At 72.9% G+C, this 113421-nt stretch carries 106 protein-coding genes and 3 pseudogenes (1 of these 109 only partly in view); 38 read left to right on the top strand and 71 right to left on the bottom strand.

Translation table 11 applies throughout. The features are described from left to right. The 3 genes from ABD352_RS13685 to ABD352_RS13675 form a co-directional block, all read right to left on the bottom strand. Positions 1-1058 carry the 5' portion of a sugar efflux transporter gene (locus tag ABD352_RS13685; protein WP_344612694.1) on the bottom strand. 130 nt of this gene lie to the left of the window's left edge, so only the first 1058 of its 1188 coding nucleotides appear in the window; its start codon is at positions 1056-1058; its stop codon lies beyond the left edge, outside the window. A 421-nt stretch (positions 1059-1479) separates the two neighbouring features. Beyond that, a complete protein-coding gene (locus ABD352_RS13680; protein ID WP_344612693.1) occupies positions 1480-3144 on the bottom strand; it encodes a lamin tail domain-containing protein in 1665 nt (554 codons plus the stop codon). Between the two features lie 135 nt (positions 3145-3279). After that, positions 3280-4362, bottom strand: a complete 1083-nt coding sequence (locus ABD352_RS13675; RefSeq protein WP_344612692.1) for a ParB-like protein — start codon at positions 4360-4362, stop codon at positions 3280-3282. Between the two features lie 154 nt (positions 4363-4516). On the opposite strand from ABD352_RS13675, the gene ABD352_RS13670 reads away from it, so the two are divergent. Continuing rightward, on the top strand, positions 4517-4849 hold the full coding sequence (locus ABD352_RS13670; RefSeq protein WP_344612691.1) for a PadR family transcriptional regulator: 333 nt from the start codon (positions 4517-4519) through the stop codon (positions 4847-4849). Beyond that, complete coding sequence (locus tag ABD352_RS13665) at positions 4846-5754, top strand: hypothetical protein (protein ID WP_344612690.1); 909 nt, start codon at positions 4846-4848, stop codon at positions 5752-5754. The genes ABD352_RS13670 and ABD352_RS13665 overlap by 4 nt, the downstream gene beginning before the upstream one ends. Here the strand turns inward: ABD352_RS13665 and ABD352_RS13660 are convergent. Genes ABD352_RS13660 through ABD352_RS13645 form a run of 4 tightly spaced genes read right to left on the bottom strand, consistent with a single transcriptional unit; the run spans position 5705 to position 10112 of the window. Further along, a complete protein-coding gene (locus ABD352_RS13660) occupies positions 5705-6721 on the bottom strand; it encodes a zinc-binding dehydrogenase (RefSeq protein WP_344612689.1) in 1017 nt (338 codons plus the stop codon). The genes ABD352_RS13665 and ABD352_RS13660 overlap by 50 nt on opposite strands. Then, positions 6718-8382 carry a phosphonate ABC transporter, permease protein PhnE gene (phnE, locus tag ABD352_RS13655; RefSeq protein WP_344612688.1) on the bottom strand — a complete coding sequence of 555 codons (1665 nt, stop codon included), beginning with the start codon at positions 8380-8382 and terminating at the stop codon, positions 6718-6720. Before phnE ends, ABD352_RS13660 begins: the two co-directional genes overlap by 4 nt. Next, positions 8379-9161 (bottom strand): phosphonate ABC transporter ATP-binding protein, encoded by a 783-nt coding sequence (gene phnC / locus ABD352_RS13650; protein WP_344612687.1) that lies wholly within the window; start codon positions 9159-9161, stop codon positions 8379-8381. Before phnC ends, phnE begins: the two co-directional genes overlap by 4 nt. Before the next feature lie 15 nt (positions 9162-9176). Beyond that, a complete protein-coding gene (locus ABD352_RS13645) occupies positions 9177-10112 on the bottom strand; it encodes a phosphate/phosphite/phosphonate ABC transporter substrate-binding protein (RefSeq protein WP_344612686.1) in 936 nt (311 codons plus the stop codon). A gap of 123 nt (positions 10113-10235) precedes the next feature. On the opposite strand from ABD352_RS13645, the gene ABD352_RS13640 reads away from it, so the two are divergent. Beyond that, entirely contained in the window at positions 10236-10982 is a 747-nt protein-coding gene (locus ABD352_RS13640; protein ID WP_425553539.1) for a GntR family transcriptional regulator, read from the top strand. Between the two features lie 181 nt (positions 10983-11163). On the opposite strand, the gene ABD352_RS13635 is transcribed toward ABD352_RS13640, so the two are convergent. After that, positions 11164-11298, bottom strand: a complete 135-nt coding sequence (locus tag ABD352_RS13635) for a hypothetical protein (RefSeq protein WP_344612685.1) — start codon at positions 11296-11298, stop codon at positions 11164-11166. A 283-nt stretch (positions 11299-11581) separates the two neighbouring features. After that, positions 11582-11833: a hypothetical protein gene (locus ABD352_RS13630; protein ID WP_344612684.1), complete on the bottom strand. Its 252-nt coding sequence runs from the start codon at positions 11831-11833 to the stop codon at positions 11582-11584. A gap of 120 nt (positions 11834-11953) precedes the next feature. Between ABD352_RS13630 and ABD352_RS13625 the strand changes: the two genes are divergently transcribed. Together ABD352_RS13625 and ABD352_RS13620 are read left to right on the top strand one after the other, a co-directional pair. Beyond that, positions 11954-12139, top strand: coding sequence for a hypothetical protein (locus ABD352_RS13625; RefSeq protein ID WP_344612683.1), 186 nt, complete (start codon positions 11954-11956; stop codon positions 12137-12139). A 75-nt stretch (positions 12140-12214) separates the two neighbouring features. After that, positions 12215-15046 (top strand): AfsR/SARP family transcriptional regulator, encoded by a 2832-nt coding sequence (locus ABD352_RS13620; protein ID WP_344612682.1) that lies wholly within the window; start codon positions 12215-12217, stop codon positions 15044-15046. 73 nt (positions 15047-15119) lie between these two features. Here ABD352_RS13620 and ABD352_RS13615 read toward each other — a convergent pair whose 3' ends face one another. Continuing rightward, positions 15120-16007 carry a sigma-70 family RNA polymerase sigma factor gene (locus ABD352_RS13615; RefSeq protein ID WP_344612681.1) on the bottom strand — a complete coding sequence of 296 codons (888 nt, stop codon included), beginning with the start codon at positions 16005-16007 and terminating at the stop codon, positions 15120-15122. A 190-nt stretch (positions 16008-16197) separates the two neighbouring features. Here ABD352_RS13615 and ABD352_RS13610 point away from each other — a divergent pair, with 190 nt between their 5' ends. From ABD352_RS13610 to ABD352_RS13600, 3 genes are read left to right on the top strand one after another with little or no spacing between them, the layout of a single operon-like run. Beyond that, positions 16198-17904, top strand: a complete 1707-nt coding sequence (locus tag ABD352_RS13610) for a RecQ family ATP-dependent DNA helicase (RefSeq protein ID WP_344612680.1) — start codon at positions 16198-16200, stop codon at positions 17902-17904. 2 nt (positions 17905-17906) lie between these two features. Further along, entirely contained in the window at positions 17907-19025 is a 1119-nt protein-coding gene (locus tag ABD352_RS13605) for a winged helix DNA-binding domain-containing protein (protein ID WP_344612679.1), read from the top strand. Between the two features lie 9 nt (positions 19026-19034). Continuing rightward, entirely contained in the window at positions 19035-19451 is a 417-nt protein-coding gene (locus ABD352_RS13600; RefSeq protein WP_344612678.1) for a nitroreductase family deazaflavin-dependent oxidoreductase, read from the top strand. On the opposite strand, the gene ABD352_RS13595 is transcribed toward ABD352_RS13600, so the two are convergent. Further along, positions 19438-19851 carry a DUF6980 family protein gene (locus tag ABD352_RS13595; protein WP_344612677.1) on the bottom strand — a complete coding sequence of 138 codons (414 nt, stop codon included), beginning with the start codon at positions 19849-19851 and terminating at the stop codon, positions 19438-19440. The two genes, ABD352_RS13600 and ABD352_RS13595, sit on opposite strands and share 14 nt — an antisense overlap. A gap of 94 nt (positions 19852-19945) precedes the next feature. Here ABD352_RS13595 and ABD352_RS13590 point away from each other — a divergent pair, with 94 nt between their 5' ends. Next, on the top strand, positions 19946-20374 hold the full coding sequence (locus ABD352_RS13590) for a hypothetical protein (protein ID WP_344612676.1): 429 nt from the start codon (positions 19946-19948) through the stop codon (positions 20372-20374). 113 nt (positions 20375-20487) lie between these two features. On the opposite strand, the gene ABD352_RS13585 is transcribed toward ABD352_RS13590, so the two are convergent. Further along, positions 20488-21294, bottom strand: a complete 807-nt coding sequence (locus tag ABD352_RS13585) for an isocitrate lyase/PEP mutase family protein (protein ID WP_344612675.1) — start codon at positions 21292-21294, stop codon at positions 20488-20490. Positions 21295-21358: 64 nt separating this feature from the next. Between ABD352_RS13585 and ABD352_RS13580 the strand changes: the two genes are divergently transcribed. Both ABD352_RS13580 and ABD352_RS13575 read left to right on the top strand, forming a co-directional pair. Continuing rightward, positions 21359-22276 carry an ArsR/SmtB family transcription factor gene (locus ABD352_RS13580; RefSeq protein WP_344612674.1) on the top strand — a complete coding sequence of 306 codons (918 nt, stop codon included), beginning with the start codon at positions 21359-21361 and terminating at the stop codon, positions 22274-22276. Positions 22277-22345: 69 nt separating this feature from the next. Further along, a complete protein-coding gene (locus ABD352_RS13575; RefSeq protein ID WP_344612673.1) occupies positions 22346-22774 on the top strand; it encodes a hypothetical protein in 429 nt (142 codons plus the stop codon). Here ABD352_RS13575 and ABD352_RS13570 read toward each other — a convergent pair. Both ABD352_RS13570 and ABD352_RS13565 read right to left on the bottom strand, forming a co-directional pair. After that, positions 22771-23361 (bottom strand): hypothetical protein, encoded by a 591-nt coding sequence (locus tag ABD352_RS13570; RefSeq protein WP_344612672.1) that lies wholly within the window; start codon positions 23359-23361, stop codon positions 22771-22773. The genes ABD352_RS13575 and ABD352_RS13570 overlap by 4 nt on opposite strands. 186 nt (positions 23362-23547) lie before the next feature. Further along, positions 23548-24033 (bottom strand): beta-class carbonic anhydrase, encoded by a 486-nt coding sequence (locus tag ABD352_RS13565; RefSeq protein ID WP_344612671.1) that lies wholly within the window; start codon positions 24031-24033, stop codon positions 23548-23550. A 130-nt stretch (positions 24034-24163) separates the two neighbouring features. Between ABD352_RS13565 and ABD352_RS13560 the strand changes: the two genes are divergently transcribed. Together ABD352_RS13560 and ABD352_RS13555 are read left to right on the top strand one after the other, a co-directional pair. Beyond that, entirely contained in the window at positions 24164-25279 is a 1116-nt protein-coding gene (locus ABD352_RS13560) for a geranylgeranyl reductase family protein (RefSeq protein ID WP_344612670.1), read from the top strand. 5 nt (positions 25280-25284) lie between these two features. Continuing rightward, a complete protein-coding gene (locus ABD352_RS13555) occupies positions 25285-25737 on the top strand; it encodes a YdeI/OmpD-associated family protein (RefSeq protein WP_344612669.1) in 453 nt (150 codons plus the stop codon). Here ABD352_RS13555 and ABD352_RS13550 read toward each other — a convergent pair. The 4 genes from ABD352_RS13550 to ABD352_RS13535 form a co-directional block, all read right to left on the bottom strand. Next, positions 25711-26361, bottom strand: coding sequence for a pentapeptide repeat-containing protein (locus ABD352_RS13550; RefSeq protein WP_344612668.1), 651 nt, complete (start codon positions 26359-26361; stop codon positions 25711-25713). The genes ABD352_RS13555 and ABD352_RS13550 overlap by 27 nt on opposite strands. A 34-nt stretch (positions 26362-26395) precedes the next feature. Then, positions 26396-27394: a LacI family DNA-binding transcriptional regulator gene (locus ABD352_RS13545; protein WP_344612667.1), complete on the bottom strand. Its 999-nt coding sequence runs from the start codon at positions 27392-27394 to the stop codon at positions 26396-26398. A 111-nt stretch (positions 27395-27505) separates the two neighbouring features. Further along, the gene (locus ABD352_RS13540) at positions 27506-28249 is read right to left on the bottom strand and encodes an SRPBCC family protein (protein ID WP_344612666.1); all 744 of its coding nucleotides are present in this window, start codon (positions 28247-28249) and stop codon (positions 27506-27508) included. A gap of 1 nt (position 28250) precedes the next feature. Further along, entirely contained in the window at positions 28251-28865 is a 615-nt protein-coding gene (locus tag ABD352_RS13535; RefSeq protein WP_344612665.1) for an ArsR/SmtB family transcription factor, read from the bottom strand. Between the two features lie 204 nt (positions 28866-29069). Here ABD352_RS13535 and ABD352_RS13530 point away from each other — a divergent pair, with 204 nt between their 5' ends. Continuing rightward, positions 29070-29363 carry a low temperature requirement protein A gene (locus ABD352_RS13530; RefSeq protein WP_344612664.1) on the top strand — a complete coding sequence of 98 codons (294 nt, stop codon included), beginning with the start codon at positions 29070-29072 and terminating at the stop codon, positions 29361-29363. Between the two features lie 13 nt (positions 29364-29376). Here ABD352_RS13530 and ABD352_RS13525 read toward each other — a convergent pair whose 3' ends face one another. Then, the gene (locus ABD352_RS13525; protein WP_344612663.1) at positions 29377-30573 is read right to left on the bottom strand and encodes an ROK family transcriptional regulator; all 1197 of its coding nucleotides are present in this window, start codon (positions 30571-30573) and stop codon (positions 29377-29379) included. Between the two features lie 186 nt (positions 30574-30759). Between ABD352_RS13525 and ABD352_RS13520 the strand changes: the two genes are divergently transcribed. The 3 genes from ABD352_RS13520 (at position 30760) to ABD352_RS13510 (ending at position 33995) form a co-directional block, all read left to right on the top strand. Continuing rightward, a complete protein-coding gene (locus ABD352_RS13520) occupies positions 30760-32058 on the top strand; it encodes an ABC transporter substrate-binding protein (protein ID WP_344612662.1) in 1299 nt (432 codons plus the stop codon). 51 nt (positions 32059-32109) lie between these two features. Further along, complete coding sequence (locus ABD352_RS13515; protein ID WP_344612661.1) at positions 32110-33468, top strand: GH1 family beta-glucosidase; 1359 nt, start codon at positions 32110-32112, stop codon at positions 33466-33468. An 83-nt stretch (positions 33469-33551) separates the two neighbouring features. Beyond that, on the top strand, positions 33552-33995 hold the full coding sequence (locus tag ABD352_RS13510) for a DUF5709 domain-containing protein (RefSeq protein ID WP_344612660.1): 444 nt from the start codon (positions 33552-33554) through the stop codon (positions 33993-33995). Here the strand turns inward: ABD352_RS13510 and ABD352_RS13505 are convergent. Further along, positions 33989-35197, bottom strand: a pseudogene (locus tag ABD352_RS13505) (amino acid permease); the annotation flags it as partial. The gene ABD352_RS13510 and the pseudogene ABD352_RS13505 overlap by 7 nt on opposite strands. Positions 35198-35266: 69 nt before the next feature. On the opposite strand from ABD352_RS13505, the gene pdxR reads away from it, so the two are divergent. Both pdxR and ABD352_RS13495 read left to right on the top strand, forming a co-directional pair. After that, positions 35267-36676, top strand: coding sequence for a MocR-like pyridoxine biosynthesis transcription factor PdxR (gene pdxR / locus ABD352_RS13500; RefSeq protein WP_344612659.1), 1410 nt, complete (start codon positions 35267-35269; stop codon positions 36674-36676). A gap of 38 nt (positions 36677-36714) precedes the next feature. Continuing rightward, on the top strand, positions 36715-37536 hold the full coding sequence (locus ABD352_RS13495; protein WP_344612658.1) for a L,D-transpeptidase: 822 nt from the start codon (positions 36715-36717) through the stop codon (positions 37534-37536). A 53-nt stretch (positions 37537-37589) separates the two neighbouring features. On the opposite strand, the gene ABD352_RS13490 is transcribed toward ABD352_RS13495, so the two are convergent. Further along, complete coding sequence (locus ABD352_RS13490; RefSeq protein ID WP_344612657.1) at positions 37590-38387, bottom strand: ArsR/SmtB family transcription factor; 798 nt, start codon at positions 38385-38387, stop codon at positions 37590-37592. A gap of 138 nt (positions 38388-38525) precedes the next feature. Between ABD352_RS13490 and ABD352_RS13485 the strand changes: the two genes are divergently transcribed. Further along, positions 38526-39179, top strand: a complete 654-nt coding sequence (locus ABD352_RS13485; RefSeq protein WP_344612656.1) for a sensor histidine kinase — start codon at positions 38526-38528, stop codon at positions 39177-39179. Positions 39180-39488: 309 nt separating this feature from the next. Here ABD352_RS13485 and bioD read toward each other — a convergent pair whose 3' ends face one another. Together bioD and ABD352_RS13475 are read right to left on the bottom strand one after the other, a co-directional pair. After that, entirely contained in the window at positions 39489-40190 is a 702-nt protein-coding gene (gene bioD, locus ABD352_RS13480) for a dethiobiotin synthase (protein ID WP_344612711.1), read from the bottom strand. A gap of 68 nt (positions 40191-40258) precedes the next feature. Further along, positions 40259-41419 carry an 8-amino-7-oxononanoate synthase gene (locus ABD352_RS13475; RefSeq protein WP_344612655.1) on the bottom strand — a complete coding sequence of 387 codons (1161 nt, stop codon included), beginning with the start codon at positions 41417-41419 and terminating at the stop codon, positions 40259-40261. Between the two features lie 113 nt (positions 41420-41532). Between ABD352_RS13475 and bioB the strand changes: the two genes are divergently transcribed. Both bioB and bsaP read left to right on the top strand, forming a co-directional pair. Then, the gene (gene bioB, locus ABD352_RS13470; protein ID WP_344612654.1) at positions 41533-42516 is read left to right on the top strand and encodes a biotin synthase BioB; all 984 of its coding nucleotides are present in this window, start codon (positions 41533-41535) and stop codon (positions 42514-42516) included. Then, positions 42513-42695, top strand: coding sequence for a biotin synthase auxiliary protein BsaP (gene bsaP / locus ABD352_RS13465; protein ID WP_344612653.1), 183 nt, complete (start codon positions 42513-42515; stop codon positions 42693-42695). The genes bioB and bsaP overlap by 4 nt, the downstream gene beginning before the upstream one ends. On the opposite strand, the gene ABD352_RS13460 is transcribed toward bsaP, so the two are convergent. Then, entirely contained in the window at positions 42685-43818 is a 1134-nt protein-coding gene (locus ABD352_RS13460) for an FAD-dependent oxidoreductase (protein ID WP_344612652.1), read from the bottom strand. The two genes, bsaP and ABD352_RS13460, sit on opposite strands and share 11 nt — an antisense overlap. After that, positions 43818-44834 (bottom strand): prolipoprotein diacylglyceryl transferase, encoded by a 1017-nt coding sequence (gene lgt, locus ABD352_RS13455; RefSeq protein ID WP_344612651.1) that lies wholly within the window; start codon positions 44832-44834, stop codon positions 43818-43820. Before lgt ends, ABD352_RS13460 begins: the two co-directional genes overlap by 1 nt. 245 nt (positions 44835-45079) lie before the next feature. On the opposite strand from lgt, the gene ABD352_RS13450 reads away from it, so the two are divergent. After that, positions 45080-45568: an NUDIX hydrolase gene (locus ABD352_RS13450; protein WP_344612650.1), complete on the top strand. Its 489-nt coding sequence runs from the start codon at positions 45080-45082 to the stop codon at positions 45566-45568. Positions 45569-45639: 71 nt separating this feature from the next. Beyond that, positions 45640-46284, top strand: coding sequence for an SGNH/GDSL hydrolase family protein (locus ABD352_RS13445; protein WP_344612649.1), 645 nt, complete (start codon positions 45640-45642; stop codon positions 46282-46284). Positions 46285-46391: 107 nt separating this feature from the next. Here the strand turns inward: ABD352_RS13445 and ABD352_RS13440 are convergent, their stop codons facing one another. Genes ABD352_RS13440 through trpC form a run of 4 tightly spaced genes read right to left on the bottom strand, consistent with a single transcriptional unit; the run spans position 46392 to position 50599 of the window. Next, the gene (locus tag ABD352_RS13440) at positions 46392-47762 is read right to left on the bottom strand and encodes a PQQ-binding-like beta-propeller repeat protein (protein ID WP_344612648.1); all 1371 of its coding nucleotides are present in this window, start codon (positions 47760-47762) and stop codon (positions 46392-46394) included. Positions 47763-47787: 25 nt separating this feature from the next. Continuing rightward, positions 47788-48585, bottom strand: a complete 798-nt coding sequence (trpA, locus tag ABD352_RS13435; protein ID WP_344612647.1) for a tryptophan synthase subunit alpha — start codon at positions 48583-48585, stop codon at positions 47788-47790. Further along, positions 48582-49799: a tryptophan synthase subunit beta gene (trpB, locus tag ABD352_RS13430; RefSeq protein WP_344612646.1), complete on the bottom strand. Its 1218-nt coding sequence runs from the start codon at positions 49797-49799 to the stop codon at positions 48582-48584. The genes trpA and trpB overlap by 4 nt, the downstream gene beginning before the upstream one ends. After that, positions 49796-50599, bottom strand: coding sequence for an indole-3-glycerol phosphate synthase TrpC (gene trpC, locus ABD352_RS13425; RefSeq protein ID WP_344612710.1), 804 nt, complete (start codon positions 50597-50599; stop codon positions 49796-49798). Before trpC ends, trpB begins: the two co-directional genes overlap by 4 nt. A 173-nt stretch (positions 50600-50772) precedes the next feature. Between trpC and ABD352_RS13420 the strand changes: the two genes are divergently transcribed. Together ABD352_RS13420 and ABD352_RS13415 are read left to right on the top strand one after the other, a co-directional pair. Beyond that, entirely contained in the window at positions 50773-51837 is a 1065-nt protein-coding gene (locus tag ABD352_RS13420) for a hypothetical protein (RefSeq protein WP_344612645.1), read from the top strand. Further along, positions 51834-52916: a serpin family protein gene (locus ABD352_RS13415; RefSeq protein ID WP_344612644.1), complete on the top strand. Its 1083-nt coding sequence runs from the start codon at positions 51834-51836 to the stop codon at positions 52914-52916. Before ABD352_RS13420 ends, ABD352_RS13415 begins: the two co-directional genes overlap by 4 nt. On the opposite strand, the gene ligD is transcribed toward ABD352_RS13415, so the two are convergent. From ligD to hisI, 4 genes are all read right to left on the bottom strand, one after another. Continuing rightward, positions 52913-54181, bottom strand: coding sequence for a non-homologous end-joining DNA ligase (gene ligD, locus ABD352_RS13410; protein ID WP_344612643.1), 1269 nt, complete (start codon positions 54179-54181; stop codon positions 52913-52915). The genes ABD352_RS13415 and ligD overlap by 4 nt on opposite strands. Positions 54182-54586: 405 nt before the next feature. After that, positions 54587-55303 (bottom strand): Trp biosynthesis-associated membrane protein, encoded by a 717-nt coding sequence (locus ABD352_RS13405; protein ID WP_344612642.1) that lies wholly within the window; start codon positions 55301-55303, stop codon positions 54587-54589. After that, positions 55300-56835, bottom strand: coding sequence for an anthranilate synthase component I (locus ABD352_RS13400; protein WP_344612641.1), 1536 nt, complete (start codon positions 56833-56835; stop codon positions 55300-55302). The genes ABD352_RS13405 and ABD352_RS13400 overlap by 4 nt, the downstream gene beginning before the upstream one ends. Beyond that, positions 56832-57119, bottom strand: coding sequence for a phosphoribosyl-AMP cyclohydrolase (hisI, locus tag ABD352_RS13395; protein WP_425553538.1), 288 nt, complete (start codon positions 57117-57119; stop codon positions 56832-56834). The genes ABD352_RS13400 and hisI overlap by 4 nt, the downstream gene beginning before the upstream one ends. A 358-nt stretch (positions 57120-57477) precedes the next feature. Here hisI and ABD352_RS13390 point away from each other — a divergent pair, with 358 nt between their 5' ends. The 4 genes from ABD352_RS13390 to ABD352_RS13375 all read left to right on the top strand — a co-directional run bounded on the left by ABD352_RS13390 (position 57478) and on the right by ABD352_RS13375 (position 63113). Then, positions 57478-60738: a hypothetical protein gene (locus ABD352_RS13390; RefSeq protein WP_344612639.1), complete on the top strand. Its 3261-nt coding sequence runs from the start codon at positions 57478-57480 to the stop codon at positions 60736-60738. 141 nt (positions 60739-60879) lie between these two features. Further along, entirely contained in the window at positions 60880-61668 is a 789-nt protein-coding gene (locus ABD352_RS13385; protein WP_344612638.1) for an ABC transporter ATP-binding protein, read from the top strand. Between the two features lie 3 nt (positions 61669-61671). Next, the gene (locus ABD352_RS13380) at positions 61672-62409 is read left to right on the top strand and encodes an ABC transporter permease (RefSeq protein ID WP_344612637.1); all 738 of its coding nucleotides are present in this window, start codon (positions 61672-61674) and stop codon (positions 62407-62409) included. A gap of 113 nt (positions 62410-62522) precedes the next feature. Then, positions 62523-63113, top strand: coding sequence for a TetR/AcrR family transcriptional regulator (locus ABD352_RS13375; protein ID WP_344612636.1), 591 nt, complete (start codon positions 62523-62525; stop codon positions 63111-63113). 10 nt (positions 63114-63123) lie between these two features. Here ABD352_RS13375 and ABD352_RS13370 read toward each other — a convergent pair whose 3' ends face one another. From ABD352_RS13370 to ABD352_RS13360, 3 genes are all read right to left on the bottom strand, one after another. Then, complete coding sequence (locus ABD352_RS13370) at positions 63124-63564, bottom strand: hypothetical protein (protein WP_344612635.1); 441 nt, start codon at positions 63562-63564, stop codon at positions 63124-63126. Between the two features lie 467 nt (positions 63565-64031). Then, positions 64032-65801, bottom strand: a complete 1770-nt coding sequence (locus ABD352_RS13365; protein WP_344612634.1) for an ABC transporter ATP-binding protein — start codon at positions 65799-65801, stop codon at positions 64032-64034. Next, positions 65798-67657 carry an ABC transporter ATP-binding protein gene (locus tag ABD352_RS13360; protein ID WP_344612709.1) on the bottom strand — a complete coding sequence of 620 codons (1860 nt, stop codon included), beginning with the start codon at positions 67655-67657 and terminating at the stop codon, positions 65798-65800. The genes ABD352_RS13365 and ABD352_RS13360 overlap by 4 nt, the downstream gene beginning before the upstream one ends. Positions 67658-67765: 108 nt before the next feature. Here ABD352_RS13360 and ABD352_RS13355 point away from each other — a divergent pair, with 108 nt between their 5' ends. Both ABD352_RS13355 and ABD352_RS13350 read left to right on the top strand, forming a co-directional pair. Continuing rightward, the gene (locus ABD352_RS13355) at positions 67766-68398 is read left to right on the top strand and encodes a TIGR03085 family metal-binding protein (RefSeq protein ID WP_344612633.1); all 633 of its coding nucleotides are present in this window, start codon (positions 67766-67768) and stop codon (positions 68396-68398) included. A gap of 149 nt (positions 68399-68547) precedes the next feature. Further along, positions 68548-70389, top strand: coding sequence for an AMP-dependent synthetase/ligase (locus tag ABD352_RS13350; RefSeq protein WP_344612632.1), 1842 nt, complete (start codon positions 68548-68550; stop codon positions 70387-70389). A 97-nt stretch (positions 70390-70486) separates the two neighbouring features. Here the strand turns inward: ABD352_RS13350 and yczR are convergent, their stop codons facing one another. Both yczR and ABD352_RS13340 read right to left on the bottom strand, forming a co-directional pair. After that, positions 70487-71953, bottom strand: a complete 1467-nt coding sequence (yczR, locus tag ABD352_RS13345) for a MocR-like transcription factor YczR (RefSeq protein WP_344612631.1) — start codon at positions 71951-71953, stop codon at positions 70487-70489. A 23-nt stretch (positions 71954-71976) separates the two neighbouring features. Then, positions 71977-72894: an EamA family transporter gene (locus tag ABD352_RS13340; RefSeq protein WP_344612630.1), complete on the bottom strand. Its 918-nt coding sequence runs from the start codon at positions 72892-72894 to the stop codon at positions 71977-71979. Between the two features lie 72 nt (positions 72895-72966). On the opposite strand from ABD352_RS13340, the gene ABD352_RS13335 reads away from it, so the two are divergent. Beyond that, a complete protein-coding gene (locus tag ABD352_RS13335) occupies positions 72967-73926 on the top strand; it encodes a LysR family transcriptional regulator (protein WP_344612629.1) in 960 nt (319 codons plus the stop codon). Between the two features lie 99 nt (positions 73927-74025). After that, positions 74026-74511, top strand: coding sequence for a hypothetical protein (locus ABD352_RS13330; RefSeq protein ID WP_344612628.1), 486 nt, complete (start codon positions 74026-74028; stop codon positions 74509-74511). A gap of 50 nt (positions 74512-74561) precedes the next feature. Here ABD352_RS13330 and hisF read toward each other — a convergent pair whose 3' ends face one another. Genes hisF through ABD352_RS13285 form a run of 9 tightly spaced genes read right to left on the bottom strand, consistent with a single transcriptional unit; the run spans position 74562 to position 80844 of the window. Next, a complete protein-coding gene (gene hisF, locus ABD352_RS13325) occupies positions 74562-75323 on the bottom strand; it encodes an imidazole glycerol phosphate synthase subunit HisF (RefSeq protein ID WP_344612627.1) in 762 nt (253 codons plus the stop codon). Next, entirely contained in the window at positions 75320-76048 is a 729-nt protein-coding gene (gene priA / locus ABD352_RS13320; protein WP_344612626.1) for a bifunctional 1-(5-phosphoribosyl)-5-((5-phosphoribosylamino)methylideneamino)imidazole-4-carboxamide isomerase/phosphoribosylanthranilate isomerase PriA, read from the bottom strand. Before priA ends, hisF begins: the two co-directional genes overlap by 4 nt. Positions 76049-76053: 5 nt before the next feature. Next, positions 76054-76311: a hypothetical protein gene (locus ABD352_RS13315; protein ID WP_344612625.1), complete on the bottom strand. Its 258-nt coding sequence runs from the start codon at positions 76309-76311 to the stop codon at positions 76054-76056. 53 nt (positions 76312-76364) lie between these two features. Further along, the gene (hisH, locus tag ABD352_RS13310; RefSeq protein WP_344612624.1) at positions 76365-76988 is read right to left on the bottom strand and encodes an imidazole glycerol phosphate synthase subunit HisH; all 624 of its coding nucleotides are present in this window, start codon (positions 76986-76988) and stop codon (positions 76365-76367) included. Between the two features lie 10 nt (positions 76989-76998). Next, positions 76999-77148, bottom strand: a complete 150-nt coding sequence (locus tag ABD352_RS13305; RefSeq protein ID WP_344612623.1) for a hypothetical protein — start codon at positions 77146-77148, stop codon at positions 76999-77001. Next, positions 77145-77759, bottom strand: coding sequence for an imidazoleglycerol-phosphate dehydratase HisB (gene hisB, locus ABD352_RS13300; RefSeq protein ID WP_344612622.1), 615 nt, complete (start codon positions 77757-77759; stop codon positions 77145-77147). Before hisB ends, ABD352_RS13305 begins: the two co-directional genes overlap by 4 nt. Further along, entirely contained in the window at positions 77756-78832 is a 1077-nt protein-coding gene (locus ABD352_RS13295; protein ID WP_344612621.1) for a histidinol-phosphate transaminase, read from the bottom strand. Before ABD352_RS13295 ends, hisB begins: the two co-directional genes overlap by 4 nt. Next, complete coding sequence (gene hisD, locus ABD352_RS13290) at positions 78829-80130, bottom strand: histidinol dehydrogenase (RefSeq protein WP_344612620.1); 1302 nt, start codon at positions 80128-80130, stop codon at positions 78829-78831. The genes ABD352_RS13295 and hisD overlap by 4 nt, the downstream gene beginning before the upstream one ends. 60 nt (positions 80131-80190) lie before the next feature. Beyond that, entirely contained in the window at positions 80191-80844 is a 654-nt protein-coding gene (locus ABD352_RS13285; RefSeq protein WP_344612619.1) for a TetR/AcrR family transcriptional regulator, read from the bottom strand. A 135-nt stretch (positions 80845-80979) separates the two neighbouring features. On the opposite strand from ABD352_RS13285, the gene ABD352_RS13280 reads away from it, so the two are divergent. Together ABD352_RS13280 and ABD352_RS13275 are read left to right on the top strand one after the other, a co-directional pair. Beyond that, positions 80980-82110, top strand: coding sequence for an alpha/beta fold hydrolase (locus tag ABD352_RS13280; RefSeq protein ID WP_344612618.1), 1131 nt, complete (start codon positions 80980-80982; stop codon positions 82108-82110). 36 nt (positions 82111-82146) lie between these two features. Beyond that, positions 82147-82878, top strand: a complete 732-nt coding sequence (locus tag ABD352_RS13275) for an LON peptidase substrate-binding domain-containing protein (protein WP_344612617.1) — start codon at positions 82147-82149, stop codon at positions 82876-82878. A 117-nt stretch (positions 82879-82995) separates the two neighbouring features. Here ABD352_RS13275 and ABD352_RS13270 read toward each other — a convergent pair whose 3' ends face one another. Further along, on the bottom strand, positions 82996-83955 hold the full coding sequence (locus tag ABD352_RS13270; protein ID WP_344612616.1) for a hypothetical protein: 960 nt from the start codon (positions 83953-83955) through the stop codon (positions 82996-82998). Between the two features lie 83 nt (positions 83956-84038). Further along, a pseudogene (dnaE, locus tag ABD352_RS13265) lies at positions 84039-87305 on the bottom strand (DNA polymerase III subunit alpha); the annotation flags it as partial. A gap of 49 nt (positions 87306-87354) precedes the next feature. Here dnaE and ABD352_RS13260 point away from each other — a divergent pair. After that, positions 87355-88719, top strand: a complete 1365-nt coding sequence (locus ABD352_RS13260; protein ID WP_344612615.1) for a transaminase — start codon at positions 87355-87357, stop codon at positions 88717-88719. On the opposite strand, the pseudogene ABD352_RS13255 reads toward ABD352_RS13260, so the two are convergent. Both ABD352_RS13255 and ABD352_RS13250 read right to left on the bottom strand, forming a co-directional pair. Further along, positions 88694-89659, bottom strand: a pseudogene (locus ABD352_RS13255) (MinD/ParA family ATP-binding protein); the annotation flags it as partial. The gene ABD352_RS13260 and the pseudogene ABD352_RS13255 overlap by 26 nt on opposite strands. Before the next feature lie 252 nt (positions 89660-89911). After that, positions 89912-90709, bottom strand: coding sequence for a hypothetical protein (locus ABD352_RS13250; RefSeq protein ID WP_344612613.1), 798 nt, complete (start codon positions 90707-90709; stop codon positions 89912-89914). Positions 90710-90844: 135 nt separating this feature from the next. Between ABD352_RS13250 and ABD352_RS13245 the strand changes: the two genes are divergently transcribed. After that, positions 90845-92368 (top strand): carbohydrate binding domain-containing protein, encoded by a 1524-nt coding sequence (locus ABD352_RS13245; RefSeq protein ID WP_344612612.1) that lies wholly within the window; start codon positions 90845-90847, stop codon positions 92366-92368. 18 nt (positions 92369-92386) lie between these two features. Here ABD352_RS13245 and ABD352_RS13240 read toward each other — a convergent pair whose 3' ends face one another. The 20 genes from ABD352_RS13240 to ABD352_RS13145 all read right to left on the bottom strand — a co-directional run. Further along, positions 92387-93316, bottom strand: a complete 930-nt coding sequence (locus tag ABD352_RS13240) for an RluA family pseudouridine synthase (protein ID WP_344612611.1) — start codon at positions 93314-93316, stop codon at positions 92387-92389. A gap of 8 nt (positions 93317-93324) precedes the next feature. After that, complete coding sequence (gene lspA / locus ABD352_RS13235; protein WP_344612610.1) at positions 93325-93873, bottom strand: signal peptidase II; 549 nt, start codon at positions 93871-93873, stop codon at positions 93325-93327. A gap of 35 nt (positions 93874-93908) precedes the next feature. Beyond that, positions 93909-94328 carry a TraR/DksA family transcriptional regulator gene (locus ABD352_RS13230; RefSeq protein ID WP_344612609.1) on the bottom strand — a complete coding sequence of 140 codons (420 nt, stop codon included), beginning with the start codon at positions 94326-94328 and terminating at the stop codon, positions 93909-93911. A gap of 476 nt (positions 94329-94804) precedes the next feature. Next, positions 94805-96322 (bottom strand): potassium/proton antiporter, encoded by a 1518-nt coding sequence (locus tag ABD352_RS13225; RefSeq protein WP_344612608.1) that lies wholly within the window; start codon positions 96320-96322, stop codon positions 94805-94807. Next, complete coding sequence (locus tag ABD352_RS13220) at positions 96319-96606, bottom strand: DUF167 domain-containing protein (RefSeq protein WP_344612607.1); 288 nt, start codon at positions 96604-96606, stop codon at positions 96319-96321. Before ABD352_RS13220 ends, ABD352_RS13225 begins: the two co-directional genes overlap by 4 nt. Before the next feature lie 69 nt (positions 96607-96675). Next, positions 96676-97446, bottom strand: a complete 771-nt coding sequence (locus tag ABD352_RS13215) for a hypothetical protein (protein WP_425553537.1) — start codon at positions 97444-97446, stop codon at positions 96676-96678. A gap of 172 nt (positions 97447-97618) precedes the next feature. Beyond that, positions 97619-98410 carry a DivIVA domain-containing protein gene (locus ABD352_RS13210; protein ID WP_344612606.1) on the bottom strand — a complete coding sequence of 264 codons (792 nt, stop codon included), beginning with the start codon at positions 98408-98410 and terminating at the stop codon, positions 97619-97621. 49 nt (positions 98411-98459) lie between these two features. Further along, complete coding sequence (locus ABD352_RS13205; RefSeq protein ID WP_344612605.1) at positions 98460-98765, bottom strand: YggT family protein; 306 nt, start codon at positions 98763-98765, stop codon at positions 98460-98462. A gap of 18 nt (positions 98766-98783) precedes the next feature. Then, on the bottom strand, positions 98784-99551 hold the full coding sequence (locus ABD352_RS13200) for a cell division protein SepF (RefSeq protein ID WP_344612707.1): 768 nt from the start codon (positions 99549-99551) through the stop codon (positions 98784-98786). A gap of 126 nt (positions 99552-99677) precedes the next feature. Then, positions 99678-100385 (bottom strand): YggS family pyridoxal phosphate-dependent enzyme, encoded by a 708-nt coding sequence (locus tag ABD352_RS13195; protein ID WP_344612604.1) that lies wholly within the window; start codon positions 100383-100385, stop codon positions 99678-99680. 70 nt (positions 100386-100455) lie between these two features. Continuing rightward, on the bottom strand, positions 100456-101568 hold the full coding sequence (gene ftsZ / locus ABD352_RS13190; RefSeq protein WP_344612603.1) for a cell division protein FtsZ: 1113 nt from the start codon (positions 101566-101568) through the stop codon (positions 100456-100458). A gap of 220 nt (positions 101569-101788) precedes the next feature. After that, positions 101789-102289: a DinB family protein gene (locus ABD352_RS13185; RefSeq protein WP_344612602.1), complete on the bottom strand. Its 501-nt coding sequence runs from the start codon at positions 102287-102289 to the stop codon at positions 101789-101791. Then, positions 102286-103041 carry a cell division protein FtsQ/DivIB gene (locus ABD352_RS13180; RefSeq protein WP_344612601.1) on the bottom strand — a complete coding sequence of 252 codons (756 nt, stop codon included), beginning with the start codon at positions 103039-103041 and terminating at the stop codon, positions 102286-102288. Before ABD352_RS13180 ends, ABD352_RS13185 begins: the two co-directional genes overlap by 4 nt. A gap of 9 nt (positions 103042-103050) precedes the next feature. After that, positions 103051-104499, bottom strand: a complete 1449-nt coding sequence (gene murC, locus ABD352_RS13175; RefSeq protein WP_344612600.1) for a UDP-N-acetylmuramate--L-alanine ligase — start codon at positions 104497-104499, stop codon at positions 103051-103053. Next, a complete protein-coding gene (murG, locus tag ABD352_RS13170) occupies positions 104496-105602 on the bottom strand; it encodes an undecaprenyldiphospho-muramoylpentapeptide beta-N-acetylglucosaminyltransferase (protein ID WP_344612599.1) in 1107 nt (368 codons plus the stop codon). Before murG ends, murC begins: the two co-directional genes overlap by 4 nt. Beyond that, complete coding sequence (locus ABD352_RS13165; protein ID WP_344612598.1) at positions 105602-107023, bottom strand: FtsW/RodA/SpoVE family cell cycle protein; 1422 nt, start codon at positions 107021-107023, stop codon at positions 105602-105604. The genes murG and ABD352_RS13165 overlap by 1 nt, the downstream gene beginning before the upstream one ends. Positions 107024-107132: 109 nt before the next feature. Next, positions 107133-108254 (bottom strand): phospho-N-acetylmuramoyl-pentapeptide-transferase, encoded by a 1122-nt coding sequence (mraY, locus tag ABD352_RS13160; protein ID WP_344612597.1) that lies wholly within the window; start codon positions 108252-108254, stop codon positions 107133-107135. Beyond that, positions 108251-109651, bottom strand: coding sequence for a UDP-N-acetylmuramoyl-tripeptide--D-alanyl-D-alanine ligase (locus tag ABD352_RS13155; protein WP_344612596.1), 1401 nt, complete (start codon positions 109649-109651; stop codon positions 108251-108253). The genes mraY and ABD352_RS13155 overlap by 4 nt, the downstream gene beginning before the upstream one ends. Then, on the bottom strand, positions 109648-111129 hold the full coding sequence (locus tag ABD352_RS13150; protein ID WP_425553536.1) for a UDP-N-acetylmuramoyl-L-alanyl-D-glutamate--2,6-diaminopimelate ligase: 1482 nt from the start codon (positions 111127-111129) through the stop codon (positions 109648-109650). The genes ABD352_RS13155 and ABD352_RS13150 overlap by 4 nt, the downstream gene beginning before the upstream one ends. A 45-nt stretch (positions 111130-111174) precedes the next feature. Further along, the coding region (locus ABD352_RS13145) for a peptidoglycan D,D-transpeptidase FtsI family protein (RefSeq protein WP_344612594.1) at positions 111175-113421 on the bottom strand (2247 nt) is incomplete at its 5' end.

Genomic DNA, 113421 nt, shown 5'->3' with positions numbered 1-113421 from the left:
CCGGAGACCAGCGATGCGGTGATGAACGCGTTGCCGAACAGCGCGGTCGCGCGGCCGGTGGCCTCGGGCATCAGGTCCTGGATGTAGGTGATGCCCAGCGCGTTGACCGCGGCGATGGCCACGCCGCGGGCCACCTGGGCGGCGATCAGCAGCGGCAGGCTGGAGCTGGCCGGGACAAGCGCGAAGTACACCACGAACAGCAGCATGCCCAGCAGGATCACGCGCTGCTGGCGTACCCGGGCCGGCAGCAGGATCAGGCTCAGCGCCGCCGGTATCTCCGCCAGTGCGCCCGTGCTGGCCAGCAGCCCCACGTCCTGGTCGGGCCGGGCCAGGGTACGGGTGACGTACAGCGGCAGCGCGACCGAGCCGGCGCACATCGCCGTGTTGAACAGCGTGAAACTGGCCGCCACCAGCAGCACCGGCCGCCGCAACCGGGATGGCGTCGGCGGCTGCTGCGCGGTCCGGGGTGTGACCGGCGTGGCACCCAACAGCAGCAGCGGTGCCGTGATCAGTGCGAACGCCAGTGATGTCAGCAGCAGCAGGCCGCCATATCCCCGCCACGCCAGCGCCGCTGACCCAAGGATCGGGCCGATGGCCCAGGCCAACGAGAACACCGACCGCAGCGCTAATGTTCCGCGTCCCGACGCGCCACCGGACGCTCGGTCCAGGTGGGTACGCGCCAGCGCGAACACCTGCGAGAAGGCCGCCAGGCCGGCGCCGAGCAGTCCCGCCCCGATGACCAGCAGCAGGGCGTACCTGGTGGTCGTGCTCAGCGCGAGGTACCCGACGGCCGGCGCCAGCACGGCGACCAACGCCGGCCACCGGCCGGCACCGCGGTCGTACCGGCGACCGAGCCAGGGCGTTACGAACAGCCCGCTGACGGCGATGACGGAGAGGAATACACCTACCTGAAGCGGAGACAGGCGCGCCCGGTCCGCACCGAACAGCACCAGGTACGGCCCGATCATGGAGTCGGCAATGCCCAGCAGCAGGACGCAGGCCAGCAGGTGCGGCAGCTTCGCCTCGACCACGCGCCCCGCGCCGAAGACCATCTGCATCCACATCCCTGGATCGCGACGGCACCAACGCCCGCCACAGCGGCATCGACGGCGGTACCTGCCATGCCGGGCGCGCCGAGGAGGCTACCAGCTCACGAACGTCACCGTCACCCCGTCCGCACGCTCCGCAATGGCCGTGCCATCGATTGAATTTGCTGCTCACCAGCGAGCGGTGGTCGATTACCGCTCGGCCAGCACCGCCGTCCAGGACGCGCACCGTTGCAAGTTTCAACACCGAACGAGATCTTTACCGACGCATGCAGCGTCTGGGCGTAGGTGTCCCGATCACGCCTGTCCTCGAATGCCCGGCGGAGGGCACGGGGTGCGAACGGCCGCGTACGCAGCCAGGTCGCCGTCGTGCTGGAGGGGTCATCTCCCAGGTGTGAACCGCCTGGGAGATGACCCGCCTGCGCCGCAGCGCTCAGCAGGGGAACGTGCCGCTGTACAGGGCGTGGCCGTACGAGGACTTGCCGGACCCGAAGCCCCAGATGCCGTCGTCGGACCACACCGCCTCGCGCGAGCCGTTGGCGCACGTCGAGGTCGGGGCGATCGCGAAGCCCTCGAGGTTGTCGATCGGCATCACGGCCGGGTTCGTGTAGGTCACGTCCGGGACGATCGCGCCGCCGGCGTTGACCTTCATGAAGGTGTGCGTCTCGCCGCAGGTGTTGTCGCACGTCGCGACGATGCGCTGCGTGCCGGCGTCGAACATGACGTCCATGACCGAGGCCTTGCCGGTGGAGATGGTGGCGAAGGTCGTGAACGAGCCGTCCGAGTTGAGGCCGTAGACGTGCAGCGTGCCGTCCCACTCGAGGCCGGCGAAGAACAGGCCCGAGCCGTGCAGCGGGTAGTTCGCCGGGTTGTAGGCCGCCCCGGTCAGCGGGTCGGTCCAGCCGTTGGCGGTCAGCCAGCTGTCCGGCACGTACGCCACGCCCTCGAAGCCGAGGTTGGCGTCGTCCTTGTTGCCGGTGTTGAGCTGCGGGAACTGCGAGGTCATGTCCCACTGGCGCAGCGGGGTGAGCGTCGAACCGGTCGCGGCCGGGTCGAACTCCATGATCGTGTCCCTGGGGACCGTGTTGTTGCTGTTGTCGCGCTCGGAGGTGACGTAGATGTGGCCGTTGCCGCCGATCGTCAGCCCCTCCGAGTCCGGCTGACCGGACCCGCCGGCGAAGCGGATCTGCTTGCCTGTCGCGCTCCAGGACGCGTCCGGGATCCACTTGCTCCCGCTCTTGACCAGCTTGAACAGCCAGTTCTTGTTCTTCACCGCCCACAGCGCCGACGGGTTCGACGGGTCGAACACCAGGCCACTCACGTCACGGCCTTCGGGTCCCGTAGAGGTCGTGAAAGCGCAGACGTTGTCGGCGATGGTGACATCCAGCCCGCCGGGCCACGGCAGGGTGCCGGCCGGGGTCGAGCCCGTGCCCGACGGCGCCTCCGGGGTGCAGCCGCTCGTCAACGCGCCGCCGCCGCCCAGCAGCTGGCCGGTCGGCGGCTGCGTCGCGGTCGGCGTCGGGGTTGGCGTCGGGGTCGGCGAGCCGCCCGCGCACGAGTTCGCGCCACCGAGCGTCGCGGTGGTGGCCGTCTGGAACCAGCCGGTGCCGTTGGCGCACCGCTCGTCCGACGGCTTGGCCCCGTCGAGCGCCCAGGTCACCGAGTCGACCGTGTTGCCGCTGCCATCGATGAGGAACAGCGAGTCGTTGTCGCCGAGGCCGATCTTGGAGTTGAACGTCACGTACCCGCCGGCGGGGATGCTGGTGGCACTCGGCGACGACGACGAGATCGAGGACGTGGAGCTGGAGGTGACGCCGTCGACGTACTTCCACGTGCCGATGCTGACCGCGCTCGTGCCGCCGTTGTACAGCTCGACGGTGTCGGCGCCGTTCGAGGTCACCTCGTTGATCCGCACCTTGCTCGCGGCCGGGATCGTCGCCGGGCACCCGGGAGCATTCGCGGTGCCGAACGTCGTCGCGGTCGTGGTGGTCACCCACGCGCCGGTGCCGTCTCCGCCGCAGCGGGCCATCGCCGGCTTGGCCTTGTTCGTGGCCCACTCGACGCGGTCGACCACCGTGCCGCCCGCGGTGTAGATCACCAGCTTGTCCGAGTCGCCGAGACCCTTGGGAGAGTTGAACGTGACGAAGCCTGCTGAATGTCACATGCTGGGCGGCGGAACGCCCAGTAGCGAAGCCGCCCGGCGAGCGAGAGTCGCCGGGCGGCCGGACGGGCGTCAGCCCAGGCCGTGCACCCGCTTGTACTCCAGGGTGTAGGCCAGCTTGCCGGGCTTGGCGTCGCTGTACGGCTTGCTGAGCTTGTCGAACTCGCCCTTGTTGGCGGCCTTGCCGTCGTTCCACTGCTCCAGCGCGCCGAGCTGGACGGCGGTGAACCCGCTGTCGACCACGGTCTGCTTGGGCAGCGCGGTCATCGTCTGGGTCAGCGCCTTGACGGTGCCGAGGTAGCTCGCGAGGTCGTTCGAGTTCCAGGTGGCCAGGTCGATCGGCTTGGCGTCGCGGACCCAGCTGCCCCAGTAGAACTCCTGGAACGGCAGCCCGTTCTGGGCGTAGCCGATGTCGCGGCCGAAGTAGAGCAGGCTGCGGTACTGGTCGTTGGTGAAGTTGGCCAGCCCGACGCTCGTGGGCAGCTTGTTCACCGTGGTCGGCTTGCCCTGCGGGTCACGCAGGTACACCCACTTGTGCGCCTGCATCTGCGCCCAGAAGTCCTGGCGGGTGAGCGTGCTGAAGTTGGCCTGCACGAGCAGCCGGACGTGCAGGTTGGCGCCGCCGTCGGGGGTCTCGTAGAACGACGTGAGCGTGTGGTGCCCGTCGGTGAGGAACGGCTCGCCGCCGGGGCCGATCACCACGGTCTTCATCACGGCGACGCTGTCCGCGGTCTCCGCGCCGACGGTGAGCTGGCAGGTGAACGAGGACGGGTCGTCCAGCCGCGCGCCCGGGGAGACCGTCGCCGCCGCGACCCGGCCGTCGGCCTCGCACCAGTCGTCGAACTTCTTGTTGATCGCGTCCTTGCCCAGGGTGTAGCGGCCCAGCTTGTAGTAGACCTCGTCGTAGCCCAGTGACGGCTGCGTCGGGTGCACGTCGCCGATGCGGACGTCGAGCAGGTCACCGGCCTCGGCGCACAGGTACTGCGCGAACGGCGTCTTGCGCTGGTCGTGGTCACAGAACGACGGCCGGGTACCCGGCGCTCCCGGGGCGGCGAACGCGACTGGCGCGAGCGCGGCGACCCCGGCCCCGACCACGACGGCGATCGCTGCCCCGAGCACCGCGCCACGACGCGACGGATATCTGAAGCGCATCATGCGTGCTCCTCGCTGTGGATGTTGACCGAGCGTGGCGGGGATCATCCAACGCGCGAAAGCGCATCCATGACGTGCAGGTGAACCCGGGGGAATGATCTGACGTCACCGATCCGCCTGGTGGCGAAGATATCTTCGTCACCGATATATTGACGCCATGAGCGGATCGATGCGGGAACCGACGTTCCTGATCCTCACCGCGCTCGCGCGGGAGCCGATGCACGGGTATGGGCTGATCAAGGACGTGGCGCAGCTCTCCGGTGGGCTGGTCGAGCTGCGGCCGGGGACGCTCTACGGGGCGCTCGACCGGCTCACCGACGAGGGGCTCGTGACGCCCGACCGGCAGGAGATCGTCGACGGGCGGGCCCGGCGCTACTACCGGATCACCGATGCGGGGGCGGGCGCCCTGCGGGCCGAGACCGAGCGGCGGCGGGTCGGCGTCGAGGCGGCGACCCGGCGGCTCGCGGCCCGAGAGCTGGGGTTCGCATGAGCAGCCTGCGGGATCGGTACGTCAGGTTGCTCCGCTGGTACCCATCGGCCTACCGCGCCGAGCGCGGCGACGAGCTCGTCGACATGTACCTCGACCTGGCCCGGCCCGGCCAGCGCCGCCCCCGCCCCGGCGACGTGCTCGACCTGGTCCGCGGCGGCCTGCGCCAACGCCTGCGGGAGCACCGGGCGGGCGGGCTCGAGGACGCGCTGCCCTTCGCCGCCGGACTGGCCATCGTGGGCGCGGCGATCATGGCCGGGGCGTTCCTGCGGATCGAGGACCCGCGGGATCCCCACTACCTGCCCTTCCTGTCCGAGCACCGGCCGGGACCGTTCCTCACGCTCGGCACGATCGTCTGGCTGGCCTGGCTGCTGCCGCCGATCGGCCTGCTCTTCGGGCGGGCCCGCCCGGCCGTGTGGCTCGCCCTTGCGGTCACCATGGGCGTCGTGGTGCCCACCCCGCCCATGATCACCTTCCGCCCACCACTGTTCCTCCTGGTCCCGCAGGCGGCGCTCGGCATCGTCGCGCTGGGGACAACCAGGCAGCGAAGGATCATCACCGCGACCGGGGCGCTCGCCGGCGCCGGGCTGGCCGCCCTGGTCGCGCCGATGCCGTTCTCCTACGGCGCGCAGCCCGTCCTGGAGTACACGGCCACCCTGATCGGCGTCGTGGCGGCCGGGGCCGGCGTGGTCTTCCTCGCCCGCCGCGACCGCCGGGCCTTCTGGCCGCTGCTGATCCTGCTCACGCCGATCCTGCTGCTCGCCCAGCCCGTGTGGTCGGGCTGGCCGCCGCCGGACATCGGCACCGCGGCCGTGCGGGCCGCGCTCGACGTCGCGGCCGGGCTGGCCGCGATCCCGATCACCGTGTGGCTACGGGGACGACTGCCCGTCGAAGGGCGGTCGAGCTAGCGGCGGGCGCGAAGGCCTGGTCGAGCCCGGCCAGGCCGAAGCGCTCCCCCACCAGCTCGGCGAAGGGGTACCGCTCGTAGGCGACAGCCAGGAAGTCCACGGCCCGGCGCAGGTGCTCCGCGCGGTAGTTGTGCACGCCGGTCACGCTCAGCAGGCCGCGCACCAGCCGCTCCGGGTCGAGCGGGACGGACGGGCCGGGCGAGACCGAGCCGGCCAGCACCGCGTGACCACCGACGGCCAGGGCGTCGAGGCAGCCGGAGACGGCCCGGGCCGCGCCGGACAGCTCCAGCGCCACGTCGACGCCGGCCGGCAGCTCGTCGGGGCCGACGGCCGAGGCGGCCCCGAAGCGGGTGGCGAGGGCGCGCCGGGCCGGGTCGGGGTCGCACACCGTCACCTCGGCGCCGGCCGAGGCGGCCATGGCGGAAGCGGTCACGCCCAGCATGCCGGCGCCGGTGATCAGGACCCTTCGGCCGGCCACGGGCGGTACTGCATCCAGCATCGCGGCAACGGTGGCGGTCGCGCAGGACGCGGGCGCGGCCACCTCCGCGGGCAGGTCCTCGGGGACCGGGACGACCGTCGTCCCGCGCGGCAGCACGGCGTGCGTGGCGAACCCGCCGCTCAGGGTCCAGCCGACGGCCAGCGGCTCGTGGCCGAACTTGCGCAGCCGCAGGCACTTCTGGGTGAGGCCCCGGGCGCAGCGCTCGCACTCGCCGCAGGAGACGGCCACCGACCAGACGACCCGCTCCCCCGGCCCGCCGGCGACGACCCGGCCGACCTGCTCGTGGCCGAGGACCGTCGGCGCGGGGGCGGGGCGGTGGCCGGCCACGGTGTGCAGGTCGCTGCCGCAGATCGTGGCCAGCTCGATCTCGACCAGCAGCTCCCCGTCGGCGAGGTCCGCCGGCCCGTCCGCCTCGACCAGCGCGAAGGGCACGCCGGGGCCGTCCCAGCGGGCGTAGCGCACCGTCACCGCAGCGCCCGCCGGATGATCGCGGAAATCGCCTCGACGACCAGCACGGCCAGCACGAGCACGATGACAAACGCGGTGACCTGGTCGTAGCGCGACACCCGGGTGGCGTCGACCAGGTAGTAGCCGATGCCGCCGGCCGCCACGATGCCCAGGACGGTCGCCGAGCGGATGTTGCTGTCGAAGAGGTACAGCGTGTGGCCGACCAGGGCCGGCACGCTCAGCCGCGCCGTGGCCGAGAAGAAGACCTGCGTGCGGGTGCCCCCGACGGAGCGCACGGCCAGCTGCGGGCCCATCGGCGTCTCCTCCAGCGAGTCCGCGATGAGCTTGCCGAGCAGGCCGATCCCGACGAAGGCGAGCGCGATGGTACCGGCCTGAGGACCCAGCCCCGAGATGATGATCAGCACGATCGCGAGGATGAGCTCGGGGATCGAGCGGACGATCAGCAGCAGCAGGCGGGACGCCGCCCGGACCACGCCGCTGGGCGCGGCGTTGCGGGCCGCCAGCGGGCCCACGAGCAGCGAGGCGACCAGGCTCAGCAGGGTGGCGGCGGCCGCGATCTCCAGCGTGACGGTAAGCGCGTCGAAGACGTCGGACCAGGTGCGCGGCTCGATCGACGGCGGCCAGGCGCGGTCGACCAGGAGCGGGATCTGCTTCCAGAAGCTGAACAGGTCCAGCCAGTGCGCCTCGGAGATCACGACCGCGCCGACGAGCGCGGCCACCGCGGCGACGATCGAGACCATGGACCGGATGCGGTCGCCGGTCCACGGCCGCCGCAGCGCGGTCTCGACGGTCAGCACCCGGCCGGCGGACGGCGCCGCGCGGCGGGTCCGGCGCGACGGGCCGCCGAGCAGCTGGGCCCGGATCGTGGTCGAGATGATCTCGAAGAGCACGCAGAGCAGGAAGATGACGAGCGCGAAGGCCATCGCCTTGTGGTAGTTCAGCGACTCCAGGGACAGGCGCAGGTCGTAGCCGAGGCCGACGATGCCGGCGTAGCCGAGCAGGACGGAGCCGCGCAGGTTGATGTCGGCGCGGTGCAGCGTGGTGGCGATCCAGGAGGGCAGCACCTGGGGGAAGATCCCGGACCAGAACTCCTGGGCCCGCGAGGCGCCGGTGGCCCGGACCGCGTGGCGGGGTCCCTCGTCGATCTGCTCGATGGCGTCGGCGAAGAGCTTGGAGATCATGCCGATCGAGTGCAGGGCGATGGCCAGGATGCCCGGCAGCGAGCCGAGCGTGAACAGCAGCACGAAGAGCATGGCCAGCACGACGTCCGGCACCGCGCGGGCGACGACGCCGATCGCCCGGCCGATCGGCACGAGCCAGGGGGCGGGGCTGGTGTTGCGGGCCGAGATGTACGCGATCGGCACCGACAGCAGCGCGGAGAGCGCCGTGCCGCACAGCACCACGCCGAGCGTGATGCCGATCGAGCGGAACAGGTCCGCCATCGGCGGGAAGCGCAGCGGGAGCATGCGGTCCATGAACGGCCCGACCTTGTCGATGCTCTCGGTGAACGTCTCCGCGGTGAAGCCGATCTCGCCGATCGACCAGATCGCGAAGACGAGCAGGGCGACCAGCAGCCCGGCGGCGACCAATGTGGACGGCGCCGGTCCGGGCCGCTTGACCGCCCGCTCGAGGTCGACCTCGGGGGCGTCGACGGCGCTCACTGCGCCTCCGCCAGCGAGGCCGTCATCCTGCCGTAGATCCGCATCGCCGCCTCGCGGGTGAGGTCGGCGGCCGGCGTGTCGAGCACGACGCCGCCGCTGCGCATGCCGACGACCCGCTCGCCCCAGGCCAGCGCGAGCTCCACCTGGTGCAGGCTGCAGATCACGGTGAGGCCGCGCTCCGCGGCGATCTCCCGCAGCAGGGCCATCACCTGGTCGCTCGACTCCGGGTCGAGCGAGGCGACCGGCTCGTCGGCGAGCAGGATCTCGGGGTCCTGCATGAGGGCCCGGGCGATGGCGACCCGCTGCTGCTGGCCGCCGGAGAGGGTGTCGGCCCGCTGGTAGCTCTTGTCCAGCAGGCCGACCCGGTCCAGGTGGGTCAGCGCCTTGCGGCGCAGCTCCCGCGGGTAGGAGGCGATGCCGAGCCGCGGCCCGCGCAGGCCGGCCAGCGCCCCGGTGAGCACGTTCTCCAGGACGGTCAGCCGGCCGACCAGGTGGAACTGCTGGAACACCATGCCGATGCGGCCGCGCAGCCTGCGCAGGTCGCGCCCGCGCAGGCCGGCGAGGTCCTCGCCGAGGACGGTGAGCCTGCCGGCGCTCGGCGTCTCCAGTCCGTTGATGTGCCGCAGGAGCGTCGTCTTGCCCGAGCCCGAGAGCCCGAGCAGGACGACGATCTCTCCCCGGCCGACCGTCAGCGACACGTCCCGCAGGGCGGCGACCTGCCCGAAGGTCTTGCTGAGCCCGTGCACCTCGACCGCGGGTGCCGCGTCGCTGACCGTCATGTCAATGTCCTCAGCTCAGCCGTTGCAGGCCGCGGCCTTGGTCTGCTTGCACAGGTCGCGGATGACGTCGAACTTCGAGTCGTCGACCGGCGCCAGCGCGTAGAAGGTCTTCTTGAAGTTGTCGGAGTCCGCGTTCGCCACGCCCGCCGCCTTGATCTGGTCGATCGTGACGTTCTGGAGGCCGGAGACGATCTTCTGCTTGAGGTCGGCCGGCAGCCCGTCCGACACGGTCATCGGCGCGCCGATGACGAAGGTCTTGCTGATGACCTTCAGGCCGGGCTGGGCCTCGACGGCGACGTCCTCGGCGAAGCCGGCCTCGCACTCGGAGCCCTGCGACACCTTGAGCGCCGACGCGTCGTGCTTGCCGGCGAAGACCGGGGTCACGTCCTTGGTCGGGTCGATGCCGGCCTTGAGCAGGTTGTAGCTCGGGTACAGGTAGCCCGAGGTCGAGGTCTGGCTGACGAAGCAGACCTTCTTGCCCTTGAAGTCCTCGATCTTGCTGATGGAGGAGTTGGCCGGGGCGATCGCCTCGGAGTAGTAGCCGGGCTCCTGGCCCTGCTTGGTGATGATGGAGGCGAACGGCGTGATCTTCGCGCCGTTGTTCTTCGCGGTCACGTAGGTGAACCCGGAGAAGCTCGCGATGTCGACCTTGCCGGAGACCGACGCCTCGATGAGGGCGGCGTAGTCCGACGACTCGCGGTACTCGACCTTGAGCCCGGTGATCTTGGCGATGTAGTCCTGCAGCGGCTGGTAGTTCTGCTGCGTGGAGGCCGTGTCCGGCACGACGCCGAACACGAGCGTGCCGGAGTCCTTGGCGAACTTGCCGGTCGAGGCCGCGCCCGACGCGCCCGACGAGGTGGAGGAGTCCGAGTCGGAGGAGCACGCCGTCGCGCCGGCCAGCAAGACCGCGGCAGTGGCCACCCCGAGCGCGATGCGAACGGAGATCTTCATTGGCAAACCCTTCTTGGCATGCATGAACGGCCGCCAAGGTAGGGAGGGCAGATGAACGAGGCAGGAACGACCGCCAAAAGGTTCGTACCTGTTATAATTCCGTTATCGTCTACGCTGGCGGAGGTGTCGGCCTCCACCTATCGCTCCGGAATTCCCGCCCACGGCCGGGTCCCGAAGTACTACGCCGTCAAGGCGCTGATCCTCGACGAGATCGCCCGGCTGGAGGTCGGGGCGCCCCTACCGCCGGAGCGGGACCTCGCCGCCCGCTACAACGTCGCCCGCTCCACGGTCCGCCAGGCCATCTCGGAGCTGGTCATCGAGGGGCGGCTCAGCGCCCAGCAGGGCCGCGGGACGTTCGTGGCCCAGCCCAAGCTCATCCACCCGCTCTCGCTCGCCAGCTACACCGAGTCGCTGCGGGCGCTGGGCCACCAGCCGTCCCGTACCGTCATCGCCTTCGAGGAGATCCCGGCCGACGACGAGATCGCCGCGGCGCTGGCCATCGAGCCGGGCGCGCCCGTCATCCGCCTGGAGCGGGTGCTGCTGGCCGACGGAGAGCCGCTCGGGCTGGAGACCACGTACCTGTCGGCGCAGCGGTACCCGACGCTGCTCGACGTGTTCGAGCCGAGCGCGTCGCTGTACCGCTGCCTGCAAGACGAGCTGGGCGTGGTGTTCGCCGAGGCGACCGAGCGGATCGAGACCGCGCTGGCCAGTCCGCGGGAGGCGCTGCTGCTGCAGACCAACCCGGCCCTGCCCATGCTGCTCATGCAGCGGCTCAGCCGGGACCCCTCCGGCACCCCGATCGAGCAGGTGCGATCGCTGTACCGGGGCGACCGGATCGGCTTCGAGACGCACTTGGTTGCGGAACGGTAACAGGTTCGAACCTTTCCGAGCCGTTCTCCGGTCGGTCGCCCGGGCGCCGGGCGGCCACGGTCCTGCACTACGGCCCGAACGCGGCCGACGCCAACGCGGGCGCCGACGCCGAGAACGCCTCCGTGACCCGCTCGGTCGCCGTGCCGGCCGGCGCGACCACGGCCCGCTTCGCCTGGCGCCTCTACGACGCGGCGAACAACTGGTACTGGGCCATCGACGACGTCACCGTGGCCAACACCCCGATCACCGCGCCGCCCCCGCCGGTGCCCAACCCGGTGACCCCGCCGACCCTGCCGAACGGCGTGAGCGCTGACAAGACGGTCCCGGGCGACGTACGCCGGCGAGCGCTGGCTCATCGAGGTGGCCACCGACCACGGCCACACCGACGCCGGCGGCCACGGCGGCAACTCGATCCCGGAGCGCCGCACGTTCGTCGTCGCCAACGGCCCCGGCATCGCCGCCGGCCAGCGCCCGATCGACACCCGGCTCGTCGACGTCGCCGTGACGGCGCTGACCCACATGGGCGTGACCGTCAACCCGGCCTGGGGCCTCGACGGCCGCTCGCTCTACGCGGCCCGCGGCGACGACTTCGACGCCGCCTACCCGAGCCTCTCGGGCCGGGTCGACGAGACCGGCATCCCGGCCGGCGTGGTGGGCTTCAGCCACGCCGGGGTCAACGGCTGGACCATCGACAACAGCCGCATGCCCACCGGCGGGGTCACCGAGTGGCGGGGCTGGGCGTTCACCACCGACGAGTTCTGGACCCGGGCCGAGGCCGGCCAGTCCCGCGAGCTCGGGGTGCGCGGCCGGGGCGTCGTCGCCGTGGCCGACACCGACGAGTTCGCCGACAAGTCCGGCGGCAGTTCCTTCGACTCCTCGCTGGTCTCCCCCGCCTACACCGTCACCGGGCGGTCGTCGGTGACGCTGGCGTCACCACGCTCTACCGGCAGGAGAGCGCCCAGAAGGGCGACGTGCTGGTCTCCTTCGACGGCAGCGCGGCCACCACGGTCAAGGCCTACCGCGCCGACGCCATCGCCAAGGACGAGTCCCTCACCGTCGCCGTGCCCGCCGGCACCAAGAGCATGCGGGTCACGTTCCGGATGTACGACGGGAACAACAACTGGTACTGGATGGTCGACAGCGTCGGCGTGCGCTGAGCCGGCCCGAGGCGGCGGCGCGGGCCACCATGCGCACGGCCCGCGGCGCCGCGTACTCGAGCGTTTCGTAGTACCGTGGCCAACCCAGTGGAGTTCGGGATACTCGGACCGCTCGCGGTGGCGTCGGGCGGACAGACGATCGTGGTCAGCGGGCTGCGCGCGCAGCGGGCGCTGGCCGCGCTGGTCGTGCACGCGGGTCAACTGGTCAGCATCGATCTCCTCGTGGAGTACGTCTGGGACGACCCTCCCCCGACCGCCCGGCAGCAGATCCACACCCTCGTCTACCGGCTGCGCCGGCAGATCGGCGCGGCGCTGGCCACCACCGGGGGCGGCTACCGGCTCGACCCCGCCGGGGCGCGGATCGACGTGGCCGAGTTCGACGCGGCGGTGCGCCGCGGCCGGGCCCTGGCCGCCGACGACGACCGGCCCGGGGCCGCCCGCGAGCTGCGCGCCGCGCTCGGGCTCTGGCGCGGGCGCCCGCTGGAGGGGCTGCCCGGCGAGCGGTTCGCGACCCACGCCACCCGGCTGGAGGAGCAGCGCCTGGCCGTGCTCGAAGAGTGCGCCGAGGCCGAGCTCGGGCTGGGCCGGCATCGGGCGCTCATCCCGGAACTGCAGGCCCTGGCTGCCGAGCACCCACTGCGCGAGCGGGCCGCGGCGCTGCTGATCACGGCGCTGAGCCGCGACGGGCGGCAGGCCGACGCGATCCGGCACTACCACGCCGTGGTCGCCACGCTGCGCGACGAGCTCGGCGTCGAACCCGGGCCGCGGCTGCGCGAGACCTACGTCGAGGCCCTCCGCGAGGCCGAACGACCCGAGAGCACGGCCGCCGCGCAGGGCCGGCTGCCGCGGGCGCCGCGACGGCTCGTCGGGCGCGACGGGGAGCTGCGGCGGCTGCTGGACGCGGCCCGCGACGCGACCCGGCTCCGCCCGGCGGTCGTGGTCGTGGACGGCATGGCCGGCGTGGGCAAGTCGGCCCTGGCGCTGACCGCGGCGCACGCGCTGGCGGCCGAGTTCCCCGACGTACACCTGCACATCGACCTGCAGGGGCACTCGCAACGGGCGCCGGTGGCGCCGCACGACGCGCTGGGCGTGCTGCTGCGGCGGCTCGGGCGGCGGGCCCCGGACGACCCCGACGAGCGCGCCGAGGCCTGGCGGGAACACCTTCGCGGGCGGCGGGCGGTGCTCGTGCTGGACAACGCGGGCGGGGCGGCCCAGGTCGAGCCGCTGCTGCCGCACGGCAGCCCGAGCGTGGTGCTGGTGACGAGCCGCACCCGGCTCGGACCGATCGACGGCGCCGCCGGACTGTCCCTCGAACCACTGGACCCGGCCGCCGGCGTCGAACTCCTGCGCGACACCACCGACGAACGGGTCGACGCCGACCCGGAAGGCGCCTCCGACGTCGTACGCCGCTGCGGCGGCCTGCCGCTGGCCATCCGCCTGGTCGGGCACCGGCTGCAGCACCGGCCCCGGTGGACGATCGGCATGCTCTCGGACCAGCTGGCCTCGGCCGAGCTGGCCCCGCTGGACGTCAGCGCGGAGAAGCAGAGCGTCGCGGCCGCGTTCGAGGTCTCCTACCGGCAGCTGACCGAGCCCGACCGGCGGCTCTTCCGGCGGCTCGGCCTGCACCCGGCCGGCACCTCCGCCGCCGAGGCGGCCGCCGCCCTGGCCGGCGTCGAGCCGGACGAGGCCGGCCGGCGACTGGAGGACCTCGTCGAGGTCAACCTCGTGCAGGCCGACACGCCCGGGCGGTACCGGCTGCACGACCTGCTGCGCGCCTACTCCGCCTCCCTCGTCGGCGACGACGAGCGGCGCCCGGCCCTCGACCGGATGTTCGCGCACTACCAGGCCGCGCTCGACCACGCCGGGCGGCACCTGGAGATCGTGGGCGTCGACGAGCCGGGCACCACCGACGGCGCCGCCTGGGTCGTCGAGCACTGGGCCACGATCGTCGCGCTGACCGAACTCGCCGCCCAGGTCGGAGCGAACCGCGAGGCGGTCGCGCTGGCCCGGCTGGCCTGGCCCTCGGCCCGGGTCTTCGGCTACTGCGCCGACGCGCTGCGCATGCTCGAGTGGGTGCACCCGATCGTGGACTCGCTCGGCGACGACCTGCTGGCCGCCATGACCGAGCGCAACCTGGCCGGGATTTACCTGCACCTGGGCCGGTTCGCGGCGTGCCGGGCGAGCCTGCGGCGGGCCGAGGAGATCTACCGCCGGCTCGGCGAGGACCGCCTGGTGCGCGAGGTGGAGGTCAACCGCATCACGCTGCTGCGGATGGAGGGGCGCCAGGCCGAGGCGGTCGAGCTGGCCGGGCGGGTCGAGGCCGCGACCGGGGCGGCCGGTGAGCACCGCAGCCGCCAGCTCGCGCTCGCCGCGGGCGGCGCGGCCGCGTTCGAGCTGGGCCTGATCGAGCCGGCCGGGGAGATGTTCGACCGGATCGTCCAGGCCGGCCTGGACAACAAGGCGGCCAACTTCAGCATCGCCCTCGACTGGCTCGGGCGGGTCGAGGCGGCGCGGGACCATCCGGCCGCCGCCGGGCTGCTGCTGGTCTGGTCGATCCACCTCAAGCAGCGCCACGGCAACCTGGGCGGGGCGGCCGAGGCGCTCGCCGCCTACGGCAAGCTCATGGCCCGCCAGGGCCATCACGCGGAGGGGCTGAGGCTCGCGCGGGCCGCGCACGAGCAGGTGCTGCGGATCGGCGACGGGCACTTCGAGACCAGCGTCGCCAACGACCTCGGCGAGGTGCTGACGATGCTGGGCCTGGCCGAGGAGGCGGCCGCCACCCACGAAGGGGTGCTGCGCCGCGCCGACGTCCGGCCCTACGAGCGGTCCCGCGCCGAGGCCGGGCTGGCTGCCGCGCGGACTGTGCTGGCCCGCGCGGCAGACAATGACTCAGGTCCGCGTCACTAGCAGACCGTCGCTCCCGTCAGACACCGGTCGAAGCTTGACGCTTCTCCCTGCCAGGTCCGCGGTGCCAAGGACCCTACTTGTGGCGCCCGGTCTGCACGAACGGCATGCCGTGGTAGTTGGTCTGGGCGAGGCGGCTGCTGAGGTTGCCGGCGTTCGCGATCTTGTCGTGGTAGGCCTCGCGGCGGCGGGCCACGCAGCCCGTCGGCTTGTCGCTGGCCGAGACCAGGTCCGGGTCGAGGTGCGTGTTGAGGCCGTCGCGCAGCAGCATGAGGGCCTCGGCCCGCAGCTGGGAGACCCGGGACTCGGTGACGCCGAGCTCGTGGGCGATCTCCATCATCGGCCGCTCCTGGAAGAAGTACCCCTTGACGACCTTGCCGAGGCGCTCGGGCAGCGCCTCGACGGCGTTGTGCAGGTACCCGATGCGCTCCCGCTGCAGGATGAGGTCCTCCGGACCGGCGGCCCGCTCGGGGACCATGTCCTCGGCGCTGCCGGCCGCGAAGCCCTGCAGCGACAGCACCGCCGCGCGCTGGACGTCGTCGTCGATGGCCTGCAGCTCGTCGATGCTCACGCCCAGCGCCTCGGCCAGCTCCTGGTTGGTCGGGGTGCGACCGAGCGCGGCGGTCAGCTCCTGCTGCATCGCATCGACCTGCCTGGCCCTGGCCCGCACTGATCGGCTCGCCCAGTCCAGGCCGCGCAGCTCGTCCAGGATCGCCCCGCGGATGCGGGTCGTGGCGAAGCTGCCGAACGGGATGCCCCGGCTCGGGTCGAACGCCTTCGCGGCGCCGGCCAGGGCCGCCATGCCGGCGGACACCAGGTCCTCGCGGCTGACGTGGGCAGGCAGGCGGCCGAGCGTCTGGCGGACCAGATGCCCGACGAGTGGCAGATGCTCGCGGATGAGGTCCTCGAGTTCTCGGCCTTCCAACTGGACCTTGAGCGTGGCACCCTCAAGGGTCGTTGTCATCGGTTCCCCCTCGTGTCCGGGTGGACCCCGTGCAGGCGGTCCACCTGCTGACACGAAGAACTTTCGACTACGAAGGGTGCGCACGCCGTCACTTTCGGGTGCATCTTGGTTGCGGGACGGTGAGAGTCCTCAAGGCTCGGCGTGTCGCTCAACGCGCCGAAGCATTCGAACACCGGTACAGTCGCGCCCGATGAATCTTGTGCCTCTCGCGCCCCGCCTGCGCCGCGCCGCCCGCCGGGAATTCGGCTGGGAAGCGCTCCGCCCCGGGCAGCTGCCGCCCATGCGCGCCTTGCTCAAGAAGCGCGACGCCCTGGTGGTGTTACCCACCGGCGGCGGAAAATCCGCCATCTACCAGGTCCCGGCCACCCTGATGAACGGCCCGGCCATCGTCATCTCACCACTTCTGGCCCTGCAGCAGGACCAGATCGCCGGGCTCAACCGCCGCCGCGAGGGCCAGGCGGTGCGGATCAGCTCGGCCGAGACCCCCACCCAGCAGCGCAAGGCGCTGGAGGCGGTCACCGCCGGGACCGCCCGGTTCCTGTTCATCACCCCGGAGCAGCTCGGCAACCCCGAGCGCCTCGCCGAGGTGCGGGCGCTGCGCCCCGGCCTCGTGGCCGTGGACGAGGCGCACTGCGTGTCGGCGTGGGGGTACGACTTCCGCCCCGACTATCTGCAACTCGGGCACCTCATCCGGGAGCTGGGCCGGCCGCCCGTCGTCGCCCTGACGGCCACCGCCTCCCCGCCGGTGCGGGCCGACATCACCGCCGCCCTCGGGCTGCGCGACCCGTTCACGCTCGTGGCCGGCCTGGACCGGCCCAACCTGCACCTCGCCGCCGTGCACTGCACCAGCGACGAGCAGCGCTGGCAGCGGCTGGTCGCGCAGATCGAGAAGGAGGAGAAGCCCGGGATCGTGTACGCCCCGACGCGCGCGATCGCCGAGCAGTACGCCGAGCGCCTCGCCGAGCGCGGCATCCCGGCCGTCGCGTTCCACGCCGGCCTGGCCCAGGGCGAGCGCAACCGGCGCTACGAGGACTTCATGGCCGACCGGACGCCGGTCATGGTGGCCACCAGCGCGTTCGGCATGGGCGTGGACAAGCCCAACATCCGCTGGGTGTACCACGTCGCCCTGCCCGACTCGCCGGACAGCTACCTGCAGGAGATCGGCCGGGCCGGGCGCGACGGCGGGCCGGCCCGCACCACGCTCTTCTTCCGCCCCGAGGACGTGGCCCTGCAGCGGTTCTTCGCCACCGGCGCCCCGGACGCCAAGGAGCTCACGCAGCTGGCCGCCGCGCTGCGCGAGGCCCCGACCACGCGCACGGGCCTGGCCACCCGCAGCGGCCTGCCGGCCCGGCGGATCACCTCGCTGCTGAGCCTGCTGGAGCAGGTCGGCGCGGTCGAGGTGGGCTCGGGCAACAAGCTGTCGGCCCCGCGCTACGCGCCCCCGCCGGCCGAGGCGGCCCGGCTCGCCCTGGCCCAGTTCGAGCGCCACCAGACGCTGCGCCGGTCCAGGATCGACATGATGCGCCAGTACGCCGAGAGCGCCGGCTGCCGCGGCAAGTCCCTCCTGGCCTACTTCGGCGAGCAGGCCGACCAGCCGTGCTCGCACTGCGACAACTGCGCCGGCGGCACGGTGGTCGTGGACCCGGTGGTGCCCAGGTTGAAGTGGTACCAGCGGCTGTGGCGCAGACCCGTCGCCGCCCCGGTCGCCGCGCCCGAGGTGAAGGTCGACCCGGAGCGGCCGTTCCCGGTCTCCAGCGAGGTGCGGCACTCGGCGTGGGGCACCGGCACGGTCATGGCCTACGAGGCCGACCGCGTGGTGGTGCTCTTCGAGCAGGTCGGCTACAAGACGCTGTCCGTGCCGATCGTGCAGAAGGCGAAGCTGCTGGAGCCGGTATAACGATGCCGAAGGTACTCGACCGGCGCTCGCTCAACCGGGCCACGCTCGCCCGCCAACTGCTGCTGGAACGCTCCGCGCTCAGCGTGCCGGAGGCGGTCGAGCACCTCGTCGGGCTGCAGGCGCAGACCCCGCACAGCTGGTACACCGGGCTCTGGAACCGGCTCACCGGCTTCCGCCCGGAGCACGCCTCCGACCTGCTGGCCGACGGCCGGCTCGTGCGGGCGGCCACCCTGCGCTCGACGATCCACCTCATGACGACCCGCGACGCGCTCGCCGTCCGCCCGCTCGTCGGCGTGGTCGGCGAGCGGATGTGGGCCAGCAACTTCGGCCGCAAGCTGGGCCTGCCGCCGCAGGAGGTGACCGAGGTCGTCGCCGAGGGCCGGCGGATCCTCGCCGAGGCTCCCTCGACCTTCGCCGAGCTGGGCCAGCGGCTCGGCGCGCGGTGGCCCGGCCGCGACCAGGCCGCCATGGCGCAGGCCGTGCGGGTCTTCGAGACGCTGGTCCAGGTGCCGCCGCGGGGCCTGTGGGGCCGCAGCGGGAAGGCCGCGCACACCACCGCCGACGCGTGGCGACCCGACCTGGCCGGGACCGTCCCGCCGATGCCGGTGGAGGAGCTGGTCCGGCGGTACCTCGGCGCGTTCGGCCCGGCCACGGTCCGCGACGCGCAGACCTGGTCCGGCCTGACCCGCCTGGCCGAGGTGTTCGAGGCGCTGCGCCCGGGGCTGGTCGTCTTCGCCGACGAGCAGGGCCGCGAGCTCTTCGACCTGCCGGAGGCGCCGCGGCCCGGCCCGGACGCGCCCGCCGCGCCGCGGCTGCTCTACGACTTCGACAACCTGCTGCTCGGCCACGCCGACCGCACGCGGGTCGTCACGGAGTCCTTCACCGGCTTCGAGGGCCAGAACATGATGCCGGCGGCGATCCTGGTCGACGGCTTCACCGCCGGGTTCTGGCGGGTCTCCGTGACGAAGGCGCGGGCCACGCTGTGGATCGCCCCGCTGGACGGCCCGATCGACGTGTCCTCGGAGGCGGCGGGGCTGCTGGAGTTCCTGGCGCCGGGGGCCGGGCACGAGATCCGGTCCGTTGAGGGCGGTTGGCGCGCGCTGGTCGACGCTTCGGCCTAGAGTTTGGCCATGACTCAGGTGCCGGCCGACCTCAAGGGCGCGAACCAGAAGCTGATCGCCGAGTTCCGCGCCGCCGGCCGGCGGCTGGAGGGGCGCCCCCTGCTGCTGCTCACCACGACCGGGCGGCGCAGCGGCGAGCCGTACACCACGCCGATGATGTACGTCCGCCTCGACGACCGGCTGCTCGTCATCGCCTCCGCCGCCGGGGCGCCGAAGCACCCCGACTGGTACCGCAACCTGGAGGCCGACCCGGCGGTCACCGTGGAGATGGACGGCGAGGAGTTCCCGGCGGCGGCGACCCCGACGGCCGGCGCCGACCGGGACGCCCTCTTCGCCCGGATCGCCGGGCAGTTCCCCTTCTTCACCGACCACCAGGCCGGCATCGACCGCACGATCCCGGTCGTGGAGCTCGTCAGACGGGGCTGACCACCCGCTCGGGCTCCACGTGCTCGCGCTGGGCCCCCTCCTGCGGCCCCCACCACTCGTCGGTGCGGTACTGCTCGGGAAGCTCGTCCGACCACGGGTCCAGCCCCTGCCGGTCCATCTCGTCGAACCAGGCGTCCCGCCGCGACTGCGGCAGCCGCACCGCGCACCACGGGCAGTGCCCGATCACGACCATCGACGAACCGCCGTCGCGGATCGGCAGCCCGTACTCGTCGAACTTCGCCACATAGACGACCACCACGTCCGGGTCGTCCCACGGGTCCTCGTAGGCGACCCCGGCCAGCTCCAGTTGCGCGCGCATCGCGTCGCAGCAGTGTCGTAGCACGCGCAGGAGTATGCCCCCGCCGCCGCGCGCGACCAAAAATGGCTGATCAGCTGTCATGTCGGGGATAGTGGCGGGCTCATGATCGCGATTACGCTCCCGTCATCAGCCTGAACATCACGGCAAGCCCCCTTTTGTTGAGAGGAACACCCCCATGAGCGACGCCATCGAGACCGGCGACAGCGGCACGGACTACGGCCACTACGAGGCCGGCCAGGAGAGCGCCCAGCTGGACCAGCTCCACCAGGTCCAGGGCAGCGAGGCCGACGCCCAGTCGCAGTACGGCGTGTACGAGGCCGACCACCACGCCGACGAGTCGACCGGCTACGAGCACGGCACGCACGTGGAGTTCGACCAGGGCCCGGCCGTGCACTACGAGGCCGACGACTACACCAACTACAGCCACAGCGCCTCGGAGGACGACCACGTCTTCGCGGCCGAGGGCTCGGAGTCGGCGCACCAGGCCCAGTTCTCGCAGCTCGACGCGCTGGAGCAGCGGCTCGACGCCGCCTTCGCCCAGGGCACCATCCTGGAGACCGGCGGCGGCGCGGGTGCCGCCGAGATCGGCCCGGCCAGCAGCTGACGCTGTTCACTGTCACGTTCGGGGCCCGGCGCGGTTGCGCCGGGCCCTTTTGCGGATAAGTCGGGCGCCGGCGCGCCACGACTTATCCGATTTTTCGCCTGACGGCCCTCGTCTCAGGACATGAGGGTGTTCAGCTCGCCGAAGTCGTACGAACCGGACAGCTCGGTGTACGTGCCCTTCGTGTACGCCTCGACTGCGGCCCGGCGGGTCAGCGCGTACGCGGCCTCGGCCACCCAGGAGCCCAGGCTGACCCGGGACACCCCCAGCGCGGCCAGCTCGGCGACCGGCGCGGTGCCCTCCTGGGCGAGGACGTTGAGCGGCGCCTTGATCGCCTTGGCCAGCGCCCCGATCGTCTCCGAGTCCGCGACGCCGGGCACGAAGATGCCGGTGGCGCCGGCCGCGAGATACGCCTCGGCCCGTCCCACGGTCTCCTCGGGCGCCCCGCGGAAGTACGTGTCCACCCGCGCGTTGATGTAGAGCTCCACCCCGGCGTCGTCGGCCGCGGACCGGGCCGCCGCGATGCGCGCCTGCTGGTCCTCGATCGCCCGCAGCCCGGTGGCCGAGCCGCGCTCGGTGTCCTCGATGTTGATGCCGACCGCCCCGGCCTCCAGCACCCCGCGGATCGTGACCGCCACGTCGGCCGGGGTGGCGCCGAAGCCCGACTCGATGTCCGCGGTCACCGGCAGCTCCGCCGGCACCGCGTGCACGATCCGGGCGAGGTGCTCCAGGGCCGCGTCCCGGCTGAGCGCGTCGCCGTCCGGCGCGCCGAGCGTCCAGGCCACGCCGGCGGAGGTCGTCGCCACGGCCGGCGCCCCCGCCGCGGCGATGACCCGGGCCGAGGCGGCATCCCAGGCGTTGACGAGGACGAGTGGCTGGCCGGCGGCGTGCAGGGCCCGGAAGCGGGCGGCGCGGGTCGTCATGCGGATCATTCTTCCGCCGGTGACGGGCGCTCCCCAGGGTTTTAGCCGAGGCTAAATTGTACCGATGGTGTCGATCGGCCTCTCCTCCGGCGCGCTGGCCCGGGTGCGCTTCGCGGTGTCCCCGCTGTGGGAGACGATCGCAAGCATCCGGGTCCTGCGCGACCCCGGCGCCCACGCGGTCCACCTCCCGTGGGCGGCCCGCCGGCGGGGCCTGCGCTTCCCGGCGCTGTTCGCGCTGGTGGCGCCGTCCCCGGGGTACATACCGGACTTCCTGACCCCGACGCCGCCGGGCCCCTTCGCCGAGCTGGACGAGGAGCTGCACGCCCTGGCCGCGACCCCACCGGACGTGGCCGCGGCCCAGGCGGCCCTGATCGGCGCCGGCCCGCCCGACCCGCCGCGCCTGGCCGAGGAGGTGCGCGCCTACTTCGACGCCGCCCTGGCCCCCGACTGGCCGAGGATCCGCACCCTGCTGGAGTCGGAGATCTTCGCCCGCGCCCGCCTGCTGGCCGCGGACGGCGTCGGCGGCCTGCTCAACGACCTGCACGCCCAGGTGACCTTCGCCGACGGCACCCTGTCGGTGCTGCAGCGCTGGTGCACGGCGGACGACGTCCCCGACGGCGGCGACCTGGTGCTGATCCCCTCGGTCTTCGTCTGGCCCTCGGTCCTGACCGTCTTCGGGGTGGAGGCCCAGCTGGCGTACCCGCCGCGCGGCGTCGGCGCCCTGTGGGAGTCCCCGCCGGCGGCGCCGGAGGCCCTGGGCGCCCTGCTGGGCCGCGCCCGCGCGCGGCTGCTGACCGAGCTCTCCGCCCCGGCCTCGACCACGACGCTGGCCGAGCGCACGGGCCTGACCGCGGGCGGCGTCTCGCAGCACCTGGCGGTCCTGCGCGCCGCCGGTCTCGTGCGCACCCACCGCGCGGGCCGCTCGGTGCTGAACGTCCGCACCCCGACGGCCGACGCCCTGCTGAGCGCCAGCCGGCACTGACGCGCCGGCCCGGCATTCCGCCCTTCCGGTGGGTGTCACTCCGCCACCATCCGCGCCACAATCCGGGGCGTGACGTTGCCAGTCCCGTACAGCGGCGCGCCCGCCTACCAAGGCCCCGACGTGCAGATCGGGGACGTGCGGGTCGACGGCGTCGCGATCTACACGCCGGTGGGCGTCTGGCCGATCCAGGGCAGCCGATGGATGGTGATCGCCCAGCCGATCCCGATCTCCACGACCGCGGGCTGGGGCATCGGCCTGGCCGTGACCTGCACGATCCTGGGCGTCATCTTCGCCCCGTTCACGTGCGGGCTGAGCCTGTTCCTGCTCTTCGGCCTGCTGTTCCTGACCGCCAGGACGCACTCGATGTCGGGGCCGCTGGTGGTGTCGATCCAGTCCGGGCCGTACCACTACATGGCCCAGGAGATCGTGTACTCCCCGCTGCACGCGGCGGAGGCGATCCAGCGGGTGAACTTCGCCCAGGCGCTGGCGTCTCGCTAGTCGGTGCCGTAGGCGTCGTACCCGGCCAGCAGGTGGGCGCGGGTGCCGGTCAGGTGCGGCTCGATGTCCCCGACGCGGGCCAGGCTCAGCTCGGCCGGGCCGGGCCCGCAGACACGCAGCAGCAGCCCCGGCACCTCGTCGAGGATGGCCAGCCAGCCGCGCCCCGGCGCGTCGCCGCCGAGCGGCTCGTCGGGCCAGCAGGAGAACTGCCGCGGCAGCCCGTCGACGGCGATGGACACCCGCTGCGAGGCCGGCGTGGACGCGGCGGCCAGCGCCCGCTGGGCCGCCGCCCGGTCGGCCGGGGCCTCCGCCGCCACGGCCACGCGCAGGTCGATGAGCAGCGGCATGGGCGGCCCGGCGGTGGTGATCACCTCGATCCACGGCCCGTCGCCCTGCGGGTCGCCGAAGACCAGCCCGGCGTGGTTGAGCCGCTCGTCCTCCCAGCCCCACGTGCCGATCCGGCACGGCCCGCCCCAGCCGGCCGGGCCGTAGAGCGGCAGCGCACCGGCGCTGGCCCGGATGCGGTTCGCCTGCTGGTCTATCAGCGCAGTGAACTCGATGCGGCTGAGTCGGCCCCCGTATCGCATGGGTCCGATCGTGCCGCATCCGCCACCCCCGCACGACGGGCCGCATCCCTCGGCGCCACCCCCGATATATGCACGTTTCGGGGTCTTCGCCACGCACCGCACGCCCGCCGTCTACGGGCAGTAGAGCTTCTTCGGCCGGGGCAGCCGAACGTCCACAATGCGGACGACTTCGTCCGCCTCCTGGGATCAGACCACTTCTTCGATCTTCGCGGTGGCCACGTCGAAGATGAACCCGCGCACGTCCTCACGGTTGGGCAGCCACGGGCACTCGCGCACGGTCCGGATCGAGGAGCGCATGGTGTCGTGCAGGTCGGTGAAGCCCGGCACGTCCCAGCCCGGCGTCACGCCCGTCTCGGCCAGCTCCGCCCGGAAGGCGGGGTCGTCGAAGCCGTCCATGCCGCACTCGGTGTGGTGGATCAGGACGATCTCCCGGGTGCCGAGCTTGCGCTGGCTGATCGCCAGCGAGCGCAGCACCTCCTCGGTCGGCAGCCCGCCCGCGTTACGGATCAGGTGAGCGTCACCGATCTCCAGCCCGAGCGCGCCGAACAGGTCCAGGCGCGAGTCCATGCAGGAGACGACGGCCAGGCGCAGCTTCGGCCGCAGCGGCCGCGGCCCGGGGAAGGTCTCGGTGTACTGCTCGTTCGCGTGAATCAGATGGTCGATCGCCGACATATTCGAAGTGAAGCAGATCCCTCACCCGAACGGCTGATGTGTGCGTCACAGGAGGCCAATCTCACCAACCCGTTCGTGCCTGGGGTGGGAGCCCCGGCGCGGGCGCGAGGGAGGCCCTAAGGTCTCATCCGTGACGCAGTGGGATGTGGCGATCGTGGGGGGCGGGCCGGCCGGCCTCTCGGCGGCGTACGAGTCGGCGCGCCGCGGGGCGAGCACGCTCGTGATCGAGAAGGCGGAGCACCCGCGGTACAAGACGTGCGGTGGTGGTTTGATCGGCTTCACCCTGAGCGCCGTGGCCGACCGGATCACGATCCCGGCCGACGACCGCGTCGAGCGCGCCCGGTTCACCCTCGACGGCCGCGCGGCCTTCACCCGCTCCACGCGCCGCGGCCCGCTGCTCACCATGGTCCGCCGCCCCGGCTTCGACGACGCCCTGCGCCTCGCCGCGGAGAAGGCCGGCGCGACCGTCCGCCAGTCGGTGGCCGCCCGTTCGCTGGAGCAGACCCCGGACGGCGTGCGCATCCGCCTGGCCGACGGCTCGGAGTCGACCGCCCGCACGGTCATCGGCGCCGACGGCTCGTCCGGCATCACCGCGCGCCACGTCGGCGTCGAGTACGGCCAGGTCGACCTGGGCCTGGAGGTCGAGGTGCCGATCTCCGAGGCCCGGCAGCGGTACTGGCGCGGCCGGCTGCTGATCGACTGGGGCCCGCTGCCGGGCTCGTACGCGTGGGTGTTCCCGAAGGGCGACCTGCTCACCGTCGGCGTCATCGCGGCCCGCGGCAACGGCGAGCGGACCAAGGCCTACCTGCGCAGCTTCGTCGACCGCGCGGGCCTCACCGGCATCGAGCCGGTGTACGACTCGGGGCACCTGACGCGGTGCCGTACCGAATCCTCGCCCTTGCGCAACGGCAACGTCATCGTGGCCGGCGACGCCGCCGGACTGCTCGAGCCCTGGACCCGCGAGGGCATCAGCTTCGCCGTCCGCTCGGGCGCCCTGGCCGGCGCGGCCGCGGCCGACGGGGACCTGTCCCGCTACGAGCGCGAGGTCGCCACGACCCTGGTCCCGTCGATGCGCGCGGGCACCACGCTGCTGGCCGCCTTCACCCGCCACCCGTCCGTGTTCCACAGCCTGCTGCGCACTCCCCTGGGCTGGCGCATGTTCGAGCGCTTCTGCCAGGGCGAGACGTCCTTCGACACCACGGTCGAGCGTTTCCCTGTACGGCAGACCCTCCGCCTGCTTACCTGATCCCCATGCGCTTCACTGCTGAGCTCGTCCTCGGCGGCAAGACCGCCACGGGCATCCGCGTCCCCGCCGCCGTCGTCGACGCGCTCGGCAAGGGCAAGAAGCCCGCGGTCACGGTGACCATCAACGGCCACACGTACCGCAGCACCGTCGCCGTCATGGGCGGCGAGTACATGCTCCCGGTCTCGGCCGAGGTCCGCGCCGCCGCCGGCATCGCCGCGGGCGACGAGGTCGAGGCCGACGTGGAGCTGGACACCGCGCCGCGGGTCGTCGAGGTCCCGGCCGACCTGGCCGCGGCCCTGGACGCCGCCCCGGGCGCCCGCGCGGCGTTCTCGTCGCTGTCGTACAGCAACCAGCGCCAGCACGTCCTGTCGGTCGAGGGCGCGAAGACCCCCGCGACCCGCGAGCGGCGGGTGGCCAAGGCGGTCGCGGCGCTACTTGACCAGGATGCCAAGGGCTGAGGCGAGCGCGGGTCCGAGCTCCATCAGCTGCCGCTCGTCCACGATCGCCCCTCTGAGCGAGTCGGCCCCGTCGGCGACGTCGAGCTCCCGCGCCCCGCGGAAGTCCACCTTCTTGCACTTGACCTGCGACATCCGCGCGTTGCGGATCGCCGTGCCCGGGAAGGTGACGTTGGTGAGATCGGCGCCGGCGCAGTCGAGCTCGTTGAGCTCACAGTCCTCGAAGACCACGTCGACCAGCGTGGCCCCCCTGAGGTTGAGGGTGTCAATCTTGCAGCGCTGGAACGTGACGCGCCGGAGTCGGGAGCTGTAGGCCTGCACCCCGGCCAGCGAACTGTCCAACATGGACACGTCCATCCACGCGGCGTCGACCAGTCGCACGCCGACCCATCGGTTGCGGCTGACCCAGACGTCGCTGAACCTGACCCGCTCCAGGCCGACCTCGGCGAGGGTGACCTGGGTGAGCGCCGACTCGATGAACCTGGCGCTGGTGGCCTCGCCGCCGTCGAGCTCGACCTGGTCGACGTGCACCTCGGTGTAGTCCCCGTCGTGCGCGAAGCGCTCGTCCTCGAATCGCTGCAGGTACGCGGCGTACGGAAGCTCCCCCAGCGACTGCACCACACCCATGCGGGCAATCCTATGACTGCCGTCTCGAACCTGGTCAGGAGCCGTCGCGCGGCGGGGCCGTCGTGGCGCGGACGACGAGGTCCGGCGGGAAGATCAGTTCCTGGTGCCGGTGGGTCGGAACGCCCTCGGCCAGGAGCAGGTCGGCGGCGACCCGCCCCAGCTCGCGGATCGGCCGGCGGATGGTGGTCAGGGCCGGCTGCACGTGCGCGGCGAACGGCACGTCGTCGTAGCCCATCACCGACACGTCGCCCGGGACCCGCACCCCGCGGCGTTCCAGCGCCCGGACCACCGCCACGGCCGCGATGTCGTTGAGGCAGACGATCGCGCTCGGCGGATCGTCAAGAGCGAGAAGAGCGGAGACGGCTTCTTCGGTACCGCTGAAGAGGTCCCCCAACGCCATCCGCACCTCGAGCAGGGGTGGGGCGCCGGCCCCGGACACGGCGGCGCGCAGGCCGGACAGGCGGGCGCGGACCGGGGCGACGTCGCGGGCGGCGGACAGGAACGCGATGCGCCGGTGCCCGAGACCGAGCAGATGGTCCCCGGCCAGCCGCCCGCCGGCCTCGTGATCGACCCCGACCGCGCACAGGTCGAGATCGCCGCGGGTGGCGTCGAGGAGGACGACCGGCGTGCCCCGGCGCGAGACGGCGGCCAGCTCGGCCAGGTTCTCCCCGGTCGGGGTCACGATGATCCCGCGCGGCGACTGCTCCTCGAGCAGCCTCAGGATCCGCAGCTCCTTCTCCGGCTCGATGTCGGTACTGCACGCCAGCACGAGGCACCCCGCCTCGTCCAGCCGGTCCTCGATCCCCCGGTTGAGCTCGGCGTAGAACGGGTTGGCCTGGTCCAGGGTGACCGAGCCGACCAGGCGGCTCGGCAGGCCGCGCAGCTGGCGGGCCGGGCCGCTGCGCACGAAGCCGAGGCTGGCCATCGCCTCCTCGACCCGTTCCCGGGTCGCGGGCGCCACCACGGCGGGGTTGTTCAGCACGTTGGCCACGGTGCTGACGGAGACGCCGGCCGTCTGGGCGACGTCGCGCATGCCACTTCGCCGTACGGCTTTCTGCTGCCCGGCATCGACCACGACGCGCACGATACAACCCGCGCGACACGACGGGCCGGGCGCGACGGCGCCCGGCCCGTGCTGATCGCCCTACTGGAACAGCTCGGCCAGCCACTCGGTCCACGCCTGCTCGGCCGCGGCCTGCTCGACGTCGGCGAAGATGTGGTGCCCGGTCAGGATCACGCCGCCGCGGCCCACGAAGCGCAGCAGCGCGTCGCCGGTGCGCACGCCCAGGAAGCTCGGCTCCAGCGTGGTGTCGACCACGCCGCGGATCTCCTCGCCGCCGAGGACCAGGCTGACCGCGTCGCCCTCGGCCACGTCCTTGGGCAGGCTCAGCGCCGCGGTGACGGCCGCCCACACCACGTCCTGGTCGGCCTGCGGCGGACCGAACGCGGAGACCGGCACGGCGGTGCGGCCGTCGAAGTGCTCGAGGTACTGGGCCAGGGTGCGCAGGTACAGCGGGTTGCCCTTCTTCAGCGCGTCGTACTCCGACTCCCAGTCCGCGCCCAGGATGCCGCTGTGCACCAGGCGCAGCGCGGTGGAGCTCCCCTCGCGCCCCTCGATGAGGTACTCGAACGCCATGAACGTGCCGTCCTCGGCGGCCTCGCTGCGGTAGGCGAAGCGGCGGCCCGGCTCGAACGCGGTGACCGTGCCGGTGCCGGTGAACCCGGGCATCGCCATGCTGGTCTGCCCGCCGACCCGCGGCTCGACCTCGTTGCGCCCCATGAACCACGAGTCGATGCCGGGCCCGGTGGCGATCGCCTCCCACACCTGCTCGGGCGTCGCGGCCAGGTCGATGTCGTGAACGAGCTCGAACTCGTGCGTGTCGGACATTTCAGGATCCCTTCGATTCGGTACCGCTGGACTCGGCGTTCCTGATGCTCGGATGGATGGCGACGATGACCCGGTGCTCCCGCCCCCCGGGCGCCTGCTCGTCGTGATAACGGCTGACCAGCTCGGTCACGGCCGCGGTCAGTTCCTGGGCGAACGCGGCCCGGTCGGCCGCCGAGGCGAACCGCACGGTGCCATCGAGCGCGAAGGTGGCCACCGGCTTGCCGGCCTTGGCCGCCCCGCTGATCAGCTGCCCGGTCTCCTTGACCAGCCGGGCCGCCAGCGCCAGCAACCACCGCGCGGAGAGCCGATCGGGCGACCGGGCGGGATCCGGCTGTACGGCGGCCAGCGCGATGGGCGAGATCACGAACGACGCCGCGGTGGCCCGCAGCACCCGCTCGGTGACGTTCCCCTTGCGCCGCTCCTCAACCAGCTCCACCAGCCCGTGCGCCTCGAGCGTCTTGAGGTGGTAGTTCACCTTCTGCCGGGGCAACCCCACGATCGCCGCGAGGCCGGTGGCGGAGTGCGGCTCCGCGAGCAGCTGCAACAGCCGCGCCCGCACGGGATCGAGCGCGACCTCCGCCGCCCCGGCCTCCTCGATGACTCCCACTTCGAACATGCCTAGACCGTACCCACCGACAACTTTGACTGTCAAGACAAGAAAAGTTGTCGGTACCTCACGTGGACGCTGCCGCACCTCGTCGAGTCGTCGCCCGTCCCCGTGGTGACGGCTGAGGCGCCGGGCGGGTCGAACGACTGGGTGGTGCTGCTGTGGAGGCGCTACGAGAACCGGCGCGGTGATGGCGGTGGATAGGGTGGGCGCGTGACGGGCGAGGGGCCGCGGGCGCTGCACTGGCCCGCCGCGATCGTGCTCAGCGGCGGGGTGGCGGCGTTCCTGCTCGGGCACGCCTGGTTCCTGTGGCTCATGGGGCTGGCCGGCGGGTGGTACCGGGTCGCCGCCGCGGCGGGCGTGCTGGCCGCCGTCCCGCTCGGGCACTGGCACGCCGTGACCCAGCTGGTCGCCGTGCTCGCGGTCCTGGTGACCGCCGCCATCACGCGGGACCTGCGCACGGTCCGGGTCCTGCACACCACGCAGATCCACGACTTCGGGCGCTAGCCGTACCGGCCGGCTAGGAGACGACGCCGCCCTCGGTGAGCAGGCGGGCGACCGGCAGGGTGGCCGCGCCCAGGGCGACCGCGTCCTCGCCGAGGCGGCCCAGCTCGATGCGGGCCTGGGCGAAGGGCTGGCGCAGGGCGTGGCGGGCGGCCGACTCGCGCACCCGGGGCAGCAGCTCGGCGAGTGCGGTCGCGGTCCAGCCGCCCAGGACGACCAGCTCGGGGTTGAACAGGTTGAGCAGGTTGGCCACGCCGGCGCCGAGGTAGTCCGCGGTCTCGTCCAGCACGGCCCGGGCGGCGGGCTCGCCGGCCGCGGCGAGCAGGGCCGCGATCCGGGTCTCCTCGTCGTCGCCGGGCAGTTCGAGGGCGGCGGGGTGCTCGCGGTACCGCTGCAGCACCGAACCGGCGCCGACGTAGGCCTCCAGGCAGCCACGGGAGCCGCACCGGCACGGGCGGCCGCCGTAGACCAGGGTCGTGTGGCCCCACTCCCCCGCGCTGCTGGACGCGCCGCGGTAGGTCGCGCCGTCGGTCACCACGGCGGCCCCGATGCCCGAGCCGACCAGCGCGAAGACGGCGTGGCGGCGGCCCCGCCCGGCGCCGAACCACATCTCGGCCTGGCCGAGGGTCGTGGCGCCGTTGTCGATGTGCAGGGGGAGCTCGGTTCCCTCCTCGAGGAGCCTTTGCAGCGGTACGGCATCCCAGCCCAGCGTCTGCGCGTGCACCACGGCGCCGTCGGGGCCTTGCTGGACGATCCCGGCGACGCCCACCCCGACGCCGAGCACCTCCCCCGGGCCGCGCCCGGCGGTCACCGCGCGCAGGGCGGCGTGGATGTGCCGCACGACCGTCTCCGGGGTGGTGCCGGCCGGGCCGCCGATCGGGCGGTCGGCGCAGGCCAGCCGCCGCAGGCCGAGGTCGAACAGCTCGGCCCGGACGCGGGTCTCGCCGACGTCGATGCCGGCGACCGCGCCGAAGCCGGGGGCGATGCGCAGCAGGATGCCCGGGCGGCCGCCCTCGGACTCCAGCGCGCCGGCCTCGGCGACCAGGCCGTCCTCGATGAGATCGCTCACCACGTTGCTCACCGCGGGCTGGCTCAGGCCGGTCTCGCGGGACAGCGCCTGGCGGGTCAGCGGGCCGTCGAGGAGGAGCCGGGTGAGCAGGGCGGAGCGGTTGCGCAGCCGGACACCCCGGTTCGTCGCCCGCTCGATCCGCACCCCGGCCACTCTAGATGCAGGTGGAAGGCACTTGACGCATGCTGGGCGCCACACTTTAATGACGACATTAATTAAGTCTCGATAGAATCTTCCGGTCTCGATAGAAAAGGGACAGCCGCCACCCTCTCCCTGTCGAGCGCGCGTCCGCACGCCGGTCGACACCCCCACCAGAAGGGCCCAAGACTGGTGTCGATTCGCCGTGCCGCCGCCGTACTCACCGCCGGCATCCTGTTGTCCGGGTCGCTCGCGGCGTGCGGGGACGACCAGGCGAAGGCCGCCAAGACCATCACGTACTGGGCCAGCAACCAGGGGCCGAGCCTCGACTTCGACCGGCAGACCCTGCAGCCGGAGCTGGACGAGTTCGAGCAGCAGACCGGCATCCACGTCAAGCTCGAGGTGGTGCCCTGGTCGGACCTGCTCGACCGGCTGATGGCGGCGACCAAGGACGACAGCGGCCCGGACGTGGTCAACATCGGCAACACCTGGTCGGCCTCGCTGCAGGCCACCGGGGCGTTCGTCGCCTTCGACGGGCACACGCTGGACCTGGTCGGCGGCCGCGACCGGTTCGTGCCCTCGGCGCTGGCCGCGGCCGGTGCGCCGGGCACGCCGCCGTCGGCGGTGCCGCTGTACTCGCTGTCCTACGCGCTGTACTACAACAAGCGCCTCTTCGCCGAGGCGGGCATCGCCGGCCCGCCGACCACCTGGGACGAGCTGGTCGCGGACGGCCGGAAGCTCACCAAGCCCGCCAAGGGCCAGTACGGGCTGGCGATCGAGGGGGCCAACCCGGCCGAGAACGCGCACCACGCGTTCACGTTCTCGCAGCAGTACCGCGGGCAGTGGTTCGACGCGAACGGCGAGCCGACCTTCGACACGCCGGCGAACATCTCCGCCATCAAGCGCTACGTCGGGCTCATGGCCAACGACCACATCGTCGACCCGGCCGACGCCGGCTACGGCAAGAACGAGTCGCGGGCCGACTTCGCCAAGGGCAAGGCGGCGATGCTGCTCTGGCAGGCGGCCGGCACGTCGCTGCAGCAGGCCGGGATGCGCCCCGACCAGTACGGCGTGGCCCCGGTCCCGTTCCTCGCCGACCCCTTCACGCAGGGCGGGGTGCGGATCAACAGCATGGTCGCCGGCATCAACATGGCCGTCTACAAGCACACCCGCAACCTCACCGGCGCGCTGGACTTCGTGCAGTTCATGACCAGCGACAAGGTGCAGATCACCCTCAACAAGGCGTACGGCTCGCTGCCGTCGGTGCGCTCGGCCTACAGCGACGCCGCGTTCCGCACACCGGAGCAGGAGGTGCTGTTCCAGGTGCTCAACTCGACCGCCGCGCCGCTGCCGCAGGTGTCGGCCGAGAGCAAGTTCGAGACGCTCGTCGGCGCGGCCATGGCCGAGCTGTTCGCCGACGCGGCGGCCGGCAAGCCGGTCACCGACGAGAGCATCAAGGCCAAGCTCAGCTCGGCGGAGGGAAAGATGTGACACCCCGCCGAGGCCCGTGTGAACACCCACCTCAAGAGGGAGACCCGTCCCGTGCTGGATCTGTCCGCACTACCCCCCGGCTTCATCTGGGGTGCCGCCACCGCGGCTTACCAGATCGAGGGCGCCGCCGCCGAAGACGGCCGGAAACCGTCCATCTGGGACACGTTCTCCCACTCCCCCGGTAACGTCGACAACGGCGACACCGGGGACGTGGCCTGCGACCACTACCACCGCTGGCCCGAGGACGTGGCGCTGATGCGCCGGCTCAACCTCGACGCGTACCGGTTCTCGGTGGCCTGGCCGCGGGTGATGCCCGACGGCACCGGCACGGTCAACGCGGCCGGTCTCGACTTCTACGACCGGCTCGTCGACGCGCTGCTGGCCGAGGGGATCCGCCCGTTCGTCACGATGTACCACTGGGACCTCCCCCAGGCGCTGCAGGACGCGGGCGGCTGGCCGAACCGGGCGACCGCCGAGGCCTTCGCCGACTACGCCGCCGTGGTGGCCGGGCGGCTCGGCGACCGAGTGGCCGACTGGAACACGGTCAACGAGCCGCTGTGCGTGTCCTGGATCGGGCACCTGGAGGGGCGGATGGCCCCCGGCGAGCGCGACCTCACCCGCGCCGTGCACACCTCGCACCACGTGCTGCTCGGCCACGGCCTGGTGAACCAGGCGATCCGCGCCTCGGCCCGGCTGGCCCCCAACGTCGGCATCGTGTTCAACCTCAGCCCGATCGAGCCGGGCTCGGACCGGCCCGAGGACGTGGCCGCCGCGCGGCGGGCCGACGGGCACACCAACCGCTGGTGGCTCGACCCGGTCTTCGGCCGCGGCTACCCGGCCGACATGATCGAGTGCTACGGCGTGGAGCCGCCGGTGCGCGAGGGCGACCTGGAGCTGATCGCCGCCCCGACCGAGTTCCTCGGCATCAACTACTACTTCCGCCAGATCGTGGTCGACGACCCCACCGGCTCGGCGCCCTACGCCCGGCAGATCCCGGTGCCCGGCTCGGTCGAGACGGCCATGCCCTGGGAGGTCTACGCCCGCGGCCTGGAGGACATCCTGGTCTCGGTGGCGCAGACGTACGCCCCGCGCAGCATCCTGGTCACCGAGAACGGCTCGGCCTGGTACGACACCGTCGAGCCCAACGGCGAGATCCAGGACAAGGAGCGCACCGACTACCTGGAGCAACACCTCGAGGCGGTGCGCAACGCGGTGCTGCGCGGCGCCCCGGTGGACGGGTACTTCGCCTGGTCCCTGCTGGACAACTTCGAGTGGGCGTACGGCTACGACAAGCGCTTCGGCCTCGTCCGGGTCGACTACGACACGCAGCAGCGCACGATCAAGGCCTCCGGGCACCGGTACGCCGACCTGATCACGGCGCACAAGCGATCCCGCGAATCCGTGATCTAGGGTCGCGAGGGGCGCTGCCGGGTATCAGGGTATAGAGAACGGCAGCGCCACCAACTTCCGCGAGTCAGTAAGGGGACGCCGACATGACGCAGCAAACCGACAGCTGGGACCCGGCTCCGGACGAGGAGGGTCAGCTGTCCGCGGAGGACACCCTGTCCGACCGCGGGCTCGACGACTCACTCGACGAGGGTTACTCGCCGCCGGAGAAGCCGCGCGGGCTGAACGCCTTCGGCACCACCCAGGCCGAGGCGGAGCAGGGCGAGTCGCTCGACCAGCGGCTGCTGCAGGAGGAGCCGGACCCGACGGCCCGGCCCGACCTGGACGACTACGGCACGACCACCGAGTCGGGCGAGTTCTTCGACTCCGACGAGGTCGGCGACCGGCGGGCCGGCCGGCTGGTCGCGCCCGACGAGGGCCTCGGCGAGGACGAGGAGAAGGACGAGATCGGCTCCGACGTGGGCATCGACGGCGGCGCGGCCTCGGCCGAGGAGGCCGCCATGCACATCGTGGACGACCGCAACCTGTAGCGCACGAACAGCAGCGCGGCCGCCGCGACCAGGACGCTCCACAGGAGGTACCAGCCGGTCAGGGCGAGCAGGCCGAGCACGGACACGAGCGCGACCGCGGCGGTCCGGCGGGCCCACGAACGGGCCGGGAGCAGCCGGACCGCCGCGGCCGTGCCCAGGACGTACACCACGACGAACGAGCCGGACACGGCCAGCATGATGGGCCGGGTACTCAGCCCGGTGGCGGCGGCCACGGCGAGCGTCGCCGCGGCCAGCCCGGCCACGACGGCCAGGCTGCGCCGGGGCACCTGTCCGGCGTCCGCGCCGCGGGCGAACCAGGCCGGCAGCGCGCCGTCGCGGCCCAGGGCGGCGCCGAGCCGGGCGGCACCGGCGAAGTACGCGTTCATCGCCCCGGCGGTGAGCAGCACGGCGACGACCGCGGTCAGCGCGCGCGACCCCGGGCCGAAGCCGATCGCCAGCAGGTCGGCCAGCGGTGCCTCCGACGGGTGGGCGAGGACGAGCTGGCTGGTGGCGGCGACGGCGAGGTACAGCACGCCGACCACGCCGACCGCGATCCAGGTGGCCCGGGGCACGTCCCGGCGCGGGTCGCGGTAGTCGGCGGCGAGCGAGGTGAGCGCCTCCCAGCCGGCGAAGCCCCAGACGAGCACCGCGATCGCCGGGCCGACCGCCGTCCAGCCGTGCGGCGCGAACGGGCGCAGGTTCGCGGCGTCGGCGCTCGGCAGCGCGGTCAGGATCGCCGCGAGCAGCAGCGCGACCAGGGCCGCGGCGAGGCCCAGCTGCACCCGGCCGCTGACCCGCACGCCCCCGAGGTTCGCCGCGGTCACCAGCGCGACCAGGGCCGCCGCGGTGAGCAGCGTCGTGCGGTGCCCGCCGCCGAGGACGGCGGCGACGTACGCGCCGCCGAACGTGGCCGCCGGCAGCGCGCCGACCGGCACGGCGAAGTAGAACGACCAGCCGACCACGGCGGCGGCCCGCGGGCCGAAGGCCCTCCCGACGTATGAGGCCACGCCGCCGGTGTCCGGGAAGCGGGCGCCGAGCGCGGCGAAGGTGAGCGCGAGCGGGGCCGAGAGCAGGATCAGGGCGAGCCAGGCGACCAGCGCGGCCGGGCCGGCGATCTGCGCGGCGATCCCGGGCAGCGCGATGACGCCGGTGCCGAGAACGGCCCCGACGGACAGCGCGGCGCCCTGCTTGACGGTGAGCACGCGATCAACGCTAGGGTCGGACTTGGCCTGGAAGAAGAGCCAATCCGCGGTACACCTGATTGGGCCAAATTGGATCTGCACATCAGCCTCGAGGGGCCCGGGGACCGCACCGACCGGATCTACCGCCAGCTGCGCGACGCGATCCTGGACGGGCGGCTGCGCCACGGCGAGCGGGTGCCGCCGAGCCGCGCGCTCGCCCGCGACCTCGCCGTGGCCCGCAACACCGTCGCCGCCGCGTACGACCGGCTCGTCGGGGACGGCTTCCTGGCCGGGCGGGCGGGGGCGGGGACCTTCGTGGCGTACCGCGGCTCGGCCACCGTCGCCCGCCGCGCGCCCGTCGGCCCGCTGCGGCCCTCCCGGCGGTTCGCCGCCCTCGGCCCGGAAGATCCGGCCACTCCCCCGGCCCGCTACGACCTGCGCATCGGGCACCCCGATGCGTCGCTGTTCCCGCTGGCCGCCTGGCGGCGCCTGCTGGGCCGGTCGCTGCACGCGTCGGCGGATTATCACGACCCGTCCGGACTCCCGCCGTTGCGATCGGCCATCGCCCGGCACATCGGGCTGTCCCGGTCGGTCCGGGCCTCGGGCGAGGACGTGCTCGTCACGTCCGGCGCCCAGCAGGCGATCGACCTCGTCGCGCGGGTGCTCATCGAGCCGGGCGCGACGGTGGCCGTGGAGGAGCCCGGCTACCGGCCGGTGCGGCGGCTCTTCGCCAGCCTCGGGGCGCGCGTCGCCGGCGTGCCCGTCGACGCCGACGGGATCGTCGTGGACCTCATTCCGCCGTCGGCGCGGCTGGTGTACGTCACCCCCTCCCACCAGCACCCGCTGGGCATCGCGATGTCGCTGGAGCGGCGCAGCGCCCTGCTGGACTGGGCCCAGGAGCACCGGGCGGCGATCGTGGAGGACGACTACGACAGCGAGTTCCGCTACTCCGACCGTCCCCTGGAGCCCCTGCAGAGCCTGGACCGGGCCGGACGGGTGATCTACGTCGGCACGTTCTCCAAGACGCTGCTGCCCTCGCTGCGCCTGGGCTTCCTGGTCGCGCCCGAGGCGCTGCGCCCGGCCCTGCGCGCGGCCCGCCGGATCGCCGACTGGCACGGCGAGCCCGCCGCGCAGGCCGCCCTGGCCGCGTTCATCGACGAGGGACTGCTGCAGCGGCACCTGCGCTCGGTCGGCCGGGTCTACGCGGCGCGCCACGACCTGCTCGTGCGGGCCGCGCGGGGGCCGCTCGCCCCGTGGTACACCCTGGTGCCCTCCAGCGCCGGGCTGCACGCCGCGCTGCGCTGCACCGCGCCGGTCGACGTGGACGGCGTGGTGCGCCGGCTGCGGGCGGCCGACGTGGCGCTCGAGCCGCTCACCCGCTTCTACGCCGAGCCGCGGCGGGTGCCCGACCAGGGGCTGGCCATCGGCTTCGGCGCGATCGCCACCGCCGACCTGCCGGAGGCGCTGGACCGGCTGGCCGCCGCGACCCGTCCGTCATGATGACAGCGGGCGGGACCGGCGGCGGTTACGGTGTGGCCATGCTCGTGCGCCGCGCCGCCGTCCTCGCCGCGCTGGCGGCCACCCTGGCCGGCTGCGGCTCGCACCATGCACCTTCGGTCGCCGCGACCGCACCGCCTTCGCCGGTGGTGACCAGCGCTGCTCCGTCGGCCGTTGTGAGCTCGCCCGCGCCGCCGGCGCCCGGGCTCACCACGATCACGTACACGCAGGCGGCGACCGGCTTCCCGGCCGACCCCGACCAGGCCTCCACGGTGCCGCTCACCGAGGCGCTGCAGCTGGACGCGAAGGCGCCGGTGTACGACGCGCCCGGCGGCACGGCCCGCGCGTACCTCACCCCGAAGATCAGCGGGGTGGACCTGATCATGCCGATCGTGTCCCGGCAGGACGGGTGGGTGGCGGTACTGCTGCCGTCCATGAACCGCAGCGTCGGCTGGCTGCCCCCGGGCGGCTGGCACACCGCCCCGCTGCGCGACCAGATCGTGGTGCACCGGGGCGCGTTCACGCTGACCTGGCTGCGCGACGGGGTGGCGCAGCAGACCTGGACGGTGACGGTCGGCGCCCCGGCCACCCAGACGCCGCTGGGCCGCACGTTCGTGCTGGGCCGCTCGGCGCAGCCGAGCAAGGTGTACGCCGGGCTCGACGTGCTGGCCCTGGGGGCCGTGCCGGACGACAAGAAGGCGGTCGCCTCGGGCCTGGCCGACGCGCACACCGGCATCCACGCCTGGTACCGCAACGAGTTCGGCTATCGCAAGTCCAACGGCTGCGTGCGGATGCCGCCCGCCGCCCAGCAGGTGCTGCTGGCCAACGTCTCGCCCGGCACGAGCGTGGTCGTGCTGCCCTGACCCCCTGAGCGCTGCTGGGCCGCGCCTGAGCGCTGCTGGGCCGCGCCTGAGCGCTATTGGGCCGCGGTCAGGGGCGCGCCGGTCTCCAGCACGGACTTGAGGCCGGCGATGACGTGCGGCCAGCCGTCCTTGATGCCGGCGAGCACGACGCTGTCCGGCTCGAAGCCGTCGTGGATCACGGTGAGCTTGACGTGGTCGCCCTGCGGCTCGATCACGAAGGTGACCTTCGAGCGGGGCTCGGCGGCCGCCTTCGCCCGGTATCCGGGGTCGATGTCGTAGGCCCTCGCCCACTCCTCGGTGAAGGTGTGCCACGTGTACGACAGGCGCTCGTACGGCACGGCCTCCAGCACGACCTGCTCCGGGTCGGCGACGACGGTCCCGTCCTTGTCGATGCGCATGGTCATCGACGCGCCCCGGGTCCAGTCGGTCTCCCAGGAGATCCCCCAGTACTGCCGGGTGAACTCCGGGTCGGTCAGCCCCTGCCACAGCCGCTCGGGCGTGGTGCGGATGTAGGTGGTGTAGACGAACTCGGGCCGGTCCATGGGCGCGTCCTCCAGTGCCTTCTTGAGGTCGGCGAGCGCGTCGACCCGCCGCCGGTCGTAGTGGCTGATCCACCGCTGCCCGATCTCGGCGATCGGCGCGGGGTTGAGGTAGTGCAGCTTCTCCCGCCCGCGGCGGACGGTGGCCACGAGCCCGGCCTCCTCCAGGATCGCCAGGTGCTTGCTCACGGACTGCCGGGTCATGTCCAGCCCGGCGCACAGTTCGCGCAGCGTCTGCCCGTTGCTGCGGTTGAGCCCGTCGAGCAGCCGCCGCCGGCTCGCGTCGGCGAGCGCCCGGAACACCTCGTCCACAATATGCAGCCTTTCGGTTGCGTTTCAGCTTAGGCAGCCGTACGGCTGCATGTCAACGCGATCGAGTGACACCCCGTACCTTCTGTCGGCTTTATCCGTCGTTTGTCGGGTTTGATGGTTTCAAAGGGGGTTTCAGCCATGTTCGCGACCGGTGAGGACCACGCCGCTCGGATGCGCCACGAGCTGCACACGCCGCTGACCTCGATCAAGGCGTACACCCGCCTGCTGCGCGACGACCTGCCGCCCGGCCCTCCCGGCGAGGGCGCCGCCTGCCTCGACGCGATCGACCGCAACGCGCTGCGCCTGGAGCGCTACGTCGACAGCGTGATCCTGCCGCTGGCCGCGACCGACCGCCCGATGGCCCGGGAGGGCACCACGGACCTGGTGCCGGTACTACGCGACGCCGTCGACCTGGCCCGCCGGGTCGCGGTGGCGGGCGCGGTGAGCGTGCACGCCGACGTGCCGGAGTCCGCGCTGGTCGCCGTCGACGAGACGATCTGCCGCCACCTGGTCGGCCAGCTCGTGCTGTGGCTGGCCATCGCCGCCCCGGCCCGGGCCCACGTGGAGATCGCGCTGCGCCGCGACCCGCTGCCGTCCATCGAGGCCCGCGTGGTGCCGCACGGGGAGCTGACGGCGGCGCCGCAGCGGCGGCCGAGCGACGAGCCGCAGAAGCCGGGCGACCTGCGGGTGGCCCGCGCGGTGGCCAACCTGTGCGGTGGCGACCTGCGGCTGGAGGAGACGGCCTTCCGCCTGACCCTGCCCGCCACGGTGCTGGCCCCCGCCCCGCGCTGACTTCCGTTTCGCACGAAATGTCGGGCGCTGGCGCGCCACGACATTTCGGACTTTTCGCCTGCCGGGTTATAAGTCAGATAAGTCGCGGCGCGGAGCGCCCGACTTATCGCCTTACGGCCGTCACCCGCCCGTGCGCCGCCTCCGGCAGCCTGCCGCCGACGATGGTCGCGGCGGTGGACACGTCGGCGGCGCGCCCGCCGGCACCGGGTCCCTCGCAGGGGCCAGTGCCGGCAGCCGGCGCCTGGGCGGGCCTCCCTGTGGGGCGAAAGGCGACGGGGTCGAAGCGCCCGGCTTATCGCCGTACGACCGTCACCGGCTGCGGGAGCAGAAGGCGACGGGGTCGAAGCGGCCGTACAGGCGGGGGTCCAGCCAGTGCCCGGCCTCCCGGCGGAACAGCGGCGGCGGCATGACGCCGGCGCCGTCCGGGATCGCCCCGGCCAGGTCACCGGCGAGATCCTGCAGGTTGGTGCGGTGGACCAGCTGCGGCTCGGCCGGCCAGGCGCCGATGACGACCACGGCCGGGACGTCGCGGCGGGCCAGGGCCTCCAGGGTCAGGGCGGTGTGGTTCAGGGTGCCCAAGCCGGCGCGGGCCACCACGACGGCGGTGGCACCCAGCGCGGCGGCCAGGTCCAGCGCGGTCCAGCCGCCCTCGCCCAGCGGGACGAGCAGGCCGCCGGCCCCCTCGATCAGGGTCAGGTCGTGGTCCTCGGCAATGGAGCGGGCCGTGAGCTGAGCCATCACGGCGGTGAGCGGGTCCTCGCCGGCCACCCGGGCGGCGGCGAGCGGCGCGAGCGGGTCCGGGAAGCTGGCCAGGGTGCGCGTGGTGGCCGGCTCGGCCAGGCGGGCGACCGTCACGGCGTCGGGCTCGTCGCCGTCGGCGGTGCCGGTCTGGGCCGGCTTGATCACGGCGACGCGCTGGCCCGCGGCCGTGGCGGCGGCGGCGATCGCGGCGGTGACGATGGTCTTGCCCACGCCCGTGTCGGTACCCGTGATCACGACCGTCCCCACGATCGGCGCCGGGAGCTCCTCGCTGAAGCCGAGCCCGAGCGCCGTGCCGAGCTCGGAACCGGGGGATGTCGTCACGGGCGTTCCTTCAGGATGATGTCGACGGCGTGGTCGAAGTCGGCGGCCGGGACGCCGACGCCGATGGTCAGGCGCAGGCGGGCGCGACCGTCCGGAGTGGACGGTGGGCGGAAGCAGCCTACCGCCACGCCCCGGCCGCGACAGGCGGTCGCCCACGCGAGGGCCTCGTCCGGCGACGGGGCGGCGATCGACACGACGCCGCCGGCCGGCTCCGAGACCTCCAGGCCGCCGGCGCGCAGCCGGTCGACGGCGCGGCGGGCCCGGGCATGCAGGTCGGCACGCAGGTCGTCGCCCGACTCCAGCAGGCGCAGGGCGGCCCGGGCACCGGCGGCCACGGCGGGCGGCAGGGCGGTGTCGAAGATGAACGTCCGGCCGGTGTCGAGCAGCTCGCGGTGCAGCTGGCGGGGGCCGGCGACCACGCCGCCGGCGGCGCCCAGGGACTTGGACAGGGTGGCGGTGACCACCAGGCCGGGGGCGCCGGACAGGCCCGCGGCCGCCACGCCGCCGGCGCCGGACGGGCCGATCACGCCGAGGGCGTGCGCGTCGTCGACCAGCAGCAGGGCGCCGTGGGCGCGGGCGGCCTCGTACAGCTCCGGCAGCGGGGCCAGGTCGCCGTCGACCGAGAAGATGCTCTCCGTCACGACGACGGCGGGGCGGCCGGGGTGGCGGGAGAGCTCACGCCGTACGAAATCCGGGTCTTTGTGCGGGGCGACCAAGGTCTCGGCGCCCTCGCGGCCGGCCCTTCCCGCGCAGGCCAGGCGGCACCCGTCGACGAGGGACGCGTGGTTGTGGGCGTCGGAGACGAGCAGGGTGCCGCGGCGCACGAGCGCCCGCACGGCGCCCAGGTTGGCCAGGTAGCCCGAGGAGTACACCAGCGCCGACTCGGCGCCGAGCAGGGCGGCCAGGCCGGCCTCCAGGTCCCGGTGGGCGGCGGTCGAGCCGCGGACCAGCCGGGAGCCGGTGGCGCCCAGGCCGAAGTCCGCGAGGGCCCGCGCGGCGGCGGCGATGACCTCGGGGTGGCGGGACAGGCCCAGGTAGTCGTTACCGGCGAGGTCGACGACCGGGTCGCCGGGATCGCGGGGCAGCAGCTCGCGGCGCAGGCCAGCGGCCTGCCGGGCGGCGGCCTCCTCCTCGAGTGCGAACAGCCACTCCACCAAGGCCTCCCGTTGCGGTTGTAGAACCCCTACGATGCCGATTGTGCGATGTGCACAACCTAGCCGAGTCCACCCGGGGCCGGACAGGCCACCCTAACGATTTGTAAGGTACGAGCATGCTTGATGCTGCCAAGGCCGTCCTGGATACCGGTGTGGGCCTCGACCTCGACGGGGTGCTCGCCGTGCTGCGCTGCTCGGACGAGGAGCTGCCGGAGTACCTCTCGATCGCCCACGACGTGCGGATGCGCTGGTGCGGGCCCGAGGTCGAGGTCGAGGGCATCGTGTCGCTCAAGACCGGCGGCTGTCCCGAGGACTGCCACTTCTGCTCGCAGTCGGGGCTCTTCACCTCGCCGGTGCGGGCGGTCTGGCTCGACATCCCGTCGCTGGTCGAGGCGGCCAAGCAGACGGCCGCGACCGGGGCGACCGAGTTCTGCATCGTGGCCGCCGTGCGCGGGCCCGACGAGCGGCTCATGACCCAGCTGGCCGATGGCGTGGCCGCGATCCGGGCGGCGGTGGACATCAACATCGCGGCGTCGCTGGGCATGCTGAGCCAGGCGCAGGTGGACCGCCTCGCCGAGCTGGGGATCCACCGGTACAACCACAACCTCGAGACCGCGCGGTCGCACTTCCCGCAGGTGGTCAGCACCCACTCCTGGGAGGAGCGCTGGGACACCCTGCGGATGGTCCGCACCGCCGGCATGGAGGTCTGCTGCGGCGGCATCCTCGGCCTCGGCGAGAGCGTCGAGCAGCGCGCCGAGTTCGCGATGCAGCTGCAGGAGCTCGACCCGCACGAGGTGCCGCTGAACTTCCTCAACCCGCGCCCGGGCACGCCGCTGGCCGACCAGCCGGTGCTCGACCCGAAGGACGCGCTGCGGGCGATCGCGGCGTTCCGGCTGGCGCTGCCGCGGACGCTGCTGCGGTACGCGGGCGGGCGCGAGATCACGCTGGGCGACCTCGGCACCCGCGACGGGCTGCTCGGCGGGGTGAACGCCGTGATCGTCGGCAACTACCTCACCACGCTGGGGCGCGCCCCGGAGCAGGACCTGGCGCTGCTCGAGGAGCTGAGCATGCCGGTCAAGGCACTCTCGGCGACGCTGTGAACGCCTACTGCGACCGGTGCGGGGAGCCGCGGGCGAGCGGCTCCCACGACGCCTGCCTGGCCGCCCGGGAGCTGGAGCCGCCGCGGTACTGCGGGCAGTGCCGCCGCCGCATGAAGGTTCAGGTCCTGCCGAGCGGCTGGACGGCCTCCTGCGTCGAGCACGGCGCCCTCACCCGGTAGGCCCGGCCCACTCCGTCGCCGCGGCGGCCGCCCGGTCCAGGTTGCGGGGGTTGACCCTCGTGAGCCGGCCGCGGGGCTGCAGTACCGCCGCGGCCTTCTTCGACTGCTGCAGCACCCGCGCGATGCGGGCGCGGCGCAGCCGGCCGTACTCCAGCAGCGCCGGCCCCAGCGCCCCGCCCACGAGCGCGGTCTGCAGGGTGGCCACGTCCTCCAGGGCGAGCGAGGCGCCCTGGGCCAGATGGTGCGGCATCGCGTGGGCGGCGTCGCCGACGAGCGCGTAGCCGCCCGGCCCGCACGGCACGCCGAACGAGTCCGGCATCGGGGTGACCTCCCCCACCGGCTCCTGCACCAGGTCGTCGGCCTCGGTGGCGGCCAGCAGCTGGCCGACCGGCGGGTGCCAGCCGGCGAACCAGCGGCGCAGCAGGGCGAGCTGGCCGGCGGGCGGCTCGGGCCGCAGCGCGCCGGGGACGGTGGCGACCCAGTAGAGGCCGCGCTCGCCGAGGGAGTGGTACTCGAAGCGCTGCCCGCCCCCGAGGGTCTCGCCGTGCGGGGGAACGCCGTCGGGCAGTTCGGGCGCGCGGAACCACGGGATGACGGCCCGCCAGGCGGCGTACCCGGCGCTGGCGAAGGTGCTGCCGGCGACGAGGCGGCGGCGGATCGCGCTGTCCGCGCCGTCCGCGGCCACGACCAGGTCGGCCTCGAACGTGACCCGCCCGTCGCCGACGGCGGGGCGGTCGCGGCTCACCCGGGCGCTCTTGACCTCGATCCCGCCGCGCACGTCGACCTGCTCGCCGAGGCCGGCGATGAACGCGTCGTGCAGGCCCTCACGGTGCACCACGACCGGCGGCGACTCGACCTCGGAGACGCCCGGCTGGACCAGCCAGGTGCCGTCCGGCCGCCGGATGCCAGCGGGCGGCACGGCGGTGGAGATGCTGTCGAGGCCGCCGGCCAGGCCCAGGGCGCGCAGCGCGCGAACCCCGTTGGGCCACAGCACCATCGCGGCCCGGCCGGGGCGGAGCCGGTCCTCGCGCTCCAGCAGGGTGACCTTCCAGCCGGCCCGGGCCAGCGCACCGGCGGCGGCGAGCCCGCCGATGCCGGCCCCGACCACGACCGCGGTCCGCATCAGCCCTTGCCCGCGTCGCTGCTCTCCGGCTCCTGCTCCTTTTGTTCTTCTGCTTCTTCTTCTACTTCCGCCGCTTCTTCGACGTGCGCCTCTGCGTCCGGTTCCTCTGCTTTGTCCGCTTCTTCCCCGGGCTCCGCACCGGTGACGAGGGTAATCTTGCCGTCCTCGTCGTAGGTGACCTGCTCCTGCGGGCCGCGCACGCGCAGGAAGTAGATCAGCGCGGCGGCGAAGACGACGATCGAGGTCCAGTTGTTCAGCCGCATGCCCAGCACGTGGTGGGCGTCGTCGATGCGCAGCGACTCGACCCAGAAGCGGCCGACGGTGTAGAGCATCACGTAGAGCGCGAAGGCGCGGCCGCGGCCGAAGCGGTACTTGCGGTCGACCAGCCAGACGACCAGGGCCACCCCGAGGCACCACAGCGACTCGTAGAGGAACGTCGGATGGAACAGGCCCAGCACGATGGGCTGCCCGCCGGCCTCGAGCGCCCGGCCGTTGGCGCTGTCCCAGTTGTACACCTTGAGCGCCCACGGCAGGGAGGTCTCCTTGCCGTACAGCTCGTTGTTGAACCAGTTGCCCCAGCGCCCGATCGCCTGGGCCACGGGCAGGCCGACCGCCAGCGTGTCGGCCGCCATGGCGAAGGGCAGGTTCAGGCGGCGGCAGGCGATGTAGGCCCCGAGCGCGCCGGCCGCGACGCCGCCCCAGATGCCGAGGCCGCCCTCCCAGATCTTGAACGCCTTGAGGATCGAGCCGTTCTCGCCGAAGTACGCCTCCGGGGAGGTGATCACGTGGTACAGCCGGGCGCCGACGATGCCGAAGGGCACCGCCCAGATCGCCACGTCCAGGATCACCCAGGGGGGTGCGCCCCGGGCCCGCAGGCGCCGGTCGGTGATGTAGCAGGCGGCCACGATGCCGAGCACGATGCACAGGGCGTAGGCGCGCAGCGGAATCGGTCCCAGGTCCCAGACGCCACGGGTCGGGCTCGGGATCTCGGCCAGCGGTGAGAGGGCAGCATCCACGGGTGAACACGCTACCGCCGATCCGGCGAAAAGCGATGCCCGGCCACTCCTGTCGGCCTTCAGCGGCAGGCTTGGGTGATCACCTCTCACCCGCCTTCATGATCACCTCACCCCTTCGGTGATCACCACTAGTTCGCGTTCGGTATCACCACAAGTTCGCGTTCGGTATCACCACAAGCTCGCGTTCGGTGATCACCAGGAGCGAAGGTCTCGCGACGCTCTGCGGCTCCGCCTAGAGTGCGAACATGAGCTACTCAACGCTGAGTAACGGCAGTCACGTCACGTCCGCGGTCGCCGCGGTCATCGAGGACGCGGCCGGTCGCGTTCTCCTGTGCCGCCAGGCCGGCGGCCACCAGCTGTGGGGCCTCCCCGGCGGGCGCATCCGCGAGGCCGAGAGCCCGGTGCACGCCGTCATCCGGGACATCCGCGAGGAGACCGGCCTGGAGGCCGAGATCACCGAGCTGATCGGCCTCTACCAGCTGACCGGCGACGGCTGCGGCGCGGCCACCCCCGACCTCTTCGTCCACGTCTTCCGCGGCCGGCTCGACGGTGGCGGCGGCCCGGCCCTCAACGCCCCCGGCCGGATCAGCAGCCTGGCCTGGCACACCCCGGACAACCTTCCCACCCCCCTCACCGTCACGACCCGCACCGCGATCGCCGACGCCACCGCCGGCCAGACCGGCGTGATCCGCGAGGTCGAGCGCGACCCCGAGCCCGAGGTCGTCGACGCCTAGCCATCCCGGCCTTTGTTTAGGCCTTGGTTATTTGTCTTGGTGTTCCGCGCGGCATCCGCGATGATCTTTATATGGCCCCGCGATACTTCGCGCTCGGCGACTCGATGTCGATCGACGACTACGCGGGCGGCCCCGGCCTGGGCGCCGCCTCCCTGCTCGCCGACGACCTCGGCATCGAGCTGATGCTGCTCGCCCGCGACGGCGCGACGAGCGACGACGTGCTGCGCCGCCAGTTGGGCCAGGTGTCCGGCCGCCCGGCCCTGATCACCCTGACCATGGGCGGCAACGACCTGCTCACCGCCATCGTCGAGTCCCCGGACAAGGCCCCCGCCGCGATCGAGTCGGTGGCGACCAACTACGAGGCGACGCTCGCCACCCTGTCCGCCACCGGCGCCCGCATCGTGGTGTCGACCGTCTACGACCCGACCGACGGCACCGGCGACATGTCCTGGGCCGGCCTGCCGGACGTGGAGGGCGGCCTGGCCCTGCTCGAGTCGCTGAACGCGACCATCCGCGAGGCCGCGGCCCGGCACCGCGCGGCGGTGGCCGACCTGCACGCCGCCTTCCTGGGCCACGGCGCCCAGGCCGGCGACATCACGACCGCCGACCCCCACCCCGCCAACCGCGAACTCTGGCTGTGCGGCCACATCGAACCCAACGCCTGGGGCGCCGAGGCCATCCGAGACACTTGGCGAGCCGCCCTACGCTCTTCGTAAGTGCCCAACCACGGTTCGTGACATCCGGAGCGCGCACAGAGATCGAATTTTTTCGCTCCAGCTACCATTGAGGTGCAACAAACGGGAACGGCCACCGCGGAACCCGCCTACGAAATCAATCCAAACACGTAGACCCGCTCCAGCGCCGCGAAGTACACATGATCCCCGGACAGCAGCAACGGCTCGCCCCCGACCATCGCCTCGACATCGAGGTCCAGGCGCCGCACCAGCGCCCCGGTCCCGGCATCGACCGCGATGAGCTCGGTGCGGTGGGTGCTCACGCCGCCCCGCACCGCGAAGTGGTACGCCACCGCGTACACGACCCCACCCCCGTTGACCGGCGCCCAGTACGACGCGTCGACCTCGGCCTGCAGCCCGTACCCGACCCGCCACCGCACGACCCCGTCCCCGGCGGCAAACGCGGCCAGCCCGCCGTGCCCGTCGACGACGTACACGGTCCCGGACCCGCCGGCATCGACCGTGGCGTACACCGGGGACTGCAGCGTCTCGGCGTCGCACCAGCGCTGGGCACCGTCGGCCACGGCGTACGCGCACACGCCGCGCTCGCCGACCGCGTACACGGCGCCGTCGGCCCCGACGAGCTCGGCTCCGCTGGCGTCGCGCGCCCAGGCCGGCGCGCCGGTCGCCGCGACGAAGGCCTGGAGCCGCCCGCTCTCGGTGCCCTGCAGGACCAGCCCGCCGAGCAGCACCGGCGCGTGCAGGCCCGGCTCCCCGTCCAGCGGCGCGCTCCAGGCGGTGCTGCCATCGGCGACCCGGTACGCGGTGAGCGTCGCCCCCGCGCTGCGCAGGACCAGGCCGGCGCCCACGGTGAAGCCGCCGGACACGCCCTCGGGCAGCGGGATCTCCCACCGGGGGCGGCCGTTCAGGCGGTACCCGGCCAGGAAGCGCCGCACCTCCTTGCGCTCCAGGGACTCCACGACCAGCGTCTCGCCAGCCAACGCCCCACCCGCCAACATCTCGCCAGCCGACACCTCGCTGGCGGCGGCTAGCTGGCCCAGGGCGCGGCCCGGGACGTCGACGATGGGGCCCAGGTCGGCGCCGGTGTACGCGTCGAAGCGGCGGATCTGGCCGCTCGGGCCCTGTGAGGTGCGAAACAGGGTGCCGTCGACGATGATCGCGCCGTTGATCTGCTCGTCGCGGGTGGGCGGGGCGGCGGTCCAGGCCGGGCGCAGGCCGGCGACGGTGGTGGCGTTCAGGCCGCCGGTGAGGGCCTGGTGGCCGGAGCGGCCCGGGTCGGCGCCGTTCTGCGCCCAGTCGGAGTCGGCGGCGCTTCCGTAGCCGCCGCCCGGCCTGCCCTTTTGAGCGGAAATGTCGCGAAATTTCGGGCTTTCAGCCGAAATTGAGCTCGAAGTTGGGTGCGGACTCGTCTCAGCCGCGCTCGCCGCCGTCGAGTTGAACGGACCCAGCAGGGCGGCCAGCACGAGCACCCGCGGTACCAAATCGGAAAAAAGCCTCACGCGGGCTCAACGACGGCACCGGAAGTTAGTGGCGGCGCACGCCCTCCGCGAGCTCCGCGCTCAGCTTGGCCACCGCCGCCACGCCCGCGGCCGGGGTGTCCGCCTCCAGCAGGCACCGGACCAGGGCGCTGCCCACGATCACACCGTCGGCGAACGCGCCCACCTCGGCGGCCTGCCGGCCGTTGGAGACGCCCAGGCCGACGGCGACCGGCGTGCCCGGGGCCAGCCGCCGCACGCGCTCCACGAGGGCCGGTGCGGCGCTGCTGGTCTGCGTCCGGGCGCCGGTGACGCCCATGACGCTGGTGGCGTACACGAAGCCCCGGCAGGCCGCGCCCGTGGACGCGATCCGGGCGTCGGTCGAGGACGGCGACACCAGGAAGACCCGGTCCAGGCCGTGCGCGTCCGAGGCGGCCAGCCACGGGCCGGCCTCGTCGGGGATGAGATCGGGGGTGATGATGCCCGCGCCGCCGGCCGAGGCCAGGTCGGCTGCGAAGCGCTCCACGCCGTAGCGCTCCACAAGGTTCCAGTACGTCATCGTGAGGATCGGCGCGCCGGACCCGGCGGCCGCCTCCACGGCGGCGAGGCCGTCGCGGACGCGGAAGCCCGCGGCCAGGGCGGCCTCGGTGGCGCGCTGGATGACCGGGCCGTCCATGACCGGGTCGGAGTACGGCAGGCCGACCTCGACCGCGTCCACCCCGTTGTCGATCATGGCCCGGATGGCGTCGACGGCGGTCGAGTGGTCCGGGAACCCGGCCGGCAGGTAGCCGATGACGGCGCTGCGGCCCTCGGCGCGCGCCTTCTCGAAGGCGGCTTCGACGCTCATACCTTGAACCATTCGCGCGCGGTGTCCATGTCCTTGTCGCCGCGGCCCGAGAGGCAGATGATCACGATCGGCTCGCGGTCCAGCTCGGCGGCGATCCGCGGGATCACCCGCAGGGCGCCGGCGACGGCGTGCGCGCTCTCGATGGCCGGGATGATGCCCTCGGTGCGGCACAGCAGCTTGAAGGCGTCCATCGCCTCCGCGTCGGTGACCGGCTCGTACGTGGCCCGGCCGGTGTCGTGCAGGTACGCATGCTCGGGGCCGACCGCCGGGTAGTCCAGGCCGGCCGAGATGGAGTGCGACTCGACGGTCTGGCCGTCCTCGTCCTGCAGCAGGTACGTGCGGGCGCCGTGCAGCACGCCGGTCGTACCGCCGGTGATGCTGGCCGCGTGCCGGCCGGTCTCCACACCGTCGCCGCCGGCCTCGAAGCCGAACAGCCGCACGCCCTCGTCGGGCACGAACGCGTGGAAGGCCCCGATCGCGTTGGAGCCGCCGCCCACGCAGGCCGCGACGGCGTCGGGCAGCCGGCCGGTCTGCTCCTTGATCTGGCGGCGGGCCTCGACGCTGATGCCGCCGACGAAGTCGCGCACCATGGCCGGGAAGGGGTGCGGGCCGGCCGCGGTGCCGAGCAGGTAGTGGGTGTTGTCCACGTTGGTCACCCAGTCGCGCAGGGCCTCGTTGATCGCGTCCTTGAGCGTCTTCGAGCCGGTCGAGACGGGCACGACGGTGGCGCCGAGCATGCGCATCCGGGCCACGTTGAGGGCCTGGCGACGGGTGTCCTCCTCGCCCATGTAGACCACGCACTCGAGGTCGAGCAGGGCGCAGGCGGTGGCGCTGGCCACGCCGTGCTGGCCGGCCCCGGTCTCGGCGATGACGCGCGTCTTGCCCATGCGCTTGGTGAGCAGCGCCTGGCCCAGGACGTTGCGCACCTTGTGGGCGCCGGTGTGGTTGAGATCTTCTCGTTTCAAAAAGATCTGCGCACCGGTACCGCGGGCAAGCCGCTCCGCCCGGTACAAGGGGCTCGGCGTGTTGGCGTAGTCGCGCAGCAGCCGGCCGAACTCGGCCTGGAACGCCTCGTCGGCCTGCGCGTGCCGGTAGGCGGCGTCGAGCTGGTCGAGCGCGGCGATGAGCGCCTCGGGGACGAAGCGCCCGCCGAAGGTGCCGAAGTGGCCGCTCGGGTCGGGCAGCAGGCCGGCGGCGGCGAGGTACGCGCTCATCTGGCCGCCCTCGGCGTGGCCGGGTGGCTGCCTGCGGTGACCAGCTCGGCGACGGCGTCACGGGGGCTCTTCTGCGTGACCAGGCCCTCGCCGACCAGCACCGCGTCGGCGCCGGCGGACGCGTAGCGGATCAGGTCGTGCGGGCCGCGGACCCCGGACTCGGCGATCTTCACGACCTCGGCCGGCAGCCCGGGCGCGATCCGCTCGAAGACCGTGCGGTCGACCTCGAGCGTGCGCAGGTTGCGGGCGTTGATCCCGATGACCCGGGCGCCGGCCTCCAGCGCCCGGTCGGTCTCCTCCTCGTCGTGCACCTCGACCAGCGCCGTCATGCCGAGGCTCTCGATGCGGTCGAGCAGCCCGGTCAGCGTGTTCTGGTCCAGCGCGGCGACGATGAGCAGCACCAGGTCGGCGCCGAAGGCCCGGGCCTCGTGCACCTGGTACGACGACACGACGAAGTCCTTGCGCAGCAGCGGCACGTCGACCGCGGCCCGAACCGCTGCGAAGTCGTCGAGGCTGCCGCCGAACCACCGGCCCTCGGTGAGCACGCTGACGCAGCGGGCGCCGCCGGCCGCGTACTCCTTGGCGAGCTCGGCCGGGTCGGGGATCTCGGCCAGCTGGCCTTTGGACGGCGACGAGCGCTTGACCTCCGCGATCACGCCGACGCCGGGGGCGCGCAGCTTCGCGTAGGCGTCCCGCGGCGGCGGGGCCTGGGCGGCGCGCTGCTTGATGTCTGCCAGGGGCACCTGGGCCTCGCGGACCGCCAGGTCCTCGCGCACTCCGGCGAGGATCTCGTCGAGCACCCGGCCGCTTTCCGCGTTGATCAAGGAGCTCCCCTCTCCGGTGGTCATGCGACCGATGCTAGGTCGCCCCCGGGCAGTGGACGGCCGCGGGGGTATGGCCGACGTCACCTGATGGACTAGGGCATAATGCCTCGCCGCCGAGTTTTGTCGTACCCCCGATCTAGGGTTGCGGCATGAGCGTCGAGCGGGCCAATACATTGACGGCCGGCTGGGCGTCCGTGTCCCCCGCGGGCGTGTTCTCAGCCGCCGTCGTCTATCCCCTGCTCGCCCTGCTGGCCACCGTCGCCGGCGGGCGGGCCGCCGAGGAGCTGCGCGCGGTCGCGCCGACGCCGCTGGAGCTGCCGGTCCGCGGCGCCTTGGGCGTCTGGACCCGCGAGGGCACCCCGCTGACGCTCGACTGGGCGGCCCGCTGCGACCCGCGGCTGACCGGCGACCCGGCCATCGACCGTCCGCTGCTGGACGCCTGGGCGGCCGCGCAGACCGGCGCCCCGGTCCCCCCGCTGCCGCCGTTCGGCCCCGACGACGGCCTGGTCCTGGCCTCGGCCCTGGCCGTGACCGCCGACTGGCAGGAGCCTTTCACTGATGGCGTACTGCGACCGGCCGACGGCCCCTGGGCCGGCCGGAGGGTGGCCTCGCTGCACCGTCGCGGGCCCGACCTCTCCGCGGTGCGGGTCGCCCACACCCCGGCCGGCCCGGTCACCCTGCTCACCGTCGCCGGCACGGCCGACGTCGACGTGGTCCTGTGCACGGCCGGCGGGGCCGCCCCGCCCGGCGCCGTCCTGGCCGCGGCGGTGACGGCGCGCCCGGCCGGCTCGTCACGGCCTCCGAGCGGTCCCTGCATCACCAAGGGTCTCGTCGACGCGGCCGACCCCGAGCCGGAGCTGGTCGTGAAAGTTCCCCGGTTCGCCGCCGTCGCCGCCCACGATCTGCTCGGGCTGGCCGAGGTGCTCGGCCTGGGCGCGGCCGCGGGCGCCGGCACGTTCCCGGGTATCGGCCCCGACGCCCTCCGGGTGACGGCGGCCGGGCAGAGCGTGGCGGCGGCCTTCACCGGGCCGGGATTCCGGGCCGCACCGGTCGAGCCGGCGCCGCGGGTGCAGGCACCGGTCGCCGCGGCGACCGCCCGCCGCCTGCGGGTCACGGTCCGGTTCGACTCACCCTTCGGTCACCTGACCGTGCACCGCCCGACCGGCCTGGTCCTCATGGCCGGCTGGGTATCCGACCCCGAGGAGGCGCAGTGAGTGTCGAGAGGGCCAACCGGCTCACCGCGGCGTGGGCGGCCACGCTGCCGGGTGACGGTGCCACCGTGCTGTCCGGGGCGGGCGTCTACCCGCTGCTCGCCCTGCTGGGCGGCGCCGCCGACGGGCCGGCCGCGGACGAGCTGCGGGCCGTGGCGCCGACGCCGCTGGACCTGCCCGCCTCGGTCCGGGCCGCGGTCGGACTGTGGGCGCGGGCCGGCGTGCCGCTCACCCCGGCCTGGCGGGCGCTGGTGGCCGGGCTGCTCACCGCCGACCGCGGGCCGCTGGACCGGTGGGCGAGCGAGTCGACCGGCGGCCTGATCCCGGCCATGCCGATCCAGATCGAGGACGACACCCGGCTGGTGCTGGCCGGTGCCCTGGCGATCGACACGGCGTGGGCCGTGCCGTTCCTCGACGGGCCGATGCCGGTCGAGCGCGGGCCGTGGGAGGGGCGGCGGCTCAGCGGGCTGAGCCGGCGGGCGGACACCCCGGCCGGGCTCGCGACCGCCGACACGGCCGCCGGCCCGCTCACCCTCGCGACCGTCGCCGGCGCCGACGACCTCGACGTGGTCCTGGTGATCGGCGAGGAGGGCCGGGGCCCGGGCGCGCTGCTGCCGGCCGCGGTCGCCGCCTTCCGGGCGCCGGGCGAGCTGCGCACCGACGGGCCGGGCGTCATGGTCCAGGAGTCGGTGATGCCGGGCTTCCGGCTGGAGCTGCCGCGCTTCACCGTGCGCGCCGACCACGACCTGCTGGCCCACGCCGAGGTGTTCGGGCTGCGCACGGCCGCCGACAACAGCCGGGGACACTTCCCGGGCATCGCCGACGAGCCGCTGGCGGTGTCGGCCGCGGCCCAGGCGGCCGTCGCCACGTTCACCGCCGAGGGCTTCCGGGCGGCCGCGGTCACCGCCTTCGGGATCGCGGCCGGCGCCGGGTTCTTCACGAAGTCGCGGATGGTCCAGGTGCGGTTCGACCGCCCGTTCGGGTTCCTGGCGGTGCACCGGCCGAGCGGCCTGGTCCTCTTCGCCGGCTGGGTGGCGGAGCCGGAGCCGTGGGATGCGCAGCCGGAGCCATGGGACGCCTAGGCCTGCTCGGGCTCCTCCTCCGGCTTGCCGGGGCGCCGCCAGCGTTCCGGGATCTCGCCGCGGGCCTGCATCTCCTTCCACTTCGCGAACGGGTCGAACTCGTGCTCCAGCGGCTCCTGGGGCGGGCGTTCGGCCTCGGGGACGTGGATGAGGTTGATTCGGATGCGGTACCAGACCGAGTTGATCCCCCGCATCGAGTCGACCAGGACGTCGGCCGGCTCCAGCAGCGGCCAGACCCCCGGGTGGCGCTCCTTCCACCGCTCGAGGTCCTCCAGGGCCTCCTCGCGGGTGGCGGTGCGGGTGATCTCGATGAGCGGCATGCTCGGCTGGCGCCGCCCGGTGCCCTTCTTCGCCGGGGCCTTCTTCTTGAACGTGGCCGCGAGCTCCAGCAGCGGCTCCAGCGACCCGCGGGCGTCCTCGATGCCGGCCCACGGGTCGGGCCGCTCCGGCACGGTCTCCATCGTGTAGCGGTCCGGGTCGCAGTCCGGCACCTCGTCCCAGGCGAGCGGGGCGGAGACCTTCGCCTCGTCGGACGGGCGCACCGAGTAGCCCGACGCGGTGGTGTGGTCCTTGGCGTTCTGGTTGTAGTCGAGGAAGACGCCCTGCCGCTCCTCCTTCCACCAGGCTCCGGTGGCGAGGTCGGGCGCCCGGCGGGCCACCTCCCGGGCGAAGCCCTCGGCGGCCCGGCGCACCTCGGCGAAGGTCCAGCGGGGCTCGATGCGGGCGTAGATGTGGAAGCCGCGCGAGCCGGAGGTCTTGGGCCACCCCGCGAGGCCGTACTCCTCCAGCACCTCCCGGGCGATCAGCGCCACGTCGACCACCTGCCCCCACGGCACGCCGGGCACCGGGTCGAGGTCGATGCGCAGCTCGTCGGGGTGGTCGAGGTCCTCGGCGAGCACCGAGTGGGTGTGCAGCTCCAGGCACCCGAGGTTGACGACCCAGGCCAGCTGGGCGGCGTCGCGCAGCACGATCTCCTCGGCGGTGCGCCCGGACGGGTAGCGCAGCTCGGCCGTCTCGATCCACTCGGGCCGCTTGCTGGGCGCGCGCTTCTGGAAGAACGCCTCGCCCTCGATCCCGTTGACGTACCGCTTGAGCGCCATCGGCCGCCCGCCGGCGCCGCGCAGCGCCCCGTCGGCGACGGCCAGGTAGTACCGGACGACGTCCATCTTGGTCCGGCCGGACTTCGGGAAGTACACCTTGTCGGGATTGGTGATGGTCACCTCACGCCCGGCGACCTCGATCACTTCCTCGGTGCTGCTCGCCATGTGCCGACCCTACCGAGCGGCCGCCTCCCCCGCCCCCGCGTTCGGTCGCCCGATCTCTGGTCGCCCCGGGCCCGAGCTGGGCCGGTGGGAGGGCGATCGCCGCTGGCTGAGGCCTCGCCGCAGATCCGGATCGCCCGTCGGCGGGCAGGTCCCCGCCGTCGCGCCCTGCGGCGGGCCGGGCTCGGGCATGGCTCCGCTTCCGCGGACAGGCCATGCCTGCGGCGTCCCGCTCGCGTCGCCCGTCGGCGGGCAGGTCCCCGCCGTCGCGCCCTGAGCCGGGCCAGGCTCAGGCATTGCACCGCTTCCGCGGGCAGGCCATGGCTGCGGCATACCCGCTCACGGGCTGACGCTGGCGGGCGCGTCCCGGCCTTCGCGCCCGGGGCGGGCGGGCGCGAGCGGGGTCGCTCAGGGGCGGTCTTCCTTGGTCGGGTCCTCGCCGCGGTCCAGGGCGTCCCACAGCTCGGCCTGGGACGCCGGGCGGTCCCGTTTGACCTCCGCGGGGGCGGCCGGGCGCTCGTACCGGGCGCCCATCCCCGGCCACGACCGGCCCTTGCGGGTCGTGATCACGCCGGCGACGAGCACGAGCAGGCCGCCGAGGGCGCACAGCAGCGGCCAGGCGACCTTGACGTGGTCGTCGAGTGTGACCAGGGCGGCGACCGCGATCCCGGCGCCCGAGAGGATCAGGAGCACGCCGACGACCATCCGGGCCGCGGCCCGGGTGGCGAAGAGCGCGCCGGCGCCGGCCAGCGCGACCACGCCGAGGGCGGGCAGCCACGGGGCGATCTCGGCGCCGGTCCGGTGCTCGGTGACGGGTGGCAGCGGCGCCGGCTGGGCGGTGAGCAGGTCCTGCCAGCCCCGGGTCGCGGCCAGCAGCACCAGCCCGGCCCCGACGGCACAGGCCACCGCCGTGGTCGCGAGCCCCCGCCGCCCGCTCAGGGCACCGCCCGAAGCACTGCGGCCCTTGGTCACCCCGCCGGCGGCCCCGCGCTCGGCCTCCGAGCCGGCCGGAGCCCCCGCACGGTCGCGCGCCGAGCCGGCCGACGCCTCGCCGCGGCCGGCCGACGCCTCGCCGCGGTCGCGCGGGGAGCCGGGGTCGTTCGCCGGGTCGGGGGTGCTGTTCACCGGGCCGGCCGGAGGGTCTCGGCGGTCGCGATCGCGGCGAGGACCGCGGCGGCCTTGTTGCGGGTCTCGGTCTCCTCCGCGGCCGGGTCGGAGTCGGCGACGATGCCGGCGCCGGCCTGCACGTAGGCGATGCGGTCGCGGATCATGGCGGTGCGGATGGCGATGGCGGTGTCCATGTCGCCGCCGAAGCCGAAGTAGCCGACGACCCCGCCGTACAGGCCGCGGCGGGTGGGCTCGAGCTCCTCGATGATCTCCATCGCGCGGACCTTCGGGGCCCCCGACAGGGTGCCGGCCGGGAACGTGGCGGCGAGCGTGTCGAAGGCGCTGCGGTCGTCGTGCAGTTCGCCGACGACGGTCGAGACGATGTGCATGACGTGGGAGTACCGCTCGACGGTCATGAACTCGGGCACCTCGACCGTGCCGGGCTTGCACACCCGCCCGAGATCGTTGCGGGCGAGGTCGACGAGCATCACGTGCTCCGCCCGCTCCTTCGGGTCGGCGAGCAGGTCGGCGGCGAGCGCCGCGTCCTCCTCCGGCGTGGCCCCGCGCCATCGCGTGCCGGCGATCGGGTGCAGCAGTGCCCGCCGGCCGTCGACCTTCACGTGTACCTCGGGAGAGGACCCCACGACGTCGAAGCCGTCGAAGCGCAGGAGGTACATGTACGGGCTGGGATTGGTGGTCCGCAGCACCCGGTAGACGTCCAGCGGGTCCGCGTCGGTGGCCCGTTCGAAGCGCTGGGCGACGACGATCTGGAAGCACTCCCCCGCGCGGATGGCCTCCTTGGCGGCCTCGACCGCCTTCGGGTACTCCCCGGCCGGGGTGCGGCTGACCACGTCGCCGAGCGCCACACGGTCCACAGTGGACACCAGCGGGGGCGTGGGCCGGGACAGCGCCGTGGTCATCGCGTCCAACCGGCCGATCGCCTGGTGGTACGCGGCGGCGACGGTCGCCTCGTCCGCCCCGGCCGTGGGCAGGACCGCGTTGGCGATGAGCAGCGCCGCGCCCTCGAAGTGATCGAGCGCCACCAGGTCGGTCGCGAGCATCATGCCCAGCTCGGGGTGGTGCAGGTCGTCCAGGGCCAGCTCGGGCAGCCGCTCGAAGCGACGGACCGCGTCGTAGGACAGGAACCCGACCAGCCCGCCCGACAGCGGGGGCAGGTGCAGGCCGCGCAGGTCGGCGTCGTCGGAGGTGAGGGCTTCGATCGTGGCCCGCAGTACCTCCGTGGGATCCCCGTCCACGGGAACGTTGGCCGGCGGGGCGCCGAGCCAGTGCGCGCGCCCGTCGCGCTCCACGAGGGTGGCCATGCTGCGGACGCCGATGAAGCTGTACCGCGACCAGACCGCCCCGGCCGCTCCCGCGCCCTGCTCGGCCGACTCGAGCAGGAAGGTGCCGGGGCCGCCGGCGAGCTTGCGGTACACCCCGACGGGCGTCTCGCCGTCGGCCAGCAGGCGGCGGGTCACCGGCACCACCCGGCGGGTGCGCGCCAGCTCGCGGAAGGTGGCCTCGTCCGGGGCCACGGCGCCGGTGGTCATCCGGCCACCTCCAGTGGAGTGAAGAAGCAGGTGTGGTTGCCGGTGTGACACGCGGCGCCGGTCTGCTCGACCGTGATCAGCAAGGTGTCGCCGTCGCAGTCGATCGCCACGGACTTCACGTGCTGCGCGTGGCCGGAGGTCTCCCCCTTGACCCAGTACGAGTTGCGGCTGCGCGACCAGTACGTCGCCCGCCCCGTCGTGAGGGTCCGATGCAGCGCCTCGTCGTCCATCCAGGCCAACATCAGCACCTGCCCGGTGCCGTGCTCCTGGACGACCGCGGGCACCAGCCCGGCCTCGTTCCGACGTAAACGCCGGGCGACTTCTGGATCAAGGTTCGACGACACAGCATCAATTCTCCCGCACCGCGGATACTCAGCGGTTCGGGGTCTATGGCTGCTGGTGTTGAGGGAGTACCTTGGCGGTGCGCCGCACGGAAGATCTGCGCGGTCGCCCACCCTTCCCCGCTCGCCGACGGACACCCCCTACCCGTCTTCCGCTGGGGGCACCCCACCGCCGGTTCGTGCGGTCGTCGGTTCCCGGGCGCCGCTCGGCCTCCCGGCGTCCGCGACCCCAGCGCTGAGCCCACAGCAGTCCGAGCGGGTGGCTGCCCCCGTTCGGACCGAGCGGACGGAGGACCCAACGATGCATCCAAACTTCACCCCGCCGAACAACCAGTCGAGCCCATCCCCTGAAGTGTCGGCCCCCGAGGACCACCCGGCGGAGGCCGTCATCCCGGAGCCCCGCCAGCCCCTGGACGACGCCCCGGCCGCCGCCTCCGCCTCCGCCTCCGCCTCCGACGACGCTCCTTCCGCCGACGCTGAGTCCACCTCCGCTCCCGCCGCCGACGACGCCCCGACCGCCACCGAGCCGCTGGCCGACACCCCGGCCATCTCCGTCGCCGTACCGGACGACATCTCCGCCATCGTCGGCCCGGCCCCCGACGAGGACACCCCGGAAGCCACCGACGCAGAGGCCGCCACGGTCGAGACCGACACCTCGGCGGAGGCTTCGGCCGACGCCGAGGCCGTTGAGGTCGCCGAGGCCGACGCGGAGGTTGAGGCGGAGCCCGCCGAGGCCGCTGTGGACGCCGAGGAGCAGGCCGTCGCCGAACCCGGCGACGAGGAGGCGGCCATCGAGGTCACCGAGGCTGGGGCCGAGGACACCGAAGCCGAGCCGGAACCCGAAACCGAGACCGCGGAGCCCGAGGCCGCCGCCGATGACGAGGCCGTCGCCGAGGTCGAGGCCGTCGCCGAGGTCGCTGCCGAGCCGGACGCCGAGGCCGCGGTCGAAGAGGCCGAAGCCGAGGACACCGAGGCTGCCGCCGAGCCGGAGGCCGAGACCGAGACCGCGGAGCCCGAGGCCGAGGCCGCCGCCGAGGACACCGACGACGCTGCCGAGCTGGACGCCGAGGCCGCGGTCGAAGAGGCCGAGGCTGTGATCGAGCCCGAAGCCGAGGACAGCGAGGCCGTCGCCGAGACGGAAGCCGCGGCCGACGAGGCTGAGGTCGTCGCCGAGACCGCCGACGAGGCCGAGGCCGAGGCCGAGGCCGCGATCGACGACGCTGACGACACGGCCGACGACGCCGAGGCTGAGGCGGAGGTCGAGGCTGAGGCCGAGGTCGAGGCGGAGGCCGTGGCCGACGACGCTGACGACACGGCGGACGACGCTGAGGCTGAGGCGAGCACCGACGACGCCGAGGCAGCCACGACCGACGAGACCGAGGCGGACGCCGAGGCCGAGGCGGAGATCGAGCCCGAGGCGGAGGCCGACGAGGAGCCCGAGGCGGAGGCCGCGGTTGAGGCCGAAGCGGTCGACGCCGAGGCGGACGAGGAGGCTGCGGAGACGGCCGACGAGGAGCCCGCCGCCGAGGCGGCCGACGACGTCGAGGCCGCGGCGGAGCCCAGCGACGAGGCGGACGCCGACGAGGCCGAGGCAGCCGCGGACGAGACGGTCGAGGCCGTTGCGGACGAGGCCACGGACGAGGGCGAGGAGGCCGCGGACGAGCCGGCCGCCGAGGTGGTCGTCGAAGACGCCGCCGATGAGGATGCCGAGGCGGAGGTAGCCGAGGCGGAGGTAGCCGAGGCGGAGGTAGCCGAGGCCGAGGGCGACGCCGAGCCCGCCGCGGAAAGCGACGCCGACGCCGCGGAGAGCGAGGCGGACGACGATGACGAGCCGGTCGCGGAGGTCGAGGCGGAGGAAGGCGACGAACCGGCTGCGGACGCGGAGGACGTCGCGGCTGCGGACGAACCGGAAGCGGTGACCGAGGAGGACGCCGGCGAGGAGCCCGCGGCGGAGACCGAGGACGAGGTCGCAGACGAGCCGAGCGAGGAACCGGCGGCGGAGACCGACGCGGAGCCCGAAGCCGAGGCCACTGAGGAGGCCGTCGCCGAGGCCGACGAAGAGGCTGCCGAGGAGCCCACCGCCGAGGAAGAGGCCGTCGCAGAGGCCGAAGCCGCGGACGAAGTCTCCGAGGAAGCCATCGCCGAGGCCGAGGCAGCCGAAGAGGCCGCCGAGGAAGCCGACGCTGCGGAGGACGTCGCCGAGGAAGCCGTCGCCGAAGCTGAGGCCGCCGAAGAGGCCGCCGAAGAGGCGATCGCCGAAGCCGACGCCGCGGAGGACGTCGCCGAAGAGGCCGTCGCTGAGGCCGCGGCCGCGGAAGAAGCCGCTGAGGAAGCCGTCGCCGAAGCTGAGGCCGCCGAAGAGGCCGCCGAGGAAGCCATCGCTGAAGCCACGGAGGAAGTCGCCGAGGAAGCCGTCGCTGAGGCGGAAGCCGCGGACGAAGCTGCCGAGGAGGCCGTCGCCGAGGCCGAGGTCGCGGAGGACGCCGCCGAAGAGGCCATCGCCGAGGCCGAGGCTGCGGAAGAGACCGCTGAGGAAGCCGTCGCTGAGGCGGAAGCCGCGGAGGAAGCTGCCGAAGAGGCCGTCGCTGAGGCCGAGGAAGCCGAGGCGGAGCTGGAGGGCGAAGCCGCCGGGGACGAGCCCGAGGCGGAAGTGGTCGTGGTCGAGATCGCCGAGGTCGCGGACGTCGACGCCGAGAGCGACGAGGACGAGCCCGTGGCCGAGGCGGACGCCGAGGACGACGAAGAGGCGGACGAGGACGAGCCCGAGGCTGCGGTGGTCGTGGTCGAGATCGTCGAGGTCGCGGACGTCGACGCCGAGGGCGATGAAGATGAGGCCGCCGAGGACGAGGCTGCGGCCGAGGTCGCCGAAGAGGCGGAGATCGAGGCCGAGGAAGCCGACGACGAGCCCGTTGCCGAGGCGGACGCCGAGGACGAGGACGACGAAGATGAGGCCGCCGAGGACGAGGCTGCGGCCGAGGTCGCCGAAGAGGCGGAGATCGAGGCCGAGGAAGCCGACGACGAGCCCGTTGCCGAGGCGGACGCCGAGGACGAGGACGACGAAGACGGCGGCGAGGTCGTGGCGTTCGTGGACGACGAGGAGGACGAGGACGAGGACGTGGAAGTCGCGTTCCTCCTGGCCTCGGCCGACGACGTCGACGGCGAGGAGGAGGACGAAGCGCCGATCGCGGTCGTCCTGCTCGAGGAGGACCTCGAGGAAGACCTCGAGGAGGAGGACGAGCTCGAGTACGCGGCCGTCGCGCCGGCGCAGCTGGCGCCTGGGGACATTGTCGAGCGGCGGATCGTGCTGTGGAAGCAGAAGCGGGCGGACAGGTTCCGGCAGCGGCTGGTGAAGGCGGAGTCCAAGTTCGTCGACGACCCGGTCAAGGCGGTCGCGCGGGCGTCGGCCGTCGTCAGCGACGCGATCGAGACGCTGGCGGAGAAGTTGCAGGAGCAGCAGCACGCGCTGAACCCCGGCAAGTCGTCGAAGCGGCCCGACACCGAGGCGCTGCGGGTCGCGCTGCGGCAGTACAAGGACTTCCTGGAGCGGGTGCTGTCTCTCTGAAGTACCGCTGAAGGCTCCTAAAAGGGGCGGGCCGGGACACTCCGGTCCGCCCCTGTCGCATTTACAGGTTTGACGACGCGGGCAGATTTCATTTAGCGTTGATTTCAACAGGCGTTGAAATGCAGGGAGAAGGGACCGACGATGGGGAACGCGATCGAGGTCGAGCACCTCGTCATCGCGCGCGGCAAGCGGCGGGTGCTGCACGACTTCACCTGCAGCGTGCCCAGCGGCAGCGTCACCGGGCTGCTCGGACCGAGCGGCAGCGGGAAGACCACGTTCATGCGCGCCGTGGTCGGCGTACAGAAGATCGTCAGCGGCCGGGTCACGGTGCTCGGCCACCCCGCCGGCTCGCGGCCGCTGCGCGACAAGGTCGGCTACCTCACGCAGGCGCCGAGCGTGTACGCCGACCTGACCGTCCGCGAGAACGCGCGGTACTTCGCCTCGCTCTACGGCCTCGGCGCCAAGGAGGCCGACGCGGCCGTCGCCGACGTGGGGCTGAGCACGGCCAAGGACCAGCTGGTCGGCCAGCTCTCCGGTGGGCAGCGCGCCCGCGCCTCGCTGGCCTGCGCGATCGTGAGCCGGCCCCAGCTGCTGGTCCTCGACGAGCCGACGGTCGGCCAGGACCCGGTCCTACGCAACGAGCTCTGGCAGCGTTTCCACGCCATGGCCAAGGCGGGCTCCACCCTGCTGGTCTCCAGCCACGTGATGGACGAGGCCGGCCGCTGCGACCGCCTCCTGCTGATCCGCGAGGGCCAGCTGATCGCCGACGAGACCCCCGCAGCGGTACGGCAGAACGCCGGCACCGACGACCTGGACGAAGCGTTCCTCAGGCTCGTGCAGGCCACCGACCCCGAGAAGCAGGCCACCGACCCCGAGAAGCAGGCGAACGACCCCGAGAAGCAGGCGAACGACCCGGAGAAGGTGGCCTGACCCATGTCGCTGCGACTGACCTTCGGCACCGCCGGCCGAATCCTGCGCCAGCTGCGCCACGACCGCCGGACGATCGCGATGATCCTCGTGGTCCCGACGGTACTGCTGACCCTGCTGCGGTACCTCTACGACGACAACCCACTGCTCTTCGACCGCGTCGGGCTCATCATGCTCGGCGTGTTCCCGCTGGTCATCATGTTCCTGCTGACGAGCGTGGCGATGCTGCGCGAGCGGACCAGCGGCACCCTGGAGCGGCTCCTCACCACCCCGATCGGCAAGGTCGACATCCTGCTCGGCTACGGCATCGCCTTCGCGGTCGCCGCCGCCGTGCAGGCCGCCGTCGTCTCGACCCTCGCGTTCTGGCTCCTCGGCCTGGACACGCTCGGCCCGCCGTGGCTCGTCGGCGTGATCGCGGTCGGCAACGCGGTGCTCGGCATGGCCCTCGGCCTGCTGGTCAGCGCCTTCGCCGACAGCGAGTTCCAGGCCGTGCAGTTCATGCCCGCGGTGGTACTGCCCCAGGTCCTCCTCTGCGGCCTGCTCCAGCCCCGCGATCGCATGCCGGGCTGGATGGAGGGGATCAGCGATGTGCTTCCCATGTCGTACGCCGTGCAGGCCCTCACCGAACTGGGCACCCACACCGACCCCACCGCCATCATGTGGCGAGACCTGGCGATCATCGTCGGCTGCGTGCTCGTGGCACTCTTGCTCGGTGCGGCCACACTCCGCCGCCGGACCGCCTAGCCCTGTTCGCGAGGTCCCCGGACGGCAGGGACCGCACCACGACCACGGCGCCTGCGCGCGGAAGCCGCGAAGCAGGCGCCGCCCGGTCCCCGACGAACGGCAGAAAGAGGCCCATGCCCCGCACCGGACGACGCCCCGGCAACCAGGACACGCGCGAGGCCATCCTGACCGCGGCGCGCACCGCCTTCGCGGAACGCGGCTTCGACGGGGCGTCCATCCGGCAGATCGCGACCAGCGCCGGCGTGGACCCGGCGCTGGTGCACCACTACTTCGGCCCGAAGGACCAGCTGTTCCTGGCCACGATGGAAGCCCCCATGGACCCGGGCCAGATCCTGCCGCAGGTCTTCGAGCCCGGCCTGGACGGCGTCGGCGAGCGCCTGGTCACCGCGTTCCTGACCGTGTGGGACTCCCCCGCCGGCACCGCCGCCGCGGCCCTCCTCCGCAGCGCGATGCAGCACGAGTGGTCGGCCCGCATGCTGCGCGAGTTCCTGGTCACCCAGATCCTGCGCCGCGCGACAAGGGCCCTGCAGCTCGACCCGGCCGAGGCCCCGAGGCGCGCCGCCCTCGTCGCGTCCCAGATGATCGGCATGGCCATGATGCGGTACATCTTGAAGCTCGAACCCCTGGCCTCGATGCCCCCGGACGACGTCGTGCGCAACATCGCCCCCACCATCCAGCGCTACCTCGCCGACCCCCTGCCGTAGCCCTCGGCGCTCACTCCTCGTCGGGCTCGGCGCAGTGGACCCGGGCCTGCGGCGTGAGCAACAACCCGAGCAGCGTCCCGGCACACAGCACCGGCACCAGCCCGAACGGCGTCGGCGCTTCGAGCAGCCAGGCCAGCAGCGGCATCATCGTCCCGGCAAAGCCCCAGAACACGAGGCTGGCCAGCCACGCCCAGTGCTCCCCCCGCTTGACCCGCAGCCCGAGGAAGACCACCACGGCCGCCAACGGCGACAGGAACAGCACGGCGTTGAAGAAGAGCACGAAGTCCAGATATCCGGTACCTCCCTGAGTCACCGGATCCACCTGCAGCCCCGACAGCAGCACCCCCAACGCGGCCAGCGCCAGCGTCAGCATGACGCCCCCGACCGCGTTGAATCCCGTGACCGCGATACGAACCGGCACCGGCACGTACGGCCGCTCCCCGGCTGCCATCCTGCCAATCTAGGCCATCACCACCCGACCCCGGCCCACGAAACATAGAGCCGTGCGTAAATGGACACCGTCCCGGTGACAAACGTCGCCCCAGCGTGTGACGAACACGGCCCGGCCACGAAACGCCCGCAAAGCGCAAGCACAGACCCAGCGCCGCACGCACGGAGGCGACGCCCCGCGCAAGAAGGGCGGCGTCGCAAGCACAGACCGAGCGCCGCGAGAGCCGAGGCCACGCCGCGAGAGCCGAGGCCACGCCGCGAGAGCCGAGGCCACGCCGCGAGGGCCGAGGCGACGCCGCGAGCGCGGACCGAGCGCCGCGAGAGCCAAGGCCACGCCGCGCGCAAGGTGGGCGGTGGCGCAAGCACAGACCCAGCGCCGCACGCACGGAGGCGACCGCCCCGCGCTAGAAGGGCGGCGTCGCAAGCACAGACCGAGCGCCGCGAGGGGCCGAGGCGGCGGCGCGAGGGTTAGCGGGTTTGTTCGAGCCAGGAGGCGTAGAGGCGGGCGTAGATGGAGGTGGGGTCGGTCAGGAGCGCGGCGTGCGGGCCTCGTTGGACGACGCGGCCGTGGTCGACGACGATGACCTCGTCGGCGGACTGGGCGGTGCTCAGGCGGTGGGCGATGGCGATCGTGGTGCGGCCGCGGGTCACGGCGTCCAGGGTGCGCTGGAGGCGGACCTCCGTGGCCGGGTCGACGGCGCTGGTGGCCTCGTCCAGGACCAGCAGGTCGGGGTCGGCGACGTAGGCGCGGGCCAGGGCGACCAGCTGGCGCTCGCCGACCGACAGGGCCTCGCCGCGCTCGCCCACCTGGGTCTGCAGGCCCGACGGCAGGGAGTCGAGCCAGTCGGTCAGGCCGAGCTCGGTGAAGGCGCGGGTGAGGTCGGCGTCGGTCAGGTCGGGGCGGGCGAAGCGGACGTTGTCGGCGATGGTGGCGTCGAAGAGGAAGCCGTCCTGCGGGACCATGACGACCCGGCTGCGCAGGGAGTCGAAGCGGACGTCGGCGAGCGGCACGCCGGAGAGCAGCACGCGGCCGCTGGTCGGGTCCATCAGGCGGGTCAGGAGCTTGGCGAAGGTGGTCTTGCCGCTGCCGGTCTCGCCGACCACGGCGACGCGGGTGCGGGCGGCGACGGTCAGGTGGACGTCGGTGAGCACCTCGGGGCCGTCGGGGTAGGCGAAGTGGACGTGCTCGAAGCGGACGTCGATCGGGCCGTCCGGCAGCGCGCGGCCGGACGGGCCGGGGTCGGCCACGTCGGGCTCGGTCTCGATGATGTCGAGCACCCGGCGCCAGCCGGCGATCGCATTCTGGGCCTCGTTGAGCACCTCGGTGGCGACCTGCACCGGCTGGACGAACAGCGTGGCCAGGAACAGGAACGCGGTGAGCTGCCCGACGGTGAGGTGGCCGCCGACGCCGAACAGCGTGCCGACCACGACCACCCCGGCAAGGGCCAGGCCGGCGGACAGCTCGCCGAAGCTCATGCTGACCACGTTGTTGGTCTGGGCCCGGAACTGGGCGCGGCGGCTGCGTTCGATCGAGCCGTCGAGCCGCTCGGCGGTGCGGCCCTGGATGCCGTGGGCGCGCACGACCGGGGCGCCGACGACGCTCTCGGCGATGACGCCGAGCATCGCGCCGACGCTCTCGCGGACCTCCAGGTACAGCACGCTGAGCCGCCGCTGGAAGAACCGCACCACGAAGACCAGCGGGGCGAAGGCGGCGAAGACCACCAGGGCCAGCTGCCACGAGTACACGAACATGACGATCGTGGTGACCGTGAGCTGACCCAGGTTGACCACGAACAGCAGCCCGCCGAACTGCAGGAACTGGCTGATCTGGTCCACGTCGCCGGTGACCCGGGAGACGAGCGCGCCGCGCCGCTCGGACTGCTGGTGCAGCATCGACAGGTCGTGGATGTGCCGGAAGGTGCGGGCCCGGATGCCGGCCAGGGCCGTCTCGCTGACGGTGAAGAGCCGCACGTTCATGAAGTACGCACTGATCATCGTCACGAACAGCACGGCCGCCGTGACGCCCACGATGGTGCCGATGATGCCGAGGTCGGGCCCGCCCGGTGCGCGGATGCCCCGGTCGATGCCCTGCTGGATGGCGACGGGCACGGCGACCCGGCCGGCGGTGGCCAGCAGCGCCAGGCCGAGCGTGCCGGCCAGGCCGGTGAACAGCTCGGGTGACAGCGCGAGGCCGCGCCGCAGGATGGAGGTCCGCGAGACGCTCTCGACGGTGGTCATGCGGTCACGCTCTCCTCGTCGAGCCCGTCCAGTGCGCGGTCCAGGCCGTCGTCGAGGCGGTCGGCGTCGAAGGCGTGCTCGCGCTCCCGCTCCTCCTCGGCCTTCTCGTAGGCGGTGACCAGGTCGGCGTAGCCGGGCGCGGTCGCCAGCAGCTCGGCGTGGGTGCCGCGGGCCACCACCCGGCCCCGCTCCAGGTAGACCACCTCGTCGGCCAGCGCGATGGTGGCCCGCCGGTAGGCCACGACCAGGATCGAGGCCGCCTGGGTGGCGCCGTCGGCCCGCCGCAGCGCGGCGAGGATGGCCGCCTCCACCCGCGGGTCGACGGCGCTGGTCGCGTCGTCGAGCACGAGCAGCCGGGGCGAGCCGGCCAGGGCCCGGGCGATGGTGAGCCGCTGCCGCTGGCCGCCGGACAGGGACGTGCCGCGCTCGCCGACGGTGGTGTCGAGCCCGTCGGCGAGGTGCCCGACGAACCCGTCGGCCTGGGCCAGGCGCAGCGCCCGCCAGGCCGTGTCGTCGTCGACGCCGGCCCGGTCGAGCGTGACGTTGCCGCGGATGGTGTCGTCGAAGACGAACGGCACCTGGGCGACCAGCGCGGTGCTGCCGACCAGCGCGTCCTGGGCGAGCTCGCGCAGGTCGACGCCGTCGAGGGTGACGGTGCCGGCGCCGGGGTCGACGAGCCGGGCGGCCAGCGCCGCGATGGTCGACTTGCCGGAGCCGGTCGGGCCGACGAGCGCGACCGTGCGCCCGGCCGGCACCTCGAACGTGACCTCGGAGAGCACGTCGGGGCCGTTGCCCTCGGCGTCGGTGTAGGCAAAGCGGACGTCGGTGAAGCGCAGGGCGGCCGGGCCGGTGCCGGTCAGGCCGGTCTCGCCGTAGACGGTGTCGCCCTCGGCGTCGAGCACGTGGCGGATGCGCTCCCAGCCCACGACGCTGCGGGGCAGCTCGGCGAGGACCCAGCCGATCGCCCGGACGGGGAAGGCCAGCACGGTGAACAGGAACGTGACGCTGACGACCTCGCTGACCTCGGCCGCGCCATGCTTGTAGCGCCAGGCGCCGACGAGCAGCACGGCGAGCGTGCCGATGCTGGGCAGCGCGTCGAGGACGGGGTCGAACAGGGCCCGGATCCGCCCGACCCGGATGGTGGCGTCGCGCAGCTGGACCGCCTTGTCCGCGAACCGCTCGGTCTCCGACGCCTCCCGGCCCATGGTCTTGACCACCAGCGCGCCGTCGAAGCTCTCGTGCGCCACCGTGCTGACCTCGGCCCGCAGCTGCTGGGCCAGGGCGACCCGGGGCGACATGCGACGCGAGTAGGCCACGTTGACCCCGAGCAGGGCGGGGAAGATCGCCACGCCGACCAGCGCCATGGCCCAGTCGGTGAGGAACAGGGAGACGACGGCGGCGACGAGCATGACGATGGTGCCGACCGCGAACGGGAATGGGGCGATCGGATACCACGCCGACTCCACGTCGGCGTTGGCGTTGGACAGCAGGGTGCCGGTCGGGTGGCGCTGGTGCCAGGCCAGCGGCAGGCGCAGGTAGCGGCGGGTCACCGCGCGCCGGTACTTCGCCTGGAGGTTGAACTGCATCGCGCCGGCACCGAGCCGGCGGCCGAAGATGCCGAGGATCTTGCCCAGGCTGACCGACAGGATGGCGAGGCCGCCGAGCAGCAGCGTCCCGGTGGCGACGTGGCCCTGGTCGAAGGCGGGGACGACGATCCGGCCGACGACCGCACCGGAGACGAAGGCGGTGGCGATGGTCAGGAGGCTGAACAGCACGCTGCCGACGACCGAGACGGCGAACATGTGAGGCTCGTCACGCACGGCGTGCCCCAGCACCCGAAGGCCCTTGCCGAGCACCTTGCCGCTGGTCACATCAGCCCCCAATGAGTCCTGTCGGTAAGCAACCCCGACCGCACGCCAACCTTACCGACGACCTACGACAATTTCGGGTCTAGCGTTACGCACATGACTTCCTTCGCCCGCGCCGAGCGGGCGGCGCTCGCCGACGCGCTGCTGGCCGCCGGCCCCGACGCGCCCACCCTGTGCGAGGGCTGGGCCACCCGCGATCTCGCCGCGCACCTGGTGCTGCGCGAGCGCCGGCCCGACGCGGCGGCCGGCATCCTGGTCAAGCCCGTGGCCGGTCATACGCGCAACGTCCAGGACCGGCTGGCCGCCGGCGACTACGCCACGCTGGTGGGCAAGGTCCGCAATCCCCCGCCGTACCTGCGCCCCGGGTTCGCCGAGGAGGCGGTGAACCTCATCGAGTTCTTCATCCACCTGGAGGACGTGCGCCGGGCCGCGCCGGGCTGGGCGCCGCGGGAGCTTTCCGAGTCGTACGCCCAGGCGCTCGCCGGCCGCGTCAAGGGCTCGGCACGACTGTCCACCCGCCGGTTCCCGGCCCGCATCGAGGTCGGCGGCCCGGGCGTCGCGCCGTTCACCGCCGGCCGCGGCGACGACTCGGCCCCGCGCGTGTCGGTCCAGGGCGACCCGGGCGAGCTGCTGCTCTTCTTCACCGGCCGGCAGTCCGTCGCCGGCGTGAACATCGACGGCCCGGAGGATCTGGCCGAAAACCTCAGAGGGGCACGCCTGGGCATCTGAGGTACCGCTGGGTCTTGAATCTGGTTTTAGACAAGGGATCCAGCAGGTTGCTCACGTTTCGGTTTCGGGTCTAGCCGGTAACGGGATCGACGGTTTACCGTCTGGTAACCGACAGACGTGATGGCTGTCACGGCCCGGAAGGCCCGACCATGACCCAGACCCAGCGGCTCGAATTGCCATACCGCTCGATCCCGGACATGTTCCTGCACCGCGTTGCCGAGACCCCCGACGCCCGCGCCTTCGGCCGTCCCGCCCCCGATGACAACGCCGAGCCCATCTGGATGACCTGGAGCGAGGTCGGCGAGCAGGCGCGCGCGATCGGCGCCGGCCTGACCACCCTGGGCATCGCGCCCGAGGACCGCGTGGCCGTGCTGTCGAGCACCCGGCTCGACTGGGTCCTCGCCGACCTCGGCATCATGCTGGCGGGCGCCGCCACAACCACGGTCTACCCGACGACCGAGCCCGAAGAGGCCGTGTACATCGTCACCGACTCCGGCTCCAAGGTGCTCTTCGCCGAGAACGCGGAGCAGGCGGCCAAGCTCGACGGAGCGGACCTTCCCAACCTGACGACGGTCGTGCTGTTCGACGGCGCTCCCCGCGGTACCGAAGCCATCAAGACCATGACCCTGGCGGACCTGGAGGCGGCCGGGCGGGCGGCGGCCACGGCGGACCCGGGCCTGATCGACCGGATCGTCGAGGGCATCGACGGCGACCGGCTCGCCACCCTCATCTACACGTCGGGCACCACGGGCCGGCCGAAGGGCGTCGAGCTGCTGCACGCGGGCTGGGTGTGGCAGGGCAAGACGCAGCAGGACACGGGCGTGCTCACCGAGACCGACCTGCAGTACCTCTGGCTGCCCCTCTCCCACTCGTTCGGCAAGACGCTGCTGTGCGGGATCCTGTACGTCGGCCTGCCCACGTACGTCGACGGCCGGGTCGACAAGCTCATCGACAACCTCGGCAAGATCCGCCCGACGCTCATGTGCGCCGCGCCGCGGATCTTCGAGAAGGTCTACAACCGCGTGGTCACCGGCGCGCAGGCCGACGGCGGCGCGAAGTGGAAGATCTTCACCTGGGCCGTCGCGGTCGGCAAGAAGGCCTCCGCCGAGCGGCTGGCCGGGCGCGAACCGGGCGGGCTGCTGAAGGTCCAGGCCGCGATCGCCGACAAGCTGGTCTTCAGCAAGCTGCGGGCCCGCCTCGGCGGCCGGATGCGCGCGATGGTCTCCGGCTCGGCGCCGCTGTCCCCGGAGATCGGCGAGTTCTTCTTCGCCGCCGGCCTGCCCATCCTGGAGGGCTACGGGCTGACCGAGACCTCGGCGGGCTCCTTCGTCAACCGCGACGGCAAGGCGCGCATCGGCACGGTCGGCCAGGCGCTCGGCGACCTCGGCATCAAGCTCGACACCGACGGCGAGGTGCTGCTCAAGGGCACGCCGATCATGCGGGGGTACCACAACCTGCCCGACGAGACCGCCGCCGCGTTCACCGAGGACGGCTGGTTCCGCACCGGCGACATCGGCGAGCTGGACGACCAGGGCTACCTGCGCATCACCGACCGCAAGAAGGACCTGATCAAGACCTCCGGCGGCAAGTACGTCGCCCCCAGCTACATCGAGGGCCTGTTCAAGTCCGTCTGCCCGTACACCTCGCAGGCCATCGTGGTCGGCCAGGCCCGCAACTACGTGACCATGCTGGTCACCCTCGACCCGGACGCGATCAAGGCCTGGGCCGACGGCACGGCGCTCGCCGGCAAGTCGTACGCGGAGATCGCCGCCTCCAAGGAGGCCGAGGAGCTCGTGGCCGGCTACGTCGCCGAGCTCAACACCAAGCTCAACCGCTGGGAGACGGTCAAGAAGTTCACCATTCTCTCCCGTGACCTGTCCATCGAGGACGGCGAGCTCACCCCCTCGCTCAAGGTCAAGCGCCGCGCCGTCGAGAAGTCCTTCGCCGGCGACATCGACCGGATGTACACGGGCGCGCTCGCAGAGATATAGACCTCGCTCACACCCCACAGTGTCGTGGCCCCCGGGAACCGCCATCCCCGGGGGCCACGACGCGTCCCGGCGCGGGGCCGCGCCGCGGCCGGCCCGGTCAGGCCACCACGGCCGGGGTCGACCAGGAGTGGCGGCGGGGGCGGTCCAGGTCGGTGCGGGCCGCGGCCAGCCGGCGCACGGCCTCGACGAGGTCGGTCTCCGGAAGCGTGAACGGCAGGCGCATGAACCGCTCCATCGTGCCGTCGGCGCCGAAGCGCGGCCCAGGGGCGACGCGCACCCCCAGCTCCTCGGCCGAGCGGGCCAGGGCGCTGGACACCGGGGCGTCGAGCTCGGCCCAGATGACCATGCCGCCGCGGGGCAGGGCGAAGCGCCACTCCGGCAGCTCCGCGCGCAGGGCGGCGGCCAGGGTGTCGCGCTGGACGAGCAGCTGCTTACGGCGGGCCGAGACGATCGTGTCGCGGCGGTGCAGGAGGCGGGCGGCCACGAGCTGGTCCAGGACCGGGGACGCCATGTCGACGCCGACGCGGGCGACGGCCAGGCGGGCGATCAAGGGGGCCGGGCCACGGACCCAGCCGATGCGCAGGCCGCCCCAGTAGGCCTTGCTCATGCCGCCGATGGTGAGCACGCGCGCGGTGCGGTCGAACGAGGCGACCGCCGGCGGCAGGGTCAGGTCGGGGTCGAGGGCCAGGTCGACGAAGGACTCGTCGATGATCAGGTCGGTGCCGGCGGCGTGGGCGGTGGCGGGGAGGCGCTCGCGCAGGGCGGCCGGCATCAGGTGGCCGGTCGGGTTGTGGAACTCCGGGATGAGGTACGCGACGCGGGCCTGGGCGGCGCGGATCGTGGAGAGCAGCAGGTCGGCGTCCCAGCCGTCGGGGCCGATCGCGTACGCGCTCATGCGGGCCCTCGCCGCGATGAAGGCGCTCAGGGCGTTGGGGTAGGTCGGGGTCTCGACCAGGGCACGCTGGCCCGGGGCGACCAGCAGGCGCAGGAGCAGGTCGAGGGCCTGCTGCACGCCGCCGGTGATCATGACCTGGTCGGGGTCGGTGTGCAGGCCGCGCTCGGTGTACTGGCGGGCGATCGCCTCGCGCAGAACCAGCAGTCCGGAGGGCTGGTAGCCGGGGCCGCAGAGGTACGGCTCCAGGTCCGCGACGGCCTCGGCGGCGGCCGCCTGCAGCTCCGGCGGGGCGGGCATCGCGGCGCAGCCCAGGTCGATCAGGCCGGCGTCGTCGCTCGGGGTCCACAGGCCGAAGGTGCCGACGCGGTGGCCCGCGGGCAGCTCGGTCCAGCTCCCGGCGCCGCGGCGGCTGGACACGTGCCCGCTCTCGCGCAGTTCCCGATAGGCGGCGGTCACGGTGGTACGGCTGATCCCCAGCGCCGCCGCCAGCTCGCGCTCGGCGGGCAGCCGCACGCCCAGCGCCAGGCGGCCGTCGATCAGCAGCCCGCGCACGGCGTTGGCGAGGATCACGTACTCCGGGCGGCGCCCGCCGGGGCCTCGCACCCCGACCGCGACCTGCCAGGCGTTGAGCATGCGGGCCAGTTGAGCGCCCCGGACGATCGCTGACAAGGCCAGTCCCCCTAAATTGGCTCTCACACCCGGCCGATTGGCCTCAGACTGGCACGCACCGACTCGGCGGGCAAGTCCAATTTCCGTACGCGGGACGGGACCGCGCCGAGCAGCACCCCGCCGAGGATCGCCGCGCCGCCGACCAGGTCGTACCAGTGGATCTGCTCGTGCCGGAACACCGCCGCCGACAGGATCGCGAAGACCGGCGCCAGCGCGGCGAAGGGCGCTACGGTGCCGGCGCCGTAGCGGGTGATCAGCCGGCCCCAGACGCCGAAGCCGAAGAGCGTGCTGAGATAGGCGACATAGGCGATGGCGCCCACGGCGACGAGGTCGAGACCCTTCAGGGCCTGGATGTCGTACCGCGGGCCGTCGATCGCCAGCGTCAGCCCGACCAGCGGCAGGGTGGCCACGGCGCTCACCCAGACCATGAAGTTGAGCATGTCCGTGGCGGCGGCCTTGCGCATCGCCACGTTGGCCAGGCCCCACGCCGCCCCGGCCGCCACCACCAGCAGGAACGCGCCCAGGGGCCGGTCCAGGCCGAGTTGTGTGGCGATGAGCACGATCCCGGCCGCGGCCAGCACGACGCCGGCGACGCGCCTGCGGCCGGGGCGGTCACGCAGCAGTACCGTCGCGAACACCAGCGTGAAGACGACCTGGCTCTGCAGGACCAGCGCGGACAGGCCGGCCGGCAGCCCGGCCGCCATGCCCGCGAAGAGCAGCGAGAACTTGACCACGCCGAGCGCGACGCCGGTGGCGGCGACCCAGCGCCAGGGCGCCTTCGGGCGGCCGACCAGGAAGACCGCGGGCAGGGCGGCCACGCCGAAGCGCAGCGCGCAGAACAGCAGCGGAGACATGCTGTCCAGCCCCACGTCGATGACGACGAAGTTGACGCCCCAGATGACGGTCACCAGGATCGCCAGGGCCAGATCGCGAGGTCTCATGCCTTCGATGATTGGCGGGCAGATCGTGAAGTACCATCGAAAAGTTCTGCATCGTGGTTTTAGTATTGCTTCATGCTTGACTTCTCGCGGCTCCAGGCCCTGCGCGCGGTGCAGACGTTCGGCACGGTCACGGCGGCGGCGGGGGCGCTGCACATCACGCCGTCGGCGGTGTCCCAGCACCTCGCCAAGCTGGAGCGGGAGACGCGGACCACACTCGTGGAGAAGGACGGGCGGCGGCTGCGGCTGACCGAGGCCGGGCGGGTGCTCGCCGAGCACGCGGGCCGGGTGCTGGCGGCGGTCGAGGAGGCCGAGGCGGCGCTGGCCGCGCATCAGGAGACGGTGTCGGGGCGGCTGAGCGTCTCGTCGTTCCCGACCGCGTGCCGCGGGCTGCTGCCGCACACGCTGCGCCGGCTCTCCGCCGAGCACCCCGACCTGGAGCTCACCCTGCTGGAGACCGACCGGGACGCAAGCTTCGACGGCATCCTGCGCGGCATCATCGACGTCGCGCTCATCGACGAGTGGCTGGAGATCCCGGTGACGTTCCCGCCGGGGGTGGCCAACGTCGAGCTGGGCCTGGACGTCGGGGACCTCATGCTGCCGGCCGGGCACCATCTCGCGTTCGGGGAAGGGCCGATCACGCTCGAGGAGGTGCGCGAGGAGCGCTGGATCGGCTCGCAGCCGGGCACGGTCTGTCACGAGTGGCTGCTGCGCATGCTGCCCGGGCTGCAGCCGTCGATCCTCGTCAACGAGTTCGAGACGCAGCTGACCTTCGTCGCCGAGGGGCTCGGCGTGGCGTTCGTGCCGCGGCTGGCCCGCGCGTCGCTGCCGGCCGGCGTGGTGGCCCGGCCGGTGACCCCCGAGGCGGCCCGCCGGGTGTCGGTCGCGTGGCGGGCGGCGGCCTCCGGGCGTCCGGCGATCGGGGCGACCGTCGCGGCCCTCCAGGACGCCTGGCGGCACCGCCCGAGCTCGTCCGCGCCGATGACCCAGCTACCCGAATGGGTGTCCGGGCGGGACGTCATTCACGTGGTGTAACCGCAGTTCGAGCCGCTCACCAGGGCCCCGTTCCGGCGGGGTTTTCACTCATGGTATTCACTTCTGCACGATTTCGGGCCGCCCCTTACATTCATTGGTATGGCCCTCTTCCGTTCCCGGACAGCGACCGGCGCCGGTGTCCTGGCGACGCTGCTCCTGGTGCTCATCTTCGGCAACCAGATCTTCACGGAATGGGTCGACCGGCACAGCGACGGGTCGACCGTATGGGGATTCTTCCTGCGCATGCTGGCCTGGCCGCGGTGGTGGATCTCACCGCGGGACGACTCGGGAGCCGCCGCCCGGGAACTCCTCGCCAATGACCTGCGCGCGCTGCTGTTGATCCTCTTCGTCGCGTTGGTGCTCGCCATTGCCGCCAAGACGGTGGCGGGCGGCGCCGGCGCAGTCATCATCGGATGGGGGGCGCTGATCTTCGCCGCCGCCCTGGCCGCGTTCACCACCACGTTCATCCTCGCCAACCCCACGATGCTCAGCGCGCTGCAGGGCGCGACGGGCGCATCCGGGTACGGCCTCTGGGTCGGCTGGATCGTCGGCATCGCCGTCGCCGCCGGCAAGAAGGCCGACTGACGCAAGGGGCGCCAACGGGCCTGGCCCGTTGGCGGCCGGTGGACCGCCGGTCAGCGGATCGGGTGACCGGCCTCGCGCAGCGCGGTCTTGACGTCGCCGATGGCCAGCTCTCCGAAGTGGAACACGCTCGCGGCGAGCACCGCGTCGGCGCCCGCGGCGACCGCGGGCGCGAAGTCGGCCACCTTGCCGGCCCCGCCGCTGGCGATCACCGGGATGGTCACCACCTCGCGGACCGCGCGGATCAGCTCGAGGTCGAAGCCGTCCTTGGTGCCGTCGGCGTCCATCGAGTTGAGCAGGATCTCGCCGGCGCCCAGCTCGGCCACCCGGGCCGCCCACTCGACCGCGTCCAGCCCGGCCCCGCGGCGCCCGCCGTGGGTGGTCACCTCGAAGCCGCTGGGCTGGCCCTCGGAGCGGCGCACGTCCAGCGACAGCGTCAGCACCTGGCTGCCGAACCGCTGGGCGATCTCGGCGATGAGCTCCGGCCGGGCGATCGCGGCGGTGTTGACCCCGACCTTGTCGGCCCCGGCGCGCAGCAGCGTGTCCACGTCGCCGACGCTGCGCACGCCGCCCCCGACGGTCAGGGGGATGAAGACCGTTTCCGCGGTACGGCGAACAACGTCCAGCATCGTCGCCCGGCCGTCGGACGAGGCGGTCACGTCGAGAAAGACCAGCTCGTCGGCGCCCGCGGCGTCGTAGGCGGCCCCGCGCTCGACCGGGTCGCCGGCGTCGCGGAGGTTGAGGAAGTTGACGCCCTTGACCACCCGCCCGGCGTCCACGTCCAGGCAGGGGATCACCCGCACGGCGACGGTCACGCCGACTCCTTCAGCACGTCGAGGGCCTCGGCGACGGTGAAGGCGCCGGCGTACAGCGCCTTGCCCACGATCACGCCCTCCACCCCGGCGGGCTCGAGCGCGGCCAGCTGGCGGAGGTCGTCGAGCTTGGACACGCCGCCGCTGGCGATCACCGGCTTCTTCGTCCGGCCGGTGACCTCGAGCAGCAGGGTCAGGTTGGGGCCGGTCAGCGTCCCGTCGCGCATCACGTCGGTCACCACGTAACGGGCGCAGCCGGCCTTCTCCAGCCGGTCGAGCACCTCGAAGAGGTCGCCGCCCTCCTTGGTCCAGCCGCGGGCGGCGAGCTGGTGACCCCGCACGTCCAGGCCGACCGCGACCTGGTCGCCGTAGGTGGCGCAGACGTGGTCGCACCAGTCCGGGTTCTCCAGTGCGGCGGTGCCGAGGTTGACCCGGGTGGCGCCGGTGGACAGGGCCGCCTTGAGCGAGGCCTCGTCGCGGATGCCGCCGGACAGCTCCACCTGCACGTCGAGGCGGCGCACCACGTCGGCCAGCAGGGCCGCGTTGGAGCCGCGCCCGAACGCCGCGTCCAGGTCGACGAGATGGATCCACTCGGCGCCCTGCCGCTGCCAGGCCAGGGCGGCCTCGAGCGGGTCGCCGTAGGTGGTTTCGCTGCCGGCGGCGCCCTGGACGAGACGGACCGCCTGGCCGTCGGCGACGTCGACAGCGGGCAGGAGCTGCAGAGCCATGAGTTTCAGATCCTTCGGTCCAGAACGAGAACGGTGAGCGCCGGGGTGGCGACGATGAGGATCGCGCTGATACCGATCCGGGCCGGCCAGGAGTCGAGCGACGTCCAGACCAGGACCAGGACCGCCAGCACGAGGATGGCGATGATGACGCGCTGCTTGCGGGAGCGACGAGCGAAGAGTTTACCGGTGCGCCCGACGTGGACCTTGGGCACCAGCCGCCGCATCGCGGCCCTGCGCGCGCGTTTGCGCTCGTGGCGGCGCATGCGCTCGGCGCGCTCCGCCTCCAGCAGAGCGCGCCGCTTCGCCCGCTCCTTGCTCAGAGCGTCCCCAGCCAGTTCGCGAGCAGGGTCGCCCCCGCGTCGCCGGACTTCTCGGGGTGGAACTGCGTGGCCCGCAGTACGTCGGTCTCGAACGCCGCCACGAACGGCTCGCCGTGCACGCCGGTGGCGACCCGCACCCCGGCCTCGGCCTGCGCGTCGACGACCGTCGAGGCGTAGGAGTGCACGAAGAAGAAGCGAGTGTCCGCCGGCAGGCCGGCCCCGAGCACCGAGCCCTCCGGCCAGGCCACCGTGTTCCAGCCCATGTGCGGCACCACCGGCGCCTGCAGGCGGGTCACCGTGCCCGGGGCCAGGCCCAGGCCCTTGGTGACCACGCCGTGCTCCTCGCCGGAGTCGAACATGATCTGCATGCCGACGCAGATGCCGAGCACCGGTGCGCCGGCGCGGACCCGCTCGGCGATGGCCGGGGCGGCGCCGAGCCCGTCGATGCCGGCCATGCACGCCGCGTAGGCCCCCACGCCCGGCACCACCAGGCCGTCGGCGCGCGCCGCCTTGCCGAGGTCCGAGGTCACCTCCACGTCGGCGCCGACCCGGGCGACGGCCCGCTCCGCGGAGCGCAGGTTGCCGGAGCCGTAGTCGAGGATCACGACCTTCTTCGCCACCACAGCTCCCTCAGCTCTCCATCCACAGCAGGCCGCCGGCCGCGGACAGCACGGCCAGGACCAGCGTGATCACGAACGGCACCTTCGACTTGCTCTGCTGGCGCAGCGACAGCGCCCCGCCCAGCAGCAGGCCCGCCAAAGCAAGCAGTGCGATGCTCACAGCGCGCCCTTGGTGCTCGGCACCGCGCCCGCGTTGCGGGGGTCGATCGCGCAGGCCTGGCGAAGCGCCCGGGCGACCGCCTTGAACTGGGCCTCGACGATGTGGTGGGCGTCGGGCTGGGCGCCGTGGCGGCCCGCCCGCAGGATGCTCACGTGCAGCGTGACCCGCGCCGAGTGGCCGAAGGACTCCCAGATGTGCCGGGTCAGGCTGGTCGGGTAGTTGCCGCCGATGTGCGGGGCGATGTTGGCCGGCTCGTCGTGCACCACGTACGGGCGGCCGGACAGGTCGACCACCGCCGAGGCGAGCACCTCGTCGAGCGGGACCTGGGCGTGGCCGTACCGCGTCACGCCGGCCTTGTCGCCGAGCGCCTCGGCGAACGCGGCGCCGAGCGCGAGGGCGGTGTCCTCGACGGTGTGGTGCGCGTCGATCTCCAGGTCGCCGACGGTGTGCACGCGCAGGTCGAAGCCGCCGTGCTTGGCGATCTGGTTGAGCATGTGGTCGTAGAAGCCCACGCCGGTCGAGATCTCCCCGACGCCGGTGCCGTCGAGATCCAGCTCGACGAGGACCTTGGTCTCCTTCGTGACTCGCTCGACACGGGCGGTACGACTCACAAGAGCTCCTCGAGTGCGTTCAGAAATGCCGTGGTCTCCTCGGGCGTGCCGGCGGTCACGCGCAGCCAGCCGGGCAGCCCCACGTCCCGGATCAGCACGCCGCGGTCGAGCAGCGCCTGCCAGACGCCCTTGCTGTCCTCGCGCGGGGCGCCGAACAGCACGAAGTTGGCGTCGCTGTCGGCGACGGGCAGGCCCCAGCCGCGCAGCGTGGCGACGATGCGGTCGCGCTGCTCCTTGACGGCGTCCACGGTGGACAGCAGCGCGTCGGTGTGGGCCAGGGCCGCGCGCGCGACCGCCTGCGTCATGGCGCTCAGGTGGTACGGCAGCCGCACCAGCTGCACCGCGTCGACCACGGCCGGGTCGGCGGCGAGGTAGCCGAGACGGCCACCGGCGAGCGCGAACGCCTTGCTCATCGTGCGCGTCACGACCAGGCGCGGGAAGCGCTCGACGAGGCTCAGCGCGAAGACGGTGCCCGGGCGGGCGAACTCCGCGTACGCCTCGTCGACGATCACCATCCCCCGCGCCGCCTCCGCGGCCGCCTCGACGACGTCCAGCGGGAGTGCGGTGCCGGTCGGGTTGTTCGGCGAGCACAGGAACACCAGGTCGGGGTCGTACTCGCGGATCTTCGCGACCACGTGCTCGGCGCTCAGCGTGTAGTCCCCGGCGCGGCGCCCGTCGACCCAGGCGGTGCCGGTGCCGGCGGCCAGCAGCGGGTGCATGGAGTACGACGGCGTGAAGCCCAGCGCGGTGCGCCCCGGGCCGGCGAAGGTCTGCAGCAGCTGCTGCTGGATCTCGTTGGAGCCGTTCGCCGCCCAGACGTGCTTCCACGTCAGGGCGTGGCCGAGGTACGCCGCCAGGTCGGTGCGCAGGGCGACGGCGTCGCGGTCGGGGTACCGGTTGAGGTCGCGCAGCACCGCGGAGAGGGCCTTCTCCATCTCCTCGACGGCCGCATCGGGCACCGGGTAGGAGTTCTCGTTGGTGTTGAGCCGCACGGCCACGTCGAGCTGGGGCGCGCCGTAAGGGCTCATCCCCCGCAGCTCGTCGCGCAGGGGCAGGTCGTCGAGGGTCGTCATGCGCCGAACCGCACCTTCACCGCCGCGCCGTGGGCCGGGAGGTCCTCGGCGTCGGACAGGGCGACCACGTGGGCGGCGACCTGCTGGAGGGCGTCCTGGGAGTACTCGATCAGCTGCACGCCGCGCAGGAACGTCTGCGTGGACAGGCCGGACGAGTGCCGCGCGCAGCCGCCGGTCGGCAGGACGTGGTTGGAGCCCGCGCAGTAGTCGCCCAGCGACACCGGCGACCAGGCGCCGACGAAGATCGCGCCGGCGTTGCGCACCCGCTCGGCCACCGCGCGCGGGTCGCGGGTCTGGATCTCGAGGTGCTCGGCGCCGTACGCGTCCACGACCCGCAGCCCCTGCTCCAGGTCGCCGACGAGCACCGTGGCCGACTGCGGGCCGCTGAGCGCCTCGGTCACCCGCTCGACGTGCTTGGTCGCGGCGACCTGGCGGGCCACCTCGGCGTCGACCGCGTCGGCCAGCTCGGTCGAGGTCGTGACCAGCACGCTCGCCGCCAGCGGGTCGTGCTCGGCCTGGCTGATCAGGTCGGCGGCCACGTGCCGCGGGTCGGCGCTCCCGTCGGCCAGGATCGCGATCTCGGTCGGCCCGGCCTCCGCGTCGATGCCGACGGTCCCGCGCAGCATCCGCTTGGCCGCGGTCACCCAGATGTTGCCGGGCCCGGTGATCATGTCGACCGGCGCGCAGCCCGGCTCCTCGTCGTCGAAGCCGTAGCCGAACATGGCGATCGCCTGGGCGCCGCCCACCGCGTAGACCTCGTCGACGCCGAGCAGCGCGCACGCGGCCAGGATGTTGCGGTTCGGCAGGCCGGTGTCCTTCTGCGGCGGGCTCGTCACGGCGATCGAGGCGACCCCGGCGGCCTGGGCCGGGACGACGTTCATGACGACGCTGGACGGGTACACCGCCAGCCCGCCCGGCACGTAGAGGCCGACCCGGCCGACCGGCAGCCAGCGCTGGGTCACCGTGCCACCCTCGCCGAGCACCGTGGTGACCTCGGTGCGGCGCTGGTCGTCGTGGACCTTGCGGGCGCGGGCGATCGACTCCAGCAGCGCGGCGCGCACGGCCGGGTCGAGCTCGGCCTCGGCCTTCTCGATCGCCTCGGCCGGAACCCGCAGCTGTTGCAGCTGCAGGCCGTCGAAACGATGTGTGGCCTCCCGGATCGCGGCCGCGCCATGCTCGCGGACCGCCTCGACGGTCGGGCGCACCTGCTCGGTGGCGACGGTGACGTCAATGGCGGCTCGGGGCAGCAGACGGCGCGGGTCCTCGCTGGAGCCGCGCAGGTCGATCCGGTTCAACACCCTTGCGAGTCTATTCGGCGCCGCCAGCGCTTATGCGTCGCCGTCCCGCCCTGCGGGCTGTCAAGAACTTTGCCCTTGCCGGGATCGCGCCCATCGCCAGTTCATCTCGCCGGGCGCCGGTGGTGGTCCGGGGAGGGCGTCGGCGTCGTCGCGGTCCATGCCGTCGATGGTGAGGGCGAGGTACCGCCGGCGCAGCTCCACCGTCCGCTCCTTGTCGGGCAGGCGGATCGCCGCGCACGCCTCCAGGACGATCCCGATGTCGGTCACCACCACGTCGGGGCGCAGGCGGCCGCCGGCGTGGGCGCGGTCGACCAGGCGGGCGACGAGCTCGTTGGAGCGCACCGCGTCCTGCACCATCTCGGGCGTCGAGGTGAAGGTGCCGGCCAGGTGGACGGTGAGCGAGTGCACGTCGGCGTCGACGACCTCGCGCAGGAACGTCGTGAGCGCGTCCCAGCCCTCGTTCATCTCGTCGGCGTCCTGGGCCGCCTGGATGAAGGCCTTGAGGCCGTCGTGGCAGAGGGTGCGCAGCAGCTCCTCCTTGCCGGCATAGCGGCGGTACAGCGCGCTGATCCCGACGCCGGCGCGCTCGGCGACAGCGGAGATGGGGGCCTTCGGGTCCTCGAGGAACACGTCGCGGGCCGCGGCGAGGATGACGCCGTCGTTGCGGGCCGCCTCGCGCTGGCGCCCGCGCAGCGGGGATGCAGCTCCGGTCATGGGCGCCACTGTAGCACCCTATCGGAACGGATTGTTCCGATCTGTTTTCCCGCGACCCATGGAACGGAGCGTTCCGGTCTGCTAACTTAACGGAACAGAACATTCCGTTCTGGTGAGCAAAGTTGGGGGATCGTCATGCGAGAGTTCCGGGTCGAGGTGTCGCAGGCCGCGATGGACGACCTGCACGACCGGCTGCGCCGCGCGGCCTGGCCGGCCGAACCCGCGACGGGAGAGCCGGCCGGGGTCGGCGACGCCTACGGGGTGCCGGGCGCCCGGGTCCGGGAGCTGGCCCGGTACTGGCTGGAGGAGTTCGACTGGCGGGCGGTCGAGGCGCGGCTCAACGCGCACCCGCAGTTCCTCACCGAGATCGAGGGCGAGACCATCCACTTCTTGCACGTGCGCTCGCAGAACCCGGACGCCACGCCGCTGATCCTCACCCACGGCTGGCCGGGCTCGGTGATGGAGTACCTCGACCTCATCGAGCCGCTGCGCGGGGACTTCCACCTGGTGATCCCCTCGCTGCCCGGGTACGGCTTCTCCGGCCCGACCCGCGGGACCGGGTGGAACCGGTACCGCACCGCCCGCGCCTGGAACGAGCTCATGACCCGCCTGGGCTACGAGCGCTTCGGCGTGGTGGGCAACGACGCCGGCTCAATGATCGGCCCCGAGCAGGGCCGCCTCGACCCGCAGCGGGTGATCGGCGTGCACGTGACCCAGCTGTACTCGTTCCCCAGCGGTGACCCGGCCGACTTCCAGGACCTGAGCGAGGCCGACCAGCGCGCCCTGGCCCGCCTGCAGTGGTTCTACGAGAACAAGATGTCCTTCAACGTCCTGCAGAGCCAGCAGCCGCAGACCCTGGCGTACGCGCTGCACGACTCCCCGACGGGCCTGCTGGCCTGGAACGCCCAGCTCTTCGGCTCGACCCTGGACCCGGACTTCGTGCTGGCCAACGTCGCCATCTACTGGTTCACCGGCACCTCGGCCTCGGCCGCCCGCTTCTACTACGAGGAGGCCCACGCGGCCGAGCGCCCGCAGGGCCCCACCTCCTCCCCCACGGGCCTGGCCATGTTCTACGGCGACTTCGAGTCGATCCGCCGCTTCGCCGAGCGTGACCACGCCAACATCGTGCAGTGGCACGCCTACGGGTACCCCGGCGAGGGCGCGAACGAGCCGGCCGACGGCGACGTCGGCGGGCACTACGCGGCGCACGAGGCGACCGAAGTGCTGGCCGCCGACATCCGGGAGTTCTTCAAGACCCTCTCCTGAGAGCCGGTAGCCCCGCGCTCGGCTAGGCTTCGCCCCGTGGAGGCAGCCGCGAATGAACCGGAGCGCACGCGGACGCTCCTGCCGCTCTTTCCGCTGGGCACGGTGCTGTTTCCGGGGTTGGTACTGCCGCTGCACGTGTTCGAGCCGCGGTACCGCACCCTGGTGCAGCACCTGACCGAGCTCCCGGAGAACCTGCCCCGGGAGTTCGGCGTCGTGGCGATCCGCCGCGGCTGGGAGGTCGGCCGCCAGACCGAGTCCTCCGACGCATCGATCACGGCGGGCGAGTCGCTCTCGCTCTACGAGGTCGGCTGCGCCGCCGAGATCCGCCAGTTCACGGAGCTCCCGGACGGCCGCTTCGACCTGATGACGGTCGGCCGCCGCCGGTTCCGCCTCCTGGGGCTGGCCCGCAACGACACCCCGTACCTCACCGGCGAGGTCGAGTGGCTCCCCGAGCCCAAGGGCGAGCCGGACCGCGAGGGCGAGCTGGCCGCCGGGGTGCTCGCCGCCTACCAGGACTACCTGCGGGCGGTCCGGGCGGACGACGACGGCGAGCAGCTGCCGGACGACCCGACGGTGCTGTCGCACCTCGTCGCCGCCACGGCGTCGCTCACCCTGGAGGATCGCCAGTCACTGCTGGCCGAGCCCGACACGGCCAGCCGGCTGAAGGCCGAGCGCGCCCTGCTGCGCCGCGAGACCGCCCTGCTGGGCCAGGTCCGCGCGGTCCCGGTGGCCCTGTCCGACCTGGCCGTCCCCGCCAGCCCGAACTGACCCTGCGACAAGGCCCGGGAACGAGCGGCCGGCCCGGGAACGAGCGGCCGGCCCGGGAACGAGCGGCCGGCCCGGGAACGAGCGGCCGGCCGACGCCAGCGCGCCGGGCCGGGAAGGTCAGGGCCGCGGCTGCCCGGGTTGCGACCCGCCCGGCGCCGGAGGGTCATCGGACTCGGACCGCGCCGGGTCGATGCCCTCAGGCCCCGATTGACCTGCGGTGGACGAATGGCCGTCGCCCGCGGTGGGCGAATGGCCGGAGGCGTCCTCGGGCGCCGGCTGGCCCTCGGAGGCCGAACCATCGCCTGGAGCAGGCCGGCCGGCGGCCTCATCGGCGCCGGAATCCGGGTGCGCCCCGGGAGCGGGATGAAAGCCGGGAGCCGGGTAGGCGCCCGGGTCCGGCTCGGAGGACTGACCGGCGTCGGCGCCCGGGTAGTAGCCCGGCGGCGGGGCGGGCTGGTCCAGGTATTCGACGGGCATGTTGTCGTAGCGCAGCGTCGGGGAGGCGTGGAAGCCGGCCAGGCCCGTGTACACGGCGGCGGCGGCCAGCGCCTGGACCAGCATCGTGCCCCGGACCCACGGGATGAAGCCGAACAGCAGGCTCGACGTGCCGGTGCGCAGCTTGACCGGGCGGAAGATGTGGGTGTTCTCCGGGGCGTGCGTGGCGAGGTCGAGGTAGTGCGCCCAGCCGATCTTGTTGCCGAGCCAGGCGCCCAGCACCGAGGCGCCGGCGGAGCCCACGACCAGGGCGGCCAGCAGGATCGGGCCCCGGAAGCGGCGCAGCAGCAGCCAGGCGACGACGGCGATGACGATGCCCATGCCGATCGACATGAGAATGAACCAGCCGTCGTCGGCCCAGTAGCCCTCGGGCTCCCCCTCGATGGGATACGGCCCGTACTGCGTCTGCACCAGCTCCACGTGCGGCGCGAGCTTCGACCACAACAGACCGAACGGCGCGCCCAGCCCGGCCACCACGACCGCGACGACGAGGGCCCACAGCGCCTCCCGCGCGAGCGGCACGCGGGCCGGCGCGGGGGCGGCCTCCGGCTGGCCGACGGGCGAAATCGGGGCGATGCTCACGATCCCATCCTGCCAGGCGCCCGCGCCGATCCGGCAAGCGAGGCGGCCGCGGCCCCGGGCACCGGCGCGACCTCGGGGTCCGGTGCGGTCAGGTCGGGAAGGACCAGCTCCATCGCCATCAGGCGCGGGGCCTCCTCGCGCCGGTCCACGCGGCCCTTCACCGCGACCACCGCGTCCTCGGCGACCCACTGGTCGACCAGCTCGTAGGTGTCCGGGAAGAACATGACCTCGACGCTGCCGTCCAGGTCCTCCAGGGTGGCCGAGGCCCACGGGCGGCCCTGGCGGGTCACCCGGCGCTGCACGCCGGACAGGATGCCGGCGAGGCGGACCACCGCGCCGTCCGGGACCGTGCCCTCCTCGGCCAGGGCGGCGACCGGGCGGTCGGCGACGGCCCGCAGCACGTGCTCCAGGCCGCGCAGCGGGTGGTCGGAGACGTAGAGGCCGAGCATCTCGCGCTCGAAGGCGAGCAGCTCGGGCTTGTCCCACTCCATGGCCGGCACGGGCGGGGCGCTGAGCAGCGGGGCGCCGAAAAGGTCGAACTGGCCCATCGCCTCGTTGCGCTTGACGCCGAGCACGGCGTCGAGGGCGTCGGCGTGCACGCTGAGCAGTCCGCGGCGGGAGTGCCCGAGGGAGTCGAAGGCGCCGGCCTTGATGAGCGACTCGATCGTCTTGCGGTTGCACACGACCTGGTCGACCTTGGCCAGGAAGTCGTAGAAGTCGGTGTAGGCGCCCTTCTCGCGGCGGGACCGGATGATGGACTCGACGGCGGCCGGGCCGACGTTGCGGATCGCGCCGAGGCCGAAGCGGATGTCGGCGCCGTCGGCGGCGAAGCGGCCCTGGGAGGAGTTGACGTCGGGCGGCAGCACGCGGATGCCCATGTGCCGGCACTCGGCGAGGTAGACCGGGGAGCGATCCTTGTCGCCGCCGACCGAGGTGAGCAGGGCGCTCATGTACTCGGCCGGGTAGTTGGCCTTGAGATACGCCGTCCAGTACGCCACCAGCCCGTACGCCACGCTGTGCGCCTTGTTGAACGCGTAGTCCGAGAACGGCACCAGGATGTCCCAGAGGGTGCGGATCGCCCCCTCCGAGTAGCCGCGGTCCCGCATGGCCGGCGCGAAGAGCGTGAACTCCTCGTCCAGGATCTCCTTCTTCTTCTTGCCCATCGCCCGCCGGAGCCGGTCGGCGGCGCCGAGGGTGTAGCCGGCGACCCGCTGCGCGATCGCCATGACCTGCTCCTGGTAGACGATCAGGCCGTAGGTGTCGCCGAGGATGTCGGCCAGCGGCGCGGCCAGCTCGGGGTGGATCGGCGTGACCGGGCGGCGGCCGTTCTTGCGGTCGGCGTATTCGTTGTGCGCGTTGGCGGCGATCGGGCCCGGCCGGTAGAGCGCGCCGACGGCGGAGATGTCGGCGAAGCTGTCCGGGGCCATGGCCCGCAGCAGCTGGCGCACCGGCGTGGCGTCGAACTGGAAGACGCCGAGGGTGTCGCCCCGGGACAGCAGCTCGTAGGTCGGCCCGTCGTCCAGCGGCGCCTCCTCGATCGCCACCGTGATGCCCCGGTTGTGCCGGATCGCCTCGATCGCGTCGTCGAGGATGGTGAGGTTGCGCAGGCCCAGGAAGTCCATCTTGAGCAGGCCCATCGCCTCGCAGGCGCCCATGTCCCACTGGGTGATGATGGCCCCGTCCTGCTCGCGCTTCTGGATCGGCAGCACCTCGACCAGCGGCTCGCGGGACAGGATGACGCCGGCGGCGTGCACGCCCCACTGCCGCTTGAGCCCCTCCAGCCCGCGGGCGGTGTCCACGACGGTGCGCACCTCGGGCTCGGACTCGTAGAGCCGGCGCAGCTCCCCGCCCTCCTTGTGTCGCGGGTGGGCCGGGTCGAAGACGCCGGACAGCGGCATGTCGCGGCCGAGCACCGGCGGCGGTACGGCCTTGCTGATCCGCTCGCCGAGGGAGAACGGGAAGCCGAGCACCCGGGCGGCGTCCTTGATCGCGGCCTTCGCCTTGATCGTGCCGTACGTGATGATCTGCGACACCCGGTCGGCGCCGTACTGGTCCGTGGCATACCGGATCATCTCGCCGCGCCGGCGCTCGTCGAAGTCCATGTCGATGTCGGGCATGCTCGGCCGCTCGGGGTTGAGGAAGCGCTCGAAGAGCAGCCCGTGCGCGATCGGGTCGAGCTCGGTGATGCCGAGGGCGAAGGAGACCAGCGACCCGGCCGCCGAGCCGCGCCCCGGCCCGACCCGGATGCCCTCCCGGTGGGCGTGGACGACGAGGTCGGCGACGACGAGGAAGTAGCCGGCCAGCCCGGCCCCGGTGATCACCGACAGCTCGTAGTCGGCCTGCTGGTGGTGCGGCTGCGACACCCCGTCCGGGAACCGCCGGGCCAGCCCGCGCTCCACCTCGGCGCGCAGGTGGGAGTCCTCGGTCGCGCCGGCCGGCACCGGGAAGCTCGGCATCAGGCTGCGGGCGGCGAAGACCTCGGCGTAGTCGCCGATCCGCTCGGCGATCTCCAGGGTGGCGTCGCAGGCGCCGGGGACCTCGCGGTCCCAGAGCCGGCGCATCTGCTCGGCCGGCTTGAGGTAGAAGTCGCGGGCGTCGAACTTGAACCGCTTCGGGTCGGCCAGGGTGGTGGCCGACTGCACCGCGAGCAGGGCCTCGTGCGCATCGGCGTCGCCGGCGAAGGTGTAGTGCAGGTCGTTGGTGGCCACGGGGGTCAGCGCGAGCCGCTTGCCCAGGCGCAGCAGGTCGGCCCGGACCCGGGTCTCGATGTCCAGGCCGTGGTCCATGAGCTCCAGGTAGAGGTTGCCCGGGCCGAAGATGTCGCGCAGCTGGCCGGCGGCCGCGCAGGCGCCCTCGAAGTCGCCGATGCGCAGGCGGGTCTGCACCTCGCCGGAGGGGCAGCCGGTGGTGGCGAGGACGCCGCCGGCGTAGCGCTGCAGGAGCTCACGGTCGGCGCGGGGCTTGTAGAAGTACCCCTCCAGGCTGGACAGCGACGAGAGCCGGAAGAGGTTGCGCAGCCCGCCGGCGTCGGCCGCGAGCAGGGTGAGGTGGGTGTAGGCGCCGCCGCCGGACACGTCGTTCTCGCCGCCGTCGGCCCAGCGCACCCGGGTGCGGTCCCGGCGGTGGGTGCCGGGGGTCAGGTAGGCCTCGATGCCGAGGATCGGCTTGATCCCGGCCCGGGTGGCCTGGTGGTAGAAGTCGTGGGCGCCGAACATGTTGCCGTGGTCGGTCATGGCCAGCGCGGGCTGGCCCAGCCGCGCCGCCTCGGCGAAGAGCGGACCGAGCCGCGCCGCCCCGTCGAGCATCGAGTACTCGGTATGTACGTGCAGATGTACGAAAGACTCCCCCACGGCCAGAACCTATCGCCGGGGTACGACATTTTGCGAGACACTCCAGGGCATGATCGACCGCGACCGACTCGGCGCGCTGCTGCGCCGCGAGAGAGCTGCCTTCGCCGCGGGCAACCCGCGCTCGGCGGCCGAGTACGCCCAGGCCGGGAACCTGTTCGGCCGGGTGCCGATGACGTGGATGAACAAGAAGGCGGCGGGCTTCCCGCTGTACCTCGCCGAGGCCCGCGGCGCCCGGGTGACGGACCTCGACGGGCACGAGTACGCCGACTTCTGCCTGGGCGACACGGCCGCCATGGCCGGGCACTCCCCCGAGCCGGTGGTGGCCGCGGTCCGGGAGCGCTTCGAGGTGGCCGGCGGCGCCTGCGCCATGCTGCCGACCCCGGACGCGGCCTGGGTCGGCGCCGAGCTGACCCGCCGCTTCGGGGTCGCCCGCTGGAGCTTCGCGCTCACCGCGACCGACGCCAACCGCTGGGCGATCCGGCTGCTGCGGGCCGTGACCGGCCGCCCGAGGATCCTCTTCAACAGCTACTGCTACCACGGCTCGGTCGACGAGTCGCTGATCGTGCTGGAGGACGGGGTCCCGCGCAGCCGCGAGGGCAACGTCGGCGCGCCGGTCGAGGTGACGCGGACCAGCCGCGTCGCCGAGTTCAACGACCTGGAGGGCCTGGAGCGCGAGCTGGCCAACGGCGATGTGGCTGCGGTGATCATGGAGCCGGCGCTGACCAACATCGGGATCGTGCTGCCCGAGGACGGCTATCTGGAGGGTGTACGGCGGATAAGCCGCAAATACGGCACATACCTCATCAACGACGAGACGCACACGTTCTCGGCCGGGCCGGGCGGCGCCACCGGCCTGTGGGGCCTGGAGCCCGACGTGGTCACGATCGGCAAGGCGATCGGCGGCGGCATCCCGGCCGCGGCCTACGGCCTGTCGCAGCGGCTGGCCGAGGACATCGAGGCGATCCCCGGCCTCGACCTGATCGACATGGGCGGCGTCGGCGGCACCCTGGCCGGCAACGCGCTGTCCATCGCCGCCACAAGGGCCACGCTGGAGCATGTCCTGACCGAACCGGCATTTCGCCGCATGTCCGATCTGGCGGAGATGTTCGGCAAGGGCGTCCAGCGCGTCATCGACGAGCACCGGCTCCCGTGGTCGGTGACCCGGCTGGGCGCCCGCGTCGAGTACCGGTTCACCAGTCCCGCACCCCGCAGCGGTACCGAATCAAGCCGGGCAGGCGACCCGGAGCTCGAGGACTTCCTGCACGTCTACCTCGCCAACCGCGGCATCCTGCTGACCCCGTTCCACAACATGGCGCTGATGTCCCCGGCCACGACCGAGGACATGGTCGCGCATCACGAACGGACGTTCGCCGAGGCGATCGGCGAGCTCACCGGGCGTACGGGTCCATCATGACCGCCGCCGCCCGCAGCCACGCCCGCTTGGTGGCGGGGGCCAGCATCGGGTACTCGATGTTGGAGCCGCTCTCCAGCGCCGGGTCGTAGGGCACCACCACGACGGCCCTGGTCCGGGTGCGGAAGTGCCCGGCCAGGTCGTCGATGAGCGGGGTCGGGTTGGGCGTCGGGCAGGACAGCAGGGTCACCGCGTTGGCGACCAGCTCCTCCATGCCGGCCTCGTCGAGCAGGTCGAGCATCCAGTCGGCGGTGAACGCGGCGTCCTCGCGCGGCACGCTGGTGACCACCAGCTGGTCGGCGGCCTGCAGCACGGTCTGCCAGTTGGGGCTCTCGACGTTGTTGCCGGTGTCGACGCAGATCACGTCGTGGGTCCGGCGCAGCAGCTCCAGCACGCGCCGGACCGTGTGCGGGTCGAGGCGCTGCGCGAAGCGCGGGTTCTCCTCGCCGGCCAGCACGTCGTAGGAGCCGTCGGAGGCGTGGCGCAGGTAGTCGTCGAGCATGTCGTAGAGGTCGTAGCCGGTCGCGTGCTCGACCCGGACCAGGTCGGCGATGAGGTGCCGGATGGTGCGGGCGTGCCGGGCACTGCCGGCCCGCAGGCCGAGCGTGCCGCGCAGCTCGTTGTCGTCCCAGGCGAGCACGCCCTTGCCGCGGACGCTGCCGATGGTGGCCGCGGTGAGCACGGTCGCGGTCGTCTTGTGCACCCCGCCCTTGGGGTTGGCGAACGCCAGCACCTTCGGGGTGGGGATCTCCTGGCGCAGCACCTGCACCATCTGCTCGGTCGGGTCGGCCGGACGGCTCTGGTACTCGACCACGGGGCCGCGCCGCTCGGGCCCGGCGGGGCGGGGCGGCGCGTCGTACGCGGCGTCATAGGGGCGGGTGCCGTTGGGTTGCATTGGCTCGTCATCGTAGGGCCGTTCGGGCTGATATGGGGCCGTGGGGCGCTCGAACCGGCCGTCGTAATCCAGATCACTCGGACTGCCCCGGCCCAGCAGGGCGCGGTCGAGCAGCGAGCGCCAGCGGGGAGCCGGCTCCGCCGACCTGTCCCACCCGGCATCGGCCCGCTCAGCCACGACTGGCCCTCCTCACCCGCGCAGAAAACCCGTACCCGTAGGCTACGGACCGAACACTATTCGGACCACTCCTGCGAGCCCATCCCCTGCATCAACTGCACGACAGGCCGAAGGGATATCCCCTCACGACGGTCCGGGGGACGCGGGCGCCTCGCGTACCGGCTCCGCGACCGTAGTCTGCTCGGGCAACGGGGGCAGGAACACCGTGCGATCGAGGCGTTGCAGGTCGGTGATCGGGTCGACCACCCGGGTCTCGGGCCGGGCCGCGACGGCGCGCAGGGCGGCCGGCGTGGCGTAGACGACGGCGGCATACACGCACGAGCAGTGCTCGCGATAGGCGGTGGCCTCCTTGTCGGCCACGATCGACCCGGCCACGTAGCGCTGGCGGGCGTCGGCGGGCGCGGCGTCGTCGCGGGCAAGCAGGTCGCGGTAGTGCTGGGCCTCCTCGCTCTTGCGTGCGGCGGTGGAGTCCATGGCCGTGACCACATCGTCGGGCAGCTTGTACGCCCCCAGCCGGACGAGCTCGGTCTGCGTCTGCGGCAGCGGTACCCGGGCGAAGACGCTCGACACCGAGACGTCCGCGAGCACGGGGGTCAGCCGCTCGGGGGCCAGGTAGGCGGTGAACGACACCAGCGCGTAGACCGGCGCGTCGCCGGGCAGGGCGGCCAGCTCGTCCTTGCCGGTCTGCACGTACGCCGGGATGGAGTCCCCCTCGCGCACCCCGACCCGCAGCACGTCACCCAGCGACGGGTCGCTGTGCGGCCGGTCGCCGCGGTGCACGGCCAGCAGGGTGGCGGTCACGGCGACCACGCCGACGACGATCGTGAACGCGCGCAGGCGCTGGGCACCCCGGAAGATCCGGGCGAGCACGTCGCCGATCGGCGGCAGAATGCGCTGGTCGAGTCGCTGGAGCTGCTTCATCGCCCCGCCAGGGTCGCACAGCGCTTCCTGAAGGGTGACCCACGGGGTCTTGACATCGAGGGAGTGAAGGATTTCTATCAGGAAGGTTTCCTAATAGAAGCCCACCCCCACTCCCCCACCGGAGAAGAGGTCCCAGTGCGCAGATCGACCACGATCCGTGCGATCGGATCCGCCGCGGTGGCGCTCGCCGCCACCGGGGTGTTCCTCGCGGTCCAGCCGTCCGCCCACGCCGCGACCGCCATCCCCGCCCACGTGTTCGCCCCGTACTTCGAGGCGTACAACGGCGACAGCCTCAACGGCCTGTCCCAGCAGTCCGGCGACAAGTACCTCACGATGGCGTTCATCCAGACCGCCAGCCGGGGCTCGTGCACGGTCTACTGGAACGGCGACAGCGGCATGCCGATCGCGAACTCCACGTTCGGCAGCGACATCGCCGCCATCCGCGGCCGCGGCGGCGACGTCATCCCGTCGTTCGGCGGCTACGCGGCCGACAACGGCGGCACCGAGATCGCCGACAGCTGCACCGACGTCAACCAGATCGCGGGGCAGTTCGAGAAGGTCATCACCACCTACGACGTCACCCGGATCGACCTGGACATCGAGGACAACTCGCTGACCAACACGGCCGCCATCGACCGCCGGAACAAGGCGATCAAGATCACCGAGGACTGGGCGGCCGCCAACGGCCGGAGCATCCAGTTCGCCTACACGCTGCCGACCACGACCAGCGGCCTGGCCTCCAGCGGGCTCGCCGTGCTGCGCAACGCGGTGACCAACAACGCCCGCATCGACGTGGTCAACATGATGACGTTCGACTACTACGACAACCAGTCGCACCAGATGGCCAACGACACCAAGACCTCGGCCAACGGCCTGCACAGCCAGTTGCAGCAGCTGTACCCGGCCAAGTCCAGCGCCGAGCTGTGGTCCATGGTCGGCATCACCGAGATGATCGGCATCGACGACTTCGGGGCGGCCGAGACCTTCACCGTGGCCGACGCCAACGCCGTCTACAGCTGGGCCACCCAGCAGGGCATCGCGGAGCTGTCGTTCTGGGCCCTGCAGCGCGACAACGGCGGCTGCCCGGGCACCGCGGGCTCGGACACCTGCTCCGGGATCTCCCAGAACACCTGGGACTTCTCGCACATCTTCGCGCCGTTCACCAGCGGCGGCACTCCGAACTCGCCCAGCCCTAGCGCCAGCGGGTCGAAGAGCCCGTCGGCCAGCCCGAGCCCGTCGCGCAGCACCAGCCCCAGCCCGAGCACCCCGCCCGGGTCCGGCCTGGTCAACGGCGACCTCGAGACCGGCAGCCTGGCCCCGTGGACCGGCGGCCTGTGCAGCGTCGTCACCACCCCGGTGCACGGCGGGACGAAGGCCCTCAAGGCCGCCGCGTCCAGCTCCGACAACGCGCAGTGCACGCAGACGGTCGCCGTGCAGGCCAACCACACGTACACCCTGACCGCCTGGGTCCAGGGCAGCTACGCGTTCCTGGGCGCCACCACGGCGTCCGGCGACGTGAGCACCTGGACGCCGGGGGGCTCGAGCTGGACGAAGCTGACCGTCACGGTCAACACCGGCAGCTCCACCTCGATCAAGGTGTGGGTGCACGGCTGGTACGGCACCGGCACCATCTACGCCGACGACATCACGCTCGTCTGACGTAGCGACAGGTAACGCCTAGGCGGCGGCGCTCAGGACCTCCAGCGCCGCCGCCAGGTCGGCGGGGTACTCGCTGACGAAGGAGACGTACTCGCCGGTGTGCGGGTGCTCGAAGCCCAGCTCCCGGGCGTGCAGCCACTGCCGCGACAGGCCGAGCCGGGCGGACAGGGTGGGGTCCGCACCGTACGTCAGGTCCCCCACGCAGGGATGCCGCAGCGCCGAGAAGTGCACCCGGATCTGGTGGGTCCGGCCCGTCTCGAGCTTGATGTCGAGCAGGCTGGCCGCGGGGAACGCCTCGATCGTGTCGTAGTGGGTGACGCTCGGGCGCCCGCCGGACACGACGGCGAACTTGTAGTCGTGGCTCGGGTGCCGGTCGATCGGCGCGTCGATCGTGCCGCGCAGCGGGTCCGGGTGGCCCTGGACCACGGCGTGGTACCGCTTCTCGACCTCCCGGGCCTTGAAGGCGCGCTTGAGCGAGCTGTACGCCGGCTCGCTCTTGGCCACCACCATGAGCCCGGTCGTGCCGACGTCGAGCCGGTGCACGACCCCCTGCCGCTCGGCCGCACCGCTGGTGGCCACCGTCTGGCCCATCGCCGCCAGCCCACCGATCACCGTCGGGCCGGTCCAGCCCGGGCTCGGGTGCGCGGCCACGCCGACCGGCTTGTCCACCACCACGATGTCGTCGTCGCTGTAGACGATGGCCAGGCCGTCGACCGGCACCGCCTCGATCTGCACCGCGTCCGGCGGGGCCGGCAGGGTCACCTCGAGCCAGGCGCCGGCCCGGACCTTGTCCGACTTCACCCTGACCTGGCCGTCGACCGAGACGTCGCCCGCCTCGACCAGGTCGGCCGCCGTGGTGCGGCTCAGCCCGAAGAGCCGGGTGAGCGCCTGGTCGAGGCGGGTGCCGTCCAGTCCGTCCGGGACCGGCAGCGAGCGGATCTCACGCACACTGCACCTCAGCCACGCTGTGCCCGCGTCCCGTCGCGCCGGCGGCCGGCGAACTCGAGCAGGATGGCCAGGGCCACCCCGACGGTCAGGGCCGAGTCGGCGATGTTGAACACCGGGAAGTGCCCGCCGTGGTCGTCCAGGAAGCTGAACATGTCCACGACGTGCCCGCGGAAGGGCCCCGGGGCCCGGAACAGCCGGTCGACGAGGTTGCCCGCCGCGCCGCCCAGGATGAAGCCGAACGCGACCGCCCAGGCGACCGACACGGTGCCCCTGATCATGTAGAACAGCCAGCCGACCACGCCGAGAGCGATGATCGGGAAGATCCACGTCTGGTCGCGCATCATGCTGAACGCCGCCCCGCTGTTGCGGGTGTAGATGACGTAGATCAACCCGCCGAGGATCTTCTCCGCCGGCTCGTTGTGGGCCAGGTTCGCGGTCGTCCACTGCTTGACGGCCACGTCGATCGCGATGACGGCGGCCGCGACCAGGCCGTAGACGGTCCACGCCCGGGCCCGGCGAGGGGACGGCGCCGCGGGCACCGACTCGTCGTGCGCCACGAGGTCGGTCCGATCCTGGATTGGGTCGTGAGTGGTCAGCGCCGCTCCTCCAACTGCTTGCAGGTGACGCAGAGCGTAGCGGACGGGAACGCGGCCAGCCGCTCGACCGGGATGGCGTTGCCGCACTTCTCACACCAGCCGTAGCCGCCCTCGTCGAGACGCTCGAGGGCCCGCTCGACCTGGGAGATCCGCTCGGCCAGGTTGTTCGCGATGGTGATCTCCTGCTCGCGCTCGCCGGTCTTCGTGCCGGTGTCGGCCTGGTCGTCGCCGGCCGAGTCGGTGAGGCGGTGCTGCTGCAGCTCGTGGATCTCCATCAGCGTCTGGTCGTGCTCGGCCTTGAGCTCGTCGCGGCGCTCGATGAGCGCGACCCGGATCTTCTCGGTCTCGGCCACCGTGCGGGTTCCGCGGGCCGGCTTCGTCGCCGCGGTCGTCTTCGGTTCTGCGGTCTTGGCCATCGTGGCTCCCTCGGCCGCACGGGCGGCGGTTGACGTGGTCGGCGCTTTCCTGGTGCTGGTGGTGCTGTGTCTGGCGGGCGTCGCGGCCGGCGCCGCCGCGTCCTCCCTCGCCCGCCTGGCGGCCGTGCCGGCCGTCCGTGCATTTGCGCTCTTGGACCCCTGCGAGGTCCCGGAAGTCCCCCGCGTCGTTCCGGATGGTTCAGTGGTCCCGGCTTGCCGAGCGGCGGGTTTGTGTGCTGTTGTCACAGTGGTCGCACCCGTCACATCGGCGGCGTTGCCCCGCCCGGCACCGCTCGCTGGCCGGCCTTTCGGCACGGCATCAGCCCGCTCGGCCATGGCTCCCCCAGATGCAAAATGGGCGCGCGACGCGTCGTCGCGCACTCCAGTGGCTGGCAAGAATACGGAATGTACACGCGTCCGACAAACGCGCCACACGCATTCCGCCAAATTTGATCAGTTCCCAGTGTTTCAACCAATTATTGGCGCCGATCCTCGCCGTGTTCGGCGAACCAGCGGGCGAGCCTTCCGCGCCTGCTCACGGCCCGCAGCCTCCGCTCCGCGGCGTCGCGCACCTGCTCGGTCGTGACGATCAGCAGGCTGTCGCGGGTCTTCAGGCGGGTCTCGGGCGCCGGCACGAAGGCGCCGCCGTCCCGCAGCACCAGCGTCACGACCGCACCGACAGGCAATCGTAACTCGTCCACGTGCACCCCGTTGAGCTTCGAGCCTGCAGGCACCTCGACCTGGAGCAGGTCCGCGCGCATCCGCTCCAGCGGGGCCGCCTCGACCTGCAGGTCGGTCGGCTCGGCCGGGGCGGTCACGCCGAGCAGGCGGGCGGCCGGCGGCAGCGTCACGCCCTGGGCCGCCGTGTAGATCACCACCAGGACGAAGACCACGTTGAACAGGTCCTGGGCGCCGGGCAGACCGGCGGAGAGCGGAATGGTGGCCAGCACGACCGGCACCGCGCCCCGCAGCCCGGCCCAGGACAGGAACGCCTGGTCGCGCCAGCCGAACCCGGCGTTGCCCAGGCTGAACGGGGTCACGCTGACCAGCACCGACAGGGGCCGGGCCAGCAGCACCAGGACCAGGCCGACGACCAGCGCGGTGACCACGGCGCCGCCCATCTGGCTGGGCGAGGCGAGCAGGCCCAGCAGCACGAAGAGGCCGATCTGGGCCAGCCAGGCCATGCCGTCGGCGAAGCCGAGCATCGCCCGGCGGTGCGGCAGGCGGGCGTTGCCGAGCACCACGCCGGTCACGTAGACGGCGAGGAAGCCGGAGGCGTGCGCGACCGAGCCGGCCGCGTAGGCGAGCACGGTCAGGCCGATCGCGGCCAGCGGGTACAGGCCGGCCGAGGGCAGCGCGGCCCGCCGCAGCGCCCACGCACCGCCGAAGCCGGCCAGCAGCCCGATCGCGGCGCCCGCGACCAGCTCGTAGACGACCAGGCCGAGCTGCTCGTACCAGGGGTTCATGGCCGACAGCGGGGTGGACAGCAGTACCACCAGGATCACGACCGGCGCGTCGTTGATCCCGGACTCGGCCTCCAGCAGCGCGGCCAGCCGCGGCCGGACCGGCACCCGGCGCAGCGTGGAGAACACGGCGGCGGCGTCGGTCGAGGACAGCACCGCGCCGTAGAGCAGGGCCTGCTGCCAGCCCACGCCGAGGGCGAAGTGCACGACCGCGCCGACGACGGCCACGCTCACCACCACGCCCACGGTGGACAGCACCAGCGCCGGGCCGAGCACCGGGCGCAGCGTCGACCAGCGGGCCGTCAGGCCGCCCTCGGCGATGATCACGACGAGGGCGCAGATGCCCAGCGTGCGGGTCAGCTCGGCGTCGGCGAACCGGATGCCGAAGCCGGCGTCGCCGATCACCAGGCCGAGCAGCAGGTAGACCAACAGGCTGGGCAGGCCGAGGCGGACCGAGAGGCGGACCGCGCCGACGCACACGAGTAGGACCGCCGCGCCGATGAGGAGCGCGACGTTGAGTTCATGACTCAACCGCGACCCGCCAGCAGCTGCGCGACCCGATCGGACAGGCCCTGCGGCGGGTCGGCCAGCTCGACCAGCTTGTCCCGGCTGGCCGCACCGGCCTTGAGCCGCAGGGCGGAGGGGCGGACCCCGATCGCGGCCGCCAGGGCCTTCAGGGCGGCCTCGGTGGCCTGCCCGTCGACGGGCCGTGCGCCCACCGTGACGATCACCGCGGGGCCGTACGGCCCGGGGTGGCTCCCGCCGACCGCGGTGCGCGACGCGCCGGGCCGGACGCGGATTGCGATGGTGAGCATGTCTCATTGTGAAGGTTCACCCGATCGAGGGCGATACTCCACCCGGCGAAACCCGCTTCCGCCGCTCGTTCAGCGGCGGGCGCCGAGCAGGACGTCGTTGGGCGTGCAGGCGCTGCAGGGGGTGAAGCCGAGCTCGACGGCCTCGTGCACCGGCAGCGGCTCGTTCTCGCGGCCCAGCAGGTGGGGGCAGCTCGGCACGTGGTAGCGGGGCCGGCCGTCGATCACCAGCACCTCGGCGTCGAGCGTGGCGACGCGGGCGAGGTCGGCCGCCGACGAGTGCTGGATCGGCGGCTCGTCGGCCGGGTCCTCGTCGTCGTAGTCCTCGTCATCGTCGTCATCGTCGTAGGCGGGTGCGCTCGCGACGCGGCCGGCGTCGTACCCGCCCCGGTCGCGGTACTCGTCGTAACGCACGTCGTCACCCTGTTGGGGGACGGCCGCGTCGGGCTCGTCGCGCACCGGGGCCATCATGGCCGTCTCGTCCGGGGCGACCGCCGGGCGACCGCCGCCGCCGGCAGTGCCGTAGGTGGTGCCGGCGCGGGCCCCGGCGCCGACCGCCTGCCGCTCGGCCCGGCGCGGGAACTCCTCGGAGTCGGCCAGGTCGAGGCCGTCGGCACCGAGGCGGGAGGCGAACGGGTCGTAGCGCTCCGACGGCACCTGCCGCCCGACGCGGGTGCGGGCCGCGCGCGCCGCCGCGGCCTGGCGGCCACCGACGATGAGCGCCACGGCGGCGAGCAGGCTCGCCCCGATGGACGCCACCAGCAAGGCGTCCGAGCCCTGCAGCAGGCCCAGCACGAGCAGCCCGACGGCCACCACGATCAGCAGCAGGCTTCCGACGATCACGGCCCTGTCCCTCCGCAACGCGAACCCCGGGGCACAGAGCCTTCCCGGGCGAGTCTCTCTCAGCCGGTACAACGATCGAACGTGCCGAAAGTCTCCCAGAACACGCCGGCGCCCCAGCCGATTTTCGACTGGGGCGCCGCGTGTCGCATTGACGGGGCGGGTGGGGCTGCGGTCAGCGACCGGCTCCCTCGTAGCCGCCGGTCAGGCCGGCCGTGGCCAGGCCGCCGCCGACCGCGGGGCGGCTGGCGCTCTCGTTGCGGGCGGCCATCTCGGCCTCGAGGCTCTGCTCGCGGCCCGTGAGGTCGCGCAGCTGGCTCTCCAGGTAGGCCTTGAGGCGGGTGCGGTACTCGCGCTCGAACTGCTTGAGCTCCTCGATGTGCTTCTGCAGCGCGGTCCGCTTCGCGTCGAGGCCGCCCATGGCCTCCTGGTGGCGCTGGCGGGCGTCGCGCTCGAGCGCGTCGGCCTTCGCCCGCGCGTCGCGGGTGACCTCCTCGGCCTTGGTGCGGGCCTCGGTCAGCAGCTTGTCGGCCTCGCGGCGGGCGTCGGACACGTGGTCGTCGGCGGTGCGCTGGGCCATCATCAGCACACGCAGCGCCTGCTGCTCGCCGTCGCCGGAGCCGCTGGGGCCGCCCTGCGAGCGGATCTGGTCGAGCTCCTGCTGCATGCCGCGGGCGGCCTGCTCGGCGGAGGACTTCTCCCGCTGGACGCGCTCGAACTGGGTCTTGAGGTCGGCGAGCTCGGCCGCGAGGCGGGGGTCGCCGCCGCCGGCGCCGGGGGCGGTGCGGGCCGGGCCGCCACCGCGCTCGAGCTGCGCACGCAGCTCGTTGTTCTCTTCGATCAGCCGGGCGAGCTCACGCTCGACCTCGTCGAGGAAGGCGTCGACCTCCTCCTCGTCGTAGCCCCGCTTGCCGATCGGGGGCTTCTTGAAGGCGACGTTGTGAACGTCGGCCGGGGTCAGCGGCATCGAAACTCCTCGGGTCAGTTGCGGCCGCGTGGCCGCCGAGCGGTGCGTGTCACGAGAACGCCGCGATCAGCCGCCCTAACACGACGTACATCAGCACGAACAGGATAACCAGCAGCACAAGCGAAGACAGGTCCACGGCCACGGTACCAATGCGCAGCGGACGAATCACCCGCCTCAACGCTTTGAGCGGCGGATCGGTGACGCTCCACACCACTTCCAGCGCCGCCGCGGCGCCCCGGCCGGGCTGCCAGCGGCGTCCGAACTGCATGACGTAGCCCATCACGAAGCGTGCGAGGAGCGCCACCAGGAACAGGTAGAGCAGCAGGTGGACGATCTGCAGGGTGATGGACACCACGGTCGTTGAGTCCTCGCATCAGCTCTGGTTGAAGAACCCGCCCTCGGCGATCTTAGCTTTGTCCTCTGCGGTGACCTGGACATTTGCAGGAGAGAGCAGGAAGACTCGGTTGGTCACCCGCTCGAAGTTACCACGGAGTCCGAATACCAGCCCGGCAGCGAAGTCCACCAAACGTTTGGCGTCTGCCTCGTCCATTTCGGTGAGGTTCATGATCACCGGCACGCCGTCGCGGAAGTGCTCCCCGATGGTGCGCGCCTCGTTGTACGTGGTCGGGTGCAGCGTGGTGATCGCGTAACGGCGATCGTCGCTGTCCTCCTCGACCTGCGGACGGTCCCGAAGCGTGCTCGACGGGGTGAGCGCGAGATTGTCGCGTGTCGGGTAGCTGATCGACGAGTTCGGCCGCGTGATGGAACGCACGGTGCTGGTCCGGCCGGCCGCGCTGGCCTCCAGCCGCTCGGCCGCGGAGAGCCGCTCGGAGGCGCTCAGCCGGTCCGACGAGCCCAGCCGATCGGACGTGCTCAGCCGGTCGGAGCCGCTCAGCCGGTCCGACGAGGCCAGCCGGTCGGAGGCGCTCAGCCGGTCGGACGTCCGGTCCATGGCCGACAGCCGGTCGGCGGCCGACAGGCGGTCCGAGGTCGTGCGGGAGCGCGGCGCCGGCACCTCGTCGACGTCATCGTCGTCGTCGAGGAGGTCGTCGCCGTACCGGTAATGACGATCGTCGTAGCCCCGATCATCCTCGTCCTCGACGAGACCGAGCCAGACGCCCGCCCTGCGCAGAGCACCCATGCGCGCTCCTCCGTCCACCGCCATGCGGCACTTCCCCCCGTTGTCGGTGCCACCGATCACGTTGTGCGACACCGCCCCGCCGGCGCAGAACCACACCCGTGTAGTTTTTCCGTTCCCGCGGCCAGGCTACCCCAGTGGGGTGCGTTTTCCGAGCAATGCACTCCCGACACGAACATGTGTCGAGCCGTGCAGAATCGCGGATTCCAGGTCGTTGCTCATGCCCGCGGAAATCCAGTCCGCGGGGTCGTGCGGGCCGCCGAAGCGCTGCCGAATCCGCGACCCGATCGCGGCGAGCCGCGCGAATGCCTCGTCGGGGGCCCAGCCCAGCGGGGCCACCGCCATGACGCCGCGCAGCGACAGCGCCGGGCCGGCCGCGATCGCCTCCGCCACCTTCTCCACCATGCCGGTCAGCGCCCCGCCGCGCTGCTCGTCGTCGTCCAGGCTGACCTGCACCAACGCGCCGAGCGGAGTCTCCCGCCCGGCCCGCGCCGCGGCGTCGGCCAGGGCGTCGACCAGGCGCAGGCTGTCCACGGAGTGCACGACGTCGGCGTAGGACGCCACCGAGCGGGCCTTGTTGCGCTGCAGCTGCCCGACGAAGTGCCAGCGCATGCCGGGCACGGCGGCGGCCTTGGGGGCCGCCTCCTGGTCACGATTCTCCCCGACGTCGCGAATGCCGAGCTCGGCCAGGCGGGCGACGTCCTCGGCCGGATAGGTCTTCGTGATGGCCACGAGCGTCACCGATTCCGGCTCGCGACCCGCGGCGCGGCAGGCGGCCGAGATCCGCTCGCGCACCGTCGCGAGATTGGCCGCGATCAGCGCCGTGCGCTCGTCCACACAAAACTCCCCCAGATACGGCGATTGGGTAGACCGCCCCAGCGGCCTACCCAATCGCGGCTGATGTCAATCACGCGCCGTTCTTGAGGAAGTCCGGCACGTCGACGTCGTCGAACAGGACCCGCCGGGGCGGCGGCGGCGCCTGGCGCTCCTGGGGAGCCGGCTCCTTGGGCTGGCTGTGCTGCGGGCCGTGCGTGGTGCGCGGGGCCCGCGCCTCGATCGGGCGGTACGCCGGGGCACCCCCGTCGAAGCCGGCCGCGATGACCGTGACGCGCACCTCGTCGCCGAGCGCGTCGTCGATGACCGCGCCGAAGATGATGTTCGCGTCCGGGTGCGCGGCGTCGGTGACCAGCTGCGCCGCGTCGTTGATCTCGAACAGGCCCAGGTCGGACCCGCCCGCGATGGACAGCAGCACGCCCCGCGCGCCGTCCATGCTCTGCTCCAGCAGCGGGCTGGAGATCGCCGACTCCGCGGCCTCGACCGCGCGGTTGTCCCCGCGGGCGCTGCCGATGCCCATGAGGGCGCTCCCGGCGCCGCTCATGACGCTCTTGACGTCGGCGAAGTCGAGGTTGATCAGGCCCGGCGTGGTGATCAGGTCGGTGATGCCCTGGACACCGGAGAGCAGGACCTGGTCGGCCTGGCGGAACGCGTCCATCATGCTGATGCCGCGGTCCCCGAGGGCCAGCAGCCGGTCGTTGGGGATCACGATGAGCGTGTCGCACTGGTTGCGCAGCTCCTCGATGCCCGACTCGGCCTGCACCTGCCGGCGCTTGCCCTCGAACGAGAACGGCCGGGTGACCACGCCGATGGTCAGCGCGCCGAGCTTCCGCGCGATATTGGCCACGACGGGCGCCCCGCCGGTGCCGGTGCCGCCGCCCTCGCCGCAGGTGACGAAGACCATGTCGGCGCCCTTGAGCACCTCTTCGATCTCGTCCCGGTGGTCTTCGGCCGCATTCTTGCCGACATCGGGATTGGCGCCCGCGCCAAGGCCGCGGGTCAGTTCCCGGCCGACGTCGAGCTTGACGTCGGCGTCACTCATCAGCAGGGCCTGGGCATCGGTGTTGATCGCGATGAACTCGACGCCCTTCAGGCCAACCTCGATCATGCGATTGACGGCGTTGACACCGCCGCCGCCGATGCCGACGACCTTGATGACCGCGAGATAGTTGTGCGGATGAGTCATCGGACCACCTTTCCTTTCGAGGTTGGCGAGCGCCGATCCTGCCCGGAGTCGTGATGCCCGACCCCGCGACGGGCGGCGTCCGCCAGAATGCGAACGCATCGGATGGGGGTCCCGCAAACCCTCACCCTTTACTAGAGGCTTATAGTTATGTCAACTAATGCCTTATCGCAAGGTAAGGGCCCGACTGTCGTGATCCAAGGACCACGCCCCGGCGTGTCGGCTAATCGCCTACGACGCCATCGACCAACTCCCTAACTGCATCGAGGTGCCCGTTGTGACGGGCGGTCTCCTCGATCATGTGCAGAAGCACCCAGCGGACCGACACCTGTCGCCCGTGGCGGCGGCCTTCGCACAGCGCCGAGGGGTCCAGGCCGGCGGCGAGGCGGCGGGAGACGTCGCACTGGGCCCGGTACTCCGACAGCGCCTCGGCCAGCCCGGCCCCGGGCCGGCGCCGCCACTCCAGATCGGGATCCTCGTCGGTCCAGCGCATCGGCGTGTCCAGGCCGGCCACCACCCGCTCGAACCAGTAGGACTCCACGGCGGTGAGGTGCTGCACCAGGCCGGCCACGGTGGACAGCGGGCTGGCCGGCAGCGGGGCCTTCCAGGCGTCCCCCTCGGCCAGCCCCGCGCACTTGAGGTGCACCGTCTCGCGGTGGAAGTCGAGCCAGCGGGCCAGCTGGTCCGCCTCGTCGCCGACGAACGGGACCGGCGCGCGGGTCACTTCTCGAGCACCACCCCGGGTGCGCTCACGTCCAAGGTCCGGCCCGGCTCGATCCGGGTGCGTTCCAGCACCCGCACCTTGGCCGCGTTTTGCGTCGCGTCGCCCCAGATCACCAGGCGGTCGTCGGTCAGCTCGAGCCGGATCCGGGTCGGGCTCTCGGCGACCAGGGCGACCAGCTCCGCGCGGATCACCGGCGACAGGGCCCCGAGCACGGTCAGGGCGCCCACGGTGGTCGGGTCGCCGGCCTGGGGCTGGGCGAGGCGGACCACCGGCAGGCCCGGCGGGGCGACCTCGACCGGCAGGTAGGCCACGCCGTCGCCGTCGAGCAGGGTGTACCCGCCGACCTTGGGCACCACGGCCACCGGCGTGCGTTCCCGCACCGCCACGACGAGGGTGTGCGGGTAGCGGGTGGTGACGGCGGCCGAGCGCACCGGGGCGAGCGCCTCGACCCGCCGCCGCACTCCAGGCAGGTCGAGACGGGGCAAGGGGGTGCCGTGCGGGACGGCCGCGGCTCGCCGTACCGCCGCGGGGTCCACCACCGAGGCACCCGTGACCTCGATGTCGCCGACGCCCAGGACCGGGGTCAGGTAGACGATCGCCACCGCCCCGCCGAGCAGCGCCGCCATGGCCAGGCCGATCAGCCAGGGCAGTGCCGCGCGGAGGCGGTGCTGCCGGGCCCGCTTCGCGAAGCGCCGCACCGAGGACGGCGCGTCGCGAGGGGCCAGGACGAGCCGCCATCCGCGCGTCTGCATCGGGCCGGCCTAGTCGTCGGCCCGGGAGTGCCGGCCCACGTAACCTTCCGGCTCCCCGTCACCCTTGAGCGCGGCGAGCAGCTCGTCGCCCATGAGCGAGATCGGCGGCGCGCCCATGGTGACCACCACGTCGCCCTCGCGCACCCGGGCGACGACCTCGCCGGGCACGTCCTCCCAGGACGGCACGAACACCTTGCGGTCGTCGGGCAGGTCGACGGCGGCGGTCAGGGCCACCCCGCCCTCCCCCGGCTCGCGCACCTCGCCCGGGCCGAAGACCTCCATGATGATCGCCTCGTCGGCCAGCGACAGGCCGGCCGCGATCTCGGCCTGGAAGTCGCGGGTGCGGTACACCCGGTAGGGCTGGAAGACCACGACGAGCCGCCCGTCGCCGGCGACCTCGCGCAGCGTGCGCAGGGCCGCGGCGATCGGGACCGGGTGGTACGCGTACTCGTCGTAGACCCGCACCCCCGCCTCGGCGCCCTTGAACTCGAACCGGCGGCGCACGCCGGGGAAGGTGGCCAGGCTCTCGATCGCCGTCTCGGCCGGCACGCCCAGCCGCAGCGCGGTGAGGATCGCGCCGGCCGAGTTGAGCCCGAGGTGGGCGCCCGGCACCGGCAGGAAGACCTCGCCCAGGGGCACGCCGTCGTGGTGGGCCACGTAGCGCACCCCCTGCGCGGACGAGCGGACCTCGCTGATGCGCAGGTCGGCGTCGGGCGACGTGCCGTAGGTAACCACGTCGGCGCCGGCCGCGCGGGCGCGCACCGCCATCTGCATCGCCCCGGCGTCGTCCGCGCAGGTCACCACGAACCCGCCCGGCTCCACCCGGGAGCAGAACTCGACGAACGCGTCCTCGAGGCCCTGCAGGTCGCCGTACGTGTTGAGGTGGTCGGCGTCGATGTTCGTGACGACCGCGACGTGGGGGGTGTACAGCAGGAACGAGCGGTCGCTCTCGTCCGCCTCGGCCACGAACAGCTCGCCGCTGCCGTGGTGGGCGCTGGAGCCGACCGCCGAGATCTCGCCGCCGATCACGAACGACGGGTCGAGCCCGGCGTGCTGGAGGATCAGCGTGATCATCGAGGTGGTGGTGGTCTTGCCGTGCGTGCCGGCCACGGCGACGCTGCGCCGGCCGTGCATCGTGGCCGCCAGGGCCTCCGAGCGGTGCATGAGGCGCAGGCCCCGCTCGCGGGCGGTGACCAGCTCGATGTGGTCCTTCGGGATGGCGGTGGAGTAGACGACCGTGTCCACGCCATCGAGGTTGGACGGCTCGTGGGTGCGGTAGATCGTCCCGCCGAGCGCCTTGAGGGCGGCCAGCTGGGGCCACTCCTTGAGCTCGCTGCCCGACAGCGGGATGCCGCGGGTCAGCAGCAGCCGGGCGAGCCCGCTCATGCCGACCCCGCCCACCCCGACGAGGTGAACCTTGCCCAGGTCCTCGGCCGTCAGACCGTTGTCGCTGCTCATCCTCCGACCACCTTCAACACGTACCGACGAAGGGCCTCGTCGCCGTCGCGGCGGCCGTAACCGGCGGCCGCGCGGCTCATCGCCGCGAGCCGGGCGCCGTCGCGCACCAGCGGCACCACGGTGTTCGCGATCAGCTCGGGCGACAGGTCGCCGTCCTCGACGATCAGGCCGCCCCCGGCCTCGACCACCGGCAGTGCGTTGCGCCGCTGCTCGCCGTTGCCCCACGGCAGCGGCACGTAAACCGCCGGCATGCCGATCGCCGCGGTCTCGGCGCAGGTCATCGCGCCACCGCGGCACAGCGCCAGGTCGCCGGCGGCGTAGCCGAGCTCCATCTCGGAGAGGAACTTGACCCGCACGTACGGCGTGGCCAACCCGGACGGGACGTCGAAGTCCTCGTTGCGGGCGCCGATGATGTGCAGCACCTGCACGCCGGCCGAGGTAATCGCCTGGGCCGCGCCGGCCACCGCGTTGTTGATCGAGCGGGCGCCCGAGGAGGCGCCGAAGACGAACAGCGTCGGCAGGTTGGGGTCCAGGCCGAAGTAGCGCCGGGCCTCGGCCCGCCGGGCCGCCCGGTCCAGGGTCGCGATGCTCTGGCGCAGCGGGACACCGACGACCTCGGCGCCGGCCACGGCCGGCATCAGCTGCCGCTGGTGCGGGAAGCCGAGCACGAGGTGGTTGGTGAAGCGCATGCCCATCCTGTTGGCCACGCCGATGGGCACGTTCACCTCGTGGATCACGGACGGCGTCTTGCGCCGCCAGGCCGCGAGGTAGGCCGGCACCGAGACGTAGCCGCCGAAGCCCACGACGACGTCGGCGTTGACCTCGTCGAGGATCGCCCGGGTGGCCCGGGCCGCCTTCCACATCCGGTCCGGGGTGCGCACGAGGTTCATGTTGACCGAGCGGGGCAGTTGGTACGCCGGAACGTGGCGCAGCTCGTAGCCGCGCTGCGGGATGAGTTCGTTCTCCATCCCGCTGGGCGACCCGATGCAGGTGATGCGGACGCCGGGGTCGTGCCTGCGCAGACAGTCGGCGAAAGCCAGCAACGGGTAGATGTGCCCGCCCGTGCCTCCGCCGGCCAGCACCACCGAGCGCAGCGCTGCCATCAGGTGCTCCTTCCGCGGGTCGACCCCGCGAGGGTGGGCCGGCCCGTCGTGCGTGTCGAGGGGTCCGTGCCGTCGTCGTCCTCGCGGGCGCGCGGAAGCGGCGGCAACGGCGCCCAGAGTAGTCGCACCCATTTCCGGGGTGGACGGGCGTGCATGGCTAGCGCGCACTCCGGCTCGGCCCGGGCGGAGGAGGTGAGGATGCCGGCCGCGCCGAGCGCCACGACGAGGGCGCTGCCGCCGTCGGAGATGAACGGCAGCGGAAGGCCGGTGATCGGCATCAACCCGACCACCCCGCCGATGTTGATGATCGCCTGGCCGACGAACCAGATGGTGATCGCGGCCGCCACCAGCCGGCGGAACGGGTCCTCGACCCGGCGGGCGATGCGCAGCCCGGTGTACGTCAGCATGCCGAACAGCAGCAGGACCACCATGCAGCCGACCACGCCGAGCTCCTCGGCGACGATGGCGAAGATGAAGTCGTTGTGCGCGTTGGGCAGCCGGCCCCACTTGAGGTGGCCCTGGCCGAGCCCGACGCCGAACCAGCCGCCGTCGGCCATCGCCCAGAGGCCGCGCAGGTACTGGTACCGCCCGTTCTCCGCCTTCGGGTCGATGCTCGGGTCGAAGAACACCTTGAGCCGGTCGAGCCGGTAGTCCTTGTGCGCCGGCAGCAGGATGAGCGCGACGACGCCGGCGGCGAAGAAGGCGCCGAGCCAGCCGAACACCTGCAGCCGGGCGCCGGCCGCCCAGAGCAGCCCGGTGAACAGTACGACCATGCAGATCATCGAGCCGAGGTCGTTGTAGCCGACGAGCAGCAGCAGCGTGACGGTCACCGGGAACAGCGGGACGAGCAGCTCGCGCCAGGTCAGGATGGTGCGGCCCTTGCGCACCAGCAGGTCGGCGCCCCAGACGACGAGGGCGAACTTGGCCAGCTCGGCCGGCTGCAGCTGCAGGCCGCCGATGTGCAGCCACAGGTCCTCGACCCAGATGGGGCCGATGTGGATGGCCTGGACGGTGTCGCCACTGCTGCGCCGGGCGGCCAGCCAGCCCATGAGGTCGACGAAGCACATCAGGAAGAACGAGGCGAGCAGCAGCGGCACGGCCACGGCCCGGAACGTGCGCACGGGCAGCCGCTGGCACACCCAGAACGCGAGCAGCCCGACCACCGCCGAGAGCGTCTGCTTGACGATCGAGGTGAACGGGCTGCCGGTGGCCGCGTAGTTGCCGACGCTGGTCACGGAGAAGACCATGATCAGGCCGATGAACACGAGCAGCCCGACGCTGGACAGCAGCAGGTAGTAGGAGGCGAGCGGGCGGTCCAGCAGGCCCCGGAGGGTGCCGACGAAGTTCGCGGCCCACCCGCCTTCCGCGGGACGCGTCCGCTCGTGCGTAAGGTTAGGAACTTCCTCCCCGTCGCTCCTCATGCCGCCCATCATTCCGGCGCCGCGCGCCGAATGCTCGTTACGACGCGCGGACAGCGCCAGGGGGTTCCGGCGAGGAACCCCCTGCCGCTACGAGACGGCGACGAAGCGACTACGAAGCGCCACTCATCACTCTGAGGAAGTCGGCGGCGAAGAGGCCGAGGGCCGCCGCCACGCCGAGGCCGGCGATGATCCAGAACCGGACCACGATGTTGACCTCGCTCCAGCCGGCCAGCTCGAAGTGGTGCTGGAGCGGGACCATCCGGAAGATGCGCTTGCCCGTGGTCCGGTACGAGCCGATCTGCATCACCCAGGTCACCACGATGATGACGAAGAGCAGGCCGAGCAGCGGCAGCAGCAGGATGGTCTTGGTCGCGACCGCCAGGCCGGCGATGAGCGAGCCCAGCGCCATCGAGCCGGTGTCGCCCATGAAGATGCGGGCCGGGGACGTGTTCCACCACAGGAAGCCCACGAGCGCGCCGACGGCGGCCCCGGCGATCAGGGCCATCTCCAGCGGGTCGCGCACGTCGTAGCAGTAGTCGGCGGTGTACTGCGCGTCGGCGCACCAGTGGCGGTACTGCCAGAACGCGATCGCCATGTAGGAGATGAGCACCAGGATGGAGGTGCCCGTGGCCAGGCCGTCGAGGCCGTCGGTCAGGTTGACCGCGTTGGACATCGACATCACGACGAACACGAAGAACACGACCGCGGCGATCTTGCCGATGTTGAGCCAGTCGATGTCGTGCACCCAGGACAGCTTGGGGCTGGCCACGGTGGTGACGACCTGCCGGCCGGTCTTGTCGGCGCCCACGTAGAGGGCGATCGCGCCGAAGATGGCGCCGATCAGCGCCTGGCCGATGAGCTTGCCCCGCTTGTTGAGCCCGTCGCTGTTGCGCTTGGCGACCTTGAGGTAGTCGTCGAGGAAGCCCAGCAGGCCGGTGAAGACGAACAGGCCGAGCAGCACGACGGCGGTGGCGGTCGGCCCGGTCGGGCGCAGCTGCTTGTCGGGCAGCGTGGTGAGGGCCACGTGACCGCCCGTGTAGGCGACCAGGGTGGCGAAGATGAAGACGACGCCGCCCATGGTGGGCGTGCCCTTCTTGCCGAGGTGGGTCTTCGGGCCCTCGGTACGGATGGGCTGGTCGGCCTTCAGGCGGGTGAAGTACTTGATCGCGATCGGCGTGCCGAACAGCGAGATGAGAAATGCCACGAAGGCCGCGACGAAGACGGCCCTCACTTCAGGGCACCTTCCAGGCCACCGGAGCGCAGGGCGTCGGCGACGTCCCAGGTCCGGTACCGCGATCCCTTGACCAGGACCACGTCGCGCGGAAGCAGCTCGGCGCGCAGCAGCGCCACGGCGGCCTCCTGATCGGTCACGAGCACCGAGTCTCCTCCCCAACTCGCCACGGCGGCCGCCCCGTCCAGGATCGGCGCGGCCTGCTCGCTGACGGCCACGAGACGGTCGACGCCGAGTTCCGCGGCGAGGCGACCGACCTCTTCGTGTCCGGCTCGCTCGTACTCGCCGAGCTCCGCCATGAAGCCGAGCACCGCGATCTTGCGCCGCCCGCCGGCCACGGCGACGAGCGCGCGCAGCGCCGCCTCCATGGACGCCGGATTGGCGTTGAACGAGTCGTCGATGACCGTGACATCGTCGGCACGGTCGAAGACATCCATCCTTCGGGTCGACAAACCCTCTAGATCGCCGAGTCCGGCGGCGATCGCGGCCGGATCCATGCCCGCGTGGGTCGCGACGGCGGCGGCGAGTAACGCGTTGCCCACGCTGTGCCGCCCGGCGACGTCGAGGCGCACGGGCACCGGCTCGGCGCCCGGCACGTGCAGCGTGAACGCGAAGCGGCCGCGGTCCAGCGCCACGACGTCGGTGGCCCGCACCTCGGCGCCGGCGTCCTCGCCGGTCAGCACGACCCGGGCCCGGGTGCGGGCGGCCATGGCGCGCACCCGCTCGTCGTCGGCGTTGAGCACGGCCACGCCGTCCGGCCCGAGGGCCTCCACGAGCTCGCCCTTGGCCTGCGCGATGCCCTCGACGGAGCCGAACTCGGCGATGTGGGCCACGCCCACGTTGAGCACGACGGAGACGTCCGGAGGAGCGATTTCGCAGAGGTACCTCAGGTGCCCGACCCCCCGCGCGCCCATCTCGAGCACGAGGAAGCGGGTCCGCTCGCCGGCCTTGAGGACCGTGTACGGCGTGCCGAGCTCGTTGTTCTCGCTGCCGAAGGTGGCCACGGTCTCGCCGTGCGTGGCGAGCAGCCGGGCGATGAGGTCCTTCGTGCTGGTCTTGCCGGACGAGCCGGTGATGGCCACGACGGTCAGCCCGGGCATCCGGTCCAACGTGGCCCGGGCCAGCAGCCCGAGGGCGTGGCGCGGGTCCTCGACCACGATCGTGGGCACGCCCGGCACGGGGCGGCTGCCGAGCACCCCGGTGGCGCCGTCGGCCATCGCCTTGGGCGCGAACTCGTGCGCGTCGACCTTGGCCCCCGCGAAGGCGACGAAAAGCCCGCCCGGCCCGACCTTGCGCGAGTCGTACTCCACCGGCCCGTCGACGATCGCGGCCGGGTCGCCCTCGTGCAGCGTCCCGCCGACGATCCCGGCGATCTCTCCCAGCGACAACGCGATCATAAGGCCGCCTCCCGCAGCGCCGCCGCCAGCTCGACGCGGTCGTCGAACGGCAGCACCTCGCCGTTGATCTCCTGGCCGCGCTCGTGGCCCTTGCCCAGCAGCGCGATCACGTCGCCGGGCTTGGCCTGGGCGACCGCGTGGGCGATCGCCGCCCGCCGCCCGCCGACCTCGACCACCGCCGCCGCGCCGCCGGTGGCGCCGCGGGCACCGGCGAGCACCTCGGCCCGGATCGCCGCCGGGTCCTCGGTGCGCGGGTTGTCGTCCGTGACGATCACCAGGTCGGCCCCTTCCGCCGCGGCCCGGCCCATGAGCGGCCGCTTGCCCCGGTCCCGGTCGCCGCCGGCCCCGACCACGCACAGCACCCGGCCGCCGCGGTCGGCGGCCAGCGTGCGCAGCGCCCTGAGCACCTCGACCATGGCGTCGGGCTTGTGCGCGTAGTCCACGACGCCGACCACGTCACCGGGGGCGTCCACGCGCTCCATGCGCCCGGGCGAGCCGGGGGCGGCGGCCACGGCGCCGGCCGCGACGTCGAGGTCGACGCCCACCGCGACCAGGGAGGCGATCGCCAGCAGGGCGTTGGCCACGTTGTGCCGGCCCGGCAGCTGCACGCCGGAGCGGGCCGTGCGCCCCTGCCAGTGCACGTCGAACGCCTGGCCGTAGCCGGCCGGGGTCACGCCGGAGACGCCGAAGTCCGCGCCGTCACCCGCGACCGAGTAGGTCCAGGTGCCGGGCTTGCTCAGTCGCATTACCGACACATCATCGAAGTTGAGGATCTCGACGGCGGCGCGGCCGTCGAACAGGCGCGCCTTGGCCGCGAAGTACGCCTCCACACTCGGATGAAAGTCCAGGTGATCCATGCCGAAGTTGGTGAAGCCGGCGGCGGCGAAGCGCACCCCGCCGACCCGGCCGACCTCAAGCGCGTGGCTGGAGACCTCCATCGCCACCGACTGCACGCCGCGCTCCAGCGCCGCGGCGAACAGGGCGTGCAGGTCGGTCGCCTCGGGGGTGGTGCGGATGCTCTCGACGGTCAGGTCGCCCAGCCGCGTCTCCACGGTGCCGATCAGGCCGGTGACCTGGCCCGCGGCCCGCAGCCCGGCCTCGATGAGGTACGTCGTGGAGGTCTTCCCGGCGGTCCCGGTGATCCCGATCGTGGTCAGCCGGCGGGTCGGCTCGCCGTACACCTTGGAGGCGACGTCGCCGAGCACGTCACGGGGCCGGTCCACCACGATGAACGGCACGCCCGCGTCCTCCCGCACCCCCTCGGGGTCGGTCAGCACCGCGACCGCGCCGCGCCGCAGCGCGTCGGGGATGAACTGGGCGCCGTGGACGCGTGAGCCCGGCAATGCCGCGTAGAGATCACCCGGAAGTACGTCCGAACTACTGTGCGTCACCCCCGTGACCGCGACATCTTCCGAACCGCCGCCCAGCTCAGCGATGAGCACGGGGCGGACATTCCGCGGACGGGGATAGCCGGGCACGGGGTCAGACCCTACCCGCCTCGCCGGAGACCCACGGAGCCGGTGTCACGGGTAGATCGTGAGCTTCGGCGGCTCGGTGCCGGTCGGCTGGACCCCGAAGCTCGACAGGGTCACGGCCATCATGTCGCGGAACGCCGGGGCGGCCACCGAGCCGCCCGCGCCGCCGGGCACGTGCGCGGTCACCGCGACCACGTAGCGGGGCGCCTCGGCCGGCGCCATGCCGATGAACGACACCACGTCGCCGGGGGCGTACCCGCCGTTCTGCGGCAGCTTGGAGGTGCCGGTCTTACCCGCGATCCGGTACCCCGGGATCGCCGCCTGGTGGCCGGTGGCGTCGTCCAGCGTGGTCACGCCCTCGAGCATGACCCGCAGCTCCTGCGCGATCTGCGGGTCGAGCACCCGGCGGGTCTGCTGCGCGGCCGGCTTCGACGTCGTGCCGTCCGGCGCGATGATCTTGCGGACCAGCGTCGGCTGCACCCACAGGCCGTCGTTGGCGATGGCGCCGTACACCGCGGCCATCTGCATCGAGGTCGTCGCCACGCCGTTGCCGATCGGGATCGAGCCCGGGCTGGAGCCGGTCCACTGGTTCGGCGGCAGCAGCTGGCCGGCCGACTCGTTCGGCAGCCCGACGCCGGTGCGCTGGCCGAGCCCGAACTTCTGCTGGTACTCGTACAGCTTGTCCTTGCCGAGCCGGTCGGCGACCGCGATGGTGCCGACGTTGGACGACAGCGCCAGGATGCCCGGGATGGTCATCTGCGTGCCGTCCTTCTGCGGCGGGTGGTCCGTGTAGGTGGTGTCGCCCTTCTTCACCTTCGAGTTCACCGTGATCGTGCTGCTCGGGGTGATGATGCCCTCCTGCAGAGCGGCACCCATGACGATCGCCTTGTGGATCGAGCCGGGGTCGAACACGGTCGCCGTGCACTGGTCCTTGACCAGGTCCATCGACGTGCGCCCTGGGTAGGCCGCGGCGAAGCCCGGGTAGCTGGCCATCGCCAGCACCTCCATCGTGCGCGCGTCGAGCACGATGGCGGTGGCGAAGTCGGCGTTCAGCGGGCCCATGCGCTCGGCCAGGGTGCTCTGCACGGAGTACTGCAGGTCGGCGTCGATCGTCAGCTCCACCGAGCTGCCCGGGCGGGCCGGCTCGAGCTCCTCGTAGCCGTAGGGCAGCGGCTTGTCGAGGTCGCCCTCGCCGTGCTCGTAGACGTGCAGGCCGTCGACGCCGTGCAGCACCTGGTCGAACTGCTTCTCGATGCCCATCTGGCCGGACAGGTCTTCGCGCGAGGTGTAGCCGATGACGTTGGACGCCAGGTCGTAGCCGGGGATCTCGCGGCGCTCGTCGCGGGCCACCTTGAGCGCGCCGACGTGCAGCGCCGCGATGCGGTCGCCGTCGGCGACGTCGATCTGGTGTGCCAGGTACTCGAAGCGCACGTTCCTGCGCCCGTCGGCGGTCTTGTGCGGGGTCAGCTTGCTCACCAGGTCGGAGCGCAGCACGCCGTACTTGTCCAGGATGGCGAACAGCTTGTCGGCCAGCGCCCCGGGGTCCTTGACCGCCATCGGGTCGGCGGCGACGTAGCGCGTCTCGACCGAGTGCACCAGGATCTTGCCGTTGCGGTCCAGGATCGCGCCGCGGGCGGCCGGCAGGACGGCCTTCACCAGGCGGTCGTTGAGGCCCTCGGCGGCGTACGCGCTCGCGTCGGTCAGCTGCAGCTGCACCAGGCGGCCGCCGATGATCGTGAACAGCACCAGCGCGATGACGGTCGCCAGGCGGAGGCGGCGGCGCGGCTCGGCCAGCTTGGGCAGGCGGGGGTGGCCGGCCAGGCGGGGGACGCGGACGCGGCTCAGCCGCTTGCCCGTGCCGCCCGATCTGCCCATTCCCGCCGGTCTGCCGCGGCCGGTCCTGCTCTTCGCCCCGGCTCCCCGGGCGGCGCCGCCCGTCCTGCCGGCGCCGCGGGCGGCCGCGACCCGTCCCCCGCTCGTCCGGATGGTGCGGGTGGTGCGGGCGCCGCGCTCCGCCGCATCGTCCCGGAAGGCTTCCTCGCCGCGGACCAGCCGGTCGCGCTCCGCCCAGTCGGCGTTGTCGTCGGCGTCGCGATTGTGGAACGCACCGTTGCGCCGCGTCCGTGCGGCGCGCTCGGCGCGGGCCTCGCGCTCCGCGCGGCTCGTGCGCTCGGCTCGGGACGCCGCGGCGCGCCGGGCCGGATCGCGCTGCTCCGCCCACACGATGCCGTCGTCGGGCAGTGATCCGTTGCGCTCCGCCCGCGCGGCCCGCTCGGACCGCGGCGCGCGCTCCGC

The organism is Dactylosporangium salmoneum (assembly GCF_039532525.1).
In the GTDB taxonomy this organism is placed as follows: Bacteria; Actinomycetota; Actinomycetes; order Mycobacteriales; family Micromonosporaceae; genus Dactylosporangium; species Dactylosporangium salmoneum.
The sequence above is the reverse complement of the archived record's forward strand: the minus strand, read 5'-3'. Positions and strand labels throughout refer to the sequence as shown.

Bases quoted from the DNA above. Each gene is read 5' to 3' on its own strand.
- ABD352_RS13675 (WP_344612692.1), bottom strand. From the start codon at position 4,362: ATGATGCGCTTCAGATATCCGTCGCGTCGTGGCGCGGTGCTCGGGGCA.
- ABD352_RS13670 (WP_344612691.1), top strand. From the start codon at position 4,517: ATGAGCGGATCGATGCGGGAACCGACGTTCCTGATCCTCACCGCGCTC.
- ABD352_RS13665 (WP_344612690.1), top strand. From the start codon at position 4,846: ATGAGCAGCCTGCGGGATCGGTACGTCAGGTTGCTCCGCTGGTACCCA.
- phnC (WP_344612687.1), bottom strand. From the start codon at position 9,161: ATGACGGTCAGCGACGCGGCACCCGCGGTCGAGGTGCACGGGCTCAGC.
- ABD352_RS13645 (WP_344612686.1), bottom strand. From the start codon at position 10,112: ATGAAGATCTCCGTTCGCATCGCGCTCGGGGTGGCCACTGCCGCGGTC.
- ABD352_RS13615 (WP_344612681.1), bottom strand. From the start codon at position 16,007: ATGACAACGACCCTTGAGGGTGCCACGCTCAAGGTCCAGTTGGAAGGC.
- ABD352_RS13610 (WP_344612680.1), top strand. From the start codon at position 16,198: ATGAATCTTGTGCCTCTCGCGCCCCGCCTGCGCCGCGCCGCCCGCCGG.
- ABD352_RS13605 (WP_344612679.1), top strand. From the start codon at position 17,907: ATGCCGAAGGTACTCGACCGGCGCTCGCTCAACCGGGCCACGCTCGCC.
- ABD352_RS13600 (WP_344612678.1), top strand. From the start codon at position 19,035: ATGACTCAGGTGCCGGCCGACCTCAAGGGCGCGAACCAGAAGCTGATC.
- ABD352_RS13595 (WP_344612677.1), bottom strand. From the start codon at position 19,851: ATGACAGCTGATCAGCCATTTTTGGTCGCGCGCGGCGGCGGGGGCATA.
- ABD352_RS13590 (WP_344612676.1), top strand. From the start codon at position 19,946: ATGAGCGACGCCATCGAGACCGGCGACAGCGGCACGGACTACGGCCAC.
- ABD352_RS13585 (WP_344612675.1), bottom strand. From the start codon at position 21,294: ATGACGACCCGCGCCGCCCGCTTCCGGGCCCTGCACGCCGCCGGCCAG.
- ABD352_RS13580 (WP_344612674.1), top strand. From the start codon at position 21,359: ATGGTGTCGATCGGCCTCTCCTCCGGCGCGCTGGCCCGGGTGCGCTTC.
- ABD352_RS13570 (WP_344612672.1), bottom strand. From the start codon at position 23,361: ATGCGATACGGGGGCCGACTCAGCCGCATCGAGTTCACTGCGCTGATA.
- ABD352_RS13565 (WP_344612671.1), bottom strand. From the start codon at position 24,033: ATGTCGGCGATCGACCATCTGATTCACGCGAACGAGCAGTACACCGAG.
- ABD352_RS13555 (WP_344612669.1), top strand. From the start codon at position 25,285: ATGCGCTTCACTGCTGAGCTCGTCCTCGGCGGCAAGACCGCCACGGGC.
- ABD352_RS13550 (WP_344612668.1), bottom strand. From the start codon at position 26,361: ATGGGTGTGGTGCAGTCGCTGGGGGAGCTTCCGTACGCCGCGTACCTG.
- ABD352_RS13545 (WP_344612667.1), bottom strand. From the start codon at position 27,394: ATGCGCGACGTCGCCCAGACGGCCGGCGTCTCCGTCAGCACCGTGGCC.
- ABD352_RS13540 (WP_344612666.1), bottom strand. From the start codon at position 28,249: ATGTCCGACACGCACGAGTTCGAGCTCGTTCACGACATCGACCTGGCC.
- ABD352_RS13535 (WP_344612665.1), bottom strand. From the start codon at position 28,865: ATGTTCGAAGTGGGAGTCATCGAGGAGGCCGGGGCGGCGGAGGTCGCG.
- ABD352_RS13510 (WP_344612660.1), top strand. From the start codon at position 33,552: ATGACGCAGCAAACCGACAGCTGGGACCCGGCTCCGGACGAGGAGGGT.
- ABD352_RS13495 (WP_344612658.1), top strand. From the start codon at position 36,715: ATGCTCGTGCGCCGCGCCGCCGTCCTCGCCGCGCTGGCGGCCACCCTG.
- ABD352_RS13485 (WP_344612656.1), top strand. From the start codon at position 38,526: ATGTTCGCGACCGGTGAGGACCACGCCGCTCGGATGCGCCACGAGCTG.
- bioB (WP_344612654.1), top strand. From the start codon at position 41,533: ATGCTTGATGCTGCCAAGGCCGTCCTGGATACCGGTGTGGGCCTCGAC.
- ABD352_RS13460 (WP_344612652.1), bottom strand. From the start codon at position 43,818: ATGCGGACCGCGGTCGTGGTCGGGGCCGGCATCGGCGGGCTCGCCGCC.
- ABD352_RS13450 (WP_344612650.1), top strand. From the start codon at position 45,080: ATGAGCTACTCAACGCTGAGTAACGGCAGTCACGTCACGTCCGCGGTC.
- ABD352_RS13445 (WP_344612649.1), top strand. From the start codon at position 45,640: ATGGCCCCGCGATACTTCGCGCTCGGCGACTCGATGTCGATCGACGAC.
- trpA (WP_344612647.1), bottom strand. From the start codon at position 48,585: ATGAGCGTCGAAGCCGCCTTCGAGAAGGCGCGCGCCGAGGGCCGCAGC.
- trpB (WP_344612646.1), bottom strand. From the start codon at position 49,799: ATGAGCGCGTACCTCGCCGCCGCCGGCCTGCTGCCCGACCCGAGCGGC.
- ABD352_RS13420 (WP_344612645.1), top strand. From the start codon at position 50,773: ATGAGCGTCGAGCGGGCCAATACATTGACGGCCGGCTGGGCGTCCGTG.
- ligD (WP_344612643.1), bottom strand. From the start codon at position 54,181: ATGGCGAGCAGCACCGAGGAAGTGATCGAGGTCGCCGGGCGTGAGGTG.
- ABD352_RS13400 (WP_344612641.1), bottom strand. From the start codon at position 56,835: ATGACCACCGGCGCCGTGGCCCCGGACGAGGCCACCTTCCGCGAGCTG.
- ABD352_RS13390 (WP_344612639.1), top strand. From the start codon at position 57,478: ATGCATCCAAACTTCACCCCGCCGAACAACCAGTCGAGCCCATCCCCT.
- ABD352_RS13385 (WP_344612638.1), top strand. From the start codon at position 60,880: ATGGGGAACGCGATCGAGGTCGAGCACCTCGTCATCGCGCGCGGCAAG.
- ABD352_RS13380 (WP_344612637.1), top strand. From the start codon at position 61,672: ATGTCGCTGCGACTGACCTTCGGCACCGCCGGCCGAATCCTGCGCCAG.
- ABD352_RS13375 (WP_344612636.1), top strand. From the start codon at position 62,523: ATGCCCCGCACCGGACGACGCCCCGGCAACCAGGACACGCGCGAGGCC.
- ABD352_RS13370 (WP_344612635.1), bottom strand. From the start codon at position 63,564: ATGGCAGCCGGGGAGCGGCCGTACGTGCCGGTGCCGGTTCGTATCGCG.
- ABD352_RS13365 (WP_344612634.1), bottom strand. From the start codon at position 65,801: ATGACCACCGTCGAGAGCGTCTCGCGGACCTCCATCCTGCGGCGCGGC.
- ABD352_RS13355 (WP_344612633.1), top strand. From the start codon at position 67,766: ATGACTTCCTTCGCCCGCGCCGAGCGGGCGGCGCTCGCCGACGCGCTG.
- ABD352_RS13350 (WP_344612632.1), top strand. From the start codon at position 68,548: ATGACCCAGACCCAGCGGCTCGAATTGCCATACCGCTCGATCCCGGAC.
- ABD352_RS13340 (WP_344612630.1), bottom strand. From the start codon at position 72,894: ATGAGACCTCGCGATCTGGCCCTGGCGATCCTGGTGACCGTCATCTGG.
- ABD352_RS13335 (WP_344612629.1), top strand. From the start codon at position 72,967: ATGCTTGACTTCTCGCGGCTCCAGGCCCTGCGCGCGGTGCAGACGTTC.
- ABD352_RS13330 (WP_344612628.1), top strand. From the start codon at position 74,026: ATGGCCCTCTTCCGTTCCCGGACAGCGACCGGCGCCGGTGTCCTGGCG.
- priA (WP_344612626.1), bottom strand. From the start codon at position 76,048: ATGGCTCTGCAGCTCCTGCCCGCTGTCGACGTCGCCGACGGCCAGGCG.
- ABD352_RS13315 (WP_344612625.1), bottom strand. From the start codon at position 76,311: ATGCGCCGCCACGAGCGCAAACGCGCGCGCAGGGCCGCGATGCGGCGG.
- ABD352_RS13295 (WP_344612621.1), bottom strand. From the start codon at position 78,832: ATGACGACCCTCGACGACCTGCCCCTGCGCGACGAGCTGCGGGGGATG.
- ABD352_RS13285 (WP_344612619.1), bottom strand. From the start codon at position 80,844: ATGACCGGAGCTGCATCCCCGCTGCGCGGGCGCCAGCGCGAGGCGGCC.
- ABD352_RS13280 (WP_344612618.1), top strand. From the start codon at position 80,980: ATGCGAGAGTTCCGGGTCGAGGTGTCGCAGGCCGCGATGGACGACCTG.
- ABD352_RS13260 (WP_344612615.1), top strand. From the start codon at position 87,355: ATGATCGACCGCGACCGACTCGGCGCGCTGCTGCGCCGCGAGAGAGCT.
- ABD352_RS13250 (WP_344612613.1), bottom strand. From the start codon at position 90,709: ATGAAGCAGCTCCAGCGACTCGACCAGCGCATTCTGCCGCCGATCGGC.
- ABD352_RS13230 (WP_344612609.1), bottom strand. From the start codon at position 94,328: ATGGCCAAGACCGCAGAACCGAAGACGACCGCGGCGACGAAGCCGGCC.
- ABD352_RS13220 (WP_344612607.1), bottom strand. From the start codon at position 96,606: ATGCTCACCATCGCAATCCGCGTCCGGCCCGGCGCGTCGCGCACCGCG.
- ABD352_RS13210 (WP_344612606.1), bottom strand. From the start codon at position 98,410: ATGCCGCTGACCCCGGCCGACGTTCACAACGTCGCCTTCAAGAAGCCC.
- ABD352_RS13200 (WP_344612707.1), bottom strand. From the start codon at position 99,551: ATGGGTGCTCTGCGCAGGGCGGGCGTCTGGCTCGGTCTCGTCGAGGAC.
- ftsZ (WP_344612603.1), bottom strand. From the start codon at position 101,568: ATGACTCATCCGCACAACTATCTCGCGGTCATCAAGGTCGTCGGCATC.
- ABD352_RS13180 (WP_344612601.1), bottom strand. From the start codon at position 103,041: ATGCAGACGCGCGGATGGCGGCTCGTCCTGGCCCCTCGCGACGCGCCG.
- murC (WP_344612600.1), bottom strand. From the start codon at position 104,499: ATGAGCAGCGACAACGGTCTGACGGCCGAGGACCTGGGCAAGGTTCAC.
- murG (WP_344612599.1), bottom strand. From the start codon at position 105,602: ATGGCAGCGCTGCGCTCGGTGGTGCTGGCCGGCGGAGGCACGGGCGGG.
- ABD352_RS13165 (WP_344612598.1), bottom strand. From the start codon at position 107,023: ATGAGGAGCGACGGGGAGGAAGTTCCTAACCTTACGCACGAGCGGACG.
- ABD352_RS13155 (WP_344612596.1), bottom strand. From the start codon at position 109,651: ATGATCGCGTTGTCGCTGGGAGAGATCGCCGGGATCGTCGGCGGGACG.